The 111,096-nt window shown below is 71.0% G+C and carries 104 protein-coding genes, 5 tRNA genes and 2 pseudogenes (1 of these 111 cut by a window edge); 58 read left to right on the top strand and 53 right to left on the bottom strand.

What is annotated here, in order from left to right; all coding sequences use genetic code 11:
- A protein-coding gene (locus ACZ4UV_RS25765) for an MFS transporter (protein WP_390043872.1) crosses the window boundary here: on the top strand, positions 1-787 show its 3' portion. Its footprint begins 422 nt before the window's first position; only the last 787 of its 1,209 coding nucleotides appear in the window; the start codon falls outside the window, past its left edge; the stop codon is at positions 785-787.
- A gap of 45 nt (positions 788-832) precedes the next feature.
- Positions 833-1,252, top strand: coding sequence for a GlcG/HbpS family heme-binding protein (locus ACZ4UV_RS25760; RefSeq protein WP_451020509.1), 420 nt, complete (start codon positions 833-835; stop codon positions 1,250-1,252).
- A 69-nt stretch (positions 1,253-1,321) separates the two neighbouring features.
- On the opposite strand, the gene ACZ4UV_RS25755 is transcribed toward ACZ4UV_RS25760, so the two are convergent.
- Complete coding sequence (locus tag ACZ4UV_RS25755; protein WP_451020508.1) at positions 1,322-2,188, bottom strand: GNAT family N-acetyltransferase; 867 nt, start codon at positions 2,186-2,188, stop codon at positions 1,322-1,324.
- Between the two features lie 191 nt (positions 2,189-2,379).
- On the opposite strand from ACZ4UV_RS25755, the gene ACZ4UV_RS25750 reads away from it, so the two are divergent.
- Together ACZ4UV_RS25750 and ACZ4UV_RS25745 are read left to right on the top strand one after the other, a co-directional pair.
- Positions 2,380-3,012 carry an HAD family hydrolase gene (locus tag ACZ4UV_RS25750; RefSeq protein ID WP_467840971.1) on the top strand — a complete coding sequence of 211 codons (633 nt, stop codon included), beginning with the start codon at positions 2,380-2,382 and terminating at the stop codon, positions 3,010-3,012.
- Positions 3,013-3,319: 307 nt separating this feature from the next.
- Positions 3,320-4,777, top strand: a complete 1,458-nt coding sequence (locus tag ACZ4UV_RS25745) for a globin domain-containing protein (RefSeq protein WP_467840968.1) — start codon at positions 3,320-3,322, stop codon at positions 4,775-4,777.
- A gap of 4 nt (positions 4,778-4,781) precedes the next feature.
- Here ACZ4UV_RS25745 and ACZ4UV_RS25740 read toward each other — a convergent pair whose 3' ends face one another.
- The 5 genes from ACZ4UV_RS25740 to ACZ4UV_RS25720 form a co-directional block, all read right to left on the bottom strand.
- Positions 4,782-5,264, bottom strand: coding sequence for an NUDIX domain-containing protein (locus ACZ4UV_RS25740; RefSeq protein WP_294011603.1), 483 nt, complete (start codon positions 5,262-5,264; stop codon positions 4,782-4,784).
- An 88-nt stretch (positions 5,265-5,352) separates the two neighbouring features.
- Positions 5,353-6,258, bottom strand: a complete 906-nt coding sequence (locus tag ACZ4UV_RS25735; protein ID WP_451020505.1) for a LysR family transcriptional regulator — start codon at positions 6,256-6,258, stop codon at positions 5,353-5,355.
- Positions 6,259-6,488: 230 nt separating this feature from the next.
- Entirely contained in the window at positions 6,489-7,622 is a 1,134-nt protein-coding gene (locus ACZ4UV_RS25730) for a cystathionine gamma-lyase (protein ID WP_451020504.1), read from the bottom strand.
- The gene (locus ACZ4UV_RS25725) at positions 7,619-8,110 is read right to left on the bottom strand and encodes a low molecular weight protein-tyrosine-phosphatase (RefSeq protein WP_467840963.1); all 492 of its coding nucleotides are present in this window, start codon (positions 8,108-8,110) and stop codon (positions 7,619-7,621) included. Before ACZ4UV_RS25725 ends, ACZ4UV_RS25730 begins: the two co-directional genes overlap by 4 nt.
- A gap of 7 nt (positions 8,111-8,117) precedes the next feature.
- Positions 8,118-8,495 (bottom strand): phage holin family protein, encoded by a 378-nt coding sequence (locus ACZ4UV_RS25720; RefSeq protein WP_451020502.1) that lies wholly within the window; start codon positions 8,493-8,495, stop codon positions 8,118-8,120.
- 59 nt (positions 8,496-8,554) lie between these two features.
- On the opposite strand from ACZ4UV_RS25720, the gene ACZ4UV_RS25715 reads away from it, so the two are divergent.
- The 4 genes from ACZ4UV_RS25715 (at position 8,555) to ACZ4UV_RS25700 (ending at position 10,786) form a co-directional block, all read left to right on the top strand.
- Positions 8,555-8,872 carry a cupin domain-containing protein gene (locus ACZ4UV_RS25715; RefSeq protein ID WP_089100494.1) on the top strand — a complete coding sequence of 106 codons (318 nt, stop codon included), beginning with the start codon at positions 8,555-8,557 and terminating at the stop codon, positions 8,870-8,872.
- A gap of 165 nt (positions 8,873-9,037) precedes the next feature.
- On the top strand, positions 9,038-9,250 hold the full coding sequence (locus tag ACZ4UV_RS25710) for a DUF5326 family protein (RefSeq protein WP_089100495.1): 213 nt from the start codon (positions 9,038-9,040) through the stop codon (positions 9,248-9,250).
- Between the two features lie 211 nt (positions 9,251-9,461).
- Positions 9,462-10,250 (top strand): IclR family transcriptional regulator, encoded by a 789-nt coding sequence (locus ACZ4UV_RS25705; RefSeq protein WP_390043853.1) that lies wholly within the window; start codon positions 9,462-9,464, stop codon positions 10,248-10,250.
- A 98-nt stretch (positions 10,251-10,348) separates the two neighbouring features.
- The gene (locus ACZ4UV_RS25700) at positions 10,349-10,786 is read left to right on the top strand and encodes an SsgA family sporulation/cell division regulator (RefSeq protein ID WP_093500910.1); all 438 of its coding nucleotides are present in this window, start codon (positions 10,349-10,351) and stop codon (positions 10,784-10,786) included.
- A 172-nt stretch (positions 10,787-10,958) separates the two neighbouring features.
- Here ACZ4UV_RS25700 and ACZ4UV_RS25695 read toward each other — a convergent pair whose 3' ends face one another.
- Positions 10,959-12,482 (bottom strand): YibE/F family protein, encoded by a 1,524-nt coding sequence (locus ACZ4UV_RS25695; RefSeq protein ID WP_467840957.1) that lies wholly within the window; start codon positions 12,480-12,482, stop codon positions 10,959-10,961.
- Positions 12,483-12,723: 241 nt separating this feature from the next.
- On the opposite strand from ACZ4UV_RS25695, the gene thiC reads away from it, so the two are divergent.
- The 3 genes and pseudogenes from thiC to ACZ4UV_RS25680 form a co-directional block, all read left to right on the top strand.
- Entirely contained in the window at positions 12,724-14,544 is a 1,821-nt protein-coding gene (gene thiC, locus ACZ4UV_RS25690; protein WP_467840954.1) for a phosphomethylpyrimidine synthase ThiC, read from the top strand.
- A 175-nt stretch (positions 14,545-14,719) separates the two neighbouring features.
- The gene (locus tag ACZ4UV_RS25685) at positions 14,720-15,715 is read left to right on the top strand and encodes a hypothetical protein (protein WP_467840951.1); all 996 of its coding nucleotides are present in this window, start codon (positions 14,720-14,722) and stop codon (positions 15,713-15,715) included.
- 28 nt (positions 15,716-15,743) lie between these two features.
- Positions 15,744-15,875 (top strand): annotated as a pseudogene (locus ACZ4UV_RS25680) (thiamine biosynthesis protein ThiC); the annotation flags it as partial.
- A gap of 46 nt (positions 15,876-15,921) precedes the next feature.
- On the opposite strand, the gene ACZ4UV_RS25675 reads toward ACZ4UV_RS25680, so the two are convergent.
- The 3 genes from ACZ4UV_RS25675 to ACZ4UV_RS25665 all read right to left on the bottom strand — a co-directional run bounded on the left by ACZ4UV_RS25675 (position 15,922) and on the right by ACZ4UV_RS25665 (position 19,429).
- Positions 15,922-16,791 carry a hypothetical protein gene (locus ACZ4UV_RS25675; protein WP_451019441.1) on the bottom strand — a complete coding sequence of 290 codons (870 nt, stop codon included), beginning with the start codon at positions 16,789-16,791 and terminating at the stop codon, positions 15,922-15,924.
- Positions 16,792-16,972: 181 nt separating this feature from the next.
- The gene (locus ACZ4UV_RS25670) at positions 16,973-18,061 is read right to left on the bottom strand and encodes a metallophosphoesterase (protein ID WP_451019440.1); all 1,089 of its coding nucleotides are present in this window, start codon (positions 18,059-18,061) and stop codon (positions 16,973-16,975) included.
- A 255-nt stretch (positions 18,062-18,316) separates the two neighbouring features.
- Positions 18,317-19,429: a LacI family DNA-binding transcriptional regulator gene (locus ACZ4UV_RS25665; protein WP_451019439.1), complete on the bottom strand. Its 1,113-nt coding sequence runs from the start codon at positions 19,427-19,429 to the stop codon at positions 18,317-18,319.
- Positions 19,430-19,900: 471 nt separating this feature from the next.
- Between ACZ4UV_RS25665 and hisC the strand changes: the two genes are divergently transcribed.
- From hisC to cydD, 4 genes are all read left to right on the top strand, one after another.
- Positions 19,901-20,980, top strand: a complete 1,080-nt coding sequence (hisC, locus tag ACZ4UV_RS25660; RefSeq protein ID WP_451019438.1) for a histidinol-phosphate transaminase — start codon at positions 19,901-19,903, stop codon at positions 20,978-20,980.
- 269 nt (positions 20,981-21,249) lie between these two features.
- Entirely contained in the window at positions 21,250-22,758 is a 1,509-nt protein-coding gene (locus ACZ4UV_RS25655; protein ID WP_390043833.1) for a cytochrome ubiquinol oxidase subunit I, read from the top strand.
- 18 nt (positions 22,759-22,776) lie between these two features.
- Positions 22,777-23,784, top strand: coding sequence for a cytochrome d ubiquinol oxidase subunit II (cydB, locus tag ACZ4UV_RS25650; RefSeq protein WP_451019437.1), 1,008 nt, complete (start codon positions 22,777-22,779; stop codon positions 23,782-23,784).
- Between the two features lie 59 nt (positions 23,785-23,843).
- Complete coding sequence (cydD, locus tag ACZ4UV_RS25645; protein WP_467840944.1) at positions 23,844-27,464, top strand: thiol reductant ABC exporter subunit CydD; 3,621 nt, start codon at positions 23,844-23,846, stop codon at positions 27,462-27,464.
- Between the two features lie 19 nt (positions 27,465-27,483).
- Here the strand turns inward: cydD and ACZ4UV_RS25640 are convergent, their stop codons facing one another.
- From ACZ4UV_RS25640 to ACZ4UV_RS25610, 7 genes are all read right to left on the bottom strand, one after another.
- Positions 27,484-28,371: an HAD-IIB family hydrolase gene (locus tag ACZ4UV_RS25640; protein ID WP_451019435.1), complete on the bottom strand. Its 888-nt coding sequence runs from the start codon at positions 28,369-28,371 to the stop codon at positions 27,484-27,486.
- 69 nt (positions 28,372-28,440) lie between these two features.
- Positions 28,441-29,343 carry an LLM class flavin-dependent oxidoreductase gene (locus ACZ4UV_RS25635; RefSeq protein ID WP_451019434.1) on the bottom strand — a complete coding sequence of 301 codons (903 nt, stop codon included), beginning with the start codon at positions 29,341-29,343 and terminating at the stop codon, positions 28,441-28,443.
- 42 nt (positions 29,344-29,385) lie between these two features.
- Positions 29,386-29,859: a hypothetical protein gene (locus ACZ4UV_RS25630; protein WP_467840939.1), complete on the bottom strand. Its 474-nt coding sequence runs from the start codon at positions 29,857-29,859 to the stop codon at positions 29,386-29,388.
- A gap of 19 nt (positions 29,860-29,878) precedes the next feature.
- Positions 29,879-30,454 carry an RNA 2'-phosphotransferase gene (locus tag ACZ4UV_RS25625; RefSeq protein ID WP_451019432.1) on the bottom strand — a complete coding sequence of 192 codons (576 nt, stop codon included), beginning with the start codon at positions 30,452-30,454 and terminating at the stop codon, positions 29,879-29,881.
- A 121-nt stretch (positions 30,455-30,575) separates the two neighbouring features.
- Positions 30,576-31,523: a MerR family transcriptional regulator gene (locus ACZ4UV_RS25620; protein ID WP_467840935.1), complete on the bottom strand. Its 948-nt coding sequence runs from the start codon at positions 31,521-31,523 to the stop codon at positions 30,576-30,578.
- A gap of 231 nt (positions 31,524-31,754) precedes the next feature.
- On the bottom strand, positions 31,755-33,515 hold the full coding sequence (locus tag ACZ4UV_RS25615) for an SDR family oxidoreductase (protein ID WP_451019430.1): 1,761 nt from the start codon (positions 33,513-33,515) through the stop codon (positions 31,755-31,757).
- Complete coding sequence (locus ACZ4UV_RS25610) at positions 33,512-34,360, bottom strand: M24 family metallopeptidase (protein WP_390043816.1); 849 nt, start codon at positions 34,358-34,360, stop codon at positions 33,512-33,514. The genes ACZ4UV_RS25615 and ACZ4UV_RS25610 overlap by 4 nt, the downstream gene beginning before the upstream one ends.
- A gap of 247 nt (positions 34,361-34,607) precedes the next feature.
- Here ACZ4UV_RS25610 and ACZ4UV_RS25605 point away from each other — a divergent pair, with 247 nt between their 5' ends.
- The 6 genes from ACZ4UV_RS25605 (at position 34,608) to ACZ4UV_RS25580 (ending at position 38,787) form a co-directional block, all read left to right on the top strand.
- The gene (locus ACZ4UV_RS25605) at positions 34,608-35,573 is read left to right on the top strand and encodes an ABC transporter ATP-binding protein (RefSeq protein ID WP_351494797.1); all 966 of its coding nucleotides are present in this window, start codon (positions 34,608-34,610) and stop codon (positions 35,571-35,573) included.
- Entirely contained in the window at positions 35,563-36,468 is a 906-nt protein-coding gene (locus tag ACZ4UV_RS25600) for an ABC transporter permease (RefSeq protein ID WP_351494728.1), read from the top strand. Before ACZ4UV_RS25605 ends, ACZ4UV_RS25600 begins: the two co-directional genes overlap by 11 nt.
- Complete coding sequence (locus ACZ4UV_RS25595) at positions 36,465-37,376, top strand: ABC transporter ATP-binding protein (RefSeq protein ID WP_451016960.1); 912 nt, start codon at positions 36,465-36,467, stop codon at positions 37,374-37,376. The genes ACZ4UV_RS25600 and ACZ4UV_RS25595 overlap by 4 nt, the downstream gene beginning before the upstream one ends.
- A 10-nt stretch (positions 37,377-37,386) precedes the next feature.
- Entirely contained in the window at positions 37,387-38,106 is a 720-nt protein-coding gene (locus ACZ4UV_RS25590) for an ABC transporter permease subunit (protein ID WP_467840930.1), read from the top strand.
- Positions 38,107-38,187: 81 nt separating this feature from the next.
- The gene (locus ACZ4UV_RS25585; protein WP_390043813.1) at positions 38,188-38,400 is read left to right on the top strand and encodes an SGM_3592 family protein; all 213 of its coding nucleotides are present in this window, start codon (positions 38,188-38,190) and stop codon (positions 38,398-38,400) included.
- Positions 38,401-38,699: 299 nt separating this feature from the next.
- Positions 38,700-38,787, top strand: a tRNA-Ser gene (locus tag ACZ4UV_RS25580).
- Between the two features lie 172 nt (positions 38,788-38,959).
- Here the strand turns inward: ACZ4UV_RS25580 and ACZ4UV_RS25575 are convergent.
- The 9 genes from ACZ4UV_RS25575 to ACZ4UV_RS25535 all read right to left on the bottom strand — a co-directional run bounded on the left by ACZ4UV_RS25575 (position 38,960) and on the right by ACZ4UV_RS25535 (position 49,134).
- Positions 38,960-39,757 (bottom strand): HAD family hydrolase, encoded by a 798-nt coding sequence (locus ACZ4UV_RS25575; RefSeq protein WP_451016959.1) that lies wholly within the window; start codon positions 39,755-39,757, stop codon positions 38,960-38,962.
- Positions 39,754-41,031, bottom strand: coding sequence for a serine--tRNA ligase (gene serS, locus ACZ4UV_RS25570; RefSeq protein ID WP_351494737.1), 1,278 nt, complete (start codon positions 41,029-41,031; stop codon positions 39,754-39,756). The genes ACZ4UV_RS25575 and serS overlap by 4 nt, the downstream gene beginning before the upstream one ends.
- Before the next feature lie 530 nt (positions 41,032-41,561).
- Positions 41,562-42,497, bottom strand: coding sequence for a prephenate dehydratase (gene pheA / locus ACZ4UV_RS25565; protein ID WP_351494739.1), 936 nt, complete (start codon positions 42,495-42,497; stop codon positions 41,562-41,564).
- 155 nt (positions 42,498-42,652) lie between these two features.
- A complete protein-coding gene (efeB, locus tag ACZ4UV_RS25560; protein WP_390043808.1) occupies positions 42,653-43,933 on the bottom strand; it encodes an iron uptake transporter deferrochelatase/peroxidase subunit in 1,281 nt (426 codons plus the stop codon).
- A gap of 8 nt (positions 43,934-43,941) precedes the next feature.
- On the bottom strand, positions 43,942-46,008 hold the full coding sequence (locus ACZ4UV_RS25555) for a copper resistance CopC/CopD family protein (RefSeq protein ID WP_467840924.1): 2,067 nt from the start codon (positions 46,006-46,008) through the stop codon (positions 43,942-43,944).
- A 13-nt stretch (positions 46,009-46,021) separates the two neighbouring features.
- Entirely contained in the window at positions 46,022-46,519 is a 498-nt protein-coding gene (locus tag ACZ4UV_RS25550; protein ID WP_467841794.1) for a copper chaperone PCu(A)C, read from the bottom strand.
- A 5-nt stretch (positions 46,520-46,524) separates the two neighbouring features.
- On the bottom strand, positions 46,525-47,178 hold the full coding sequence (locus ACZ4UV_RS25545; RefSeq protein WP_294008679.1) for an SCO family protein: 654 nt from the start codon (positions 47,176-47,178) through the stop codon (positions 46,525-46,527).
- Positions 47,179-47,291: 113 nt separating this feature from the next.
- A complete protein-coding gene (locus tag ACZ4UV_RS25540; RefSeq protein WP_451016962.1) occupies positions 47,292-48,041 on the bottom strand; it encodes a YcnI family copper-binding membrane protein in 750 nt (249 codons plus the stop codon).
- A gap of 232 nt (positions 48,042-48,273) precedes the next feature.
- Entirely contained in the window at positions 48,274-49,134 is an 861-nt protein-coding gene (locus ACZ4UV_RS25535; protein WP_451016957.1) for a hypothetical protein, read from the bottom strand.
- A 248-nt stretch (positions 49,135-49,382) separates the two neighbouring features.
- Here ACZ4UV_RS25535 and ACZ4UV_RS25530 point away from each other — a divergent pair, with 248 nt between their 5' ends.
- The 4 genes from ACZ4UV_RS25530 (at position 49,383) to ACZ4UV_RS25515 (ending at position 52,334) form a co-directional block, all read left to right on the top strand.
- Complete coding sequence (locus tag ACZ4UV_RS25530; RefSeq protein ID WP_451016956.1) at positions 49,383-49,832, top strand: ATP-binding protein; 450 nt, start codon at positions 49,383-49,385, stop codon at positions 49,830-49,832.
- Positions 49,833-49,870: 38 nt separating this feature from the next.
- Entirely contained in the window at positions 49,871-50,446 is a 576-nt protein-coding gene (locus ACZ4UV_RS25525) for a GNAT family N-acetyltransferase (RefSeq protein ID WP_351494749.1), read from the top strand.
- Positions 50,447-50,545: 99 nt separating this feature from the next.
- Positions 50,546-51,502, top strand: a complete 957-nt coding sequence (locus tag ACZ4UV_RS25520; protein WP_467840918.1) for an intradiol ring-cleavage dioxygenase — start codon at positions 50,546-50,548, stop codon at positions 51,500-51,502.
- Between the two features lie 10 nt (positions 51,503-51,512).
- Positions 51,513-52,334, top strand: coding sequence for a triphosphoribosyl-dephospho-CoA synthase (locus ACZ4UV_RS25515; RefSeq protein WP_467840916.1), 822 nt, complete (start codon positions 51,513-51,515; stop codon positions 52,332-52,334).
- A gap of 117 nt (positions 52,335-52,451) precedes the next feature.
- On the opposite strand, the gene ACZ4UV_RS25510 is transcribed toward ACZ4UV_RS25515, so the two are convergent.
- Positions 52,452-53,921 carry an aminopeptidase P family protein gene (locus tag ACZ4UV_RS25510; RefSeq protein WP_390043794.1) on the bottom strand — a complete coding sequence of 490 codons (1,470 nt, stop codon included), beginning with the start codon at positions 53,919-53,921 and terminating at the stop codon, positions 52,452-52,454.
- A 134-nt stretch (positions 53,922-54,055) separates the two neighbouring features.
- The gene (locus ACZ4UV_RS25505; protein ID WP_451016953.1) at positions 54,056-55,438 is read right to left on the bottom strand and encodes a PP2C family protein-serine/threonine phosphatase; all 1,383 of its coding nucleotides are present in this window, start codon (positions 55,436-55,438) and stop codon (positions 54,056-54,058) included.
- 687 nt (positions 55,439-56,125) lie between these two features.
- Between ACZ4UV_RS25505 and ACZ4UV_RS25500 the strand changes: the two genes are divergently transcribed.
- Positions 56,126-56,800 carry a bifunctional DNA primase/polymerase gene (locus tag ACZ4UV_RS25500; protein WP_351494759.1) on the top strand — a complete coding sequence of 225 codons (675 nt, stop codon included), beginning with the start codon at positions 56,126-56,128 and terminating at the stop codon, positions 56,798-56,800.
- Between the two features lie 55 nt (positions 56,801-56,855).
- The gene (locus tag ACZ4UV_RS25495; protein WP_451016952.1) at positions 56,856-57,419 is read left to right on the top strand and encodes a hypothetical protein; all 564 of its coding nucleotides are present in this window, start codon (positions 56,856-56,858) and stop codon (positions 57,417-57,419) included.
- A 256-nt stretch (positions 57,420-57,675) separates the two neighbouring features.
- Here the strand turns inward: ACZ4UV_RS25495 and ACZ4UV_RS25490 are convergent, their stop codons facing one another.
- From ACZ4UV_RS25490 to ACZ4UV_RS25480, 3 genes are all read right to left on the bottom strand, one after another.
- Positions 57,676-58,665, bottom strand: a complete 990-nt coding sequence (locus ACZ4UV_RS25490; RefSeq protein ID WP_451016951.1) for a DUF5926 family protein — start codon at positions 58,663-58,665, stop codon at positions 57,676-57,678.
- Between the two features lie 142 nt (positions 58,666-58,807).
- On the bottom strand, positions 58,808-59,446 hold the full coding sequence (locus ACZ4UV_RS25485) for an ATP-binding protein (protein ID WP_451016950.1): 639 nt from the start codon (positions 59,444-59,446) through the stop codon (positions 58,808-58,810).
- Between the two features lie 240 nt (positions 59,447-59,686).
- Complete coding sequence (locus ACZ4UV_RS25480; RefSeq protein ID WP_451016949.1) at positions 59,687-60,514, bottom strand: glycerophosphodiester phosphodiesterase; 828 nt, start codon at positions 60,512-60,514, stop codon at positions 59,687-59,689.
- A 257-nt stretch (positions 60,515-60,771) separates the two neighbouring features.
- Between ACZ4UV_RS25480 and ACZ4UV_RS25475 the strand changes: the two genes are divergently transcribed.
- Positions 60,772-62,247, top strand: a complete 1,476-nt coding sequence (locus ACZ4UV_RS25475; RefSeq protein WP_467840909.1) for a S1C family serine protease — start codon at positions 60,772-60,774, stop codon at positions 62,245-62,247.
- Between the two features lie 60 nt (positions 62,248-62,307).
- Positions 62,308-62,392 (top strand) — tRNA-Ser (locus ACZ4UV_RS25470).
- Positions 62,393-62,479: 87 nt separating this feature from the next.
- Here the strand turns inward: ACZ4UV_RS25470 and ACZ4UV_RS25465 are convergent.
- The gene (locus tag ACZ4UV_RS25465; protein WP_451016947.1) at positions 62,480-63,109 is read right to left on the bottom strand and encodes a TetR/AcrR family transcriptional regulator; all 630 of its coding nucleotides are present in this window, start codon (positions 63,107-63,109) and stop codon (positions 62,480-62,482) included.
- 151 nt (positions 63,110-63,260) lie between these two features.
- On the opposite strand from ACZ4UV_RS25465, the gene ACZ4UV_RS25460 reads away from it, so the two are divergent.
- From ACZ4UV_RS25460 to ACZ4UV_RS25445, 4 genes are all read left to right on the top strand, one after another.
- A complete protein-coding gene (locus ACZ4UV_RS25460) occupies positions 63,261-64,919 on the top strand; it encodes an MFS transporter (protein WP_467840905.1) in 1,659 nt (552 codons plus the stop codon).
- 92 nt (positions 64,920-65,011) lie between these two features.
- Positions 65,012-65,914 (top strand): NmrA family NAD(P)-binding protein, encoded by a 903-nt coding sequence (locus ACZ4UV_RS25455; RefSeq protein WP_451016946.1) that lies wholly within the window; start codon positions 65,012-65,014, stop codon positions 65,912-65,914.
- A gap of 291 nt (positions 65,915-66,205) precedes the next feature.
- Complete coding sequence (locus ACZ4UV_RS25450; protein WP_451016945.1) at positions 66,206-66,508, top strand: hypothetical protein; 303 nt, start codon at positions 66,206-66,208, stop codon at positions 66,506-66,508.
- A 73-nt stretch (positions 66,509-66,581) separates the two neighbouring features.
- The gene (locus ACZ4UV_RS25445) at positions 66,582-67,454 is read left to right on the top strand and encodes a GNAT family N-acetyltransferase (protein WP_451016944.1); all 873 of its coding nucleotides are present in this window, start codon (positions 66,582-66,584) and stop codon (positions 67,452-67,454) included.
- Positions 67,455-67,494: 40 nt separating this feature from the next.
- On the opposite strand, the gene ACZ4UV_RS25440 is transcribed toward ACZ4UV_RS25445, so the two are convergent.
- Complete coding sequence (locus ACZ4UV_RS25440) at positions 67,495-68,370, bottom strand: bifunctional DNA primase/polymerase (protein ID WP_451016943.1); 876 nt, start codon at positions 68,368-68,370, stop codon at positions 67,495-67,497.
- Positions 68,371-68,731: 361 nt separating this feature from the next.
- Here ACZ4UV_RS25440 and ACZ4UV_RS25435 point away from each other — a divergent pair, with 361 nt between their 5' ends.
- The 8 genes from ACZ4UV_RS25435 (at position 68,732) to ACZ4UV_RS25400 (ending at position 76,491) form a co-directional block, all read left to right on the top strand.
- Positions 68,732-69,049, top strand: a complete 318-nt coding sequence (locus ACZ4UV_RS25435; RefSeq protein WP_390043762.1) for a hypothetical protein — start codon at positions 68,732-68,734, stop codon at positions 69,047-69,049.
- A 176-nt stretch (positions 69,050-69,225) separates the two neighbouring features.
- The gene (locus ACZ4UV_RS25430) at positions 69,226-70,395 is read left to right on the top strand and encodes an acyl-CoA dehydrogenase family protein (RefSeq protein WP_451016942.1); all 1,170 of its coding nucleotides are present in this window, start codon (positions 69,226-69,228) and stop codon (positions 70,393-70,395) included.
- A complete protein-coding gene (locus tag ACZ4UV_RS25425; protein WP_451016941.1) occupies positions 70,379-71,296 on the top strand; it encodes a bifunctional MaoC family dehydratase N-terminal/OB-fold nucleic acid binding domain-containing protein in 918 nt (305 codons plus the stop codon). Before ACZ4UV_RS25430 ends, ACZ4UV_RS25425 begins: the two co-directional genes overlap by 17 nt.
- 1 nt (position 71,297) lies before the next feature.
- The gene (locus ACZ4UV_RS25420) at positions 71,298-72,332 is read left to right on the top strand and encodes an acyl-CoA dehydrogenase family protein (protein WP_451016940.1); all 1,035 of its coding nucleotides are present in this window, start codon (positions 71,298-71,300) and stop codon (positions 72,330-72,332) included.
- Positions 72,322-72,771, top strand: coding sequence for a MaoC family dehydratase (locus ACZ4UV_RS25415; protein ID WP_451016939.1), 450 nt, complete (start codon positions 72,322-72,324; stop codon positions 72,769-72,771). Before ACZ4UV_RS25420 ends, ACZ4UV_RS25415 begins: the two co-directional genes overlap by 11 nt.
- Positions 72,768-73,934, top strand: coding sequence for a lipid-transfer protein (locus ACZ4UV_RS25410; protein ID WP_467840898.1), 1,167 nt, complete (start codon positions 72,768-72,770; stop codon positions 73,932-73,934). The genes ACZ4UV_RS25415 and ACZ4UV_RS25410 overlap by 4 nt, the downstream gene beginning before the upstream one ends.
- A 170-nt stretch (positions 73,935-74,104) precedes the next feature.
- Positions 74,105-74,677, top strand: coding sequence for a SigE family RNA polymerase sigma factor (locus ACZ4UV_RS25405; protein ID WP_390043752.1), 573 nt, complete (start codon positions 74,105-74,107; stop codon positions 74,675-74,677).
- A 158-nt stretch (positions 74,678-74,835) separates the two neighbouring features.
- A complete protein-coding gene (locus ACZ4UV_RS25400; RefSeq protein ID WP_467840895.1) occupies positions 74,836-76,491 on the top strand; it encodes a long-chain fatty acid--CoA ligase in 1,656 nt (551 codons plus the stop codon).
- A 111-nt stretch (positions 76,492-76,602) separates the two neighbouring features.
- Here the strand turns inward: ACZ4UV_RS25400 and ACZ4UV_RS25395 are convergent, their stop codons facing one another.
- Positions 76,603-80,742: a hybrid sensor histidine kinase/response regulator gene (locus tag ACZ4UV_RS25395; protein WP_467840894.1), complete on the bottom strand. Its 4,140-nt coding sequence runs from the start codon at positions 80,740-80,742 to the stop codon at positions 76,603-76,605.
- A gap of 258 nt (positions 80,743-81,000) precedes the next feature.
- On the bottom strand, positions 81,001-81,432 hold the full coding sequence (locus tag ACZ4UV_RS25390; protein ID WP_451017332.1) for an SSI family serine proteinase inhibitor: 432 nt from the start codon (positions 81,430-81,432) through the stop codon (positions 81,001-81,003).
- Between the two features lie 169 nt (positions 81,433-81,601).
- On the opposite strand from ACZ4UV_RS25390, the gene ACZ4UV_RS25385 reads away from it, so the two are divergent.
- The 3 genes from ACZ4UV_RS25385 to ACZ4UV_RS25375 all read left to right on the top strand — a co-directional run bounded on the left by ACZ4UV_RS25385 (position 81,602) and on the right by ACZ4UV_RS25375 (position 82,506).
- A tRNA-Ser gene (locus tag ACZ4UV_RS25385) sits at positions 81,602-81,692 on the top strand.
- Between the two features lie 276 nt (positions 81,693-81,968).
- Positions 81,969-82,041, top strand: a tRNA-Arg gene (locus ACZ4UV_RS25380).
- A 144-nt stretch (positions 82,042-82,185) separates the two neighbouring features.
- A complete protein-coding gene (locus ACZ4UV_RS25375; protein WP_451017331.1) occupies positions 82,186-82,506 on the top strand; it encodes a GYD domain-containing protein in 321 nt (106 codons plus the stop codon).
- A 353-nt stretch (positions 82,507-82,859) separates the two neighbouring features.
- Here ACZ4UV_RS25375 and ACZ4UV_RS25370 read toward each other — a convergent pair whose 3' ends face one another.
- Positions 82,860-85,448 (bottom strand): ATP-binding protein, encoded by a 2,589-nt coding sequence (locus tag ACZ4UV_RS25370; RefSeq protein WP_467840890.1) that lies wholly within the window; start codon positions 85,446-85,448, stop codon positions 82,860-82,862.
- A gap of 310 nt (positions 85,449-85,758) precedes the next feature.
- Here ACZ4UV_RS25370 and ACZ4UV_RS25365 point away from each other — a divergent pair, with 310 nt between their 5' ends.
- A complete protein-coding gene (locus ACZ4UV_RS25365; protein WP_467840887.1) occupies positions 85,759-86,226 on the top strand; it encodes a hypothetical protein in 468 nt (155 codons plus the stop codon).
- 64 nt (positions 86,227-86,290) lie between these two features.
- Here the strand turns inward: ACZ4UV_RS25365 and ACZ4UV_RS25360 are convergent, their stop codons facing one another.
- Positions 86,291-86,728, bottom strand: a complete 438-nt coding sequence (locus ACZ4UV_RS25360) for a hypothetical protein (protein ID WP_451017328.1) — start codon at positions 86,726-86,728, stop codon at positions 86,291-86,293.
- A 149-nt stretch (positions 86,729-86,877) separates the two neighbouring features.
- On the bottom strand, positions 86,878-87,369 hold the full coding sequence (locus tag ACZ4UV_RS25355) for a MarR family winged helix-turn-helix transcriptional regulator (protein WP_451017327.1): 492 nt from the start codon (positions 87,367-87,369) through the stop codon (positions 86,878-86,880).
- A gap of 143 nt (positions 87,370-87,512) precedes the next feature.
- Here ACZ4UV_RS25355 and ACZ4UV_RS25350 point away from each other — a divergent pair, with 143 nt between their 5' ends.
- The 8 genes and pseudogenes from ACZ4UV_RS25350 to ACZ4UV_RS25315 all read left to right on the top strand — a co-directional run bounded on the left by ACZ4UV_RS25350 (position 87,513) and on the right by ACZ4UV_RS25315 (position 96,590).
- On the top strand, positions 87,513-87,881 hold the full coding sequence (locus ACZ4UV_RS25350) for an HGxxPAAW family protein (RefSeq protein WP_451017326.1): 369 nt from the start codon (positions 87,513-87,515) through the stop codon (positions 87,879-87,881).
- A gap of 72 nt (positions 87,882-87,953) precedes the next feature.
- Positions 87,954-88,826, top strand: a complete 873-nt coding sequence (locus ACZ4UV_RS25345; RefSeq protein WP_390043714.1) for a DUF2797 domain-containing protein — start codon at positions 87,954-87,956, stop codon at positions 88,824-88,826.
- A 265-nt stretch (positions 88,827-89,091) separates the two neighbouring features.
- The gene (locus ACZ4UV_RS25340) at positions 89,092-89,832 is read left to right on the top strand and encodes a response regulator transcription factor (protein WP_046727718.1); all 741 of its coding nucleotides are present in this window, start codon (positions 89,092-89,094) and stop codon (positions 89,830-89,832) included.
- On the top strand, positions 89,829-91,481 hold the full coding sequence (locus ACZ4UV_RS25335; RefSeq protein ID WP_451017325.1) for a HAMP domain-containing sensor histidine kinase: 1,653 nt from the start codon (positions 89,829-89,831) through the stop codon (positions 91,479-91,481). The genes ACZ4UV_RS25340 and ACZ4UV_RS25335 overlap by 4 nt, the downstream gene beginning before the upstream one ends.
- A gap of 14 nt (positions 91,482-91,495) precedes the next feature.
- Positions 91,496-93,001 (top strand): bifunctional glycosyltransferase family 2/GtrA family protein, encoded by a 1,506-nt coding sequence (locus tag ACZ4UV_RS25330; protein WP_467840881.1) that lies wholly within the window; start codon positions 91,496-91,498, stop codon positions 92,999-93,001.
- Complete coding sequence (locus tag ACZ4UV_RS25325) at positions 92,998-95,277, top strand: glycosyltransferase family 39 protein (RefSeq protein WP_451017323.1); 2,280 nt, start codon at positions 92,998-93,000, stop codon at positions 95,275-95,277. The genes ACZ4UV_RS25330 and ACZ4UV_RS25325 overlap by 4 nt, the downstream gene beginning before the upstream one ends.
- 80 nt (positions 95,278-95,357) lie before the next feature.
- A pseudogene (locus ACZ4UV_RS25320) lies at positions 95,358-95,727 on the top strand (MFS transporter); the annotation flags it as partial.
- A gap of 128 nt (positions 95,728-95,855) precedes the next feature.
- A complete protein-coding gene (locus tag ACZ4UV_RS25315; protein WP_451017322.1) occupies positions 95,856-96,590 on the top strand; it encodes a TetR/AcrR family transcriptional regulator in 735 nt (244 codons plus the stop codon).
- 128 nt (positions 96,591-96,718) lie between these two features.
- Here the strand turns inward: ACZ4UV_RS25315 and ACZ4UV_RS25310 are convergent, their stop codons facing one another.
- Together ACZ4UV_RS25310 and ACZ4UV_RS25305 are read right to left on the bottom strand one after the other, a co-directional pair.
- Entirely contained in the window at positions 96,719-97,093 is a 375-nt protein-coding gene (locus tag ACZ4UV_RS25310; protein WP_451017321.1) for a darcynin family protein, read from the bottom strand.
- Positions 97,093-97,992, bottom strand: a complete 900-nt coding sequence (locus ACZ4UV_RS25305; protein WP_451017320.1) for an NAD(P)H-binding protein — start codon at positions 97,990-97,992, stop codon at positions 97,093-97,095. The genes ACZ4UV_RS25310 and ACZ4UV_RS25305 overlap by 1 nt, the downstream gene beginning before the upstream one ends.
- A 104-nt stretch (positions 97,993-98,096) precedes the next feature.
- On the opposite strand from ACZ4UV_RS25305, the gene ACZ4UV_RS25300 reads away from it, so the two are divergent.
- A complete protein-coding gene (locus ACZ4UV_RS25300; protein WP_467840875.1) occupies positions 98,097-99,143 on the top strand; it encodes a LysR family transcriptional regulator in 1,047 nt (348 codons plus the stop codon).
- Here the strand turns inward: ACZ4UV_RS25300 and ACZ4UV_RS25295 are convergent.
- The 4 genes from ACZ4UV_RS25295 to ACZ4UV_RS25280 all read right to left on the bottom strand — a co-directional run bounded on the left by ACZ4UV_RS25295 (position 99,100) and on the right by ACZ4UV_RS25280 (position 103,737).
- A complete protein-coding gene (locus ACZ4UV_RS25295; RefSeq protein WP_093501042.1) occupies positions 99,100-99,573 on the bottom strand; it encodes a PPOX class F420-dependent oxidoreductase in 474 nt (157 codons plus the stop codon). The two genes, ACZ4UV_RS25300 and ACZ4UV_RS25295, sit on opposite strands and share 44 nt — an antisense overlap.
- Before the next feature lie 54 nt (positions 99,574-99,627).
- A complete protein-coding gene (locus ACZ4UV_RS25290; protein ID WP_352365856.1) occupies positions 99,628-100,449 on the bottom strand; it encodes a YceI family protein in 822 nt (273 codons plus the stop codon).
- 130 nt (positions 100,450-100,579) lie between these two features.
- Positions 100,580-103,063, bottom strand: a complete 2,484-nt coding sequence (locus ACZ4UV_RS25285; protein ID WP_467841791.1) for an MFS transporter — start codon at positions 103,061-103,063, stop codon at positions 100,580-100,582.
- Between the two features lie 95 nt (positions 103,064-103,158).
- Positions 103,159-103,737, bottom strand: a complete 579-nt coding sequence (locus tag ACZ4UV_RS25280; RefSeq protein ID WP_451017317.1) for a MarR family winged helix-turn-helix transcriptional regulator — start codon at positions 103,735-103,737, stop codon at positions 103,159-103,161.
- A gap of 205 nt (positions 103,738-103,942) precedes the next feature.
- On the opposite strand from ACZ4UV_RS25280, the gene ACZ4UV_RS25275 reads away from it, so the two are divergent.
- On the top strand, positions 103,943-104,146 hold the full coding sequence (locus ACZ4UV_RS25275; protein ID WP_294006520.1) for a hypothetical protein: 204 nt from the start codon (positions 103,943-103,945) through the stop codon (positions 104,144-104,146).
- Positions 104,147-104,233: 87 nt separating this feature from the next.
- Here the strand turns inward: ACZ4UV_RS25275 and ACZ4UV_RS25270 are convergent, their stop codons facing one another.
- Positions 104,234-104,476: a hypothetical protein gene (locus ACZ4UV_RS25270; protein ID WP_351485592.1), complete on the bottom strand. Its 243-nt coding sequence runs from the start codon at positions 104,474-104,476 to the stop codon at positions 104,234-104,236.
- On the opposite strand from ACZ4UV_RS25270, the gene ACZ4UV_RS25265 reads away from it, so the two are divergent.
- Complete coding sequence (locus ACZ4UV_RS25265) at positions 104,466-104,831, top strand: hypothetical protein (protein ID WP_451017316.1); 366 nt, start codon at positions 104,466-104,468, stop codon at positions 104,829-104,831. The two genes, ACZ4UV_RS25270 and ACZ4UV_RS25265, sit on opposite strands and share 11 nt — an antisense overlap.
- Before the next feature lie 274 nt (positions 104,832-105,105).
- Here the strand turns inward: ACZ4UV_RS25265 and ACZ4UV_RS25260 are convergent, their stop codons facing one another.
- From ACZ4UV_RS25260 to ACZ4UV_RS25245, 4 genes are all read right to left on the bottom strand, one after another.
- Positions 105,106-106,032 carry an RNA polymerase sigma factor SigF gene (locus ACZ4UV_RS25260; RefSeq protein WP_390043695.1) on the bottom strand — a complete coding sequence of 309 codons (927 nt, stop codon included), beginning with the start codon at positions 106,030-106,032 and terminating at the stop codon, positions 105,106-105,108.
- Between the two features lie 329 nt (positions 106,033-106,361).
- On the bottom strand, positions 106,362-107,282 hold the full coding sequence (locus ACZ4UV_RS25255) for an RNA polymerase sigma factor SigF (RefSeq protein ID WP_467840869.1): 921 nt from the start codon (positions 107,280-107,282) through the stop codon (positions 106,362-106,364).
- Between the two features lie 190 nt (positions 107,283-107,472).
- Complete coding sequence (locus ACZ4UV_RS25250) at positions 107,473-107,766, bottom strand: Dabb family protein (protein ID WP_451017314.1); 294 nt, start codon at positions 107,764-107,766, stop codon at positions 107,473-107,475.
- A 17-nt stretch (positions 107,767-107,783) separates the two neighbouring features.
- Positions 107,784-107,960, bottom strand: a complete 177-nt coding sequence (locus ACZ4UV_RS25245; RefSeq protein ID WP_294006505.1) for a hypothetical protein — start codon at positions 107,958-107,960, stop codon at positions 107,784-107,786.
- 225 nt (positions 107,961-108,185) lie between these two features.
- Between ACZ4UV_RS25245 and ACZ4UV_RS25240 the strand changes: the two genes are divergently transcribed.
- On the top strand, positions 108,186-108,389 hold the full coding sequence (locus tag ACZ4UV_RS25240; protein ID WP_451017313.1) for a PLDc N-terminal domain-containing protein: 204 nt from the start codon (positions 108,186-108,188) through the stop codon (positions 108,387-108,389).
- A 46-nt stretch (positions 108,390-108,435) separates the two neighbouring features.
- On the opposite strand, the gene ACZ4UV_RS25235 is transcribed toward ACZ4UV_RS25240, so the two are convergent.
- The 4 genes from ACZ4UV_RS25235 to ACZ4UV_RS25220 all read right to left on the bottom strand — a co-directional run bounded on the left by ACZ4UV_RS25235 (position 108,436) and on the right by ACZ4UV_RS25220 (position 110,234).
- A tRNA-Ser gene (locus tag ACZ4UV_RS25235) sits at positions 108,436-108,520 on the bottom strand.
- Between the two features lie 88 nt (positions 108,521-108,608).
- Positions 108,609-109,040, bottom strand: coding sequence for a tRNA adenosine(34) deaminase TadA (gene tadA / locus ACZ4UV_RS25230; RefSeq protein WP_451017312.1), 432 nt, complete (start codon positions 109,038-109,040; stop codon positions 108,609-108,611).
- A 56-nt stretch (positions 109,041-109,096) separates the two neighbouring features.
- Complete coding sequence (locus ACZ4UV_RS25225) at positions 109,097-109,624, bottom strand: tRNA adenosine deaminase-associated protein (RefSeq protein ID WP_351485584.1); 528 nt, start codon at positions 109,622-109,624, stop codon at positions 109,097-109,099.
- Between the two features lie 403 nt (positions 109,625-110,027).
- A complete protein-coding gene (locus ACZ4UV_RS25220) occupies positions 110,028-110,234 on the bottom strand; it encodes a hypothetical protein (protein WP_390043661.1) in 207 nt (68 codons plus the stop codon).
- Between the two features lie 116 nt (positions 110,235-110,350).
- Between ACZ4UV_RS25220 and upp the strand changes: the two genes are divergently transcribed.
- Positions 110,351-110,986 (top strand): uracil phosphoribosyltransferase, encoded by a 636-nt coding sequence (gene upp, locus ACZ4UV_RS25215; protein WP_189262743.1) that lies wholly within the window; start codon positions 110,351-110,353, stop codon positions 110,984-110,986.
- Positions 110,987-111,096: the final 110 nt, after the last annotated feature.

Raw genomic sequence — 111,096 nt, 5'->3', positions numbered from 1 at the left:
CATCGGCGTCCCGTTGGGCACCTTCGTGGGACAGCACGCCGGCTGGCGCGTCACCTTCGGCATCATCGCCGCCCTCGGCGTCGTCGGCCTGGTCGGCATCGCCAAGCTGGTCCCCGAGCTGCCCAAGCCGCAGGGCGTGCACCTGCGGCACGAGCTGGCCGCCTTCAAGAACACCCAGGTCCTGCTCGCCATGGCGATGACCGTCCTCGGCTTCGGCGGGGTCTTCGCGGCCATCACCTACATCGCGCCGATGATGACCCATGTCACCGGCTTCGCCGACGGCTCCGTGACCTGGCTGCTGGTCCTCTTCGGCCTCGGCATGGTCGGCGGCAACCTGGTCGGCGGAAAGTTCGCCGACCGCGCCCTGATGCCCATGCTGTACGTGTCCCTGGGCTCCCTGGCCGTCGTTCTCGCCCTCTTCACGCTCACCGCGCACAGCAAGATCGCGGCCGCTGTCACCGTGGCCCTGATCGGTGCCCTGGGTTTCGCCACCGTCCCGCCGCTCCAGAAACGTGTCCTGGACCAGGCGCACGGCGCTCCCACCCTGGCGTCAGCCGTGAACATCGGCGCCTTCAACCTCGGCAACGCCCTGTCCGCCTGGCTCGGCGGCATGGTGATCGCCGCCGGCTTCGGCTACACCTCCCCCAACTGGGTCGGTGCCGCCCTCGCCGCGGCCGCCCTCGTCCTCGCCTTCCTGTCGGCCGCACTGGAGCGCCGCGACAGCGTCCCTAGCGCGGTGGTCGCCGGCGGTACACCCGCAGGACAGCGGGCGTCGGTCCACCACTGACCGCCCGCATCTCTCACCGCACGTCAGCACCATCCAAGGAGAACCATGACCACCACCACCGTCGCCCCGCTCACCACCCAGGACGCCGAGCTCCTCATCGCCGAAGCCGGTCGCGCCGCCGAGGCCGCCGGGGTCACCGTCAGCGTCACCGTCCTGGACGCCGGGGGCCATCTGCTCGCCTTCCGGCGGGACGACCACGCCGTGCTGATCTCCGGCGAGACCAGCACCCGCAAGGCCTATACGGCGCTCCAGCTGAACACCCCCACCGCCGACCTCGTCGACGCGGTCCAGCCCGGCGGCCCCTTCCACACCCTCCCCACCGCGCTCGACAGGCCGCTGCTGTTCATCGCCGGTGGTGTCCCCGTCCGGCGGGACGGCCGGCTCATCGGGGCGATCGGTGTCGGCGGCGGTGCCCCCGACCAGGACCACGGCTTCGCCTCCGCCGCCGTAGCTGCACTCGCCTGACTGCACCTCACTCGACCGGGAACGCCGGGTCCTTCCAGGGAGCCGGCGTTCGCCATGATCGAAGGCTTCTCAGCCCGCCGCGACCGTCAGTGGCGCGAACCGTCGCGTCCAGTCCCCCGGTGACTCCGTGATCCCGTAGGTCATCACCGAGTTCATGGCGACGGAGGCCAGCCCGCGGGCCTTCGCCCAGGCCAGCAGTTCCTCGTGGCGGACGTCGATGTCGGTACGCAGCGGGCGGTCGGTGTGGGCGGCGAGCGAGGCGATCAGGGACTTCGCCGTCTCCGTGTCGCGGGCGATCAGCGGTCCGACGACATGCGTGTCCATGTTGGGCCAGGCGGCCGCGTACCCGACGATCCGCCCGTCGTCCACGGCGACGCGCAGCAGGTCCGAGAACGCGGGCAGCCGGGTGATGAGCAGAGTGCGGTCGACGCCGAACACCTCCTCGTCCAGCCGGAGGATGGAACCGAGGTCCTCGGCGGTGGCTGCGCGGGTCACCATCCGCGGCTCGGGCCCGCCCGGCGTGAAGGAGCCGCGGAGCATCTCCGAACGCCCCGTGACCTTGAATCCCAACTCCTCGTAGAGCGGCCGACCGTTCGGTGTCGCGTACAGGGTCAGCGGAGTCGTTCCCGCTGCCGAGACGATGTGCCGCATCAGCCGACGTCCGATGCCCTGGCGGGCATGTCGTGCGGCGACCAGGACCATGCCGACCGCGCCGAGATGCGGGCGTTCCCTCGGGCCGTACTCCGTGATGACACAGGCGGCGACCAGGCCCCCGCCGGGGTCGTCGATGCCGTATCCCTTCCCGGCCGTGAGGAGCAAGCGCCACTTGTGTTCCTCACGGGGCCACCCCCGATCCTCGGACAAGTCGGCGCAGGCGCTGAGATCGCGTGGCGTCAGTCGGCGAATGGGCAGAGGGGCGTCGGAAGGAGTTGACACGCAGGTCAGGCTTGCCGACCGACACCCCCGGCGTCCACCTGTTTCAGGGGAGACGCACGCGCTTTTGGCCATGTGTAGTCCGCGGCTCAGTCCCTGGACAGACGCAGGACGTTTCACGTGAAACATTGCCGTATGGTCCCCGTCGGGTTGCCGCACCGAGGATCCATACGCTGCCCGTTAGCCTCGGGCCCATGGCGAGACTTCACCTCTTCGATCTTGACGGCACCTTGCTGCGCGGCAGCTCCGCACCCGTCGAGATATCCCGTCAACTCGGCCTGGAAGCGGAGACCATGGAGCTTGATCGGGCGATCTCGGCGGGACGGATAGATCCGCCGGAGTACGCGGCGCGGGTGTACACCCTCTGGGCCGAGCTGACCGAAGCCCACGTGACGGCGGCATTCGACAGCGCGCCGTGGCTCGCCCGTATCCGGGACGTCTGGGCCGAGATCAGGGAGTCGGGGGACTACTGCGCGGTGGTCTCGCTCTCACCCTCGTTTTTCGTGGAGCGTCTGCTGGACTGGGGAGCCCACGCGGCCTTCGGTTCGCGCTTCCCGGCGGTGCCGTTCGTCGAGCCCGTGGACCCGGCGGGGGCCCTCACCGCCGCGGCGAAGGTGACGATCGCGGACCGCCTGTGCGAGCAGTTCGGGGTCGGCCGGGCGGACTGCGTCGCCTACGGCGACTCGATGTCGGACAGGGAGTTGTTCGTCGCGGTTCCGGTGTCCGTGGCGGTCAATGCGGACGGACATCTCGCCGGTCTCGCGACGTACTCCTACACGGGCCGTGATCTATGGGATGCCTATGAATTGGCGCGCGGCGCCCGGTAATTGAAGGAACCGATGGTTCGCCCGTTGCCAGTTTCACGGGGGAGACAGGGGGGACTTGTGTGCACGGCGACGGCCGGTAGGGTCGACTCCGGTTAACGTCCGGGGCGGGACGCTCCCTGCGGGAGTGATTGCGGCCCATGTCACACTCTCGCCTTACTTGTCCGTACACGGGGGAATCGCGGGTTGAATGTGGTCGTGTCGGCCACGGGGCCCGACCGGGGAGAGCTGGCCGTCAACGGGGGAAAGCAAGCACCTTCCGAGTGAAGTGCGCAGACCGACCGCAAGATGTTCGAGGCGAGGGCACACCATGGACGCTCCGACCACCACGTCGGCGGGCAACGACGGGGCCGGCGGGGGCCACTGGTTCACGTCCCACGACAGGCCCGCGGTCGACTCTTCCGCCGGGCCTCCGGGCGTGGCGCCGGGGAGCGGGCAGGAACCGCCCCAGAGCCGCCCTCTCGTGCCCGCGGAGCCCCGGGAGCGAATACGGTCGACAGCGGAGCCGACGCGCCTTCAGGGAGCCCCTCAGGCCCCGCCCGCCGGACAGCACGCGGCACCCGGCTCCTTCGCTCCCGCGACCGGGCACCCCGCACCCGGCTCTTTCGGCCAGCGCGTCCCGCCGCAGCGCAGCGCACAGCAGCCGCAGGACGCCTCCCCGGACGCGATCCGGATCCGCGGCACCATGGCCGAGATCGGTCCGATCGCCGACAAGGTCACCTCGTACTTCTACGCCCTGCTCTTCGTCCGCCACCCCGAACTGCGTTCGCTGTTCCCGGCCGCGATGGACACCCAGCGGGACCGGCTGCTGAAGGCGCTGCTCACCGCGGCCGAACACATCGACAACCCGCCCGTCCTGGTCGAGTACCTCCAGAACCTGGGCCGCGGTCACCGCAAGTACGGCACCCGGCCCGAGCACTACCCGGCCGTCGGCGAGTGCCTCATCGGCGCACTGAGCAAGTACGCCACGGGCATCTGGGACCGCGAGACGGAGGCGGCCTGGGTCCGCGCGTACACGACCATGTCCCAGGTGATGATCGACGCGGCGGCCACGGACGAACTGCGTGCGCCGGCGTGGTGGCACGCGGAGATCGTCGCCCACGAGCTGAGGACCGCCGACGTCGCGGTACTCACGCTCCGTCCGGACCAGCCGTACCCCTTCCTCGCCGGGCAGTACGCGAGTCTGGAGACACCTTGGTGGCCACGGGTGTGGCGGCACTTCTCCTTCGCCTCCGCGCCCCGCTCGGACGGCCTGCTCACGTTCCATGTGAAGGCGGTCCCGGCCGGCTGGGTCTCCAACTCGCTGGTGCATCGCGCCCGCCCCGGTGACGTCGTCCGCCTCGGCCCGGCCGGTGGTTCGATGACCGTCGACCACACGCGGGACGACGGACTGCTCTGCCTGGGCGGCGGCACCGGCATCGCACCCATCAAGGCGATGGTCGAGGACCTCGCCGAACGCGGCTCGCGCCGTCCGGTCGAGGTGTTCTACGGCGCCCGTACCGACCACGACCTGTACGACATCGACACCCTGCTCCGGCTCCAGCAGAGCCATCCCTGGCTCGCGGTCCGTGCGGTCGTCGACCAGCAGGCGCACCTCCAGCTTCCCGACGCCATCCGCGGATACGGGCCGTGGATCGAGTGCGACGCCTATCTCTCCGGGCCGCCCGGCATGATCCGCAACGGGATCGCCGCGCTCCGGGCCGCCGGCATCCCCGCGCACCGCATCCGGCACGACTCGGTCGAGGAACTGGTCGTCGCCGGAGACTGACCCGTCACCCGAGATCGGGAGCGTGCATGGCCCGCACGCCCTCGATGTTGCCGTCCAGGTAGTGCCGCAACGACAGCGGTACGAGATGGACTGAGGCGATCCCGACACGCGTGAAGGGGACCCGCACGATCTCGTACTCGCCGGCGGGCTCGTCGACTTCGGGGCCGTGTCGCAGGGCCGGGTCCATGGACTCCAGCCGGCAGACGAAGAAGTGCTGCACCTTCACGCCGGTCGCGCTGCCGCTGTCACCGATGTGTTCCACGGTGTCCACGAAGCAGGGCACCACGTCGGTGATCTTGGCGCCGAGCTCCTCGTCCACCTCGCGGTGCAGGGCGTCGACGACGGTGGTGTCCTCCGGCTCGACCCCGCCACCGGGTGTAACCCAGTAGGGATCGACACCGGGCTTGGTGCGCTTGATCAGAATCAGGTCGTCGCCGTCCAGGAGAACGGCACGGGCGGTGCGCTTGACCACGGGTCGGACGGTCATGGGAGAAATGTGGCCCAGCTGGTTCCACGTGAAACATCGCGAGGCGCCACCGTACGGCCGCATTGCGTCAACCCTCGCGGAACGGTCCTCAGCCCCAGTCCGCGGACGCGTGCTGGAGCCACTCGTGCGCCCGTGCCACATGGGGCATGGCGAGCGTGCCGGTGCGCACCACAAGGAAGTACGTCCGAAGCGGGGGCACCGCGGGATCGTGCAGTGCCACGACCTCACCACGTTCCAGGGCGGCCGTGCACAGATACCGGGGCAGCACGGCGAGGCCGGCACCTGCGGCCGCACAGGCGAGGACCGCGCGCAGATCCGGCACCACGACCGTGCCCGAGGCGGCCGGACGCATGTCGAAGACGGAGCCCCAGTAGCGCGAGACGAACGGCAGCGACTCGTGGACCTCGACGACCGGGAGGTTCTCCAGGACGCCCGCGCCCTTGCCGCGTACCGCGTCCAGGCCGATCTCCTCGGACCAGCGCGGAGCGGCGACCAGTACGTGCTCCTCGTCGCACAGCGCGGTGGCGGTGAGCAGGGGGCCGCGCGGCCGGACCGTACTGATGGCCAGGTCATGGTGACCGGCGGACAGCCCCTCCAGAGTCTCCTCGGCGTTTCCGAACGAGGCACGCAGCGCGAAGCCCTGACCGTCGTCCCCGGCGAGCTCCGTGAGCGCGGGAAGCGCGCGCTCGGCGGTGAACTCTGGCGGGCCTGCCAGGTGCAGGGTGCGCACCGAGGAGTCGTCGTCGAGGCCGCGTTCCGCTATCTCCACGAGGGCGTCGAGATGCGGTGCGGCCTTGTGTGCGAGTTCGTCGCCGATGGTCGTGGGGGTCACCCCGCGGGCTTGGCGCAAGAAGAGCGGTCGTCCCAGCTGCCGTTCCAGAGTCCGGATCTGGGAGGTCACGGCCGGCTGCGAGAGGCCGAGCAGGGCGGCGGCGCGGGTGAAGGAGCCGGCCCGGTGCACGGTGACGAAGGTGCGCAGCAAGGCCAGATCCATCGCACGCCCTCCCGTTCGGCCTGCCCTTTTCCGGCCCTCGGGCAGGCCCCAACTATAAATAAGTCGATAGGTCTCTGTCGCTACAGTGATTGGACACTGACGCAGAGTCAACTAGCCTTGGTCGCGCGGTTCTTGGCGCGCGAGAACCGGGAGACGGTCCGAGCCACGAGGGGGGAGGCTCGGACCGTCCGTTATGCGTAACCCGGCCCGCGGGGGCGTCCGCAATCCGGTCACCGGTCCGACTCGTCGAGCGCCCGCAGCACATCGGCCACGAGATCTGCGGGATCCTCCGCCCCGACCGAGAGCCGGATGAAGCCCTCCGGTACGTCGTCCCCGCCCCAGCGCCGCCGCCGCTCGGCAGTGGAACGCACCCCGCCGAAACTCGTCGCATCGTCGACCAGCCGCAGGGACTCGAGGAAACGCTCGGCACGCGCACGCGTGGGCAGCGTGAAGGAGATCACCGAGCCGTAGCGGCGCATCTGCTGCGAGGCGATCTTGTGCGCAGGGTCGTCGGACAGCCCCGGGTAGCGCAGGGCCGTCACCTCGGACCGCTCGCGCAGCGCCTCCGCGAGCAGCAGGGCGGTCGCGGTCTGCCGGTCCACCCGCAGCTGGAGGGTGGCGAGGGAGCGATGGGCCAGCCAGGCTTCCATCGGCCCCGAGATCGCCCCGATGATCTTGCGCCAGCGGCGCACGGCGGCCATGGCCTCCGCGTCGCGCCCGGCGACGTACCCCAGCAGGACGTCCCCGTGGCCGGTGAGCTGCTTGGTGCCGCTGGCCACGGAGAAGTCGGCGCCCAGCGCCAGCGGCCGCTGGCCGAGCGGGGTGGCGAGGGTGTTGTCGACCGCGACCAGGGCGCCACGCGCGTGTGCCTCCTCGGCGAGCCGGCGGATGTCGCAGACGTCCAGCCCGGGGTTGCACGGCGACTCGATCAGCAGCAGCTTCGCGCCGTCCAGGACGTCGAGCTGGGCGTCGCCGGCGGTCGGCGCGGTGCGCACCTCGATGCCGTACGCCTCCAGCTGGGCACGGATCAGCGGCAGCACCTGGTAGCCGTCGGAGGGCAGCACGACCGCGTCCCCGGCGCTCAGCTGGGAGAAGAGCACCGCCGCGACGGCCGCCACGCCGGAGGCGAACACCAGCGTCTCGACACCCGCATCACCGGGTGCCTCCAACTCGCCGATCGCCCGCTCCAGATGGGTCCAGGTCGGGTTCTCATCGCGGCCGTAGGCGTACGGCCCGCTCACCTCGCCGGGCAGATGGAAGTGCGCGGCGAAGACCGGCCCGGGCAGGGTCGGCTCGTTCTTGACCGGCTCGGGCAGCCCCGCGCGCACGGCGCGCGTGCCCTCGCCCATGGTCGCCTCGCTCATGCCGCCGTTCCCTCCACCTCGGCCCGCACCGCGGCGAGCAGGCCCACGCTCGCCGCCTCCACCATCTCAAGACACTCCTCGAACCCGTCCAGACCGCCGTAGTACGGATCCGGTACGTCCAGGTCGTCAGCGGCGGCCGGGTCGTACGAGCGCAGCAGCCGCACCTTGCGCGCGTCGTCCTCGGTGGGCGCGAGGCGGCGCAGCGCCTTGAGGTGGCCGGAGTCGAGGGCGATCACGAGGTCGAGGCGGGCGAACCAGGACGCCTGGAACTGGCGGGCGGTGTGCTCGCTGTCGTAGCCGTGCTCCGCGAGGACGCGGACGGCGCGCGGGTCGGCGCCGTCGCCCTCGTGCCAGCCGCCGGTGCCGGCGCTGCCGGTCTCGACGCGGTCGTCCAGCCCGGCCTCGGCTGTGCGGGCACGGAAGACGGATTCGGCCATCGGGGAACGGCAGATGTTGCCGGTGCAGACGAAGCAGACGCGGTAGGTCATCGGGGGCTCAGTCCGCGTCGGGAAGGATCATGTTGAGAGCCCAGGACACGACCGAGATGATCAGACCGCCGAGGACGGCCGTCCAGAAGCCCTCCACGTGGAAGCTCAGGTCGAGCTTGTCGCACACCCACGACGTCAGCAGCAGCATCAGCGCGTTGACCACCAGGGTGATCAGGCCGAGAGTGAGGATGAACAGCGGGAAGGTCAGGACCTTCACGATCGGCTTGACCAGGAAGTTGACCAGGCCGAAGACCAGGGCGACCAGGATCAGCGTCCAGACCTTCTTGGCGGTGCTGTCGCCGGTCAGGGTGATCTTGTCGAGCAGCCATACGGCGACCGCCAGGGCGCCCGCGTTGGCGATCGTCTTGACTAGGAAATTCTTCATGTGTCTGATCGTGGCAGAAGAGATCGGATACGAGCAGTGGGGCGAGGGCGACGAAGGCGATGAAGGCATTCCGGCTGGACGAACTGGAGGCGGAGCGCGCCGCCAACGACGGGGCCTACCTGCAGTTCCTGCGGGAGCGGAACATGTCGGTCGGCCTCTACGCCCTCGACGCCGGCTCGCACGACCCGCAGCAGCCGCACAACCAGGACGAGGTCTACTTCGTCGTCAGCGGCCGTGCCGCGATCACCGTCGGCATGGAGACCACTCAGGTGGCGCGGGGCAGCGTGGTGTACGTCCCGGCCGGGGTGGCCCACAAGTTCCATCACATCAGCGAGGATCTGCGGGTTCTGGTCGTCTTCTCTCCCCCTGAGGCCTGACCTCGGGCCTCGGGGTTCCCTAGGGGACGGGTCAGGGGAGGACAAGGGATCCAGGGCCCCCGTACGACCCCTTCGCGGCTCTAGCATCGGGTGCAGGACATCGCATCGTGCGGGACGCACGAGACCGTACGTGCCGGAGCGCACGAGAAGGCGGAGGACAGGGCAATGCGAGAGATCTTCACAGGTCTGCCGTGGTGGGTGAAGTGGATCGCGGTGCCGGTCATCGCGCTGGTGGTGTTCGGCGGTCTGATCACGGCCGTGATCAGCTGGGTGGTCTTCCTGCTCTTCAAGCTGCTGATCTTCGTGGCCCTGGTCGGCGGACTGATCTACATCGTGCGGAAGTTCATGTCGAACTCCTCGTCGAAGAGCGACTGGTGAGGACCGTGGGAATCGGTGACCGGTAACAGGAATCACCGGTTCCCTCGGGCGAGGGAAGTTTCGCGTACGGGCCGACCGGGAGCGGCGGCGGACGGTTAGAGTCGCTGACCCCCTCGCGCTCCGGGAGTGACTCTTGGCCACGCTTGACGCCACCTCCGCACCCACGGAACATCCCCCGCCCCCGACCCAACGCAGTTCCGGCACACCCCCCGTGCAGAGGCCGGCTTCCCCGGCCGACTCCGCACAGCCGCATTCGGCCACCCTCATCGGCTCCGTACAGCGCGCGATGCGCCTGCTGGAGTGCGTCGCCGGACACGAACACGGCGCACCCGCCAAACAACTCGCCCGCGAAACCGGCCTCGCCCTGCCCACCGCCTACCACCTGCTGCGCACCCTGGTCCACGAGGGCTATCTGCGCCGTGACAGGGGGCTGTTCTTCCTCGGTGACGCGGCGGAGCGGCTGAGTAGCAGCGGAGCGCAGCAGAAACGTCGCAGCGCGGTTGTCGACACCCTCGCTCACTGGCGCGATTCGATCGGTGCCCCGGTGTACTACGCCATGTACCGGGACGGCGAGATCGAGGTCATGAGCATCTCCGACTCCCCGGCCACCCCGGCGGTCGAGGAGTGGGCCGGCTTCCGCGAGACCGGGCACGCGCACGCCGTCGGCCAGTGTCTCCTCTCCCAGCTGGACCAGGACGTCCGGCGCGACCATCTCCACCGCTACCCCGTGCGGCCCCTCACCCCGTACACGGTCCGTGACGAGCAGACGCTGCTGCGACGGCTGGAGCGGACGCGGCGGATGGAGCCGGTGCTGGAGCGCCAGGAGTACGGGCTGGGGACGGTGTGTGCGGCGATCCCCCTCACCGTCGGCACCACGGCCGCCACGATCGCCATCTCCCTCCCTCTCCACCAGGCCGACCGGCTGCTGCCCGCCGTCCGGCAGTTGCAGACCGAAGTGGGTCGGCATCTGGGGTCCCTGGCCATCGCTATCAGTATCTGAAAACTCACTCCTTGTGATCTCCCGTGTACTTTCAGCAAGATTTGACCACCATCAAGGGATAAATCCCGGCCAGTCGGTGTCATATGACGGGGTAGGCAATGCGCGAGTCCGTACAAGCAGAAGTCATGATGAGCTTTCTCGTCTCGGAGGAGCTCTCCTTCCGCATCCCCGTGGAGTTGCGCTACGAGACCTGCGATCCCTATGCCGTCCGGCTCACCTTCCACCTGCCCGGGGACGCGCCGGTGACCTGGGCCTTCGGCCGGGAGCTGCTGATCGACGGGGTGGGGCGGCCGTGCGGCGAGGGCGATGTGCACATCGCGCCCGCCGATTCCGAGGTGCTGGGCGAGGTGCTGATCCGGCTTCAGGTCGGCGGCGACCAGGCGGTGTTCCGGTCCTCGGCGCCCCCGCTGGTGGCCTTCCTCGACCGTACGGACAAGCTGGTGCCGCTCGGGCAGGAGGGCTCGCTCGCCGACTTCGACGCCCACCTCGACGAGGCTCTGGACCGCATCCTGGCCGAGGAGCCAAGCACTGGCTGAAGCGTTACGGCACGGAGTCGCGCGCCGCTCGTCCGAGCCGCGTGAGCGTGAGGACGGGCAGGAACGCTTCTGCGCGTCCGTCTGCGGCCCTTGCCGGAACGCTTCCCCAACCGGCGCACCATCCGCGCCCCCACGTCGTGGACGGCCTCCTCCCGGGCCGTCCACCGCGCCGTCACCGCTTCCGGCGCCGCCCCCGCCCGCCGCGTGCCGTGGGTGGCCCGGTCGGTGCGGCCTCCACGGACGCGGCCGGCCCGGTGCCCGGCCGGTCGGCCGACACCACCAGGGCGGCGAGCAACGTGGTGACCGGCACCGAGGCGACCAGGCCGATCGAGCCGACCAGGGTACGCACGATCTCCTCGGCCACCAGCTCGCTGTTGGCGACCGTGGCCACACTGCTCTGCGCGATCGAGAAGAGCAGCAGCAGGGGCAGCGCGGCGCCCGCGTAGGCCAGCACGAGGGTGTTGACGACGGAGGCGATGTGATCGCGGCCGATGCGGATGCCCGCCCGGTACAGTCCGCGCCAGCCCATCGTCGGATTGGCCTCGTGCAGCTCCCAGACGGCCGAGGTCTGGGTCACCGTCACGTCGTCCAGGACGCCCAGCGAACCGATGATGACACCGGCCAGCAGCAGGCCGCTCATGTCGATCGACGGGTACAGGCCGTGGATCAGGCCGGTGTTGTCGTCGGTGTTGCCGGTGAGCGCGGCCCAGTCGATGAACTCCGAGCCGAGCAGGCCGATCAGGCACAGGGAGACCAGCGTGCCGAGCACCGCCACCGAGGTACGGGCCGACAGCCCGTGGCAGATGTACAGGGCGATCAGCATGATGGCGCTCGACCCGACCACCGCCATCAGCAGCGGATTCGAGCCCTGCAGGATCCCCGGCAGGATGAACAGCGTCAGCACCAGAAAGCTGACGGCCAGCGCGACCAGGGCCATCACACCGCGCAGCCGGCCCACCACCACGACGGCGAGCGCGAAGATCCCGGCGAGCAGCGCCATCGGGAACTTCCGGTTCACGTCGGTGACCGAGTACTGCAGGTCCCTGGGCGCGGAGGGCTCGTACGCGGCCACGACCTGCTCGCCCTCGTGCAACTGCCGCGACTGGTCGGGCTGCACGATCTCGTTGAAGGTACGGCCCTTGTCCTTGCCGGTGTCGACCCGGACGGTGGCCTTCTTGCAGGTGCCGTCCCCCTCCTTCGAGGAAGTGCCGTCGGCGGTGGCGGTGTCGGCGGTCGAGCCGCCTCCGGAGGCGTTGACCGACTTGCAGCTGACCGAGACGACCTTGGTGACCGTCGCCGCCTGCGTCTGGCGGTCGAAGCCTACGCCGGTGCGCTCGTGCGGCGGGGCACCGCCGGGCCACAGCACCACCAGACCGACCACGACCGCGGCGGTGAAGGGGATGAGGATCGCCGCGATGACCTTGCGCAGATGCTTGGAGACGGGCGCGGCGGGACCGTGGCTGTGGCTGTGCCCGTGCGAATGGCCGTGACCCCCGCCGGGTCCGGATCCGTCCTGGGCCTCGCGGTGGCCGTGGGCATGGCCGTTGTCGTGATGGTGGGCATGGCTGAGGGCCTGCCCATGGATGTGTCCGTCACCGGCACCACGGCCCCCGTGGCCGGGTCCGCCGCCCTGCGGGGCGCCGTTGCCGCGCCGCGGGTCCGGGGGCGGATAGGGGTGCTGCTGTGTCGAGGTCACCGCCCGATCATCGCAAGAACGGTAGGGGCCCTCTGTTCACCGCGCCCGAATTGACGCTAGCGTGGAGGCACCTTTGCACACGCGGGAGCTCGGAGCACCGGGCTGAGAGGGCGCTGACCTCCGTATTCGCGATGTTTCACGTGGAACGTGTGATGTTTCACAGGAAACGCCGCCCGACGGAAGCCGCTGCGTCGACCGCCGAACCTGTTACCGGGTAATGCCGGCGTAGGGAGTAGGTCTCATGACCAACAAGGACGCACGCAGGCCTGCCTTCAGCCAGGACGAACAGTCCATTACGGGCGAACCGTCCCCGGAGGCCGGGAGGTCCATCGGCTGGCACAAGGGGTATGTCGAGGGCTCCCGCCCCGACCTGCGGGTGCCGGTCCGTCAGGTGCATCTCACCAACGGGCAGTCGGTCACGCTCTACGACACCTCAGGCCCGTACACCGATCCGCTCGTCGAGACCGACGTCCGCAGGGGCCTGCCGCCGCTGCGGGAGAACTGGATCGTCGCCCGCGGCGACACCGAGGAGTACGCGGGCCGGCCCGTCCGTCCTGAGGACGACGGAATCAAGCACACCTCGCCGCGCGGTGGCCTGCGCAACCTGGATGCGGTCTTCCCGGGCCGTCCGCGCCAGCCGCGTCGCAGCCGGGAAGGCGAGGCGGTGACCCAGCTCGCGTACGCCCGCCGGGGCGAGATCACCCCGGAGATGGAGTACGTGGCCATCCGCGAGAACGTTTCTCCTGCGGTGGTCCGTGAGGAGATCGCGGCGGGCAGGGCCGTACTGCCCGCCAACGTCAACCACCCGGAGATCGAGCCGATGATCATCGGCAAGCGGTTCCTGGTGAAGGTCAACGCCAACATCGGCAACTCCGCGGTCACCTCCTCCATCGAGGAGGAGGTCGAGAAGATGACCTGGGCGACCCGCTGGGGCGCCGACACGGTCATGGACCTCTCCACCGGCCGCAACATCCACACCACCCGTGAATGGGTGCTGCGCAACTCCCCCGTCCCCATCGGCACGGTGCCGCTCTACCAGGCCCTGGAGAAGGTCGACGGCAGGGCCGAGGAACTGACCTGGGAGATCTACAAGGACACGGTCGTCGAACAGGCCGAGCAGGGCGTGGACTACATGACCGTCCACGCAGGCGTGCGCCTGCCGTACGTGCCGCTCACCGCCAACCGCAAGACCGGCATCGTCTCGCGCGGTGGCTCGATCATGGCGGCCTGGTGCCTCGCGCACCACAAGGAGTCGTTCCTGTACGAGAACTTCGAGGAACTCTGCGAGATCCTCGCCGCCTACGACGTCACGTACTCGCTCGGCGACGGGCTGCGCCCCGGCTCCATCGCGGACGCCAACGACGAGGCCCAGTTCGCGGAACTCCGCACGCTCGGGGAACTCAACCGGATCGCCAGGCGTTTCGATGTACAGACCATGATCGAGGGCCCGGGCCACGTCCCGATGCACAAGATCAAGGAGAACATCGACCTTCAGCAGGAGATCTGCGATGAAGCTCCGTTCTATACGCTCGGCCCGCTGACCACGGACGTCGCGCCGGCGTACGACCACATCACCTCCGGCATCGGTGCCGCGATGATCGCCTGGTGGGGCACGGCGATGCTCTGCTACGTCACGCCCAAGGAACACCTTGGCCTGCCCAACCGGGACGACGTCAAGACCGGCGTCATCACCTACAAGATCGCAGCCCACGCGGCCGACCTCGCCAAGGGCCACCTAGGCGCGCAGGAGTGGGACGACGCACTGTCCGACGCTCGCTTCGAGTTCCGGTGGGAGGACCAGTTCAACCTCGCCCTGGACCCGGACACCGCCCGCGAATTCCACGACGAGACGCTCCCGGCGGAGCCGGCGAAGACGGCTCACTTCTGCTCGATGTGCGGGCCGAAGTTCTGCTCGATGAAGATTAGCCAAAGCATCACAGAGCGGTTCGGCGGTGCGGCGGCCGAGGGGGCGTCACCGGAGGAGGTCGCGGAGGGGATGCTCCAGAAGTCGAAGGAGTTCGCGGCCTCGGGCAACCGGGTCTACCTCCCGCTGGCGGACTGAAGCGCGTCTGCTCACGGTGCTGCTCTGGGGAGCCGCAGACGGATTCCCCAGAGCAGCGTCTCGGCACATTGGTTTTCCGCATCCCGCGGACCCGGCACGCTCTCATGTACCGAGGCGGACCGCCATGCTTTGGTGGCATGGCAGGAGGACAAGGACATGGGTGAGGGGAGCAAACGTGCCTGTGGAGTTCTTCCCGGTCAGAGGAACGGTGCGCTCACTGGGCTGGGATGGCGAAATGCTGTTGGACCTCGCCGGAGGTGGCAGGCGCTGGAGCCTTGATGGTACTGAGCATCCGACCTCTGTGAGCTTCGGCCAGCCATTCGATCAAGCGGTGAGCTCTCCCTCCGGGCGGTACGCGGTCGTTTACGGAGAACGAGACACCAAGGCGCTCGTCCTGGCTGGCGCCCGCGCGCTACGCGAGATCAATCGGAGCCCTTATCACGCCGCTGATTTTGACTACCCGGTGGCGCTTGGAAGGCTCCCGGACGGTCGGGAGATCCTGGTTCACTGCCCGGATCACTACAACGTGCTGCAGATCGACGACCTCGCATCGGGGGCGCGGCTCACCAACGGCGACCGCACGCCGACGGACGTCTTCCATTCGCGCCTGTCGATAAGTCCGGATGGCCGGCACCTTCTGATGGCAGGCTGGTTCTGGAGCCCGTTCGGCATCGCCCGTGTCTACGATCTCGCGGAGGCGCTCGCCGACTCGGCGACGCTCGATGGCGACGGAGTCCTGCCGATGTCCCCCGGGGTCGATGCCGAAGTCGCGTCTGCCTGCTGGCTGGACAGCGATCGCCTCGTCGTTGCGACGACTGACGAGGTCTTCGACGACGAAGAGGCGCCCAACCTGGGGCCGAGACAGCTCGGCGTGTGGTCGATCTCCGAACAGCAATGGCTGTCTCGAAGTTCTGTCAACTACCCCGTCGGCACAGTTCTCCCTCGCAATGCTCAGGTCATCTCGTTCTACGACCATCCCCGGTTGATAGACACCGAGAACGGAGCCACTGTCGCGGAGTGGCCCGAAGTGAAGGTCGCGCCGAAGGACGGAAGCTTCGGCGTCACCCATATCCCCACACCATTGGCAGCGGTCAATGCGACTGGCACCCGCCTGGCTGTTGCACAGGATGCCGGTATTGCCTTGATCGAGCTGCCGCCGCCAAGATCTTGAATGTGGTGCTTCCGGCCTCTAGCTGTCCTCGATGAAGATCTCCCAGGACATCCGCCGTGAACACGGCGGCAGTCAGGCCGAGGTCGAGGCGCGTATGGCGCAGAAGTCCAAGGAGTTCGCGGCCGCGGGCAATCGGGTGTATCTGCCGATCACGGAGTGACGGGGGGTGTCCGGCCTGCGCCCCCTGGCCGGGGGCGCAAGCCGGGCTATTCCGGCTGGTGTTCCGGGCCTCCGAAGTCCGGGCTGGTGTAGTCCGGGCTGGTGAAGCTCGGGCGGGGTGCGGGTGCGGCGCCGTCGTCGGTGCTGAAGCCGGGACGGTCGTAACCGAGACGCGGCATCCGGCCCGCCGGGCCCGACGGGGCGGTACGGCGCAGTCCGGCCGTGCCGGAGTCGGCGGCCAGTGCTTCCCGCAGGAAGGGCACGATGCCGCGCTCCAGCAGGGCGTCCCGCCAGGCCTCCCGGGCCTTGGCCACCTCCCCGCCGGGTTCGCCGTAGGCTCCGGCCTCCAGCGAGGGGCTGTTGCGCAGTGCGGTGAGCAGCAGTCCCGCGCCGGCCATGACGATGGCGGCCGCGGCCACGACGCCGAACACCCAGCCCGCGGTGAGCATGGTCTGGGCGAACGCCGGGGCCGGGTCCAGCATCTTCAGGACGTAGCCGACGAGCAGGAAGATCGCGGCGGCAGTGCCGGCGAGCACCGGTGCCAGGACCAGCGCGAGGGCGAAGCCCCCGGCGCCGGTGGTCTCGGCGGCCTCGCCGAGGGTGGTGGCGAGCCCCATCGCGCCGCCCGGGCCCGGCTCTGCGGAGCCGGACTCCTGGACGGTGGCCGGGGTGGACCGCGCCGGATTGCGCAGTTCCTCGCGGACCTTCACATAGTGCTGGTACTCGGTCGCCGCGGCCGCCGTGATCAGTGCGGTGGCGTTGAGCGCCATGGTGCGCAGCTGTTCGGTATTCAAGTGCTGGCCTATACCGGCCAGTTCGGGACGGTACGGGGCGGAGCGCAGCGCCTCGTCGAGGATCCGCTCGTACTCCTGGCGGTCCTCGCTGTGCAGGTGCTGCGGAACGCTGTTCATGTGCATCCCCCGATGCTCCGTAGGGCTGGTGGCTCGCACGCCGGCGAGCCGTCGGGCAGAAACGGAGGGGAGCCTGCTACGGATAAACCGATGGTAGAGCCGTTACGGCACGCGGTGACAGGGGGTTGCCGGAAATTGGGGGTCGCCCGTGTGTGACGTCGAGGGGATGAAACCGCCCGGTTAACGCTCAGGTATTGAGCGGGAGTTGCCTCACCAGCAGCTTTCCGGCCATGGTCACGCCGCCGTCCATGGCGATGGCGAGCCCGTCGGCGTAGACGTGCGGCCCCTCCACAACGGGACCGGTGCCCTCTTCGCCCTCCTCGGAGCCGACTTCGCCCAGCAGATAGGGAATCGGGCTGTGTCCGTGAACGATGCGGGTACCGCCGTACGTATCGAGAAGGGAACGGACGGCGTCTGCACCCCCCTCGTCGCGGAAGGAGAAGCGCTTGGTGAACTTGCGGAAGAGATCCCACACCTCGTCCGCGTCATTACGCGTGATGGTCTCGCGGACGGTGTCGTTGACCGCCTCGATCGAGTCGCCGTAGTCGAGGTAGGCGGTGGTGTCGGAGTGGACCAGCAGGTAGCCGTCGACCTCCTCGACGGCGTCCAGGCGGGCCATCCACTGCAGGTGGTGGTCCTGGAGCCGGTCCATGTCGGTCTTCTGGCCGCCGTTGAGCAGCCAGGCCGCCTGGAAGGTGGCGGTGCCCGCGCCGGAGTTGACGGGGGTGTCGCCGAACCGCTTGGCGCCGAGCAGCAGCAGCTCGTGGTTGCCCATGAGGGCCTTGCAGTAGCCGCCGGCCGCGGCCGCCTCGGCGGACAGCCGCATCACCAGGTCGATGACGCCGATACCGTCCGGACCCCGGTCGGTGAAGTCGCCGAGGAACCAGAGCCGGGCGACGCCCGCGCACCAGTGCCCGTCCGCGTCGATCAGGCCCTGCTCGCGCAGCGCGGCCATCAGCTCGTCGAAATAGCCGTGTACGTCACCGACGACGTACAGCGGGCCGGGGCCGTCCGCGGGCTGCGCGGCCGGGGCGCCGGCCGGTTCGACGGGCACCTGGAGCGTGTCGCCGCGGTTGATGACCGGCAGGTCCCGCTGGGTGGGCGTGTACCCGTCCGGATGCCCCTCGGGGTACGCGTCGTCGAAGGGCGGGACGACGTCGCCGGGGTGGCTGCTGGGGGCGTACGGACCGGTCTCGTTGACGTACCCGGGCACCCGGAAGTCGCGCAACGTCGCCGTCCGCTCCGTCTCGGGTCCCTGACCGGCCCCCTGAGTCATCAGACCCCTCCACCATCGCGCCGCATCTGCACCGCTTCGGACTGCCTGGTCGCAGCGGCCCGCGGTGTCGTGGGCCCATCATAGGAACGCCCGTCGCGCCGTGTGATGACCCAGGGGTGGTGAATCCGGGCAGGACTCCGGTTCAGCGTGGCTTTCGCCCCGGTTGGGCAGGGGTTCGACCACCCGGCGTTCGGCTGCCGGCCGCCGTCCGACGACGTCCGGCAGCCGTGCCGCCCCGTTCTCCGCGCGTCCGTGCTACTCCTCCTCCGGTGCCCGCGGCGGGCTGACCGTGGTGCGCTGCGCGCGTCGCTGGGAGGAGGTACGCACGATCAGTTCGGTCGGTATCACCTGCTCGACCGGATGGTCCGACTCGACCCCCTCGATCGCGTCGATGAGCAGCTGCACCACCGCCGTGCCGATGCGGCGCGGCTTCAGGGAGAGCGTGGTGATGGGCGGCTCGGTGTTGGCGTACACGGTCGACTCGCTGCAGCACACCAGCAGCAGGTCGTCGGGGACGCGCAGCCCGTAGCGGCGGGCGGCGGCGAGCAGGTCGGTGCCGTTGGGGTCGAACAGTCCGTAGACGGCGTCGGGGCGGTCCGGGCGGGCCAGCAGCCGGTCGGCGGCGACGGCGCCCGCACACGGGTCGTGCGCCGGGTAGGCCTCGTAGACCGGGTCCTGGCCGACGCGGTCGCACCAGCGCAGGTAGGCGGTGGTCGACAGGTGGGTGTACGTGTCGGTCGAGGTGCCCGTGAGCAGGCCGATCCGGCGGGCGCCCGCGTCGGCGAGATGGTCGAGGATGCCGAGTACGGCGGCCTCGTGGTCGTTGTCCACCCAGGCGGTGACCGGGAGCGAGCCGGCCGGGCGGCCGTCGGAGACCACCGGCAGGCCCTGCCGGACCAGTTCGCTGACCACGGGGTCCTGGTCGGAGGGGTCGATGACGACCGTGCCGTCCAGGGCGACGTTCGACCACACGTCGTGCCGTGAGGTGGCGGGCAGGATGACGAGAGCGTAGCCACGGGCGAGCGCGGCCGAGGTGGCGGCCCGCGCCATCTCGGCGAAGTACGCGAACTCGGTGAAGGTGAAAGGTTCATCCCCGTACGTCGTCACGGTCAGGCCGATGAGCCCCGACTTGCCGGTACGGAGGGTGCGCGCGGCGGCCGAGGGGCGGTACCCCAGCCGGTCGGCGACCTCTCTGACATGGCGGCGGGTGGCGTCCGGGAGCCGCCCCTTGCCGTTCAGGGCGTCGGAGACGGTCGTGATGGAGACTCCGGCGGCGGCGGCCACGTCTCTGATGCCTGCCCGGCCCGGCCGGCTGCCTCGCCGAGAGGTTTCCGCGCGGCTCACCTGGTGCTTCCCTGCTGCTGTCATGGCGAGCCGATAGTAGGGCTCATGCGGTGGGGTAGTGCGGACGCATATGCACGCGTTGACAGGCACGTTTCTGCAAGGTCAATTTGGGTCAACTGCCTTAGAAAGAAAGTCAGTTGAACGATCCAATGGTAAGACGTGACTTGTCGGCACGGATGGGCCTGCCAAGTGCCCGATGTTTCGAAGAGGTCTCAACTCACCTGCACGGGTGATGCGCGCTACGGCGTGAGCCACCGGCGCGTAGATATATGTAGGGCGCGCCCCCGATAAATGCGCCTTCGTGCGGTGATGCCCGTGATGCCGGTGGTACGGATGAGGTTCGCCGTTCCGGCTCCTCGTCCCCCCGGCCGCTCTGCCGGCCCGGCTCTTCGCGCCCTCTTCCGCTGTACGCAGCGGCGGCGAATCCTCATAAGGTGAGCAGTATTGGATGCCGGCGGCGCGGACGGTCCGCCGGTGGTCGCGAGGAGGACTGCGGTGAGCGAGACGAGCCCCAAGCTGCGCGCCGAGCTGGAGGGGATCCCGACCTACAAGCCGGGCAAGCCGGCGGCGGCCGGCGGCCCGGTCGCGTACAAGCTCTCCTCCAACGAGAACCCGTATCCCCCGCTGCCCGGCGTGATGGAGTCCGTCACCGCGGCCGCCTCCTCCTTCAACCGCTACCCGGACATGGCGTGCACCGGTCTGATGAACGAGCTCTCGGACCGCTTCGGCGTTCCGCTCGGTCACCTGGCCACCGGCACCGGGTCGGTCGGTGTCGCCCAGCAGCTGATCCAGGCCACCAGCGGGCCCGGCGACGAGGTGATCTACGCGTGGCGGTCTTTCGAGGCTTACCCGATCATCACGCAGATCAGCGGCGCCCGGTCCGTTCAGGTGCCGCTCACGCCCGGTGATGTGCACGACCTGGACGCGATGGCGGACGCCATCACCGACCGCACCCGCCTGATCTTCGTCTGCAATCCCAACAACCCGACCGGTACGGTCGTGAAGCGGGCCGAGCTGGAGCGGTTCCTGGACCGGGTGCCGAGCGACGTGCTGGTGGTCCTCGACGAGGCCTACCGGGAGTTCATCCGCGATCCCGAGGTGCCCGACGGCGTCGAGATCTACCGGCAGCGGCCGAACGTCTGCGTGCTGCGGACCTTCTCCAAGGCGTACGGACTGGCCGGGCTGCGCGTCGGCTTCGCGATCGCGCACGAGCCGGTGGCGGCGGCGCTGCGCAAGACGGCGGTCCCCTTCGGTGTGAGCCAGCTCGCCCAGGAGGCGGCGATCGCCTCGCTGCGGGCCGAGGACGAGCTGCTGGGCCGGGTCGGCTCACTGGTGTGCGAGCGGCAGCGCGTGGTCGAAGCGCTGCGCGGGCAGGGCTGGACGGTGCCCGAGTCCCAGGCCAACTTCGTGTGGCTGCGGTTGGGGGAGCGTACGACCGCCTTCGCACAGCTCAGCGAGGAGCACGGGGTGGTCGTCCGGCCGTTCCCGGGCGAGGGTGTGCGGGTGACGGTCGGCGAGACCGAGGCGAACGACATCTTCCTGAAGGTGGCGGAGGCGTTCCGCAAGGATCTGTAGCGTCCGCGAGGCCTTGGGGAGGCCCCGCGGTCAACGGGTGTCAGGTGTGCGGGGTCGTACGGCCGGGATGAGGGCCGAGCGGCCCCGTTCGCATGTTCCGGAGGGGCCGGACGGCTCAAGCGCGACCCCCCTTCGATGTTCGAGAGTGAGTGCGCCATAATGGCTTGTGAATGTGAATGCATTCACAAGCGCGTCCCGTTTGCTCCGTGATGTACGTGACAAAGGGGGCACATGCCGCTGTACCACGGCGACGTAAGGAGACTGACGACGTGGACCTGGCTCTGGCGCCGGAGACACTGGCGCGCTGGCAGTTCGGCATCACCACCGTCTACCACTTCCTGTTCGTCCCGCTGACGATCTCGCTGGCCGCCCTCACGGCCGGCCTGGAGACCGCCTGGGTGCGCACGGAGAAGGAGAAGTACCTCAGGGCGACCAAGTTCTGGGGCAAGCTCTTCCTGATCAACATCGCGATGGGCGTGGTCACCGGCATCGTGCAGGAGTTCCAGTTCGGCATGAACTGGTCCGACTACTCGCGGTTCGTCGGCGACATCTTCGGTGCCCCGCTCGCCTTCGAGGCACTGATCGCCTTCTTCTTCGAGTCCACCTTCATCGGGCTGTGGATCTTCGGCTGGGACAAGCTGCCCAAGAAGATCCACCTGGCCTGCATATGGATGGTCTCCATCGGCACGGTCCTGTCCGCGTACTTCATCCTCGCGGCCAACTCGTGGATGCAGCACCCCGTCGGCTACAAGATCGACAAGGCGAAGGGGCGGGCCGAACTCACCGACTTCTGGGCCGTCCTCACCCAGAACACCGCGCTGGCCCAGGCCTTCCACACGCTGAGCGCCTGTTTCCTCACCGGCGGCGCGTTCATGGTCGGCATCGCCGCCTTCCACCTGTTCCGCAAGAAGCACATCAGCGTGATGAAGACCTCGCTGCGGCTCGGCCTGATCACCGTGGTCATCGGCGGTCTGCTCACCGCGGTCAGCGGCGACACCCTCGGCAAGGTCATGTTCAAGCAACAGCCCATGAAGATGGCCGCGGCCGAGGCCCTGTGGGACGGCCAGAACTCGGCCCCGTTCTCGATCTTCGCCTACGGCGACGTGAGCAAGGGCCACAACACCGTCGAACTCTCCGTGCCGGGCGTGCTGTCGTTCCTCGCCGACGACGACTTCAACTCGTACGTGCCCGGCATCAACGACACCAACAAGGCCGAGCAGCAGAAGTACGGCGCCGGCGACTACCGGCCCATCATCCCGGTCACCTTCTGGGCGTTCCGCTGGATGATCGGCTTCGGTATGGCGTCCTTCGCCATCGGCCTCGCCGGACTCTGGCTGACCCGCAAGAAGTTCATGCTGCCGCAGCACCTGCGGGTGGGTGAGGACGAGGTGCCGAACCTGGTCCTCTTCAGGAACAAGGCGCTCAGCCCCCAGCTCGGCAGGCTGTACTGGCTGGTGGCGATATGGACGCTGGGCTTCCCGCTGATAGCCAACTCCTGGGGCTGGATCTTCACCGAGATGGGCCGCCAGCCCTGGGTCGTCTACGGCGTCCTGCAGACCCGCGACGCGGTCTCCCCCGGCGTCTCCCAGACCGAGATCCTCATCTCGATGATCACCTTCACCGCGCTCTACGCCGTTCTCGCCGTCGTCGAGGTCAAGCTGCTCGTGAAGTACGTGAAGGCGGGCCCGCCCGAGCTCACCGAGGACGATCTCAACCCGCCCACGAAGATCGGCGGCCAGACCCGTGACGCCGACAAGCCGATGGCCTTCTCGTACTAGGCCGAGGGAGACGCAGTCATGGAACTTCACGACGTCTGGTTCGTCCTGATCGCCGTCCTGTGGACCGGCTACTTCTTCCTGGAGGGATTCGACTTCGGGGTCGGCATCCTCACCAAGCTGCTCGCCCGGGACCGCCTGGAGAAGCGGGTGCTGATCAACACGATCGGCCCGGTCTGGGACGGCAACGAGGTGTGGCTGCTCACCGCGGGCGGCGCAACCTTCGCCGCCTTCCCCGAGTGGTACGCCACGCTCTTCTCCGGCTTCTACCTGCCCCTGCTGGTCATCCTGGTCTGCCTGATCGTCCGGGGCGTCGCCTTCGAGTACCGGGCCAAGCGGCCCGAGGAGAACTGGCAGCGCAACTGGGAGACCGCGATCTTCTGGACCTCGCTGATCCCGGCGTTCCTGTGGGGCGTGGCCTTCGGGAACATCGTGCATGGCGTGAAGATCGACCGGAACTTCGAGTACGTCGGCACCGTCTGGGACCTGCTCAACCCGTACGCCCTGCTCGGCGGACTCGTCACGCTGACCCTGTTCACCTTCCACGGCTCGGTGTTCACCGCGCTCAAGACGGTCGGCGACATCCGGGTGCGGGCGCGGAAGCTGGCGACCAAGGTCGGTGTCCTCACCGCCGCACTGGCACTGGTCTTCCTGGTGTGGACCCAGGTCGACAGCGGTGACGGCAAGAGCCTGGTGGCACTGGTCGTGGCGGTCGCCGCGCTGGTGGCCGCTCTCGGGGCGAATCTCCGGGGCCGCGAGGGATGGGCGTTCGCCCTGTCCGGCGTGACCATCGTGGCCGCCGTGGCGATGCTCTTCCTGTCGCTCTTCCCGAACGTCATGCCGTCGTCGCTCAACGGGGACTGGAGCCTCACGGTCACCAACGCCTCGTCGAGCCCGTACACCCTGAAGATCATGACGTGGCTCGCGGCGATCGCGACGCCGCTCGTCATGCTCTACCAGGGGTGGACCTACTGGGTGTTCCGCAAGCGGATCGGTACGCAGCACATCGCGACCGAAGCCGCGCACTGAGTCCGAGGATGGGGTGTTTCACGTGAAACACCCTCTCCGGCCCGAAGGGCATGTTTCACGTGAAACCAATCGATCCTCGTCTGCTGCGTTACGCCGGTGCCACCCGCGTCTTCCTGGTGGCCGTCGTCGGCCTCGGTGCCGTCGGTGCCGGGCTGGTCATCGCCCAGGCCATGCTCATCGCCGACGTCGTGGTCGGCGCCTTCCAGCATGGTCACTCGGTCTCCGAACTCCGCACCCCCCTCCTGCTGTTGGCGGCCGTGGCCGTCGGCCGGGCGCTGGTCTCCTGGCTCACCGAGCTTGCCGCGCACCGGGCGAGCGCTGCGGTCAAGTCCGAGCTGCGCGGCCGTCTCCTCGACCGGGCGGTGGCACTGGGTCCCGGCTGGTTGAGTGACCAGCGGACCGGTTCGCTGGTCAACCTCGCCACGCGCGGTGTCGACGCCCTCGACGACTACTTCTCCCGCTACCTGCCGCAGTTGGGGCTGGCGGTGGTCGTGCCGGTCGCGGTGCTGGCGCGGATCGTCACCGAGGACTGGGTGTCCGCGGCGATCATCGTCGGCACCCTGCCGCTGATCCCGCTCTTCATGGTCCTGATCGGCTGGGCCACCCAGTCCCGGACGGAGCGTCAGTGGCGGCTGCTGTCCCGGCTCTCCGGGCATTTCCTGGACGTGGTCGCCGGGCTGCCCACGCTGAAGGTGTTCGGCCGGGCCAAGGCGCAGGCCGAGTCCATCCGCCGGATCACCGGCGAGTACCGGCAGGCGACCATGCGGACGCTGCGGATCGCCTTCCTCTCCTCGTTCGCGCTGGAGCTGCTCGCCACGCTGTCGGTGGCGCTGGTCGCCGTGACCATCGGCATGCGGCTCGTCCACGGCGACATGGACCTGTACATCGGGCTGGTCATCCTGGTGCTGGCGCCCGAGGCGTATCTGCCGTTGCGGCAGGTGGGAGCGCAGTTCCACGCGGCGGCGGAGGGGCTGGCCGCGGCGGAGGAGATCTTCGCGGTGCTGGAGACGCCGGTACCGGTGTCCGGGGCCGGTACGGTGCCCAGCGGCGCTGCCCTCGCCTTCGAGGGGGTGACGGTCCGCTATCCGGGGCGCTCTGCGGACGCGGTGACCGATGTGTCGTTCACGGTCGAACCCGGGGAGACCGTCGCGCTGGTCGGCCCGAGCGGTGTGGGCAAGTCGACGCTGCTCAACGTCCTGTTGGGGTTCGTGCGGCCGACGCGGGGGCGGGTGCGGATCGGGGACGCCGATCTCGCCGACGTCGACCTGGCGGAGTGGCGGTCACGGATCGCGTGGGTGCCGCAGCGGCCGCATCTGTACGCCGGGACGATCGCCGAGAACGTACGGCTCGCGCGTCCGGACGCGGACGACGACGCCGTCCGGGGGGCGTTGCGGGACGCCGGGGCGCTGGAGTTCGTGGATGCGCTGCCGGAGGGAGCGGAGACGGTCCTCGGCGAGGACGGGGCGGGTCTGTCCGCGGGGCAGCGGCAGCGGCTGGCGCTGGCGCGGGCGTTTCTGGCCGACCGGCCCGTGCTGTTGCTGGATGAGCCGACGGCTGCGCTGGACGGGGTGACCGAGGGGGAGGTCGTGGCGGCGGTACGGCGGCTCTCCGAGGGGCGCACCGTGGTGCTGGTGGTGCACCGGCCGGCGTTGCTGTCGGCGGCGGACCGGGTGGTGCGGCTTTCCGGCGGCGAGGCCCCCAGGGGGCTCCGCCCCCTGGAACCCCAGAGCCTTTGCGGACCCACCACCCGACTCGGTCAATGGGAAGGCGAGATCGCGGAGGGGCTCGGTGGGCTGGAAGGTGAGGGTGTGGGGTCGCTCGGTGGGGTGGGGAGTGGGCGCGCCGAGCGGAGTGGTGAGTTGGACGGTGCTCAGGGGGACGTGCTTGGGCAGTCCGCAGGGCGTGCTGTGGAGCCGGTGGCCGGGCGTCAGCAGGGTGTTCTCGCCCGCGTGCGCGCCGCCTCCCGGGCCCGGCGGGGGCGGTTGCTGCTTGCGCTTCTGCTGGGGGCTCTTGCGCTCGGCAGCGCCGTCGGGCTGATGGCGACGTCCGGGTGGCTGATCTCGCGGGCCTCACAGCAGCCGCCGGTGCTGTATCTGATGGTTGCCGTGACGGCCACACGGGCCTTCGGGATCGGGCGGGCCGTGTTCCGGTACGGCGAGCGGCTGGTGTCGCACGACGCGGTGCTGCGGATGCTGGCCGACACGCGGGTCGCGGTGTACCGGCGGCTGGAGCGGCTCGCGCCCGCCGGGCTGCGGGCGACCAGGCGGGGCGACCTGCTCAGCCGGCTGGTCGCCGATGTGGACACCCTGCAGGACTACTGGCTGCGGTGGCTGCTTCCCGCCGGGGTGGCGGTGGCGGTGTCCGCCGGGGCCGTGGGTTTCACGGCCTGGCTCCTGCCCGAGGCCGGGGCCGCGCTCGCGCTGGGGCTGCTGGCGGCCGGTGTCGGCGTTCCGCTGGTGACCTCGGCCGTGGCCCGGCGCGCCGAGCACCGGCTGGCACCGGCCCGCGGGCTGCTCGCCACCCGGGTGACCGACCTGCTCACCGGCACCGCCGAACTGACCGTCGCCGGCGCCCTGCCCGCCCGCACCGACGCGGCACGGCGAGCCGACGGCACGCTCACCCGGATCGCCTCGCGAGGGGCCACGGCCACCGCACTCGGTGACGGGCTGACCGCGCTGCTGACCGGCCTGACCGTCGTGGCCGCCGCGCTGCTGGGCGCCCAGGGGGTCACCGACGGCCGGCTGAGCGGCGTGGCGATGGCGGTCGTCGTGCTCACTCCGCTGGCCGCCTTCGAGGCCGTACTCGGACTGCCGCTGGCCGTGCGGCACCGGCAGCGGGTGCGCAGGAGCGCCGAGCGCATCTACGAGGTGCTGGACGCGCCCGAACCCGTGCGGGAGCCGGAGCGGCCGCGTCAGGCACCCGCCGCGCCCTTCCCCGTCGTCCTGAAGGGCCTGACGGCCCGGTACCCGGGGCAGGCGCGGGACGCGCTCGGCGGGCTGGACCTCACCCTGCACGAGGGGCACAGGGTCGCCGTCGTCGGTGCCTCCGGCGCCGGCAAGTCGACCCTCGCCCAGGTCCTGCTGCGGTTCCTCGACCCGGACGCGGGCTCCTACACGGTCGCCGGCGTGGACGCGTACGGCATGGACAGCGACGACGTGCGGCGGCTCGTCGGGCTGTGCGCCCAGGACGCGCACCTCTTCGACAGCTCCGTGCGCGAGAACCTGCTGCTCGCCCGGAAGGACGCCACCGAGGAGGACCTGCGGGACGCGCTGGGCCGGGCCCGGCTGCTCGACTGGGCGGACGGGCTGCCCGACGGACTCGACACCCTGGTCGGTGAGCACGGGGCACGGCTGTCCGGCGGGCAACGGCAGCGGCTGGCCCTCGCCCGGGCGCTGCTCGCGGACTTCCCGGTGCTCGTGCTGGACGAGCCGGCCGAGCATCTCGACCTGCCGACGGCGGACGCGCTCACGGCGGATCTGCTGGCGGCCACCGAGGGCCGTACGACGCTGCTCATCACGCACCGGCTCGCGGGCCTGGAGGCCGTGGACGAGGTGATCGTCCTCGACGCGGGCCGGGTGGTGCAGCGCGGGAACTACGCGGAGCTCGCCGCCGTGGCCGGACCGCTGCGCGACATGGCGGAGCGGGAGGCGGCGGCGGAGTCGCTGGCGGGAGTGCGGTAGCCCGGTGCCGCGGGCGGACTCAGGAGCGCGCGGTCAGGAGCTGCTCGATCACGACGGCGACCCCGTCCTCGTTGTTGGCGACCGTCCGGCCGGAGGCGGCGGCGACGGCGGCGGGGTGGGCGTTGCCCATGGCGTACGACTGGCCGGCCCAGGTCAGCATCTCGACGTCGTTGGGCATGTCCCCGAAGGCGACGACCTCCTCGTGCGAGATGCCACGTTCGGCACACTCCAGGGCGAGTGTGCTGGCCTTGGAGACGCCCGGGCCGCTGATCTCCAGCAGGGCGCTGGGGCTGGACCGGGTGACGGTGGCGTGGTCGCCGACGGCGAGGCGGGCGAGGGTGAGGAAGGCGTCGGGGTCGAGGCCGGGGTGGTAGGCGAGGATCTTGAGCACGGGCTCGCCGGCGCTCGGACCGTCGGCCGCCAGGATCTCCTCGGCGGCCAGCAGATGGTCCGGTATCTCCAGGTGCAGCTTGGGATAGGCCGGCTCCTGGTGGAAGCCGTAGGTCTGCTCGATCGCGTACACGGTGCCGGGCGCGGCCTCGCGCAGCAGCCGTACGGCGTCCAGCGCGTTCTCCCGGGCCAGGTCGCGCACCTTCACGAAGCGGTGGGCGCCGGGGCCGCCGTGCAGGTCGACCACGGCCGCGCCGTTGCCGCAGATCGCCAGGCCGTGGCCGTGGACGTGGTCGCTGACGACGTCCATCCAGCGGGCCGGGCGGCCCGTGACGAAGAAGACCTCGATACCCGCCTCCTCGGCGGCGGCCAGCGCGGCGACCGTCCTCGGGGAGACCGACTTGTCGTCGCGCAGCAGGGTGCCGTCGAGATCGGTGGCGATCAGCCGGGGCGGGGTCGCGAAGGCAGGGGTCTCGGGCTGTCGGGTCGCTGAGGTCACCGCGCCATTCTCGCGCATATGCCCGCACGGCCGTGCGGGCGGGCGCACAGACGAGACACAGACGACTCCGCAGCGTCCTCTGCCGCCTCAGCCGAGCTGGGCCGGGGCCTCCATGGCGATCTGCTCGAAGACCTTCTGCTCGGCCGCGAAGTCCGAGTCGGGGATGGGCCAGTGGATCACCAGCTCGGTGAAGCCCAGCTCCTGGTGGCGGCCGGCGAAGTCCACGAAGGCGTCCAGGGACTCCAGGGGGCGGCCACGGTCCGGGGTGAACCCGGTGAGGAGGACCTTGTCCAGTTCCGCCACGTCCCGGCCGATCTCCGCGCAGGTCTCGGTGAGCTTCCCCACCTGGCCGCGCAGCGCTTCGACCGACTGCTCGGGCGTGCCGTTCTCGTACAGCTTCGGGTCGCCGGTGGTCACCCACGCCTGGCCGTACCGCGCGGCCAGCTTCAGCCCGCGCGGGCCGGTGGCCGCGACCGCGAAGGGCAGCCGGGGCCGCTGCACACAGCCCGGGATGTTGCGCGCCTCGTGGGCCGAGTAGAACCCGCCCTCGTACGTCACCGAGTCCTCGGTGAGCAGCCGGTCGAGGAGCGGGACGAACTCGGCGAACCGGTCGGCGCGCTCGCGCGGGGTCCACGGCTCCTGGCCCAGCGCGGTGGCGTCGAAGCCGTTGCCGCCGGCGCCGATGCCGAGGGTGACGCGGCCGCCGGAGATGTCGTCGAGGGAGATCAGCTCCTTGGCGAGGGGCACCGGATGCCGGAAGTTCGGCGAGGTGACGAGTGTGCCGAGGCGCAGTCGGTCGGTGATGGCCGCGGCGGCGGTCAGCGTCGGGATCGCCCCGAACCACGGGCCGTCCCGGAAGCTGCGCCAGGACAGGTGGTCGTAGGTGTACGCGGTGTGGAAGCCCAGTTCCTCGGCCCGCGTCCAGGCGGTGCCGCCGCCCTCGCTCCAGCGGCGGTACGGGAGGATCACGGTGCTCAGACGCAGACTCATGCGTCCGAGACTAAAGGGGTCCGCCGGCAACGGCCGAAACGGTCACCGTATGCGGCTGCTCAGCCACGGCGTGAGCAGGTACGCGGCCAGGTGCTCCCGGTAGGTGCGGTCCCCGGGCAGCGGTACGACCAGCGAGCTCGTGGGCGGGAAGCGGCGGGCCCGCACGTGGGCCAGGCCGCCGAAGACGGAGTGCAGGAAGGCGGGCACGTCGTCGCGCGGGACGTCGTGGAACTCGACGCCCTCGACCGTGATGAGCGCGTCGTCGTCCGGGTAGAGCCGCACGCTCACCCTCGGCACCCCGCCGAACTCGGCGTACGCCTCGTGCGGCAGCGAACCGTCCGGGTCCGTGGTGACACCGAAGCCCGCCGCGCTGCGCCGCGAGGTCAGGTCGGCGCCGATGTCGTGCGTGACCTCGATCTCGCGTCCGTGCTCGGCCGCGACCGTGTGGAGTGTGGTGACGGCAGCCTCGGTGGTCGGAAGGTGCCTCTGGTGTTCCTGGCGATCGGAATGGTCCATACCATTCATCATGCCGGGGTCAGTGCGGATCGGGGAAGCGCAGGTAGCGCGGAGGTACCGCCCGCGTCAGCCACACCCCGTTCGCGCTGATGTGGAAGACGTGCCCGTCCCGGTGCATCGCCGCCGCGTCCACCGACAGCACGACCGGGCGCCCGCGCCGGGCACCGACCCGGGTCGCGGTCTCCCGGTCCGCCGACAGATGCACGTCGTGCCTGTTCATCGGCCTGAGGCCCTCGTCCCGGATCGCCTCCAGGTTCCGTGCGACGGTGCCGTGGTAGAGGTACGGCGGAGGGGGCGCCGGGGGCAGTCCGAGGTCGACGTCGATGCTGTGGCCCTGGCTGGCGCGGATCCGGGTGCCCTCGATCGCGAACCGCTGCTTGTCGTTGGCGGCGACGACGTGGTCCAGTTCCTCGCGGCTGACCGGGAAACCGTGCGCCGCTGCCGCCGCGAGCAGCGTGTCGATCTCCACCCAGCCCGCCTCGTCCAGGCTGAGCCCGATGCGTTCGGGCTGGTGGCGCAGGTGCTTCGAGAGGTACTTCGACACCTTCACGGTGCGCCGCTCGTCCTGTGTTCCTTCGTTGTGTCTCGCGTTCATGCCATCAGCGTGCCGGGCGAGACGCGGATCACGCAGATATTTTTCGTCGCAGGTTTGATCCACAACCAAGTGCCGTTATCCACAAGGAAATTGGCCGAGTTGTGGACAAGTGCTGGGCATTTCAGGGTGTTTCGTCAAGATCGTTAACAGGGACGTGATCTGTGGCGAGGGCGTCCAACCGCCGTGCCCGGAGCTCGCGTTCGGCGGCGAGCGCGATGAACTCCGCGATGCGGTCCGGGCCAACGAGGCGTCGTACGGCCCCGATCGTCTCGGTGGGCAGCGACACGGGACGTGTCCCGTCCGGGGTTTTCTGCCGTTCCCCTGAGCCGAGCTGCCGGCGCACTTCGCGGGTCGCGAACAGACGCATGGCGCGGGCCAGTTCGGCGTCGACCGTCTGCCGGGCCAGGGGGCGCAGGCGCCGTACGAGCGAGGCCGCTTCGGCCGCGCCGGCGTCGGTGCGGTGGCCGGGGTCGTCGAGGTAGCGCGCGAAGACGTGCTCGGTGGTGAACTCCAGGAAACGGGCGGCGATGTGCTCGACCTGGAGTCTCAACTCCCGCAGATGCTCGGAGATCGCCATGAGGGGCACTCCGGCCGCGTGCAACTCGGCTGCCACGGCCAGCTCTTGGGGGCTCGGGACGAGGAAGGAGCCGGGGTCGCCGGCCACCGGTTCCAGTACGCCGAGTGCCACGGCCTCGGCCACGGCCGCGTCGTCGGGGGTGCCGCCGAAGCGGGCATCCAGTTCGGCGCGGGTCAGGCGCACCGGCTCCTCGTCGGTCCAGGGGCCCTCGGCCTCGGTGACCAGCCCGAGGACGCCGGCCAGGCCGCGGCCGGTGTCCCAGGCGTCGAGCAACTCCTTGATGGAGGCGAGGGTGTAGCCGCGGGAGAGGAGGTCGGCGATCTGGTGGAGGCGGGTGAGGTGGACGTCGGAGTAGAGGTTGGCGCGGCCCTGGCGTTCGGGGCGGGGGAGGAGGCCCTTGTCCTGGTAGGCGCGGATGGTTCGGACGGTGGTGCGGGAGAGGCGGGCGAGGTCCTCGATGCGGTGGGTGGGGGTGGCCGGGGGGTCGGTCATGTGGGGTTCCTCGAGTGGTGACCGGGGTGGGGGCGGGGGTGGGGACGCTTACCGGCGCCGGCCGGGTGCCTCCCCCAGCCTTCGGCCGGGGGGACCCCAGCGCCCACCCGTGCCGCCCTGGGGGCACCTCCCAGGCCTTGAGGCCCTGGGGGAGGCACGACTGTCCGCAACTATGCAGCCCCGTAAGGGGCGCGGGGAGCCCCTACCGGCCCGCGGTTGGACGACGACCCTCTACAACTTCGGCTCCACCCTTGCGAGCCTCCTCAGCACCCCCGGCGCCACCCGGGAAAGCAACCGCATCCCCCGTGCCTCCGGCGTCACCGGTACCACCGCGCGGTTGTGCTCCACCGCCTCCAGGATTGCCGAAGCCACCTTCTCCGGCGGGTAGTTGCGCATGCCGTACAGCCGGGCCGAGCGCTTCTGCCGGCGGCGCTGCTCCTCCTCGTCGACACCCGTGAAGCGCGCCGTCGAGGTGATGTTGGTGTTGATGAAGCCGGGGCAGATCGCCGTCACCCCGATGCACCGGCCGGCCAGTTCGGCGCGCAGGCACTCGGACAGCATCAGGACCGCCGCCTTGGAGGTGCTGTAGGCCGGCAGGGCGCGGGAGGGCTGGTAGGCCGCTGCCGATGCGACGTTCACGATATGGCCGCCCTGGGCGCGGTCCGCCATCCGGGCCCCGAAGAGGCGGCAACCGTGGATCACGCCCCAGAGGTTGACGTCCAGGACCCGCCGCCAGTCCTCCGTCGTCGTCGTGAAGAAGGAGCCCGACAGCCCGATGCCCGCGTTGTTGACCAGCACGTCCAGGACGCCGTAATCGCGGTGGACCTTCTCCGCGAGCTTCTCCATGGCCTGCTCGTCGGAGACGTCGGCCGTCTCCGCCCACGCGTCCGCCGCGCCGACCAGTCGGGAGAGCTCGGCGGTGCGGGCCGCCGCCTCCGCGTCCCGGTCCACCGCCACCACCCGCGCGCCCGCCTCCGCGAACGCGAACGCCGTCGCCCGTCCGATGCCGCTGCCCGCCCCGGTGATCAGCACCAACTGGCCTCCGAACCGCTGGGCATGGCGGTCGGCGGGCTTCTGCTCCGCCCCCCGGCCGTCCTCCACCGACCTCACGAACTCCTCGATCCAGGCCGCCACCTGGTCCGGCCGGGTGCGCGGGATCCAGTGCTTGTCAGGCAGGGTGCGGCGGGTGAGCCGGGGCGCCCAGCGCTCCAGGTCGTCGTAGAGCCGCTCGGAGAGGAACGCGTCGCCGAGCGGCGTGATGAGCTGCACGGGCGCGTGCGCGTATGCGTCCTCGCGCGGGCGGCGCAGCCGGGCCCGTACGTTGTCGCGGTACAGCCAGGCGCCGTGTGCCGCGTCGGAGGGCAGGGAGGACGTGGGGTAGTCCCCCGCGGGGAGCCTCTCCGCCCGTTGCAGGATTCTCGGCCAGGCCTTGCCGAGGGGGCCCCGCCAGGCCAGTTCGGGCAGGGCGGGGGTGTGCAGCAGGTACACGTACCAGGACTTGGCGCCCTGACCGAGGAGCTGGCCCACCCGGCGGGGGGTCGGGCGCTGCACGCGCGCGTTGATCCAGTGACCGAAGTGGTCCAGGGACGGCCCGGACATCGACGTGAAGGAGGCGATGCGGCCCTCCGTGCGCCCCACCGTGGCGAACTCCCAGGACTGCACCGAGCCCCAGTCGTGGCCGACGAGGTGCACCGGGCGGTCCGGGCTGACCGCGTCGATCACGGCCAGGAAGTCGTCCGTGAGCTTGGCGAGGGTGAAGCCGCCGCGCAGGGGTTTCGGGGCGGTGGAGCGGCCGTGGCCGCGGACGTCGTACAGGACGACGTGGAAGCGGCCGGCGAGACGGGTCGCGACCTCGGACCAGACCTCCTTGCTGTCCGGGTAGCCGTGGACGAGGACGACCGTCGGGTCCGCCGGGTCGCCCAGTTCCGCCACGCACAGGTCGACGCCGCCGGTACGCACCCGGCGCTCGCGCGCGCCTTCGATCTCGGTCACTTGTCCTCCGCCCAGCGCCGCACGTGCGGCAGATCGTCGTCCAGCCAGTAGGCGCTCTGCTCGGGGTCCCGGGAGTCGGTGACCACGAGGATCTCCTCGAACTTGGCGCCCGTGCCCCGGAAACCGAGGTGCGGTTCGACCGCCCACAGGCCCGGCGTGGGCGGGTGGTCGGAGAAGCGGTACGGCGACCACAGGGGCGACCAGCCCTCGCGGTGGCCGTGCAGCGCGTCGGCCGCGAGGCCCTTCAGGGACTGGGCGCCGAACCCGAAGAGGTGCGGTGACCAGCGGCGCTGCTTCACCCGGTCCACCTTGTGGGCGATCACCCCGAAGGGGTACGCGCGGTGCCGGTTGGCGTAGCCCTGGCGGACCATGAGGCGGTCCACGTCCTCGTAGATCTCGCGCAGCGGGCGGCGCTCGCGCACCTCGCGCAGGATCAGCTCGCGGTGCGCCTCCAGGTCGTCCATCAGCCGGTCCTGCACGGGGTTGGGCCCGAGGGAGCCCGAGTAGCCGATGTCGGCCGTGCAGCCCTCGTACACGGGAGCCAGGTCCAGGATGAACGGCATGCCGGGCGCCAGTCGGCGGTCGGTCGGGAAGAACTGCAGCGGTATGCGGAAGTCCGTGAACGCCGTGCGGTCGCCGAACCAGGCGAAGGGGAGGTGGAACCAGTCCCGCACGCCCCGCGCGCGCAGCCACTCGCGCTGCATCCGGGCCGCCTCGCGCTCGGTGATCCCCGGCTCCAGCCTGGCCGCGACCGCCTCCGCGCACTCGTACGCGAGCCGCTGCACCCGCCGGAAACCCTGGAGCTCCGTGGTGCGTTCTTCCTTCGATGCCACTGCCGTCGTCATCCGCCCCGCCCCGCCCCGTCCCCGCCCGCGTCTCCGTCGACTGCGGTACGTGCCCGTAACTTGACACTGGTGAATGTGACAGTTGTTAGAGGCGACGTCAATAGGAGGGCCGAGGCCTGTGGATAACTCTGCGTAGCTCTCAAGCAGGGGATCCCCTAGGGCCCCGTAATACTCCAGAGTGATGTGAAGACGGCTCCGAGGTCTGACGACCGCAGTGGCGCGGGTCACTACCTTCTATGGCGTGACTGTGATCGCGACCGAAAGCCTGAGCAAGCGGTTCCCCCGGGTGACCGCGCTCGACCGGCTGTCCGTGGACATCGGACCCGGTGTGACCGGACTCGTCGGAGCCAACGGCGCCGGCAAGTCCACCCTGATCAAGATCCTGCTGGGTCTGTCCCCCGCGACCGAGGGCCGCGCCGAAGTGCTCGGCCTCGACGTCGCGACCAAGGGCGCCGCCATCCGCGAGCGCGTGGGCTACATGCCGGAGCACGACTGCCTGCCGCCCGACGTCTCGGCCACCGAGTTCGTCGTGCACATGGCCCGCATGTCAGGCCTGCCGCCCGCCGCCGCCCGCGAGCGCACCGCCGACACCCTGCGTCACGTCGGGCTCTACGAGGAGCGGTACCGCCCCATCGGCGGCTACTCGACGGGCATGAAGCAGCGCGTGAAGCTCGCCCAGGCCCTGGTGCACGACCCGCAGCTGGTCTTCCTCGACGAGCCGACCAACGGCCTCGACCCGGTCGGCCGTGACGAGATGCTCGGCCTGATCCGCCGCATCCACACCGACTTCGGCATCTCGGTCCTGGTCACCTCGCACCTGCTCGGCGAACTGGAACGCACCTGCGACCACGTGGTCGTGGTCGACGGCGGCAAACTGCTGCGGTCCAGCTCCACCACCGACTTCACGCAGTCCACGACCACCCTCGCCATCGAGGTCACCGACAGCGACGAGCACCCGGACGGCACCCGTGCGGTGCGCGACGCGCTCCACGCGCGCGGGGTGGAGACGGACAACGAGGGCGGCGGCCTCCCCGGCGCCGGCCACATCCTGCTGCTCACCGCCCAGGGCGAGGAGACGTACGACCTCGTCCGCGACGTCGTCGCCGACCTCGGCCTCGGCCTGGTGCGCATGGAACAGCGCAGGCACCACATCTCCGAGGTCTTCACCAGCGACGACGAGCAGCGGAAGGAGGCGACCGTCCATGGCGGTTGACCAGCCCATCGCGGGACCGGGCGACCAGTCCCGCATCCACGACATCGGCTACCGCGGCTACGACGGCCCCCGCCTCGGCCGCGCGTACGCCCGCCTGTCCCTCTACTCGCAGACCCTGCGCGGCTCCTACGGCCTCGGCCGCTCGGTGAAGTCCAAGGTGCTGCCGATGCTGCTGTTCGCGGTGATGTGCGTGCCGGCGGCCATCATGGTCGCCGTGGCCGTCGCCACCAAGGCGCACGACCTGCCGGTGACCTACACGCGGTACGCGATCATCATGCAGGCCGTCATCAGCCTGTACGTCGCCTCGCAGGCGCCCCAGGCCGTCTCCCGCGACCTGCGCTTCAAGACCATCCCGCTGTACTTCTCGCGGCCCATCGAGACCGCCGACTACGTCCAGGCCAAGTTCGCTGCCCTGGCCTCCGCGATGTTCATCCTGACCGGCGCCCCGCTGCTCGTGCTGTACGTGGGCGCCCTGCTCGCCAAGATGGACTTCGCCCACCAGAGCAAGGGGTTCGGCCAGGGACTGGTCTCGGTCGCCCTGCTCTCCCTCCTCTTCGCCGGCATCGGCCTGGTCATCGCGTCGGTCACCCCGCGCCGCGGCTTCGGCATCGCCGCCGTGATCGCCGTGCTGACCATCTCCTACGGCGCGGTCTCCACCCTCCAGGCCATCGCCGACGCCCAGGGCAGCGCCGGTGCCATCGCGTGGATCGGCCTGTTCTCGCCGGTCACCCTGATCGGCGGCCTGAGCACCGCCCTCCTCGGCGGCACCAACACCTTCCCGGGCGGCGACGGCCCCTCCCACGCCCAGGGGGCGGTGTACCTGCTCGTCGTCCTCGGGCTCATCGCCGCGAGCTACGGCCTTCTGCTGCGCCGCTACAAGAAGGTGGGACTGTGACCACGCTCTCCATCGACCATGTCTCCCGCTGGTTCGGCAACGTGGTCGCCGTCAACGACATCACCATGACCATCGGGCCCGGCGTCACCGGCCTCCTCGGCCCCAACGGCGCCGGCAAGTCCACCCTCATCAACATGATGGGCGGCTTCCTCGCCCCCTCCACCGGCACGGTCACCCTCGACGGGCAGCCGACCTGGCGCAACGAGGCGATCTACAAGCACATCGGCATCGTCCCCGAGCGCGAGGCGATGTACGACTTCCTCACCGGCCGCGAATTCGTCGTCGCCAACGCCGAGTTGCACGGCCTCGGTGCCAAGGCCGCCCAGAAGGCCCTCGCCACGGTCGAGATGGAGTACGCGCAGGACCGCAAGATCTCGACGTACTCCAAGGGCATGCGCCAGCGCGTGAAGATGGCGTCCGCCCTGGTCCACGACCCGTCGCTGCTCCTCCTCGACGAACCCTTCAACGGCATGGACCCGCGCCAGCGCATGCAGCTCATGGAACTGCTGCGCCGTATGGGCGACGAAGGCCGCACCGTCCTCTTCTCCTCCCACATCCTCGAAGAGGTCGAGCAACTCGCCTGGCACATCGAGGTCGTGGTCGCCGGACGGCACGCGGCCAGCGGCGACTTCCGCAAGATCCGCCGCCTGATGACCGACCGCCCGCACCGCTACCTGGTCCGCTCCAGCGACGATCGCGCCCTCGCGGCCGCCCTTATCGCCGACCCCTCCACCTCGGGCATCGAAGTCGACCTCGCCGAGGGCGCGTTGCGCATCCAGGCCGTCGACTTCGGCCGATTCACCGCACTGCTGCCCAAGGTCGCCCGCGACCACGGCATCCGGCTGCTCACGGTCTCGCCGTCCGACGAGTCCCTCGAATCCGTGTTCTCGTATCTGGTCGCGGCGTAGGAGGCCGAAGATGTACGACCCCACAGTCGCCAGGCTCACCTACCGGGCCCTGCTCGGCCGCCGTCGGGCCCTCATCCTGGGCGCCCTGCCGCTGCTGCTGATCGCGATCTCCGTCGTCGTCCGCGGCCTCGCGGGCGCCGACGACCAGACGGCCGCCGACCTGCTCGGCGGCCTCGGGCTCGCCACCATGGTGCCGATCATCGGCGTCATCGCCGGCACGGGCGCGATCGGCCCGGAGATCGACGACGGCTCGGTGGTGTACCTGCTGTCCAAGCCGATCAAACGGCCGACGATCATCTTCACCAAGCTGATCGTGGCGATCGCCGTGAACATGGTCTTCTCCGCCCTGCCGACCCTGATCGCGGGCTTCATCCTCAACGGCAACGGGCAGCAGGTCGCCGTCGCCTACACGGTCGCCGCGCTGGTCGCCTCCATCGCCTACGCCGCGCTCTTCCTGCTTCTCGGCACGGTGTCGCGGCATGCGGTGGTCTTCGGGCTCGTCTACGCCCTGGTCTGGGAGGCCCTGTTCGGCTCCCTGGTCCCCGGAGCGCGGACGCTGAGCGTCCAGCAGTGGTCCCTGGCGGTCGCCCACAAGGTGACCGGCGGCGACCTGATCACGTCCGACGTGTCCCTGACGACGGGCACGGTGCTGCTGGTCGCGGTGACCGTCCTGGCCACCTGGTACGCGGGCCAGAAGCTGCGTTCGCTGACGCTGGCGGGCGAGGAGTAGACGCCCGCTTTACTGACGGGGAGTTCACCTGGGTCCGGGCAGACTGGGCCAAAGGGGATGCATTGTGCAGGAGGCGCGGGGATGGCTGAGCTTGTCGGAGACGGCGACTGGGACGGGGTCGTCCTGGACGAGGACTTCATACGGTCCGCGGGGACTTCGGAGCCTTCCGCGCGAGCGCGGATGCTGGCCGCGAAGTGGCGGGCGGAGGCGCCGGAACCTCAGCCGTGGCGGTCGGACGAGCCGCCGGCGGGGTGGTTCTTCAGCAAGGGCCGGCGGCGTTGGTGGCGCCGGTAGGTGCTTCTTCGGCTGCGGGCCGGTGGGGGCCGGTCGCGCAGTTCCTCCCCCAGCCTTCCGCTGGGGGTACCCCCAGCGGCCCCTAGCGGGGCGCCCACCTCGCGCTAATTGAGTGGCACCCAACTCGGCTTACAGGCACAGTTGTTGTGTAGCCCACGAGCCGGGAGAGGAGCCGGACGATGTCCATGCACGACAGTACGTCCCGCTCCCGTCAGGGCAGCCGTCGGCGGATCGCCGTGTAGCTGCCCGGGGCGGCCGCTTCGAGCACGCGATGTCGCTCTCGCGTGGGCCGCCCACCCGGAGGATTGGCCGAGTGGTAAGGCACCGGTTTGCTAAGCCGTGGTCGGGCCTGGAAAGCCCGCGCACGTTCGATCCGTGCATCCTCCGCAAGACGTTGTCAATGTGACTGAGCTGAACTTGCAGGCGCCGGCGAGTGGTCCCACTTAAGGGGCGCTGGCGAGTGGTCCCACTTAAGGGGCGCTGGGGATTACCCCCGGCCGAAGGCTGGGGGAGGAACTGCGCGCTCAGCCCCCACCGGGCCCGCAGCAAACCGACAGGCTCAGCCGAGCAGACGCTCCACGACCACCGCGATCCCGTCCTCCTCGTTGGAGGACGTCACCTCGTCGGCCACCGCGCGAAGCTCTTCATGCGCGTTGGCCATGGCCACTCCCCGAGCCGCCCAGGCGAACATCGGGATGTCGTTCGGCATGTCGCCGAAGGCGATCGTGTCGGCGGACTTGAGGCCCAGCCGGCGCGCGGCCAGCGAGAGACCGGTCGCCTTCGAGAGACCGAGGGGCAGCAGCTCCACGATGCCCTCGCCCGCCATGGCGACCGTGACGAAGCCCCCGGCCGCCTGCCGGGCCGCTTCCGCGAGCTCGTCGTCGGACAGCTCCGGGTGCTGTATGTAGATCTTGTTCAGCGGCGCCGACCAGAGATCGGCCGCGTCCGTGAAGGGGGTCGACGGCAGGTGCCCCTTCACCGCGTACCCCGGCCCCACCAGGACGTCGCCGTCGAGGCCGTCACGGCTCGCCGCCAGGTACAGCGGGCCGACCTCCGCCTCGATCTTCGCGAGGGCGACCCCGGCCAGCTGCCGGTCCAGCGTCACGGAGGTGAGAAGGCGGTGCGCGCCGGCGTCGTACACCTGCGCCCCCTGGCCGCACACGGCGAGGCCGTCGTACCCGAGGTCGTCGAGGATGTGCCGGGTCCAGGGGACCCCCCGGCCGGTCACGACGATGTGTGCGGCGCCCGCCGCGGTGGCCGCGGCGAGCGCTTCACGTGTGCGCGGGGAGACGGACTCGTCGGAGCGCAGCAGCGTCCCGTCGAGGTCGGTGGCGATGAGCCCGTAGGGGAAGCTCACCGGGACACCGGCTCCAGGACCTCCCGGCCGCCCAGGTACGGGCGCAGCACCTCGGGCACGTACACCGAGCCGTCGGCCTGCTGGTGGTTCTCCAGGATCGCCACGATGGTGCGCGGTACGGCACACAGCGTGCCGTTGAGCGTGGCCAGCGGCTTGACCTGCTTGCCGTCGCGGACCCGGATGGACAGCCGGCGGGACTGGAACTCGGTGCAGTCCGACGTCGAGGTCAGCTCGCGGTACTTGCCCTGGGTCGGGATCCACGCCTCGCAGTCGAACTTGCGGGCGGCCGAGGCGCCGAGGTCACCGGTGGCGACGTCGATCACCCGGAACGGCAGCTCCAGCGAGGTCAGCCACTGCTTCTCCCAGGCCAGCAGACGCTGGTGCTCCGCCTCCGAGTCCTCGGGGGCGACGTAGGAGAACATCTCCACCTTGTCGAACTGGTGGACGCGGAAGATGCCCTTGGTGTCCTTGCCGTGCGAACCGGCCTCGCGGCGGAAGCAGGGCGAGAAACCGGCGTAGCGGAGGGGCAGGCGCTCCGCTTCGATGATCTCGTCCATGTGGTACGCGGCGAGCGGCACCTCGGACGTGCCGACCAGGTAGAGGTCGTCCTTGTCGAGGTGGTAGACGTCCTGGGCCGCCTGGCCGAGGAAGCCGGTGCCCGCCATGGACTGGGGGCGGACCAGCGCCGGGGTCAGCATCGGCGTGAAGCCGGCCTCGGTGGCCTGGGCGATCGCCGCGTTGACGAGCGCGAGCTCCAGGAGCGCGCCGACACCGGTCAGGAAGTAGAAGCGGGAGCCGGAGACCTTGGCGCCGCGCTCGACGTCGATCGCGCCGAGGAGCTGGCCCAGCTCCAGGTGGTCCTTGGGCTCGAAGCCCTCGGCACCGAAGTCGCGGATCGTGCCGTGCGTCTCCAGGGTGACGAAGTCCTCTTCGCCCCCGACGGGCACGTCGGGGTGGACGAGGTTGCCGAGCCGGAGCAGCAGCTCATGGGCCTCGGCGTCGGCCGCGTCGCGCTCGGCGTCGGCGGTCTTGACGTCGGCTTTCAGCTGCTCGGCCTTCTTCAGCAGCTCGGCCTTCTCGTCGGCGGAGGCCTTGGGGATGAGCTTGCCGAGCTGCTTCTGTTCGTTGCGCAGCTCGTCGAAGCGGACGCCGGAGGACCTGCGCCGCTCGTCGGCAGAGAGGAGGGCGTCGACGAGCGCGACGTCCTCTCCACGGGCGCGCTGGGACGCGCGCACACGGTCGGGGTCCTCACGGAGCAGGCGAAGGTCAATCACGAAGCCAAGGCTACCGGTGCGGGGTTGCCCCCCACGAATCACTATTGACACGTGTTCCGAATCGCGGCTTACGTTCCGTTATGGGGGAATTGCCGAGCGTGTCAATAAAAAGTGTCTCACCCCCCGAGACGGGGCACGCCTGCGGCCTGCGGTTGACTGGAATCCCTTGTGGAGAGCGGGACTTGGGGGTGCGGTTGTCCACAGGAATCCACCCCCTCCCGAGAGTTATCCACAGGGTGTGTGGAAGAGGTGTGGACTCCGGAATCGATCACTCCGCGAGTGACGTGTGAAGAGAGGAATTCCCACGCCAAACCAGGACAACACCCTCTTTCGAGTGGAAAGGCGTCGCCCCAAAAGATGAACCATGGGAAACGGGTGGACGAAGGGTGATGTGGGCGGGCGGGGCCGCACCGAAGGCCCGTAGGGCGATTTGTCGACAGACTCATGCGTGGCTGTCGACTTATCCCCAGGTCGAGATGGGCACCTGTGGATAACTCCTGTGGATAACGAAGATATGAGAGTACGACCGGCTAGAAGCGGCCGTCCTGGCAGCGCGCCACCCAGTCCGAGGCCGCCACGAACTCCTCGTCCGACGTCCCCGGCAGCGTGGGCCTCACGGTCTCGCCCGGCCTGACGTCCGCCCGCGGGTAGGAGCCCAGGAACCGCACCTGGCGGCAGATCCGCTTCAGCCCCATCAGGGCCTCCGCCACCCGCCGGTCGGAGATGTGGCCCTCGGCGTCGATGCAGAAGCAGTAGTTGCCGATGCCGGCGCCGGTTGGCCGGGACTGCAGCAGCATGAGGTTGATGCCCCGGGTGGCGAACTCGCCGAGCAGGTCGCGCAGCCCGCCGGGGTGGTCGTCGTTCTGCCAGAGCACGACCGAGGTCTTGTCCGCACCGGTCGGGGCCGCGGGCCGGGCCGGGCGGCCGACCAGGACGAACCGGGTCTGCGCGTTCTCCGCGTCGTGGATCCCGGTCTCCAGGGCCTCCAGACCGTACCGCTCGGCCGCGAACTCGCCCGCGAAGGCGGCGTCGTAACGGCCCTCCTGGACCAGGCGGGCGCCGTCCGCGTTCGAGGCGGCGGACTCCCAGACGGCCTCCGGGAGGTGGGCCCGCAGCCAGTTGCGGACCTGCGGCTGGGCGACCGGATGGGCGGTCACCGTCTTGATCTCGGAGAGTTTGGTGCCGGGGCGGACCAGTAGCGCGAAGGTGATCGACAGCAGCACCTCGCGGTAGATCATCAGCGGCTTGCCGGCGACCAGCTCGTCGAGGGTCGTGGTGACCCCGCCCTCGACGGAGTTCTCGATCGGCACGAACGCGGCCTCGGCCTCGCCGTTGCGCACGGCGTCCAGCGCGGACTGCACGGAGACGTATGGGATGAGCTCCCGGGTGGCGGCCTCCGGAAGCGTGCGCAGGGCGACTTCGGTGAAGGTGCCTTCGGGACCGAGATACGCATAGCTCGCTGGCATGTCCCTCACCCTAATGGGCGCAGAGAGGCGCGGCTCACTCGTCTCATCGGATCCACTCGACCGGGTGGTTTGAAGCGCGGAAACGCACCAATAGTGATCAGAAACCACTGTGGTAACCGGAATGACTTGGAGGGCGCATGGATATCACCCGGTTATCAGCCCTCCAGCAGCCGCTGCCCCACATACTCCCCGGCGGCCGCACCGCCCGGCACCGCGAACAGGCCGCTCGCCTCGTGCCGGATGTACTGCGACAGCGCGTCCCCGCGGTCCAGCTTCCGCTGAAGCGGCACGAACCCACGCAGCGGATCCGCCTGCCAGCAGACGAAGAGCAGTCCCGCGTCCGGTGTCCCGTCCGCTTCGATGCCGTCGTGGTACGAGAACGGGCGCCGCAGGATGGCCGCGCCCCCGTTCTGGTCGGGCCGGGTGATTCGGGCATGGGCGTTGATCGGAACGACGTACTCCCCGTCCGCCTTGGCCTTCTCCAGGTCCATCGCCGTCGTCTCGGTGCCCCCGGTCAGCGGCGCCCCGTTCGACTTCTTCCGCCCGATCACGTTCTCCTGGGCCGTGAGCGACAGCTTCTCCCAGTCGTCGAGGAGCATGCGGATCCGGCGTACGACGGCGTAGGAGCCGTTCGCCATCCACGCGGGGTCGCTCGAACCGCTCGCCGGTACGAAGATCCGCTGGTCGAAGTCCGAGTCCGTCGGCTTCGGGTTGCGCGTGCCGTCCAGCTGGCCCATCAGGTTGCGGGCCGTCATGGGGTGCGCGGTGGCGCCCGGGGTGCGGTTGAAGCCGTTCATCTGCCAGCGGACCTTCGCCGCGCTGCCCGCGTCCTTCTGGATCGCCCGCAGGGCGTGGAAGGCGACCAGGGCGTCGTCGGCGCCGATCTGTACCCAGAGGTCGCCGTTGCTGCGCGACCTGTCGAGGTGGTCGGAGGAGAAGTCGGGCAGCGGGTCCAGCGCGGAGGGGCGCTGCTTCTCCAGGCCGGTACGGGCGAAGAAGCTGTTGCCGAAGCCGAAGGTGACCGTCAGCGCCGAGGGACCCGCGTCCCGGGCCACGTCCGTGTCGTCCTGCGTCATCGGCTCGCCCGCCATCAGCCGCTGGGCCGTCGTCGACCAGCGGCGCAGCAGCGCGGCGGCCTCGCTGCGGCCCGCGCCCGCCGCCAGGTCGAAGGCGACGAGATGGCCGCGCGCCTGGAGGCCCTCGGTGATGCCCGGCTGATGTTTCCCGTGAAACATCGCCCGGTCGGAGCCCACCGAGCTGAGCGGGGTGGCCTGGGCGGGGGCGGCCGCGTAGCCGACGCCCGCGCCCGCCGCGCCGAGTACGAGCCCGGTGGCCCCGGCGGTGCTGAGCAGCGCGCGCCGGCTGACGCCCCCGGCCGGGGGAGCCTCGGCGGCTGCGGTACGGGCCTCGGTGACGGACTGGGACTGTTCGGGCATGGTGCGGTTCAGCCGATCTGCGCGTTCTTGGAGACGGTCACCTGGTCGATGTCGGAGGTCCGCACGGTCACGGAGACCTTCCAGTCGCCGGCGATGGGGATCTGCACGCCGTTGGCCGCCCAGTGCCCGGTGGTGACGTGGTCGGGGTTCACGGGAATCGGCCCGAGTTTCTTGGCGTCGAGGGTGAAGGCGACCTTCACCTCGGGGATGTCGAAGGCCCGGCCGTTGGGCCGCTGGACGTAGACGTGCATCTCGTTGCTGCCCACCGCCGCGGGGTCCAGGTCGACGCGGACGACGCCCTTGCCGTCCTTGCCGCCGGTGTCGAAGGACATGTCGAGGGTCAGCGCGCCCGAGGACGAGTTCGACGTGGAGGAGGACGAGGCGGCCGCGGTGGCGGCCTTGGCGTCCTGCTCGGTACGGCCGGGCTCGGTCTGCGTCAGCACGGTCGTGACCGCGAGCAGGGCGACGGCGACCCCGGCCTCGGCCAGCACCGAGCGTCGCAGACCGAAGCGGTGCGGGTCGGCGTCCCGGAGACGCTTCTGCCGGGCGGTGTCCATGGCGGACTGCTGCCGGGCGAGCTGGGCGGCGCGCTCGGAGCCGTCTCCGGCGGCCCCGGCCTTGTCGGAGCCGCCGGAGACAGCAGAGACACCGGAGACAGCAGAGACACCGGAGACAGCAGAGACACCGGAGACACCGGAGACAGCAGAGACACCGGTGCCGGACTTGGCCGCCTTGACGGAGGCCTCCTTCGTGGCGGCGGACGCCTTGACCGTCTCCTTCTCCTGCGCCGCTTCCTGCGCCGCTTCCTCCTGCGCCTCTTCGGCCGTCTCCGTCCCCGTCACCGCCGCATCCGCGAGCCGTCCCGTCCACCGTCGCGAGATGGCCGCGATGCCGACGAGCAGCGCCACGAGCCCGATCTTGACCAGCAGCAGCTCGCCGTACGCCGTGTCGGTGAACGCCGACCAGGAGCCGAGCTGCCGCCAGGACTGGTAGATGCCGGTGGCGACCAGCGCGAGCACCGACCCGAAGGCGACGCGGGAGAAACGCTGTACGGCGGTGGACTCGACCGGGGTGTCGGCGGGCGCCCGGTAGAGGGCGACCAGCAGGGCGGTGAGGCCGCCCAGCCAGGCGGCGACGGCGAGCAGGTGGATGACGTCGACCGGCATCGCGATGCCCGGCTGGAGTCCGGTGGAGGCGTGCTCGGCCATGGCCCAGCTCGCCGCGAGCCCGGCGGCCACGACGGTCCCGCCGATGGCGAGCCCGAAGGTCAGGTCGCGCTTCTCCTCGTCCTCCCGCTTGTCGTAGGCGCCGAAGAGGACGGCAATGAACAGTGCGGCCGCCGCGAGCAGCAGCAACCGGGAGACCAGCGCCGCGCCGGTCTTGGTCTGCAGCACCTGGCCGAGGAGGTTCAGGTCGAAGATGTCGCCGACGCTGCCGGAGGTCGTGTAGGAGCCGCGCAGGAGCAGCAGCCACAACGTGGCGGCGGTGAGCGTCAGCCAGCCGCCGACGACCAGGCGCTGCATGGCCCGCACCCCGGAGCCGCGCTGCCAGCAGGCGAGGACGAAGGCGGCGCCGCCGACGAGCACGATGTACCCGGCGTACGACATGTACCGCCCGAAGCCGTAGAACCAGCCGACGACACCGCCGCCCGCCTCCTGGTCCCCGACCGAGGCGACGGTCCTGGAGGGCGCGCCGACGGAGAAGGTGAAGGCGCCGGCGACGGGGTGGCTGTCCGCCGAGACGACCTGCCAGGCGACGGTGTACGTGCCCTTGCCCAGTCCGTTCTTGAGCTGCACGCCGTAGGTCGTGCCGCTCAGGTTGTCCGGCTTGGCCAGGTCGACCCGCTTGCCCTTGGGGTCGAGGACCCGGATCGAGTTGTCGTTCAGCGACACGTTCTCGGAGAACGTGAGCGAGACCTGGTCGGGTGCCTTGGTGACCACCACCCCCTGGGAGGGGTCGCTGCCGGTCAGCGCGGCGTGCGCCGAGGCCGGCCCGGCACCGGCCAGCAGCGCGCCGGTGACGGCGAGGAACAGCAGCACCAGGGTGCGCAGGCGGGGGGTGATGGTCCGCGTCAAGGTCGGTCCTCCCTCAGTGTCCGGTCGACGGGTTGTACGTGGCGGACTTCACCGGCATCTCGACGGTGAGCGGACCGGATTCGGCGAACTTGAGTTTCAACGTGATCGTGTCGCCCTGTTCCGGGCGGCGCTTCAGCTTCTCGAACATCAGATGGTTGCCACCACTTTTGAACACGAGTTGACCGTGTGCGGGCACCTCGAAGGAGGTGACCTCCTCCATCGCCCCGCCGTTGGTCTCGTGCATGGTGATCTCACCGGCGGAGTCGCTGGTGACGGAGGTCAGCTCGTCCTTCGTGCCGCCCTTGTTGGTGATCGTCAGGAACCCGGCGGCCATGTCGGCGGAGACCGGCTGCGGCATGTAGGAGGCGCCGACGGACAGCTCGGCCCCCGAGGCTCCTGAGGCTCCCGAGGAGCCCGAGCTGCCGCAGCCCGCGAGGGCAAGAGCCCCCGCGACCGCTATCCCGGTCAGGGCGAGGGGCCTTCCGGGCTTTATGAAGTTCACGGGCTTCATGGGCTTCACGGGTTCTCCCCCTTGATCAGCTTGGGGAGGTCCTTGGTGTAGTCGTCGACGGTGGCGTCCTCGCCGTAGAGGACGTATCCGCCGTCGGTCTTCGGCGAGAACGCGATGACCTGGGTGCCGTGCACCGAGACGACCTTGCCGGTCTTCTTGTCCTTGTGGGTCGGCTCGATGGAGATGCCGAGGGTGCGGGCGCCGGCCTGGATGGTGGCGAAGTCACCGGTCAGCCCGACGAAGCTCGGGTCGATGCCCTTGAGCCACTTGCCGAGCTCGGACGGGGTGTCACGGGCCGGGTCGGTGGTGACGAACACGACCCGCAGCTTCGCCTGGTCGGCCTTGGACAGTGCCTTCTTGGCGACCGCGAGGTTGTTCATGGTCAGCGGGCAGACGTCGGGGCAGTGCGTGTAGCCGAAGTAGATCAGCGTCGGCCTGCCCTTGGTCTCCGCGCGCAGGTCGTACTTCTTGCCCTGGGTGTCGGTGAGTACCAGGTCCGGCTTTTCGAACGGCGTGTCCAGGATGGTCGCGGCCTTGTTCGAGGTGTCTCCGGCGACCACGGTGACGGGTGACTTCGCGTCGTCGCCGCTGCCGCAGGCGGAGAGGGTCAGGGTGGCGGCGGCGAGCAGCGCGGCCGCGGCGAACGTCTTCTTGCGCATACGAAAATGTCCCAGATGTGAGAGATCCGGCGCGCACCGGGGGGCCGTACGACAGCCGTACGACAGCCGTGACAGCGTCGCACGGCCCCCTGTGCGCGTTACGGACGCGGAACTCAGGCCTCGGTGCCGGTGGTGGACCGGCGGCGGCCGGCGAGGACGCCGTAGGCGACCCCGGCCGCGCCGACGACGATGCCGACGACGCCGAGGACGCGGGCGGTGGTGTCGGTGCCGCCGGCGGAGCCGGATTCGTCGGAGGCGGTGGTCTCGGTCTTGGCCGAGGTCTCCTCGGCCGTGTCCTCGGCCGTGGCGGACCCGTGGTGGTCGTCCGTGGCGGCGGACAGCGCGAGGACCGGGGCCGGGTTCTCCGGCTCGTCCTGGCCCTCCTGCTGGACCTCGATCCAGCGGACGACCTCCTTGTTGGAGTACGTCTGGACCGCCTTGAAGACCAGTTCGTCGGTGTTCTCGGGCAGGGCGCCCACGGAGAGCGGGAACTTCTGGAAGTAGCCCGGCTCGATGCCCTTGTCCTCGGCGGTCCAGGTGACCTTGGTGACCGCCTGGTCGATCTTCTCGCCGTGCATCTCCAGCGGCTTGGCCAGCTTGGACTTGGTGACGTCGATCTTCCAGCCGGCCATCGGCTGCGGCATCACGGACGCGATCGGGTGGTCGGCGGGGAAGTTGACCTCGACCTTGGTGGTCGAGGCGTCGTCGCGCTCGTTGGGGACCTTGAAGTCGATGACCGCGTAACCGCCCTTGGCGGCGGTTCCCTCGGGCTGCACGCTGACGTGCGCGAACGCGGGCGAGGAGATGGCCAGTACGGCCGTACCCGCGACGGCGGCGACGGCGGCGACCCGAGAGGCCTTCATGGCGGACACGGCGGACACGGCGGACATGGCGGAAGCCTTCATGGCAGGGAGCACTCCACTCCGAGTGAGTTCTGTCGTTGAGGGGCGCGTGGAAAGCCGGAAACCCGAAGCCGAAAGCCGAAAGGGGCCATCGGGAAAGGGTCCGTCGGAAAGCGCACGCGCGCGTGCCGCACGACGGCGGCAGGCCCCTCCGATCCGGGCAGACCCCGGGGAGTGCTCTGGTCGCGTCGTGTCAGGCGGCGAGAACGAGTACGGCGGCGGCCGCGGGCGGCCCGCGCCGGATCACGGAGTGCTGGAGTGCGACGGTGCGCGGGGCCGGCGGTATGTCCCAGGCGCTACGACGGCCACGCGCGGGTGCCTCGGGCACGGCAACGAGCCCGGCGCACAGGGCGCGCGCCAGCGCGAGCGCCCCGCGCAGGGAACGGATCAGCGCCCCCTCGGCGACCCCGTGCGCCGACTCGGCCGACAACTGGATCAGTCGCAGCAGCGCCAGATCGCCCCGGCGCAGCAGCCACCCGGCCACGACGGCCGCGAGAACGTGCCCGAGCAGCATGGGTACGGAGGGCAGCAGCGAGCCGGAGGCCCCGGTGGCGTCCGCGGCACGGGCCGCCCCGCTCGCGCCGGTGGCCGCCCCGGAGGTGCTGAGATGCGCGTCCGTGAGGATCTTGTACGCGTGGGCGGGACTGATCTGCGCCGCCCCGGCCCCGCACACCAGCCGTGCGGCCCGCTCCACCAGCGAGGCGTCGCTCATGGACATCGACGACATGGATGCCATGGACGACGCGGACATCGAGCCGCCGGACATCGCGGAGCCACCGTGCTGGCCGAGCCCGAACAGCGTGTGAAGGACGGTCTGCACCACCGCGAGCAGGGCCACGATCCCCGGCAGCGAGCGGGCCCGGCCGGACAGCGGGGCGGCGAGCGCCAGGGTGCCCAGGAAGCCCGCGCCGAGCGTCCACAGCGGAACGGCCGCGCAGGAGGCCAGGGTGTGGCCCGCCGCCGCCAGCACGACGCAGAGCGCGGCGAACACCGCGGCCCGCAGGAGCCGCAGTCCGCTTCCGGTGCGCGCCGCGCGCGGGTGGGGGGCAGTCATGGCGCGCTCATCATCGCACTGGGCCCGGGCCCCTTTGACGTCAGGTCCAGAAGATTCCGTTACGCCCGAGGATGGTGATCGAGAGAAAGAACCGAAAGATCATTCTTGTGCCGAACCACCCGCTCATACACCGAAACCTCCACCCGCGCATCCCCCGGATGGGCGTTCTCACATGAACGGAGTGCTTACACCCGCGCACGGGTGGCAATAGGTATCGGTATGTCGAGCCGCGGCCGGGAGGCTGGAGCATGAGCATCTGGTGGTCACTCCATCTGCGGCGTGAGGCCGCGAGCGTGCCGCTCGCCCGCCGACTGCTGATCGGCACGATGGAGACGGCGGGCGTCGACCCCGACATCTCCTACGACCTCTCCGTCGCCCTCAGCGAGGCCTGTGCGAACGCCGTCGAGCACGGCGGGGCCGGACGTACCTCGGAGGCGTACCGGGTCACCGCCTACCTGGACGGCGAGAAGTGCCGTATCGAAGTGGCCGATTCGGGCCCGGGGCTCGCTCCGGGATTCGCCCGTACCCAGGACATCAGGCCGGCCCGTCCCGACGCCGAGCACGGGAGAGGCCTCTGTCTCATCAGAGAACTCGCGGACCACGTCCACATCGGCAACAAGCCGGGCCGCGGCGGCACCGTGGTCAGCTTCGACAAGATCCTCAAGTGGAAGAAAGATCCTTCCCTGCTTTCGGCATGACACTCGCACCCGCATAACACCCGCGCTAGGGTGCGCGCATGATTCTCAGGAAGATTAAAGAATGCCTGCTCATCCCAGGCGTGATATTGCGTCCCATAGCCGTCGGCGATGCCAGAGCGCTGTGCGCCGCATACGTCGGCAACCGAAGCCATCTCGAACCCTGGGAACCGGTCAGACCCGATTCCTTCTTCACCGTCGAGGGCCAGACCGAGCGCATCGAAGGCCTGCTGGGACAGGCTGCCGACGGTCTCGTGGCCCCCTGGCTCATGGAGTCGGCCGAGGACGGCCGTATCGTCGGGGCGATCACCCTTTCCGGAATTTCCCTGGGCCCTTTCTGCAGTTCCTACGTCGGCTATTGGGTGGCCGGTGATCAGCAGGGCCGCGGTCTGGCCACCGCCGCCCTGGAGCGGGTCTGCGAGATCGCCCGGGAGGTGGTGGGACTTCACCGGATCGAGGCGTCCACTCTGATCGAGAACACGACGTCCCAACGGGTGCTGAAGAAATGCGGGTTCGAGACGATCGGCGATGCTCCGCAGTATCTGCACATCAATGGAGAATGGCGGGACAGCCGGCTGTTCCAGCGGATCCTGCACGACCGCGCCCCGGCTCTGTGACCAGCGGCTTCGCGACGGGTTCAGTTTCCTGGGCGTTCACAGGTCGTTGCCAGCTCTCGCCCATGCCCCTGACAAACGGCGTTCCTAGCTTCGTCGGCCATGACGGGAAACCACAAAAACACGTCGATCACCCGCCGCCGTGCCCTCGCGGTCTCCGGCGGCACGGTGGCGGCCGCCGGCCTCGCGGTCGCCGGCTTCCAGTCGGCCTTCGCCGACACGACCGACACCAGCGCCGACGCGGACGCCACCGCCTCCGCGAGTTCGACCAGCAGTGAGTGCATGACGCTGATGAGCAGCGTCACGGAAGGGCCGTACTACCTCGATGGTGCCTTGGTGCGCAAGGACATCACCGAGGGCAAGGCCGGCGTTCCGCTGACCCTGCGCCTGACCGTCGTGGACGCCACCGACGGCTGCACCCCGGTCAAGGGCGCGGCGGTCGAGATCTGGCACTGCGACGCCTGGGGTTACTACTCCGGCTACACCACCGCCAACCCCGGCGGCTCCGCCCCCGCGGAGAGCGAGGAGGGCGACTCCGCCAACGACAACACCTACCTGCGCGGCTACCAGATCGCCAACGGCAACGGGGTCGTCAAGTTCGAGACGATCTTCCCGGGCTGGTACACCCCGCGCACCTGCCACATCCACGTGAAGGTGCACACGGGCGGCGAGAAGGAGGACGGCACCTACGAGGGCGGCAAGGTCAACTACACCGGCCAGCTGTTCTTCGCCGACGACGTCGCCGAGGAGATCTTCACGCTGGAGCCCTACTCGAAGCACACCGGCGACTACACCGTCCTCGCCGACGACATGGTGTACGACGGCGGTGGCGCCGCCAGCGGCCTGCTGACCCTGAAGGCCGTGCACAAGAAGGATCCCTCGAAGGGCTACAAGGGCTTCCTGACGCTGGGCATCGACCCGGACGCGGAGAACACGGGCGCCGGCAGCGGTGGCGGCGGTACCCCGCCGAGCGGTGCCCCGAGCGACGCGCCGACGGGCACCCCGCCGAGCGGTGCCCCGAGCGAGAGCGCCTCCCCTTCGGCCTCCGCCTCCTCATAAGGTAAGGGACATGACAAGTCGCGAGGACGACGCGCTGGCGCAGGCCGCCGTGACCGCGCTCACCGGTCAGCTGGCACTGGCCCCCAAGCCGGGCCTGCCCGACCCGCGTGACCTGGACGCCCGCAGTACGCGCCGGGAGCACGACAGTCTGCGCTGGTCGGCCAGGGCGCTGGCGCCCGGCCTCGCGGCCATGGCCGCCTCCGCCCGCCGTACCGGCGAAGCCACGCCGGTGCTGCGGGCGGAACTCGGCGCGATCGGCCGGTGCACCGAGCACTCGGTCGGCCTGGCCGGCGGCGGCCACAAGGGCGCCCTGTGGGCCCTCGGCTTCCTGGTCGCCGCGGTCGCCCTGGACCCCCGGGCCAAGGCCCGCGAGACCGCCGCGAACGCGCGGAAGATCGCCGCGTTCACCGACAAGGGCGCCCCCAAGCGCCCCTCCCGGGGCTCGACGATCTCCGCCAAGTACGGCGCGGCCGGCGCCCGGGGCGAGGCAAGGGCCGGATTTCCGCACGTACGCAGGGCGCTGGACGCGCTGGCCACGGCCCGCAAGGCGGGCGCCACCGAGAACCAGGCCCGCCTGGACGCCTTACTGACCGTGATGTCCACCCTCCAGGACACCGAACTCCTCTACACCGCGGGCCCGTTCGGCCTGCGCCAGGTCCAGGAAGGGGCGCGGAAGGTACTGGAGGCGGGCGGTACGGCGACGGAGGCGGGCGCGGAGGCCTTGGCGGCCATGGACGCCGACTTGCACGAACGCGGTTGGAGTCCAAGGGGGAGTGCAGGACTGATGGCCGGTGCACTGTTCCTGGATGGGCTCTCTGGAGCGCCCCTTTAGGGGCGAGGGGCTGTATCCGATGCGCGGCTGCCGCCGCGTGGGCGCGAGCAACCACCCACAACCCGCAGACCGACGAATGGCCGGGCACCCACTCGGTACCCGGCCATTTCACATCCGTCAGCCCTTCAGAGAACCCATCCACGCCTCGACCTCGTCAGACCGCCTAGGCAGCCCCGCGCTGAGGTTCCGGTTCCCGTCGGCCGTCACCAGGATGTCGTCCTCGATCCGGACCCCGATCCCCCGGTACTCCTCAGGCACGGTGAGGTCGTCGGCCTGGAAGTACAGCCCCGGCTCGACGGTCAGCACCATCCCCGCCTCCAGGACGCCCTCCACATACGTCTCGGTCCGCGCGGCAGCACAGTCGTGGACGTCGAGCCCGAGCATGTGCCCCGTCCCGTGCAGCGTCCACCGGCGCTGCAGGCCGAGCTCCAGCACCCGCTCCACCGGCCCCTCCACGAGCCCCCACTCGACGAGCCGCTCGGCCAGCACCCGCTGCGCGGCATCGTGGAAGTCGCGGTACTTGGCACCCGGCTGCACCGCCGCGATGCCGGCCTCCTGGGCGTCGTACACGGCGTCGTAGATCTTCTTCTGGATCTCGCTGTACGTGCCGTTGACGGGCAGCGTCCGCGTGACGTCGGCGGTGTAGAGGCTGTGCGTCTCGACGCCGGCGTCCAGGAGGAGCAGGTCGCCCGAGCGCACCGGGCCGTCGTTGCGGACCCAGTGCAGCGTGCAGGCGTGCGGGCCGGCCGCGCAGATGGAGCCGTAGCCGATGTCGTTGCCCTCCACGCGCGCGCGGAGGAAGAACGTGCCCTCGATGTAGCGCTCGCTCGTGGCCTCGGCCTTGTCGAGTACCTTCACGACGTCCTCGAAGCCGCGGACCGTGGAGTCGACGGCCTTCTGCAGCTCGCCGACCTCCCACTCGTCCTTGACCAGCCGCGCCTCGGAGAGGAAGACCCGCAGCTCCTCGTCCCGCTCGGCGGTGACCTTGTCGGTCAGCGCGGCCTGGATGCCGGCGTCGTACCCGCGGACGACCCGCACCGGGCCGGTGGCCTCGCGCAGCTTGTCGGCCAGCTCGCGCACGTCGGCGGCGGGGATGCCGTAGAGCGCCTCGGACTCGGTCAGCGAGTGGCGGCGGCCGACCCACAGCTCGCCCTGTCCGGAGAGCCAGAACTCGCCGTTCTCGCGGTCGGAGCGGGGCAGCAGGTAGACGGTGGCCACGTGGCCGTCGTCCTTCGGCTCCAGGACGAGTACGCCGTCCTCGGTCTGGTTGCCGGTGAGGTAGACGTACTCGACGGACGCCCGGAAGGGGTAGTCCGTGTCGTTGGAGCGGGTCTTCAGGTTGCCGGCCGGGATCACCAGGCGCTCGCCAGGGAAGCGGGCGGACAGCTCGGCGCGGCGGCGGGCGGTGTGCCCGGCCTGCTCGATGGGCTTGAGATCGCGCAGCTCCGTGTCGGCCCAGCCGGACTTCATGCTCTCGGCGAGCTCGTCGGACACGCCCGGGTACAGGCCGTTCTTGCGCTGCTTGATCGGCTCTTCCGACTCGGTCTCCGGGGTCTCCGGATTTTCCGGGGTGAGCTCGTCGGACACGGTTATCCTCCTCGACACAGCAGTGGATCCCGTCCATCGTACGGTCGTACCGAACGGCGTCCCAGGGACTCGGGGCCCGCAGCCGTGTGAGGTGTCTCCGCCTCCGTCCTCCTGCGCTCCTCCTGACTGACCGATCAGTCGAAGCGGGCCGCCAGCAGGACCACGTCCTCCTCGCTGTCGGCCTCGTCCAGGCCGCCCGGCAGCACCGTGCGCAGGACGTGGTCGGCGATCGCCCCGGGGTCGTGGCGCAGCGCGCGCGGGATGCTCGCGGCGGCCGTGTGCAGCCGCGCGAAGGCGCGGTCCATGGGGTCGCCGGTGCGGTGCAGCAGTCCGTCGGTGTAGAGGAGCACGGTCTCGCCGGCCTCCGCCTCGATCTCCACGCTGGGCGCCTCCCAGCAGGCGAGCATGCCCAGCGGCGCGGACACCGAGGTCTCCGCGAACTGCGTGCGGTGCTCCCCGATCAGCAGCGGCGGGCTGTGGCCGGCCCCGGCGAGGGTGACCTTGCGCAGCGCGGGCTCGCAGTAGGCGAACAGGGCGGTGGCGGAGCGGGCCGGCTCGGTCAGCCGCAGCAGCAGTTCCAGGTCGGAGAGGACCGCCACCGGGTCCTCGCCCTCCATCACGGCGTACGCCCGCAGCGAGGCGCGCAGCCGGCCCATCGCGGCGACCGCGCTCGGCCCGGAGCCGGTGACCGAGCCGACGGCCAGGCCCAGGGCGGCGTCGGGGAGCGGCAGCGCGTCGTACCAGTCGCCGCCGCCGCGCGGGCCGGTGCGGTGCCGGGCGGCGAGCTGGACGCCGGCCACCCGGGGCAGCCGGGAGGGGAGCAGTTCCTCGGCGATGGTCGCCATGCACGCGCGCGTGCGCTCGACCTCCAGCAGCCGGGCCAGGTGCTCGGCCGCGTGCCTGACGTACAGGCCGGCGAGGTGGCGCCGGCGCTCGTCGGGCTGGGCCGGCTCGTCGTACAGCCAGGCGACCGCGCCGAGGCGGTCGGCGCTGTCGGTGACGAGGGGGAGCGCGTAGCTGGCGGCGTACCCGAGGCGGGCGGCGACCTCGCGGTGGCGCGGGTCGAGGCCGTCCTCCGCGAACAGGTCGGCGTGCACGGTCTCGGCCGTACCGCTGTCGTACGGCAGCGCGCCGTGCGGGACGGTCTCCAGGTGGCCCAGGTCCGCGCGGCCGAGGCCGAGGCCGAGCGTGGTGTGCGGGCCCAGTCCGTCGGCGGGCTCCAGCGAGACCAGACCGCGCCGGGCGCCCACCAGGGCGGCACCGGCGCGCAGCAGTTCCTGGAGGGCCGGCTCCAGCGCGCTGGTCCGGGCGAGCCGTTCGGTCAGTTCGTGGAGGGTGGTGAGGTCGGAGACCCAGCCGGCCAGCCGGTCCTGGAGGACGGTGCCGGGCGCCGGGGCGGCGGGGGCCTTCGGGACGGGCGGTGCGGCCGGGGCGGGGGGAACCGGCGCGACAGTGTGTGCGGGAGCGGGGACCGTTGAATCGATTCCAGCCACTTTCGGAGGGTGCGGGGCGTTCATCGCGTCCGGCTTTCAGACCTGTGCGTATTGCTCAAAAGCATCGCAAACCCCCATGTCCTTCTGCACCGCTGGCAGTGTCTCCACATGTACACGCACTCGTGAGGGGATGTCCAGCATTGTCCTGCCGGGATTCCTGGTGTCCGTGGGCCTCTTGAGGCGTTCTCGACGGGTTCTCCCGGACCGCTTGCACAAAAGCAAAGTTGGCTTAAAACTGACTCGGGCAACGGCTCACTGCGGTCGACTGGCCTTGCTCCACGGAGCGTCACAGCGGTCGTGATGGGTACGTACTCGGAGAAGGCCAGGGGCGGTTGGGGACCACCCGGAACCTGGCGACGGACCCGGGCGTCTTAACCACCGACGACCGTGCCCCATCCTCCCGTGGCGGAGGCGGAGAGAAACACTCGGAACGGCAAAACGCCAGACTTCGCCACCCCCACGCCGTGGCCGTGCTTTTGATAGACGCAGTACGAGACGCAGTACGAGACGCAGTACGAGCAGTACGCGGTACGAGCAGTACGACGCAGTTCTTGTGAACGCGGGCGCGGCCCCCGCTCGACCCCGATGGGGTTCCCCTTGCCCAGCGCAGGGGTGTGATGCGCCAACAGGTACGCACAGTGAAGTGATCGACACATGGTGTGATGTGGTCCACGGTGTTGCCAGCGGTGCAACGGAAAGGAACGAGCGCTCATGCGCGAGATCCTCGGAAGGCGACGCAGGCTCCTGTCCAGGCGGAACGACAAGGGACCTGAGCTTCTCGGCGCGGCCCTGACCTTCGCGACGGAATGGCAGTGGCCCGTACTCCCGGGCGTGGCTCCCGACCCTCAGGGACGGGCCCGGTGCGCGTGTCCCGACCCCGAGTGCACGGTGCCCGGTGCACACCCCTTCGACCCCGGCCTGCTCGCCGCCACCACCGACGAGCGCATGGTGCGCTGGTGGTGGGGGAACCGGCCGACGGCCCCGATCGTCCTCGCCACCGGAGCCGCCGGCGGCAAGGCACCCTGCGCGGTCAGCCTGCCGGCCCTCGCCGCCTCCCGCGCCCTCGCCCTCCTCGACCGCCGCGGCATGCGCCTCGGTCCGGTGGTCGCCGCGCCCACCCGCTGGGCGCTGCTCGTCAAGCCGTACTCCATGGAGCAGCTGGGCGAGCTGCTCTACGCCAAGGACTTCGTCCCCGGCTCGCTCCGCTTCCACGGCGAGGGCGGCTATCTCGCCCTGCCGCCCTCCGAGACCGGCCAGGGCGCCATCCGCTGGGAGCGGGCCCCGCTGCCCGGTTCGGCCAAGCCCTGGGTGCCCGATGTGGAGGCCGTGGTGGACGCCGTGGTCGACGCCCTCACCCGTACGGGTGTGAGCGCACCCGAGTTGTAGGGGGTGTCGGGCGCGCGAACCCGGCTTGCCGCGTCCGCCTGGTTACCCTCCGCACATGAACGTGCGTCTCCTCGCCCTCGCGGGCGTCATGGTGTGCGCGGTAGCGCTGCCGCTGGCCGTGGCGTCCGCAGGACAGGTGGGCGACTCCGCCGCACACCCCGCCCGGCACGACGACGAGAAGCTGCCGTTGCCCGTCCGGTCCCCGCTGGTGCTCGGCCTGGGCCTGGCCACGGCCGCCCGCTGCGGTCCCGAACTCACCTCGCCGGACGGCGTCGAGGCGCAGACCTGTGTGATGGCCCAGGGCGCGGACACCTGGGCGCGGACCTACTACCGCAACGCCACCGGAGCGGCCCTGGAGGGCGTGCTGAGCCTCCTGGGCCCGCACGGCCGCACCGTGCAGACGCACTGCGCCGCCGACGCCGCGGCCGACGACGAGCCCGCCACCTGTGAGACGCCCCGGGAGCACACCCGCGGCGCGCTGGACGCCTACACGGCCGTCACGGAGTTCGCGGCACGCGGCGGCGACGGCCCGCTGCTGCTGCGCTCCGCGAGCAACTCGGGGGACGCCGGTCCCGGGGACCCCTCCGCGGACAACTCCCTGCGTTCGAACGGGAGTTGACGAACCGCTGCGGTCCGTACACCGGACGCGGGCATGAAAAGGCCCGATTGCTGGCGACGGGGGATGCACCAGCAACCGGGCTACTGAGACGGTAACAAGAGATCGGCGGTTCGCAAATTCGATCTCGGCTATTCGGACACGTATTTGCTTGCCGTGTAGGGATGTTGTGACAGGAGTCACCCGAGTCGACGGGCCTGGTGCGGCTGACCGACCGGTCAGCCGCAACCCTGTGCCCGTGCTGCTCGCCGACTGATCGTCAGCTGAGCGTGACCTGTCGGTTGGTGAGTCCGCCGCGGGCCCGCCGCTCGTCCGCGGTGAGCGGTGCCTCCGAGGCCAGGGCGGCCGCGAGCCGCTCGGCGAACTCGGCGGCAGGCTTCTCCACGTCCTCCGCGCCGACCCCGCTCGGCAGGTCCCAGACCGGCACGGTGAGGCCGTGGGCGCGGAAGGAACCGACCAGCCGGGTCCCCTCGCCGAGGCTGGACCGGCCCGCCGCGTGCAGCCGCGCGAGAGCGTCCAGAAGCTGCTCCTCGGGGTACGGCATGACCCACCGCAGATGGTTCTTCTCGGGCGTCTCGCACCAGTAGGCGGAGTCCACGCCGGTCAGCTTCACCGTCGGGATGGCCGCCGCGTTGGCCCGCTCCAGGGAGGCGGTGACGTCCGGGGTGGCGTTCTCCGCGTCCTGCACCCAGAACTCGAAGCCGTCGTGCACAACTGGCTCGAACGGGCCCTTCGGGTCGAGCAGGTCCTGCAGCCGGGGGCTGTCGGCGGGGGCGCGGCGGCCCTGAACCGGGGTGCCCGGCTCGGCGACGAGGGCGCGCTGGAGGGTGTCGGCGAGGTCGCGGCTGATGTCGCCGGAGGCCGTGTCGTTCTGCAGGCCGAGCAGCACCGTGCCGTCGTCGCGGCGCAGCGCCGGCCAGGCCATCGGCAGCACCGTGGCGAGCGTGACCGAGGGGACGCCCTCGGGCAGACCGTCCTTCAGGGCCAGCTCGACGGTGGCGGCGGGGACCAGTTCGCGCAGCGCCACCCAGTCGCCCTCGCCGGCCAGTCCCTCGAACGGGCGGTGCACCAGCTCGGTCGCCGCGTGCGCCGCCGCCCGGCCGTGGCAGGCCTTGTAGCGGCGGCCGCTGCCGCAGGGGCAGGGCTCACGGGCACCGACGACCGGAATGTCTCCATCAGCGCCTCCGGCGCGGGCGGCATCGCTGAGCTGCGGCCGCGTGGCCGTCGTCTGGGGTCGCTTCTTGGCCATCTGGGTGTCTCCCGGTTACGGCTCGTCTCGTACGGGCGGGAGCCTAGCCGTTCATGCCCTGGACCACGGGAACCTGTGGACAACGGCGCCGACACGGCCCGTACGGCCCATGGGTCCTGCGGGCGGAGGCGCCGCCGAGGACTCAGTCCAGGTCGTCGAACGCGTCCGCGAAGTCCAGGTCACCCATCTCCGCGACCGGCGGCGCCATGACGCGCGTAGCGAAGGCGTCGCGGCGGTCCCGGGGGCCCGGACCGAGCACGTCCTTGTGGACCACGACCCAGACGGTCACCTCGCCCCGGGCATCGTCCCTCACGCCCCAGTCGTCGGCCAGGGCCGTGATGATGTTCAGCCCGCGGCCGCCGTGCGCCGTGACCGACGGGGTCATCGGGGCCGGGCGGGTCGGGCCGCCGCCGTCCGTCACCTCGACGATCAGCCGGCCGCGCGTGTCCACCTGCCAGGCGGCCCGGACGTCGCCGTCCCCGGCCAGTGCGTCCCCGAGGGGGCGCCCGTGTTTGCAGGCATTGCTCAAAAGTTCGGAAAGGATCAGTACGGCATCGTCGATGACCGCTTCTGACAGGCCGCCCGAGCGCAACTGATCGCGCATGCGGTGCCTCGCCTTCCCCACGCCCGCAGGGCCATGGGGTACGGCCATGCTCGACGACGTGGGCACCTCCTGTGCCACCACCAACGCCACCCCCGAGACCTCCTTTGCCCCACGCCACGGTGTGGATGCCCCATTGGCCTGAACCGGAAACCGGCCAATGAATGCCCGGTGACGCATTCGCAACGAACGAATACGCGCCGAACGCGCCGGAGCACTCCCTGTGACGGGTCGTCGCCATATCCCCCGGATATGGCCACGTGTGGCTGAATTTCGATGGTGTGGCCGAGAAGTGAGGATGCTGTGAGCGGGCTTTCGGGTCAAGAGGTACGAGGTGTCCTTACGTGACTCTTTATCTGAGCCCTGGTCAGGAGGGGTCCCCGTGCACCGTCCCCCGGGCTGCACCATCGACCGGCGCGCTCAGCGCCCCAGCCGGCCCAGCACGGCCGCCGGCCGGTTGGTGATGATCGCGTCGATGCCGAGCTCCACGCACAGGTCCACGTCCTCCGGCTCGTTCACCGTCCAGACGTGCACCCGGTGGCCGTTGCGCTGCAACCGTTCGACGTAGGCCGGGTGATTGCGCACGATCCGGATCGAGGGACCCGCGATCCCCACCCCGGCCGGCAGCCGCCCGTCGCGCAGCCGGGGCGAGAGGAACTGCAGCAGATAGACCGTCGGCAGCGTCGGCGAGGCCGCCCGCACCCGGGCCAGCGACCGCGCGGAGAAGCTCATGACCCGCACCGGCGACTCGGCGGGGGCGGCCGGAGCGTCCAGCCCGAACCGCTTGAGCAGGACCAGCAGCCGCTCCTCGACCTGCCCCGCCCACCGCGTGGGGTGCTTGGTCTCGATCGCCAGCTCCACCCGCCGCCCGGCGTCCGCGACCAGCTCGAGCAGCCGCTCCAGCGTCAGTACGGAGGTGTCCGCGCGGTCCTCGGGCCGGAACTCCCAGTCGGGCTCCTCGTCCCGCCCGCGCCACGCCGGCCCCTTCCGCCACGAGCCGAAGTCCAGAGCGGTCAGGTCCGCGAGCTCCAGCGCCGAGACCGCCCCCCGCCCGTTGGACGTACGGTTGACCCGGCGGTCGTGGACGCACACCAGGTGGCCGTCGGCGGTCAGGCGTACGTCGCACTCCAGGGCGTCGGCGCCGTCCTCGATGGCCTTCCGGTACGCGGCCAGCGTGTGCTCGGGGGCGTACTCGGAGGCCCCGCGGTGCGCGACGACCTGGATGCGATGCTGTGGTGCGTGGGTCACCGCGACATGGTGCCACCGAGCGGGGGTACCTGGGGGCATCACGGATGCCGGTAAAGAGAACTTTTGTCGGACAAGCACTATATAAAGGTTGTCCGTGTACCCACAGCCACCGCTTATGGTGCTCTGACGGCCTGTGGGAAAAGCTGACGGCATACAAAAGCACGTGCACAGCTGAATCGCGCCGGACCGACAGCAAGCGTGAAAGAGCGTGACCGAGTGCGACCGAGAAGAAAAGCCGTGGACCGAGGAGAGAAGCTGTGAGCACCGAGAACGAGGGCAACCCGGTACCCCCGGCCCCGTCCGCACCTCCCGTGCCGCCGTCGTCTCCCGCTGCCTCGCCGCAGGCAGCCGCGTCCGACGGCGGGGAAGCGCCGACCACCCCGATCCCGCCGACGCCCCAGAGCGCGCCCGGCGCGCCCGCGGGCGACCCTTACGCGACCGCACCGCAGGCCCCGGACGCCTCCTGGCCGCCCCCGCCCCCCGCGACCCCCTCCTACGCGGACCCGGGCGCGGGCGCCGGTGCCGGCTGGGGCTCGTCGTACGACCAGCAGCACCAGCAGTACCAGCAGCAGCCGTTCCAGCAGCCGCAGCACGCGCCGAAGAAGGGCAGCGGGCGCGGCGGTCTGATCGCCGCCGTCCTGGTGGCCGCACTGGTCGCGGGCGGCCTCGGCGGAGGCATCGGCTACACGCTGGCCAAGAACAACGACGACGGCGGCTCCACGACCATCTCCTCGACCTCCAGCGGCGGCGCCACCCAGGTCAAGCGCGCCGCCGGCACCGTCGCGGCGGTCGCCCAGAACGCGCTGCCCAGCACGGTCACCATCGAGTCCGAGGGCACCAACGGAGAGGGCGGCACCGGCACCGGCTTCGTCTTCGACAAGCAGGGCCACATCATCACCAACAACCACGTGGTCGCGGACTCCCTCGACGGCGGCAAGCTGACCGCGACGTTCCCGGACGGCAAGAAGTACGACGCCGAGGTCGTCGGCCACGCACAGGGCTACGACGTCGCGGTGATCAAGCTCAAGAACCCGCCGTCGGACCTGAAGCCGCTCGCCCTGGGCGACTCCGACAAGGTGGCCGTCGGCGACGAGACGATCGCGATCGGCGCCCCCTTCGGCCTGTCCAACACGGTCACCACGGGCATCATCAGCGCCAAGAACCGCCCGGTCGCCTCCAGCGACGGCAGCTCCACCAGCAAGGCGTCGTACATGAGCGCCCTGCAGACCGACGCCTCCATCAACCCGGGCAACTCCGGCGGCCCGCTGCTCGACGCCTCCGGCGCGGTGATCGGCATCAACTCCGCGATCCAGTCCGCGTCCAGCGGCGGCCTGGGCAGCACCGGGCAGTCGGGCTCGATCGGCCTCGGCTTCGCCATCCCGATCAACCAGGCCAAGTACGTGGCCCAGCAGCTGATCAAGACCGGCAAGCCGGTCTACGCGAAGATCGGCGCATCGGTGTCGCTGGAGGACGGCACCTCCGGCGCGCAGATCACCGACTCCGGCTCGGGCGGCTCCGCCGCGGTGGAGTCGGGCGGCCCCGCGGACAAGGCCGGCCTCAAGCCCGGCGACGTCATCACCAAGCTGGACGACAGGGTGATCGACAGCGGCCCGACCCTGATCGGGGAGATCTGGACCCACAAGCCCGGCGACAAGGTCCAGATCACCTACAAGCGGGACGGCAGCGAACACACGGTCACCCTCACCCTCGGCTCCCGCGTCGGCGACAACTGACCCCCACCCGCCCGCGGGAACCGGTTACCCTGTTCTCCGCGCCGATCTCCGTCGGCGCGGGGTGGGTTGCCCGAGCGGCCTAAGGGAACGGTCTTGAAAACCGTCGTGGCGCGAGTCACCGTGGGTTCAAATCCCACACCCACCGCATGTGATTGACGGCCCCTGACCAGGCAAGACGGTCAGGGGCCTTCGCTGTGCGCAGGACACCGCCGTTCCCCCCTGGTCTCGTGCTCTATCGGGCATGGCCGGGGCCCGGTTCGGGCACGGCATGAGGGGTCTGCGGTTCGTGCGGGGTGTTCTCGGTGAGCGCTGTGCGCGCGGCCTGCAGCAGTTCTTCGGAGATCGGGTTGCCGCGGGTGGCGCGGGCGAGGACGAGGGCGCCGACCATGGTGCAGAGCTGGGCCATGCCGTCGTCGTCGCCGGTGGCCAGCCGAGCGGCACGGTTGCGCACTCCGCCGATGTAGACCTGCTGGGCGCGGGCGGCCTGTTCGGGTTCGCGACCCAGGTCGGCGGCGAATCCGGAGACGGGGCAGCCCTCCGCGGGGTGATCGCGGTGCCAGACCGAGAGGTAGTCCTCGATCAGCGTCCGGCGGGCGGCCTCGTGCTCTCCGGTGTCTTCTGTGTCTTCCTCGAACGCCATGGCCGAGTGTGCCGCCTGCTCGGCGAAGGCGTGGGCGATCGCCTCGTCGACCAGGTCCTCCTTGGAGGCGAACTGCTTGTAGAACCCCCCGTGGGTGAGCCCGGCGGCCTTCATCAGATCGGCGACGCTGACCGAGGTGCCCTTCTCGCGGAACATCCGCGAGGCGGTCGCCACGACGCGCTGCCGGTTCTCCTGTGCCTGCGCCTGGGACACGCGGCCCATGCGATCACGCTCCTCAGATAGATGTCACTTGCCATCTATTCTATCCGCTGTTTAGATTATAAATGACATCTATTTAGGGTGGGGGTCGTCGTCCGAGGGAGACGGCCTGCTCCCGGCAATCGCAGAACCACCGACTCCTCTGGAGACCCACGTGGCATCACCGCCCACCCCCACCGGCTCCCCGACGCCTGCCCAGTCCACGCCATCCGTACCGCCTGCCCCCCGACGAAGGGTTTCCGAGGCGGTCCACCGTCGGCGCTGGGCCATCCTGACCGTGCTCTCGTCCAGCCTCCTGGTGGTGATGCTGGACAACTCGGTCCTCAACGTGGCGATGAAGACCATCGCCCAGCCCGCCCCCGTCGGACTCGGCGCCACCCAGAGCCAACTGGAGTGGGCGGTCAACTCCTACACGCTGGTCTTCGCCGGACTGCTCTTCACCGCGGGCCTGCTCGGCGACCGGCTCGGTCGCAGGAAAGTGCTGCTCTTCGGCATGCTGGTGTTCGGCGCAGGATCCGCGCTGTCCGCGCTGTCGGACTCCTCCGGGCAGCTCATCGCCTTCCGCGCCGTGATGGGCTTCGGCGGCGCCTTCATCCTGCCCGCCACCCTCGCGATCATCATGAATGTCTTCGAGCGTGACGAGCAGCCCAAGGCCATCGGCATCTGGACGGGCGTGGTCGGTTTCGCCATCGCCGCCGGCCCCATAGCCGGCGGCGTCCTGCTGGAGCACTTCTGGTGGGGCTCGGTCTTCCTGGTCAACGTGCCGATCGTGGTCGCCGCGATGGTGGCGATGGTGGCGATCGTCCCCGACTCCAGGGACCCCAGGCCCGGCCGCCTCGACCCGTTCGGGGTGCTGCTGTCGATCGTCGGACTGGCGCTGCTGGTCTACGGCATCATCAAGGGCGGCCAGCTGGGCGACTTCACCCGGCCCGAGTCCTGGGTGTCGATCCTCGCCGGCCTGGCGGTCCTCGCCGGCTTCGTGGTGTACGAGGCCCGCAGCGACCATCCTGCCCTCGACGTCACCTACTTCCGCAACCGGCGGTTCTCCGCGTCCGTCGCCGCCATCGGCCTGGTCTTCTTCGCCCTCATGGGCGTCACGTTCTTCAGCGTCTTCTACAACCAGAGCGTTCGGGGCTACAGCGTCCTGCAGTCCGGTCTGCTCGTGCTGCCGCTGGCCGCCTCCCAGATGTTCTTCGCCCCGCGGGCCCGGCTGGTCGTGGGCCGTTTCGGCGCCCGGGCCGTGTGCGCCACCGGGCTCGTCGTGACCGCGGTGGCCTTCGCGGGCTTCCTGCTGCTCGGCCAGGACACCCCCGTCTGGGTGCTGGAAGTGCTGTTCTTCCTGATGGGCACGGGAATGGCCCATGTGATGCCGCCCGCCACCGTCATGATCATGTCGTCGCTGCCGCCGGAGAAGGCCGGCTCCGGATCCGCTGTCAACAACACGTTCCGGCAGGTCGGCGGAGCCATGGGGGTTGCCGTGCTGGGGTCGCTGCTGTCCACCGCGTACCGCAACGGCATCGACAGCCACCTGGGCGCACTGCCCGCCTCCGACCGGCACGCCGCAGGTGAATCCGTGCAGGCGACCCTGGCTGTCGCCGAGAAGCTGGGACCGGCCGGCAGGGCGCTGGTGCGGCCCGCGAACGACGCTTTCATCCATGCCATGCACATCACCGCCATGGGGTCGGCGGCCGTCGCCCTGGTCGGCGCGGTCGTCGTGCTGGTCTTCCTGCCGGGCAAGGCCCCGGCTGTGGCCGTCGACGGTGACGAGTCCCGGAGCGAGACCGGTCGAAACCGCCATCCCGATCAGCTGTGACGTCGCCCCGGCCGACGCCCTGCCGGCAGCACCGCCGGCGCTCTGCTCACACCTCAACTCACCTATTCCGTTGCTCTGAAGGAGATCGACCCATGAATGCCGACAACCTTGTTCTCATCCCCGGCGCCGGCGGTGTAGGCCGCACGGTCTTCGAGCACCTGCGTGCCCACGACGTGCCGGTGCGGTTCATGGTCCGCCGCGAGGACGAGCGGGCGGCTGAGCTGCGGGCGGTCGGCGCGGAGGTCGTCATCGGCGACCTGACCCGGCCCGAGACGGTGGCGGCCGCGCTGCACGGGGTGACGCGGATGTACTTCGCCATGCGCGTGTCACCGGACCACCTGCTCGCGGCGACCGTGGTGGCCTCCGTCGCGAAGGAGTGCGGGACTCTGGAGGCCCTGGTCGACCTGTCGCAGATGACGGTGTCGCAGATGACCGCCACCAGCACCGAGGAGTCGCACCAGCAGCGGCTCCATTGGCTGGCGGAGCAGGTCTTCGACTGGTCCGGCCTGCCCGTGGTGCACATCCGGCCGACGGTGTTCCTGGACTCCCCCCTGTTCACGACGATGGCGGCCCGATCGATCCGGGAGAACGGCACGATCGCGCTGCCGTTCGGCACCGGACACACCTCACCCGTCGCCGTCGACGACGTCGCCCGGGTCATCGCCACCGTGCTCCGCGACCCGGCCCCGCACATCGGACAGGTCTACGAGCTCACCGGGCCGCGCTCGATCGAGATGACGGAACTGGCCGCGGAATTCTCCCGCGCGCTGGGCCGGCCGGTGTCCTACGTGGACGTGCCTCCGCAGCGCTGGGACGCACAGCTCCCGAAGCTGGGGATGCCGCCGCACCTCGTACAGCACATCGCCACCATGGCGAAGCTGCACCGGGACAACCGCTACGACCGCACGGCCGACGGCGTCGAGCGCGTGACGGGTACCCCCGCCCGGTCGATCGAGGCGTTCGTGGCCGCCCGCAGAGACTTCTACCTGGGCTGAGCCGCGTTCGGCAGCCGGGGAAAGCGCACCGTCCGCAGCGCTCACCGCCTCGCCTCGAGACGGGAGGGGGTCCGGGGCACGGCGGTCGGACGCGGCCATTCCCGCACTGTCCCGGCAGGCCTGCACGACACCGACCGGCTGCGCGCATCTCAGCCGGCGATCAGCGGCCTCACCTGTGCCTATACGATCACCGGCCACGAAGCGTTCGGTGATCGCGCTGGTCAGCGGGGGGCAATCACGCTCGCCATGGGCGGGTACGCCGTCGGGGCGACGCGTGACGACGGTGCATCCGTGCGGTCCGTCGCCTGCGAGCAGGCGAAGAAGGAGTACACCGGGCGGGCCGGTCGGCTCCGGAAGCAGAAGCAGCGGGAAGCCCGTGGCGAGGCCTGCCTCAGCTCCGTCCATCCGGACATGGAATCGGCGCAGGTGAAGATCCGCGGTCCGATCGTGGACCAGAATCCGACATGTTCCGGCGCCGGGACGCGCGCGACGGCGGCGTATCTGCGGCAGCACCGAACCCAGGGCGAGGAGGCCGCCGCCGCGTGTGAACTCGCCGGCGTCCCCGCCGAGGAGCGCACCATCTCGGTTGGCTGAAACGGGCGTTCGCGTGTCACTCCGCTCGGCGGCCTCCGGTTGCCCGCACGACCGGAGTGGTAAAGCAGCGGGCATGCGTTCATCCGACTGGTACCTGACCCACGACGTCGACGAATTCCTCGCCCGCGCCGGGGAGTTCCTGCGTTCGCGTCCCGGCCCGCACGTCATGCAGTCGACGTGGGCCGAGCGAGTGCGGGCGCGGGGGGCCGCGGCGTTCGGCGCCGACGTTCCCGTCTTCGGGATGCTGGAGCGGGGTGGCGACGTCCAGGCCACCTGCTACCGCCTCCCGCCTCGCGGGTTCGGCCTCTCCCCGCTCACGCCCGAGCAGGCCGACTCCCTCGCCGCTCACCTGGCCGACCTCGGGGACGCCCTGCCCTCCGTCAGCGCGGACCACGCCACGGCCACCGCTTTCGCCGAGGCCTGGCAGCGGCGCACCGGCGCGACGCCGAGGCTCCGTGACACGCGGCTGTCCCTGTACCGCCTCGGCACGCTCACCCCGCCGGACCCGCTGCCGGCAGGCCGGGGCCGCGTCCTGGGCGAGCAGGACCTGGAGCAGACCATGTTCTGGTGCGCCGAGTTCGCCAAGGCCGTCGGGGAGGACGTCGTCATCGACGCCGGCACCTGGTCCGGCACGCGCTTCGCCGACAAGACCTACACGCTCTGGGAGACACCGGACGGCGCTCCCGTCTCCGTCGCGGGCATGAACCCGCTGATCGGCGGCCAGATCCAGGTGGACGTCGTCTACACCCCCTCCCACCTGCGCGGACGCGGCTACGCGGCAGCCGTGACGGCGGAGGTGAGCCGGGCCGCGCTGGCCGCGGGCGCGCAGGACGTCGTCCTGTTCGCGGACCTGTCCAACCCCAGCAGCAACGCCCTCTACCAGCGCCTCGGATATGTCCGGCTCAGCGAATGGGTCGGGTACGACTTCTCGGCAGCCGTGCGGTGAGGAGGCCGCGCAGGTAACGGCGTTCGGTTTTCGGGGCCTCTCAAGGCCGGTGGCCGGTCATGCGGGCCGCTGATGCGATGGTCGCGCGGGCCTCCTGTTCCGTCAGGCCCGTGTGGACCGCCGCGTCGATCAGCGGAGCCCGCAGGGCCCGGCCGATGCCGTTCTCGTAGGCGCGGCAGGCCGCCCAGAAGAGGCGGGTGTTGCGCTGGCCCTCGTGGGCGGAGAGCACGAACTGGACCAGGCCCTGGCCACGGTTGCCGACCGAGGGGTGGGTCGCGGGGTGGGGTGCGCGCGGGGGCGGGAGCAGGAGGCGGAGGAGGGACGGGGGGCAGGGCGCGGGGACCAGGTGTTCGGTGCCGGGGGCGGTGGCGTAGACGCCGTGGTCGGTGCGGGAGCCCGGGCCGACCAGGTAGCCGCCTGCACCGCGGATGTCGATGCCGGGGGCCAGCCGGCCGGCCGAGTTGGGGATCACGGCGTCCGGCGGTCCGGTCAGCCAGAGGTGGCGGCCGCCGCTCGGGGTGAGGACGACGACCGTCGGCGGGATGGTGAACAGGTGCCGCAGGGCCAGCTCGCGCAGGGCGGCCGTGGAGTCCGTACCGCCCTTCACGTCGAGGTCGACGCCGATGAGGCGGTGCGGGGGCAGGCCGCAGGCGATGCCGTAGCCGGTCGCCCAGGGCGCCGCGGCGAACAGTTCGCGGATGCGGGACGGGTCGGTGGTGGCGTCGTACACCCCGTGGCCGGGGTGGCCGCACTCGCCGTGGCAGGGCGGCAGCGCGGGTTCGGGGTCGTGGCGGTGCGGGGAGCGCAGGGCCGGGAGTTTCGTGCGGGACAGGGGGATGACGGCCAGGCCGCGCTCGGCGGCTGACAGGGCGTGTGCGAGGGCCAGCGTCGTGGCCTGCCGGTCGGTGGTGGCCATGCCTCCATGTTCGTACGTACGTTCGAAAAAGGGAAGGGGGTGCCGGTGTGACACGCCGAGGGCGGGGGCCTGGGCGCGGATCGGGGCCGGAACGGTTTTTCCCTTGAGGGGGCTGATGGATGCAGATGTCCTGACTGGTCACGACTGATGCGGAAGTCGACCAAAGATGGTGAAAGGGGTTTATCGACTTGTCATCACGCTTGAGGGCGAATAACGGCTTCCGGGATGGTTCGCCGGGGATTCGGTGGGCAACTCTGGTCTCGCGACGTCGATGACACCCACCGAGGCGGTCGGCCAACTGCCCCGGAAAAAGCCTTACTTGACGTACTTCCGGCACAGCCGGGCTCTGAGAGGAAACAACATGGCAAGCATCCGTACCGCCCGCGTTCTCGCCGCCGTCTCCGCCCTCCCGCTCGCCGCCGCCCTCTTCGCCGGTGTCGCGGCCGCGGACAACGGTGCGTTCGCGGACAACGGATCGAGCGCCAACGCCGGCTCGGCGGGCATCATCGGCAGCGGGGTCGGTCACAACAACAACGGCAACTCCTCCACCACCCAGCAGAACGCGGTGGGCAACCACGCTTCGAACCAGAGCAACACCGCTCAGGTCAAGGGCTCCGCGTGGACCGCGATCCAGCAGGGCAACGACAACGTCGCCGTCCACTTCACCCAGCTGTGGTAAGCCACGCCTGAGCCCTGGTGGGGTGTGGTCTGTGGGGATGGGCAGTGCGTCCGCGCGGCGGTGCTTCGGCACCGCCGCGCAGGCGTTTCCGGCTCCTCCTGCCACCCCCTCTCCGCCCCTCCGACGCCCCCTCTCGACCTTGACAGTGAGCCATATCTGACGGACAGTCAGAAACCATGCATCTGGCCCCCACCGAACGCCAGCAGCGGCTCCGTGCCGAACTCCGTGCCTACTTCCGGTCCTTGATCCCGTCCCCGGCCCCCGAGGACCCCGCCGAACGCCGTGCCCTGCTGCGCCGCATCGGTGCGGACGGCCTGCTCGGCCTCGGCTGGCCCGTCGAGTACGGCGGTCAAGGACGGGGCGCCGACGAGCAGTTCGTGTTCTTCGACGAGGCGTACCGGGCCGGCGCCCCCGTCTCGATGGTCACCCTGAACACGGTCGGGCCGACGCTGATGAAGTACGGCAGCGCGGAGCAGAAGGCCCGCTTCCTGCCCGGCATCCTCCGCGGCGAACTCGTCTTCGCCATCGGCTACAGCGAACCCTCCGCCGGCACCGACCTGGCCGCGCTGAGCACCCGGGCGGTACGGGACAGCGACGGCTGGCGGATCGACGGGCAGAAGATCTTCACCTCGGGCGCCCAGCACGCCGACTGGATCTGGCTGGCGTGCCGCACCGACCCCGAGGCGCCCAGACACCGCGGCATCTCGATCCTCCTGGTCCCCACGGACGTGCCCGGGTTCTCCTGGACGCCGATCGAGACGGTGGGCGGCCAGATCACGACGGCGACCTACTACGACGGTGTCCGCGTCCCCGCGGGCAACCTGGTCGGCGCCGAGCACGACGGCTGGTCGCTGATCACCAACCAGCTCAACCACGAGCGGGTCGCCCTCGCCGCGACCGGTATGCAGGCCGAGGACTTCTACGAGGCCGCGCTCACCGCCGCCCGCACCCCCGATCCGGTGACCGGGCGGCGCCGCGTTGACGAGCCCTGGGTGCGTTTCCGGCTGGCCGAGGCGCATGCCCGGCTGGCGGCGAACCGCCTGCTCAGCTGGCGTCTGGTGGGGGACGCGGGGGCGGGCCGGGTGGCCCCCGCGGAGGCCAGCGGGGTGAAGTTCACGGGAACGGAATCGGCAGTCGCGACGTATCGCATGTGTCAGGAGATCGTCGGCGAGGCGGCATTGGTCCGGTCCGGCTCGCCGGGGGTGTTCGGGGACGGCGGGCTGGAGCGGCTCAACAGGGCGGCGCAGATCAACACGTTCGGGGGCGGGGTGAGCGAGGTGCAGCGGGAGATCGTCGCGACGATGCGGCTCGGGATGCGGAGGGGTGGCCGTGGCCGGGGGGACTGACGAGCTGGGGGCGCGGCTCAAGGCGTACGAGGGGCAGCCGGCGTCCCGGGAGGGCACCGGCAAGGACCCGGTCAACCTGCCCATGATCCGGCACTGGTGCGAGGCGATGGGCGACGCGAACCCGGCGTACCGGGGGGCCGATGCGGTCGCCCCGCCCACCATGCTCCAGGCCTGGACGATGGGCGGCCTCTCCGGGAACACGGCACGCACCGGTGCCTACGACGAGATGTCCGCCCTGCTCGACGCGGCGGGCTGCGTCTCGATCGTCGCCACCGACTGCGAGCAGGAGTACCTGCGCCCGCTGCGGCCGGGCGACGAGCTGGTCTTCGACACGGTGATCGAGTCGGTGTCCGGGCGGAAGACGACGAAGCTGGGCACGGGCTACTTCGTCACCACGCGCACGGACATCCGGGTCGGCGAGGAGCTGGTGGGCGTCCACCGCCTCCGCGTCCTCAAGTACGCGCCCGCGGGGAAGCCGGCCAAGGCTCCGCCGCGCCCCCGCCCGGTGGTCAACCGGGACAACGCCGGCTTCTGGGAGGGCGTGGCCGAGGAGCGTCTCCTCGTCCAGCGGTGCGCGGACTGCGGCACCCTGCGCCATCCCTGGCTGCCGGGCTGCAACGCCTGCGGCTCCCTCGACTGGGACACGGTCGAGCCGTCCGGCGAGGGCACGGTCTTCTCGTACGTCGTGATGCACCACCCGCCCTTCCCGGCCTTCGACCCTCCCTACGCGGTCGGCCTGATCGAACTCGCCGAGGGCGTGCGGATGGTGGGCAACGTGGTGGGGGTGCCGTACGACAAGGTGCGGATCGGGCTGCCGGTGCGGGTGGAGTTCCGCCGGTACGACGATGAGGGCGGGGCACTGACCCTGCCCGTCTTCCGGGTCCTCGGCGGGGAGGCCTGACATGGACTTCACGCCCACCGAGGCACAGGCCGAGGCCCGTGGCCTGGCCGCCAGGATCTTCGCCGACCTCGCCACCCACGAGCGGCTGCGGTCGGCCGGCACCGGCAGCGACCCGGAGCTGTGGAAGGCCCTGTGCGCGGCCGGACTGGTGGCCGCGACCGAGGAGCTGGGCCTGCTGGGACTGGTGCTCCTGCTGGAGGAACAGGGGCGTACCACGGCCCAGGTGCCGTACGCGGCGACCTGTGTGTACGGGCAGCTGGCGATCGCCGCGCACGGCACGGACGAACAGCGGGCGCGGCTGCTGCCCGGGATCGGGGACGGGTCGGTGGTGGTGGCCGGGGCGTTCCCCGCCCAGCAGGGGGTACGGCCCTCCGCGCGGGGCGGGCTGAGCGGCACCGTCCCCGTCGTCCCGTGGCTGCGGGACGCCACGCATGTCCTGGTCGCGGACGCCGGCCGGCGGCTGTGGCTGGCGCCGCTCGGCGAGGGCACCGGCACCGAGGAGGTCGAGCTGACGGCGCCCTGGTCGGCGGGGCGGCTCACGCTCGACGAGGCCCCCGCCGAGCCCCTCGGGCCCGGTCCCGGCACCGACGCCTACACCGACGTCCTGGCCACCGCCCGTACCGCCTTCGCCGGTCTCCAGGCGGGCGTCTGCGCGGGCTCCCTCGCCCGGGCCGTGGCCCACACCAACACCCGCGAGCAGTTCGGGCGCCCGCTCGCCACCCGGCAGGGCGTCCAGCTCCGTGCCGCCGACGCCCACATGGACACCGAGGCGATACGGGTGACGGCGTACGAGGCGGCCTGGCGGCGGGACGCCGGACTGCCGTACGCCACGCACGCGCTGACCGCGGCCTGGTGGGCGTCCGAGGCCGGGCAGCGGGTCGTGCACACGGGCCAGCACCTGCACGGCGGTGCGGGCGCCGACGTCGGCCATCCCGTGCACCGGCACTTCCTGTGGGGCCGGCAACTGGACGTGTATCTGGGCAGCGGGAGCGAAGTGCTTCAGGAACTGGGGGAGTTGATCGCGCATGGGAGTTGAGACGACCCGTCCGGGGGTGGGCACCGAGCTGCCGCCGCTGGAGATCCCGATCACGCGGACGCTGATCGTGGCGGGGGCGATCGCGTCCCGGGACTACCAGGACGTGCACCACGACGCCGAACTGGCCCGGCAGAAGGGCTCCCCGGACATCTTCATGAACATCCTGACGACGAACGGCCTGGTCGGCCGGTACATCACCGACTACTTCGGCCCGACGGCGGAGCTCCGCAAGGTCGCCATCCGGCTCGGCGCGCCCAACTACCCGGGGGACACGATGGTGCTGACCGGCAGGATCGAGGAGCTGGACGGCGAGCGGGGGACGGCGACGGTCCGGGTGGTCGGCGCCAACGGCCTCGGCAACCACGTGACCGGCACGGTGACCCTGACCTTCGCCGAAGCCATGGTGACCGTCACCGTCACCGACGAGGCGGACTCGTGAGCGTGCGGGGCCGGGACTCGCTCGGCGGGCGGGCGGCGGTCGTCGGCATCGGGGCCACCGAGTTCTCCAAGGACTCGGGGCGCAGCGAGCTGCGGCTGGCGGCGGAGGCGGTGCGGGCCGCGCTGGACGACGCGGGGCTGGCCCCGGCGGACGTGGACGGCATGGTGACGTTCACGATGGACACCAGCCCGGAGATCACCGTGGCGCAGGCCTGCGGGATCGGCGAGCTGTCCTTCTTCTCCCGCGTCCACTACGGGGGCGGCGCGGCCTGCGCGACCGTCCAGCAGGCGGCGCTGGCCGTCGCGGCCGGGGTCGCCGAGGTGGTGGTCTGCTACCGGGCCTTCAACGAGCGGTCGGGCCGCCGCTTCGGCTCGGGCGTGCAGCACCGGGAGCCGTCGGCGGAGGGGGCGGCGCTCGGCTGGGTGCTGCCGTTCGGGCTGCTCACCCCGGCGTCCTGGGTGGCGATGGCGGCGCAGCGCTACCTGCACACGTACGGGCTGACCCCGGGCGCGTTCGGGCACGTGGCGGTGACCGACCGCAGGTACGCGGCGACCAACCCGGCCGCCTACTTCCACGGCCGCCCCATCACCCTCGCTGACCACGCGGCCTCCCGCTGGATCGTCGAGCCGCTCCGCCTGCTGGACTGCTGCCAGGAGACGGACGGCGGCCAGGCCCTCGTCGTCACGTCGGTGGAGCGGGCGCGCGACCTGGCGCATCCGCCGGCGGTGATCGCGGCGGCCGCGCAGGGTGCCGGCCGGGCCCAGGAGCAGATGACCAGCTTCTACCGGGACGACCTGACCGGGCTGCCGGAGATGGGCGTGGTGGCCCGCCAGCTCTGGCGCACCAGCGGACTCGCCCCGGCCGACATCGACGTGGGGATCCTGTACGACCACTTCACCCCGTTCGTGCTGATGCAGCTGGAGGAGTTCGGGTTCTGCGGGCGGGGAGAGGCGGCGGACTTCGTGGCCGAGGCGCGGCTGCCGCTGAACACCCACGGGGGACAGCTCGGGGAGGCGTACCTGCACGGGATGAACGGGGTGGCGGAGGGCGTGCGCCAGCTGCGCGGCACCGCCGTGAACCAGATACCGGGGGCGGGCCGGGTCCTGGTGACGGCCGGCACAGGCGTACCGACGTCCGGGCTGGTCCTGACCTCGGACGGGTGAGGCCACTGCCCTCGCCGTACTCCTCCCTCAGGAGTAAACCCGCAGGAGTTCCGCGCCCGTACTCCACCTTCAGGAGGTGTAGGCAGCCCCACCCCTACAACCTGAGGGGGATTCGGCTTCGGGACCTGCGGCCGATCCGCCGTGACACCGCTCGCTCATAGCGTGGAGCCATGACCACACCCGTCTGCACCAGCGCTTCGGACGCCGCTGTCTCGGCGAGGCAGACCCGCGCACACACCCGCCCCTCTTATCCCTCGTTCGCGTCGTACGTGAGGGCCCGCCAGCCCGTCCTGCTGCGCACCGCCCGGTCGCTGACCGCGAACCCGAGCGATGCCGAGGACCTTCTCCAGACCGCGCTCGCCAAGACCTACGTGGCCTGGGAGCGGATCGAGGACCACCGGGCCCTCGACGGCTATGTGCGCCGGGCGCTGCTCAACACCCGGACCTCGCAGTGGCGCAAGCGCCGGGTCGACGAGTTCGTGTGCGACGAGATGCCCGAGCCCGAGCCGGTGCCCGGCGAGGACGACCCGGCCGAACGGCAGGCGCTGCACGACGCGATGTGGCGGGCGATCATGAAACTCCCCGCGCGGCAGCGGGCGATGGTGGTGTTGCGCTACTACGAGGACCTGAGCGAGGTGCAGACGGCCGAGGTGCTCGGGGTGTCGGTGGGCACGGTGAAGTCGGCCGTGTCGCGTGCGCTGGGGAAGCTGCGTGAGGACCCCGAACTGGACCTCGCCCGGTAGCGGCCGGGGCAGCCACGGGGTCCGCAGCGTCGGTTGTGTCCGGGGCGTCCGGACGGGCTTTGTTGGCTTCCCCCTAGTGACATACCGCCCGGTATGTGAGCAGAATCAGCGCAGCCCCCTTACCACCGAGTAGGCAATGTTGCCCCCGGGAGGACGCCGTGCTGAGCACCATGCAGGACGTACCGCTGCTGATCTCGAGGATCCTGACCCACGGGTCGAGGGTTCACGGCGCGTCACAGGTGAGCACCTGGACCGGCGAGGGCGAGCCGAACCGCCGCAGCTTCGCCGAGACCGGCGGCCGCGCCGCCCAGTTGGCGCACGCCCTGCGGGACGACCTCGGGGTCCGGGGCGACGACCGGGTGGCCACCCTCATGTGGAACAACGCGGAGCACACCGAGGCGTACTTCGCGATTCCCTCCATGGGCGCGGTCCTGCACACCCTCAACCTCCGCCTGCCCGCCGAGCAGCTGGTCTGGATCGTCAACCACGCGGCGGACAAGGTCGTCCTCGTCAACGGCTCGCTGATCCCGATGATCGCGCCCCTGCTGTCCAGGCTGCCGACCGTCGAGCACGTCGTGGTCTCCGGCCCGGGCGACCGTTCCCTCCTCGACGGCGCGACCGCGGCCGTGCACGAGTACGAGGAGCTCATCGCGGGCAAGCCGACCGGCTACGACTGGCCGGAGCTCGACGAACGCCAGGCCGCCGCCATGTGCTACACCTCCGGCACCACCGGCGACCCCAAGGGCGTGGTGTACAGCCACCGTTCGATCTACCTGCACTCCATGCAGGTCAACATGGCCCAGTCGATGAGCCTGACCGACCAGGACACCGCCCTGATCGTCGTCCCGCAGTTCCACGTCAACGCCTGGGGCGTGCCGCACGCCTCCTTCATGACCGGCGTCAACCTGCTGATGCCGGACCGTTTCCTGCAGCCCGGCCCGCTCGCCGAGATGATCGAGCGCGAGCGCCCGACGTACGCGGCCGCGGTCCCCACCATCTGGCAGGGCCTGCTCGGCGAGCTCACCGCCCGCCCCCGGGACGTCTCCTCCCTCACCCAGGTCACCATCGGCGGCGCCGCCTGCCCGCCCTCCCTCATGAAGGCCTTCGACGAGCTGGGCATGCGGGTCTGCCACGGCTGGGGCATGACCGAGACCTCCCCGGTCGGCACGCTCGCCCGCCCGCCGGCCCACGCGGTGGGCACAGATGAGGAGTTCGCGTACCGCATCACCCAGGGCCGGTTCCCGTCGAGTGTCGAGGCCCGGCTCAGCGGCCCCGGCGGCGAACGCCTCCCCTGGGACGGCCGGTCGGCGGGCGAGCTGGAGGTGCGCGGCCCGTGGATCGCGGGCGCCTACTACAACGGCCCCGACGCCGAACCCCTGCGTCCCGAGGACAAGTTCAGCGAGGACGGCTGGCTGAAGACCGGCGACGTCGGCACCATCTCCCCCGACGGCTTCCTCACCCTCACCGACCGGGCGAAGGACGTCATCAAGTCCGGCGGCGAGTGGATCTCCTCGGTGCAGCTGGAGAACGCGCTGATGTCCCACCCGGACGTCGCCGAGGCCGCGGTGGTGGCCGTACCGGACGAGAAGTGGGGCGAGCGCCCGCTGGCCACGGTCGTCCTGCGGGAAGGCTCCACGGCCACCTTCGAGACCCTGCGCGTCTTCCTCGCCGAGGAGGGCAAGATCGCCAGGTGGCAGCTCCCCGAGCGCTGGACGGTGATCGAGGCGGTGCCGAAGACGAGCGTCGGCAAGTTCGACAAGAAGGTGCTGCGGAGGCAGTACGCCGACGGTCAGCTGGACGTCACCAGCCTGTGAGCGCCCCGTAAGGGGCGCGGGGCGGCAGTCGATCTGCGGCTGCCGCCGCGTGGGCGCGACCAGCCACGGACAACCCGCGGCCGAAGGTCGGCAGTTCCCCGAACGGCGCTCTCAGTTCGTACCGATCCGCGCCAGCAGATCCACGATCCGGCTCTGCACCTCGTTGCTCGTCGACCGCTCTGCCAGGAACAGCACCGTCTCCCCGGACGCCAGCCTCGGCAGGTCCGCCTGGTCGACGGCCGCCGTGTAGACGACCAGCGGCGTCCGGTTCAGCTGCCCGTTCGCCCGCAGCCAGTCGATGATCCCGGCCTGCCGGCGGTGCACCTGCATCAGGTCCATCACCACCAGGTTCGGCCGCAGCTGCCCGGCCAGCGTCACCGCGTCCGCGTCGCTCGCCGCCCGCGCCACCTGCATCCCGCGCCGCTCCAGCGTCGAGGTCAGGGCGAGCGCGATCTCCGCGTGCTCCTCGATCAACAGCACCCGCGGCGGATGCTGCTCGCTGTCCCGGGGCGCGAGCGCCTTGAGCAGTACGGCGGGATCGGCGCCGTACGCCGCCTCCCGCGTCGCCTGTCCCAGCCCGGCCGTGACCATCACCGGCACCTCGGCCGCCACCGCCGCCTGCCGCAGCGACTGCAGCGCGGTCCGGGTGATCGGCCCGGTCAGCGGGTCCACGAACAGCGCCGCCGGGAACGCGGCGATCTGCGCGTCGACCTCGTCCCGGGAGTTCACGATCACCGGCCGGTAGCCGCGGTCGCTCAGCGCCTGCTGGGTGGTCACGTCCGGCGCGGGCCACACCAGCAGCCGGCGCGGGTTGTCCAGCGGCTCCGGGGGCAGCTCGTCGTCCATCGGCTGCGGGCGCGGCGGGTCCGCGACCTCGACCGCCCCGCCCGGACCGTCCAGCGGCTCCGGACCCTCGGCGGCGTTCACGTCCGGTGCGCCTATCGCGTACGACCGTCCACCGCCCTCGGTGGCCCCCACCAGCCGGGACTGCCCGGCCAGCGACGGCTGCGGCAACGGCTGGGCGGCGACCGGCTGCTCGGCCGGCGGATGCGGGCGGGCGGACTGCGCGGGCTGTTCGGCCCCCGGCTGCTCGGCAGCGGCACCCGGATCGGGGCGCGTGCCCAGCTTGCGGCGCCGCCCGTTGCCACCCGCCTGGTGCGGGGGCGGGGTCGGCGTCGGCTGCTGCACCTGCGCGGCCTGCCGTGAGAACGGCACCCCCTGCCCCAGCGTCCGCACACTGAACGCCCGGCCCTGCGTGGAGTCCGGGTCGACCGGTGCCGGAGTCGCCGCGGCCGCCTCGGCGGGCAACGGCTGGGCGGCACGCGCCGGTTGGGCGGCGGGGGGAGCGTCGTCGGCGCCCGGCCACTGCTGCGGTACGGGTGCCACCGGCGCGGCCTCCGCCGGAAGCGGCAGCGGCTGGGCGGGAACCGGCGCGGCGTCGGCGGCCGGGACGGGCTGCCCCGGGGCCACCGGAGCCGCACTCTGCGGCTGCGGCTGGTTCTGCGCCGGTACGGCCGCGCCCGGCAGCGCCTGCGGGACCGGAAGACCGGGCTGGCCCTGGCCCGCCGGCACGGGCTGCTGCCCGCCTGCCGCCGGGGCGACGGGGATACCGGCCGGCGCGGCGAACGGGGCCGCCGTCGGCCCGGCCTGCGCCGGGATGCCCTGAGGCTGCCCGGCCTGGACGGTCTGCCCGGCCTGGACGGTCTGCCCGGCCTGGACGGGGACGCCCTGAGGCTGCACCGGCTGTCCGGGAGCGGCCGCCTGCGCGGGCACCGTCGGGACGGCCGCGGCGGCCGGGGTGTTCTCGGCCGGCGGCTGGCTCACCGCCCGCCGCCGACGGCCGGTCGGCGCGCTGGTGGGGTGCGGTTGCGGCGGGGTGTGGTCCTCGGCCTGGTCGTGCGCCACGGCGTCGTGCCGGCCCTCGTCGGCCGCCGCCTCCGTCGCCTGGACCGGTTCGGGGGCGCGGTCGGCCTCGGCGGGCGGCAGCGCGAAGACCGGGCGGGGCCCCGCCTGCTGCTGCTCCGCCCGCTCGGCCGCGGCGGCCAGCGCACGCCGCCGCCGACCGCCGGGCTGGCTCTCGTCGAACGCCGGCTCGGCTGCCGGCTCGGACGGCGCCGAGGGCAGCGCGGGCGGCAGCGCCTGCCGCTCGTCGGGCTCGCGCCGGGCACGCCGTCCCGGCGCCGGCACGGGCACGCCCTGCGGCGGAACGGTGCCGCCCAGTCCCGTACCCGAGGCGGCCGCCCCGGCACCCTGTTCGGCCGCCGTCATCACGGCGCCCTCGGCGACCCCCGCGCCCGCGCCACCGTCGGCCGGGCGCCCGCGCCGCCGTCCGGTACCGCCGGACGCCGACTCCGCGCTCTCGATCGCCGCGGGCCCGCTCTCCGGGTCCGCCGCCTCGGCGGCGCGCCGGCGCCGCCGTCCGGTCGGCGCGGCCGGGGCTTCACCCTCGCCGCCCGCCTCGCCGGGAACGTCGCTCTCCAGGAAGGCGTCCACGGAGGACCGCCGGGCCCGCCGCCGCCCACCGGCACCGGTCTCGTCGGCGGCCGTGACGAGGGCCACCTCCGTACCGGGCGGCGCGGGCACCGCACCGGCGCCGCCCCCGATCGGCACCTCCAGCACGAACGCGCTGCCGCTCATGCCCGGCACCTCGTGGGTCTGCAGCACCCCGCCGTGGGCCCGGACGATCCCGCGCACGATCGGCTCGTGCACCGGGTCTCCCCCGGCGTAGGGCCCGCGCACCTCGATACGGACGACCTCGCCACGCTGCGCCGCCGCGACCACGACCGTGTTGTCCATGTAGCCGCCCGCGGAGACGGGCGCGTTGCCGGTCGCGTCGACCCCCGCGACATCCGCGATGAGATGCGCGAGCGCGACGGCGAGCCGCTGCGGATCGACCTCGGCCTCGATGGGCGGCGCGTGCACGGCGAACTGCACCCGCCCGGGCCCGATCAGCTCCACCGCCCCTTCCACGCCGGCGGCGACGACGGCGTCGAGCATGACCTTCGTGCGGTTGATGTCCTCCGCCCCCGCGTCCAGCCGCTGGTAGCCGAGCACGTTGTCGATGAGCTGGGTGATCCGCGAGTAACCGGCCGAGAGATGGTGGAGCACCTGGTTGGCCTCGGGCCACAGCTGCCCGGCGTCGTCGGCGGCGAGCGCGGCCAGCTCCCGGCGCAGCTCGTCGAGGGGGCCGCGGAGCGACTGCGCGAGCAGCGTCAGCAGCTGCTCGTGGCGCCCGGAGAGGGCCTCGTACCGGTCCTTCTCGCGCTCGCCGAGGGCCGCGTACCGGTCCTCGCCGGCCGCCAGTTCCTCGGCGTGCCGTTCGAGCAGCTCCTCGACCTCGGTGACGTGCTTCTGGCGCAGCGCGGTCAGGTCGGAGGCGTGCTCCTCGGAGAGCCGCTCCAGCTCGTCGGCGTGCGCCTTCTCCTGGGCCGTCTTCTCGTCGACGACGGAGTCGTACGGCCGCCGGTCGGTGAACGTCATCACGGCGCCGACCAGCTGGTCGCCGTCGCGCACCGGTGCGGTCGTCAGGTCGACCGGCACCTTCTTGTCGCCCTTGGCCCACAGCACCTGCCCGCGCACCCGGTGCTTGCGCCCGGAGCGCAGGGTGTCGGCGAGCGGCGACTCGGCGTACGGGAAGGGGGAGCCGTCGGCGCGCGAGTGCAGCACCAGGTCGTGCAGCTCCTTGCCGCCGAGCTCACCGGCCCGGTACCCCAGTATCTGGGCGGCGGCCGGGTTCACGAGGACGATCCGTCCGTCGGTGTCCGTCCCTACGACGCCCTCGCTCGCCGCCCGCAGGATCATCTCGGTCTGCCGCTGCGAGCGGGCCAGCTCGGCCTCGGTGTCCACGGTGCCGGTCAGGTCGCGGACGACGAGCATCAGCAGCTCGTCGCCGCTGTAGCCGTAACCGTCGTAGGCCTGCTGCCCGTTCTCCAGGTTGGCGCTGGTGACCTCGACCGGGAACTCGGTCCCGTCGGTGCGCCGCGCGATCATCCGCGTCGGCTTCGTCCGGCCGCGGGGATCCATGTGGTCGGGCCGCCGCATCGAGCCCGGGATCAGCCGGGAGTCGAACTGCGGGAGCAGGTCGAGCAGCCCGCGCCCCACCAGCGCGGTGCCCGGGGCCTCGAAGGCCTCCAGGGCGATGGTGTTCGCGTTGACGACGGTGCCGTTGGCGTTGACCAGCACCAACGCATCCGGCAGCGCGTCCAGTATGGCTGCGAGGCGAGCAGCGCCTCGGGATGGCCTGCTGCTCACGAGACGCTTCCTCCCTGTTACCGCACCTTGCCGACCGCTCGGGCCATCTTGCCAACCGGCCCGCGGCGTGTCACGCGAGGGAGTCTAAAGGCACCGATTGCGCTCGCGACGCCGGATGAGAGGGAGGTCGCACGACGAAGTGACGGCGAACATGTGACCGACACGCCTCACCTCCGCCATACCTTCGCGGGGCTTTTACGGAAGCGGGGCCGTGCCCCTGAGGCGCCTGTGCATGCCCTTTGGGCCGAGGTCCGTCCGTCAGCCGAGATCACTTGGCGCGCCGACACCGGGCAGCAGGGGCACCATCCGGTCCCAGCGCCCGATCTCGCAGCCGTTGCTGCGGTCGTACGTCGCGTCGACGGGGCGGCCGGCCCAGGTCCCGGTGACATGGGCCGTGGCCGGGCCGCCGTAGAGCATGGTGCAGGCGGTGCCCGGGGCGACCGGCGCGAAGGTGTCCCGGCCCCAGCGGGTGTTCCGGTCCAGCACCTGGCAGGCCCCCGCCACGTCCGGGTGACTGCCGGCGCCGGGGTGACAGGACAGCTCGTACGTGCCGTCCCGCCCGCCCCCGGCGTGGAGCACGGTGACGGTGAGGTGGTCGGCCGCGACGGCGGCGGAGGCGGGCAGGGCGGGCACGGACCCGAGGACGGCGGCGACGGCCCCGAGGGCGCCCCGCACGGCGAAGTGCGACATACCCTGCCCAACGCGCGCCCCGCCCGGACGTTGCGCGGCGCCCCCGCCGGAGGGAGGGGCTTTGCCCTGCGGCCCGGCTGCCTAGTACCGTGGGAACCGATTGGTGACAGCACGCTCGACTGTGTCATCATCTGCACGCACCACTCGCGCTCACGCGAGCGGCTGTGCTGGAGGCGTCGCCTAGTCCGGTCTATGGCGCCGCACTGCTAATGCGGTTTGGGCCTTAAAGCCCATCGAGGGTTCAAATCCCTCCGCCTCCGCACCTGACTCAGGGAGTCCAACCGTTTCGGTCTGGGCTCCCTGATTCGCGTTTACGGCCCCGCCACCACGAACCCACCCACCGGCCGGACGGCACACGCCCCCCGCGCCCCCCACCCCGCCGATGCCCCCGGAACCCGCCCGATACGGCGTTTCCGCAGCTCACAAGGGGTGCGCCTAACGGATTTCACATGGCGGCGGCAGTCATGTAATGTTCTTCCTGTCGCCGCGAGCGGGCCGGAAGGGCCGGGAGCGGGGGCAGGAAAACAAAACAACAAGCACTCGTAGCTTAACGGATAGAGCATCTGACTACGGATCAGAAGGTTGCAGGTTCGAATCCTGCCGAGTGCACACAGACGAAAGGCCCCGGAGAGATCCGGGGCCTTTTGCGTTGTGTGCCTTACGGGTGAATCCAGCCGCTCGCTGATCGGCCTGTGCCGTGGTGGCGGGAAGGCCATGGTGCGTACCGGACCCCGCACGGGCAGGGAGCGCCCCATGCCGAAGTTCCTCATCCAGGCCACCTACACGCCCGAGGGGACGAAGGGCTTGCTCAAGGAAGGCGCGAGTGGCCGCCGCGCAGCCGTCGAGCAGGTCGTCGCGGGCCTCGGCGGGACTGTCGAGGCCATGTATTTCGCCTTCGGAGAGGACGATTTCGTGTGCATCCTCGACTTCCCCGACGCGGTCTCCATGGCCGCCGTCAGCCTGAGCGTCAAGGCCAGCGGCGCGCTCCGCACCCGGGCCACTCCCCTCCTCACCCTCGACGAGATCGACGAGGCCGCCCGCCGGCAGGTCGGCTTCCGCCCTCCCGGCGAGTAGGCCGACCCGGCCCCGGGGCGCCGTCGGCCGGGCCGGTTCCCGGCGTCCGGGGTCAGGTTGCCGACGGGTGGACGTCGTCCAGGCTGTCGACGATCGTCACGGAGGACGGATGTGCGGGCGTGGGCACCTGGACGAGTATGGGCACATAGACCACGTCGCCGTGTCTGTACTCGGCCTTCCACGAATTGCGGTAACACACGACCACGTCCGGACTGCGGTGTGCCGCATAACACCGTTCGGCCCGCGATTCCGGTGCCGGGAGAAGCGCGGTACAGCAGCAGACCGCGACCACGAGGCAGACGTTCGGAAGAGTTGCTCTCCGCATTCTCGGCCGCACCTTTCGAGGAGGTTTGTCAGCGTTTCGAGTCGTGGAGTTTACGGGCGGCCTCCTGACGGGAGTGGACGCCGAGCTTGGCCAGTACCGCACCCACGTGGTGACCGGCGGTCTTGGGCGTGATGTAGAGGCGGGCGGCGATCTCCGCATCCGACAGGCCCTCGTTCAGCAGCTTGAGGACGTCCATCTCCCGGATGGTCAGCCCGTACGGATTGGCCCGGGTGGCCGCCCGCGGGCCGCGCCGGACCGGGCGGACACCGCGGGCCCGCATCACGGCGCGGGTACGTGCCACGACCGGCCGGGCGTCGAGGGCCTCGAAGGCGGCCAGAGCCTGGCGCAGCGCCGGGGCGTCGCCGGACATGCGGGCCAGCGCGGCCTGGTACGGGCAGCCGAGTCTGTCCCACTGGGCCGCGGCACCGGCCCAGTCGCCGGCCAGTTCCAGCGCGTAGGGTCCGGCCCCGGGCACCTGCGGGGGTGTTCCTCCGACGCGGCCGATCCAGCAGGCCAGGGGTCCGGACAGCCAGGGATGGCTGCGCTCCGCCAGGGCGTCCAGGCCGCGTTGCGCCTCCGTCCGCACCAACTCGTGGTCGCCGGCCAGCCAGGCCGCCTCGACCCGGGCCTCCCACCCCAGTCCCGTGTCCAGCAGGCAGTCCGGGTCGACCAGACCCGCCGCCCGCTCCAGCAGCGGCCACACCCGGGCCTTGCCCTGGCGAGCCCGCACCAGGCCCAGGACGGTCAGGGCCAGGGCCTCGACGACCGGTGGCGAGCTGGGATGGGAAAGGACCTCCTGCGCGGCCTCGGCGGCCTGGGCCCACGAGCCCCGGCTCAGCAGCCCCCAACTGCCCCAGGCCCTCGTGCACAGCAGGTAGGACAGCAGATCGTGGTCGAGGCAATAGGCCTCCGACCGGTTCACGGCCTCGGCTGTCCGGGCGGCATCGCGTTGCAGCGCGGCGAACCAGCACATGATGAGCGCCAGGAAGCCCGCGTCCTCCGGCAGATCCTGCGCCATCGCGCTGGACACCGCCTGTTCGCAGTCCTCCCAACCGGACCCGTCGCTCAGCATGCCTGCCGCCGCGGCATGGAAACGGGCCTGGACGACCACCCCCGCGTCGCCGAAGCGCTCGCCGAGAGCGATCGCCTTCTCGGCGTAGGCGGCGGTCACCCGCACCTCCTCGTGCTCGTAGCAGGCCAGCTGGCAGAGGTTCAGGTACGCCCGGGCCAACTCCCGGCTCGGCCCCAGCCCTTCGAGCACCCGCACCGCGTCCAGGCCGGTCCGTCCGGCCTCGACGGTCCGCCCGAACGGCCACAGCCAGCACGACAGCCAGCGCAGGTCCTCGCCCTCGCGCCGCCGGTCGCCCAGGGCGCGGCGCAGCTTCACCGCCTTACGGCGGGAGGCGATCCCCTCGTCCAGCCAGCTGGACAGCAGACAGGCCTGCGAGTGGCCCTCCAGCAGGGAGGTCCTCCGGTCGAGCGGCAGGAGGTCGGCATACCGCAGGGCGCGGGCGTACTGGGCGGCCGCCTCCCGGTGCGCGCCCAGCGCGGCGGCATGGGCGGCCGCGGCGGGCGCGTACTCCAGCACGGCGATCGGATCCCCGGCACCCTCGGCATGATCGGCCAGCAGCGACAGATCGTCGGCGACGACCGGGCGGGACCGCATCGCCGCCAGCACCTGCTGGTGCGTCCGCAGCCGGTGGGCGGCCGGGACGGACTCCAGCACCGCCAGCCGGGTCAGCTCGTGGCGGAACTCGGCCACCTGCCCGTCGGTCCGCACGATTCCACCGGCCACGGCCTCGTCGAGCGCCTCCTCCGGGGCCGGCACCATGCCGGCCAGCAGCGGAAGCGGGACCCGGCGCCCCAGGACCGCCAGCACGTCGACGACCCTGCGGGCCGCGGCCGACAGGCCGGCCAGGCGGCCGGCGGCGGCCTCGCGCACCGTGGCGGGGATGGACTCCCCGGGGGCGGCCAGGATCTCGGTGACGATGAACGGGTTGCCGGCGGAGACGTGGTAGAGCTCTTCGGCGTCGACGGTGTGTCCGCCGGCCAGCCGGGCCACGGCCCGGCGGCTCAACGGGGCCAGGTCGTGGCGGTGCACCCACGGATAGCCGGCCAGGGTGCCCAGGAGCGCGGTCACGTTGTGGGTACGGCCGATCTCGTCGTCGCGGTAGGTGGCCACCACCAGCGCGGGAACGCTCGGCAGGCGCCGGGCCAGGTAACGCAGCAGGTCCGTCGTGGCCTCGTCGGCCCAGTGGACGTCCTCCACGACCAGCAGGCTGGGGTAGGAGCTCAGATCGGCGAGCAGACAGTCGAAGACCTCGTCGGACCGGCAGGTGCCGGCCAGCGCCCCGCTCAGGGCGGTGCGCACCGCCTGGCCCAGGCGCGGGGCCAGGTCCGTCAGCGGACCCAGGGGGCGGGGTGTGGCCAGCGGGTCACAGGCGCCGACCATGATCCGGATCCGGGGATCGGCCAGTTGGGCCAGGCGGTTGACGACGCTGGTCTTGCCGATGCCGGCCTCACCGCGCACAAGGGCCAGTCGTCCAGGGCCGGTCACCGCTTCCTGCAGGTGACCGGTGAGGTCCTGGAGTACGGCCTCTCGCTCTAGCAGGTCCATCACCAGCCATTTTCCCTCCGTGGCCGGAGCCGCGCAAAAGATCCAACCGATCAGGACGGGTCGGCAGGTGGGGTGATGTGGGGAATTCCGGACTGGGATGTGGGGTGTGCCTGCTGGAACTTGGGGCGTCCACCCGATGTGCCCCGAGTACGGCAGGGGCATGCTGACGAAAGAGTCCCGCTACCGGATTTCCCGGTTTACGCGGCTCAAACCGGCGTCTTCGAGGCCGAATTGACGCGGCTCAATCGAGTCCTCAGGTCGAACCGACTGGAAAACCGGCCCGATCCGTACTCATCGAAAAGGGATCACCATGCTCAAGAAGATCGCAAAGCGTACAGCGGTGCTGACGGCATCGGCCGCACTGGCCGCAGGAGGCGCTCTGGCCCCCACCGCCGCCTTCGCGGCCCCGACGCCGACAGTCGCGCACGTGGTGGCGCCGGATGACACCGGAGGCGGGAACAACAACAACAATAACAACAACAACGGCGGAGGTGGAAACAACAACAATAACAACAACAATAACAACAGCGGTCACCACAAGGGTGGGCGCCACAACAACAACAATAACAACAATAATAACGGCGGGGGTGCGAACAACAACAATAACAACAACAACGGCGGCGGGGGTGCGAACAACAACAATAACAACAACAACAACGGCGGCGGAGGCGCGAACAACAACAATAACAACAACAACGGCGGCGGGGGTGCGAACAACAACAACAATAACAACAACGGCGGCGGAGGCGCGAACAACAACAATAACAACAACGGCTGAACTTCGCAGCTCGGCGGCCGGTGAATGGTCACTCGGTCGCCGGGCTGTTGTGTGGGGTGGCGCCTCAGTTCTGGTGGCAGTTGATGTTCTGGTTTCCCGTCAGGGTGTTGCTCGACCCGACCTGCCCCTTCGGCAAGCAGATCTGGAAGTTGATGAGTGACTTGCCCAGAAGCGGGAGGACGCCTGCCCCGCCGGTCTGGGTCTGGCTGTCGCCGTTGTTGTTGTTATTGTTGTTGTTCGTGCCACCCCCGTTGTTGTTATTATTATTGTTCGGACCGCCCCCGTTGTTGTTGTTATTGTTGTTGTTATTGGTGGTCTGGGCTCCGGTCGAGGTACCGCCCTCTCCGGCCAGTCCCAGCGGGTAGGACGTCCCCAGGAGCGGAATGTCGCTCAGGAGTGAGAGGAGGCCCCCGCCGCTCTGGGCCTGGGCGCCGCCGGCGCTGAAGAGAATCGCCGCCGTCACGGCGGCGCTGATCGTGGCAAAACGCTTGGCGAGCTTCAATCGACCGACCTTTCGTCGTCCCTGGTGCCGAATCTCGGGCTTTAACGGACAGGATGACGAACGGCCGGTGTCGGACGAATACTAGGCGCGCTGCAGCGCCCACCTTTTCCCCCGTACAGCCCCAGAATTCCTGCCGGAGCCCGGCTGAATCAGCAGGGCTCCGCCGAGTCGTTCCCGTTGAGCTTCTCCAGGTATTCGTGGGCGAGGGTGGTCGCGCGGGTGAACCAGTCGGTGAGGATGGCGAGTTCGTCGGGGGTGTAGTCGGCGAACAGCTCGGTGAGGCGGGCGTAGTGGCCGGCGTAGACCGCCTCGACGCGGCTGACGGCTTCCGGTACCGCGGCGACGCGGACCCGGCGGCGGTCGTCGGGGTCGGGGCGGCGGGTGACGTAGCCCGCGCGTTCCAGGCGGTTGAGGATGCCCGTCACCGCGCCGGTCGTCACGTGGGCGCGAGCGGCCAGGTCGCCCGCGGTCAGCAGGTCGTCGCCCGCCTCCAGGACGAAGGCGAAGCAGGTGAGGTCCGTGACGTTCACCCCGAGCCGCCGGGCCAGCTCCTGCTGGCCGATCACATGGGCCGCGATGAGGTGGTCCATGGCGGCCAGCGCCAGGGCCGGGTCCGCGGGCGGTCGCGGCTTGCCGTGCATGGTCGTTCCCGTTTCCTTGGAGATCCGAAGATTCCCTTAGCGTGTGAGAGGTATGGGGGGTAAATTTCTCACTCGGTGAGGGATTCTAGTCGCCCTCGCGTCGGACTGGGTGTTTCCGCTGCCTATGAAGGGGAGACGGGTACGTGAGTCAGCACGACGAAGGCCACACGGTGGCAGGGTGGACCGGTACCGCGATCGCGACCGTCGGAAGCGGTCTGCTGGGGCTGGGGGTGTGTACGGTCTCGGCCGCCGCCCTGGTCGCGGGGCTCGCGGTGTGTGCCGTGAGCGTCCTGGTCACCTGGTATCTGCATCTCGCGGGGTGGGGCAAGCCGCCGGGTCCGCGGCCCCGGGCGCAGTGGCCCCTCCGGGTGCGGGACACCGGCGCCCGCGACGGCCACCCCGGATGCGTCTCGTGCCGGCTGGCGGGCCGCGGACGGCGTACCGCGTCGGAGCTCCGGCCGGTGTCCGCCGTCGGTGAGGCGGAGCCGGCGACCGCGGAGGCCGGCGGCTGACCCGGAGGGACCGAGGACCACAACTCGGCCGCCCCGGGCCGTTGTCAGTGCCGCCCTCTACCCTCGCGGGTGATGGCACAGGTGTGGAAATGCTCGGGGCTGCGGTGGTCGGACGACGGACCCGTGCTGAGGTGGAGCGGCGGGCGGCGCAGTCCGCTCACCCGGGGGAAGCGGGTGGCCTTCGGGGTGGCCGAAGGGGGTGTGCGGGAGTGCGTGGGAGCGCGCGGGCACGCCTGTCCGACCCGGGCACCCGTGTCCGGCAGGAGTACCGGTGCCCGGTGCGAGGAGTGTGCGCGGCTGGACCGGGCGCACTCCGTGGCCGCCGACACCGTCGCCGACGATCCCCGGCCGTACCACGTGTATCTGGCGTGGTTCGGGCCCGGCATGGTCAAGGTGGGGATCACGGCGGTCGAGAGGGGGCCGGCCCGGCTGCTGGAGCAGGGGGCCGTGTGCTTCAGCTGGCTGGGCGCCGGGCCCCTGATGGCCGCCCGGCGGGCCGAGGAGCTGTTGCGGGCCGCGCTCCGGGTGCCGGACCGGATCCCGTACGGCGACAAGCGCGTCGTACGCGCCCTGCTGCCGACCGCCCCGGCCGAGCGGGCGGCCGAGGTCGAGGGACTGCACGCGCTTGCTGTCGCGCTCGGCGGCTGGCCCGAGTCGCTCGTCCCCGAGCCGTGCCAAGTCGTCGATCACATGGGGGTGTTCGGACTGGACGGGGTGGCCGCCGCCGTCGGTGAGGTGGCCGAGCTGGTGCCGGGCGGCGTGGTGAGCGGTGAGCTGGTCGCGGCGGCCGGGCCGGATCTGCACCTCGCCACCCGGCGCGGTGTCGTCGTCCTGGACACGCGCTTGCTGCCCGGGTGGGAACTGACTGCCGCCCGGGTCGGAGAGGAAGGCCAACTGCAGGTGCCGGTCCGGGAGTTCGAGGTCCCCCAGGACGGGCTCTTCTGAGCGTCGGCAGTGCCTTGGAAGCCTCGCCGCGCGGAACCCGCCCCGGCTCGGTACGCTCTCATCAACGGCTCATCGGCACCTCATCAACGGTCCGGGACGTGGCCCGGACGTACATGATCCGCACAGCCCGGCACGAGCGCGGTCACGAGTTCATGCACACCTGATGGGATTCCCAGGCGTTCCCTGAGAGGCACCTGTGTGTTTCTTAGGGAAATCACAGATTAGTGAAAGCGTGTTCTCAGAGGACACCGACAAGGTGTCCACCATGACCACGACCTCGCCCCAGGGGCGCACCGAACTGCTGAGGCCGGACGGGAGCCCCGTCCGAGTGCTTGTGGTGGACGACGAGCTGTCGATCACCGAACTCCTTTCCATGGCCCTCCGCTACGAGGGCTGGCAGATCAGGAGTGCGGGCGACGGCCAGGGCGCCATACAGACCGCCCGGGAGTTCCGCCCCGACGCCGTCGTCCTCGACATGATGCTGCCCGACATGGACGGCCTCACCGTGCTGGGGCGCCTGCGGCGCGAACTGCCGGACGTGCCGGTGCTGTTCCTGACCGCGAAGGACGCGGTCGAGGACCGGATCGCGGGTCTCACGGCCGGCGGTGACGACTACGTCACCAAGCCCTTCAGCCTCGAAGAGGTCGTGGCCCGGCTGCGCGGGCTCATCCGCCGCTCCGGTGCGGCCGACCGGCGGTCCGACTCCGTGCTCGTCGTCGGTGACCTCACCCTGGACGAGGACAGCCACGAGGTCTCGCGGGCCGGGGAGGGCATTCACCTCACCGCAACCGAGTTCGAGCTGCTGCGCTTCCTGATGCGCAACCCGCGGCGGGTGCTGAGCAAGGCCCAGATCCTGGACCGCGTGTGGTCGTACGACTTCGGCGGCCAGGCCAACGTGGTCGAGCTCTACATCTCCTACCTGCGACGGAAGATCGACGCCGGCCGGGAGCCGATGATCCACACCCGGCGTGGCGCCGGGTACCTCATCAAGCCCGCCGCCTCATGAGCGGGCGACGACGGCCGCGTACGCAGAAGCGACTAGCGGGAAAACCGCGCACCCTGCGGACCCGGCTCGTCGTCGTGTCCGTGACCCTGATCGCCGTGGTCTGCGCGGTGATCGGGACGGTCACCACCCTCGTTCTGCGGGACCACCTGTACGGGCAGCTGGAAGGCAAGCTGGGCGAGGTCGCGGCGCGTGTGGCGCCTCGTGACTTCGGCGGCCCGCTCGGCAACCGGCTCAAGACCAACGGCACCGGGACCGGATCCGCCACCGGCAGCGCCGGGCCCAATCAGGATCGGAACGCCGACGGCACGACCGACCTCTCCAAGTTCGTGACGGGCCCGCAGCCGGACGGCACCATCGCGGCCACGGTCCAGAACGGCAGCATCACCGACTCCAAGCGGGGCGTGAAGTCCAGCGACGACTTCTCGATGAGTGCCAAGGCGCTCACGGACGCCCAGCTCAAGGTGCTCAACTCCGTCTCCCAGGACCAGAGGATCCACAGCGTGGAGATGCCGGGCCTCGGCACGTACCTCGTCAAGTACGCGACCGACGGCACCACCGGCTACTACGTCGGTATCCCGACCGCCGACGTCGACGGCACCATCAACACCCTGATCATCGTCGAGATCAGCCTCACCGCCTCCGGTCTCATCGCCGCCACCCTGGCCGGCACCGTGATGGTCAACGTCGCCACCCGCCCCCTGCGCCGGGTCGCCGCCACCGCCACCCGGGTCTCCGAGCTTCCGCTGCACACCGGCGAGGTGAACCTGAGCGAGCGGGTGCCGGAGTCCGAGTGCGACCCGCACACCGAGGTCGGTCAGGTCGGCTCCGCGCTGAACCGGATGCTCAACCACGTGCACGGCGCCCTGCACGCCCGCCAGCAGAGCGAGATGCGGGTACGGCAGTTCGTCGCCGACGCCAGTCACGAGCTCAGGACCCCGCTCGCCTCCATCCGCGGCTACGCGGAGCTGACCCGGCGGGGCAGGGAGCAGGTCGGGCCCGACACCCGGCACGCCCTCGGCCGTATCGAGTCCGAGGCCGGGCGGATGACCCTCCTCGTGGAGGACCTGCTGCTGCTCGCCCGGCTGGACGCGGGGCGCCCGCTGCAGTTCGAGCACACCGACCTCATCCCGCTCGTCGTCGACACGATCAGCGACACGCGTGCCGCCGGCATGGACCACAACTGGCGCCTCGACCTGCCCGACGAGCCGGCGCTGGTGGCCGCCGACGCGGCCCGTATCCAGCAGGTGCTGATCAACCTGCTCGGCAACGCGCGCAAGCACACCCCGGCCGGGACCACCGTCACCGCTCGCATCCAGCGCCGCGGTCCGTGGATGTGCGTCGACGTGGAGGACAACGGGCAGGGCATTCCGCCGGATCTGCTGCCGCACGTCTTCGAGCGGTTCGCGCGCGGCGACTCGGCGCGGTCGCGGTCCACGGGATCCACGGGTCTGGGGCTCGCCATCGTGCAGGCGGTGGCGTCCGCGCACGGCGGTGCCGTCACCGTGGACAGTGTTCCCGGCCGCACGGTGTTCACCCTGTATCTGCCCGCGCTGGCCCCGGCGGCTCCCCAGCCGGACCCCGAAACCAACTGGCAATCGCACTCACAGGCACAGCACAGTGCCACCACATGGGTGCAACAGGGCGCTTGACGAGAGTCGATGCCATGCGAACCGACTCTTCTCCCGGCACCCTGCCGGCGCGGGAGCACCTCCCGGCCGGTAACGCCGGTACGCCTGTCCTGGACGTAGTGATCCCCGTCTACAACGAGGAGAAGGACCTCGGCCCATGCGTCCTCAGACTGCATGACCACCTCAAGCGCACGTTCCCGTACGCGTACCGCATCACCATCGCGGACAACGCGTCCACGGACACCACGCCCCAGGTGGCCAAGCAGCTGGAGGCGGAGATCGCCGAGGTCAAGTCGTTCCGGCTGGAGCAGAAGGGCCGCGGCCGTGCGCTGCGGACCGTCTGGTCGGCCTCGGACGCGCCGATCCTCGCGTACATGGACGTGGACCTGTCGACCGACCTGAACGCGCTGCTGCCGCTGGTGGCGCCGCTCATCTCCGGCCACTCCGACCTGGCGATCGGTTCCCGGCTGGCCCGCTCGTCGCGCGTGGTGCGCGGCGCCAAGCGGGAGTTCATCAGCCGCTCCTACAACCTGATCCTGCGCGGCTCGCTGCAGGCCCGCTTCTCGGACGCGCAGTGCGGCTTCAAGGCGATCCGGCGCGATGTCGCGCAGGTGCTGCTGCCGATGGTCGAGGACACCGGCTGGTTCTTCGACACCGAGATGCTGGTGATCGCCGAGCGCGCGGGGCTGCGCATCCACGAGGTGCCCGTCGACTGGGTCGACGACCCGGACTCGACCGTGCACATCGTGAAGACGGCCACCGAGGACCTCAAGGGCGTGTGGCGGGTCGGCAAGGCGCTGGCCACCGGTTCGCTGCCGCTGGACCGCATCACCCGCCCGTTCGGTGACGACCCGCGTGACCGCGACATCCAGGACGTGCCGAAGGGCCTGGCCCAGCAGCTCGTCGGGTTCTGCGTGGTCGGCGGCCTGTCGACCCTCTTCTACCTGGTCCTCTACAGCCTCTTCCGGGAGTTCTCCGGCTCGCAGATCGCCAACGCGCTCGCGCTGCTGGTGTCGGCGGTGGCGAACACGGCCGCCAACCGGCGTCTCACCTTCGGGGTGCGCGGCCGGGGCGGGGCGGTCCGGCACCAGGCGCAGGGCCTGGTCGTCTTCGGTATCGGCCTCGCACTCACCAGTGGCTCCCTCGCCGCCCTGAACGCGGCGAGCAGCGACCCCTCGCACTCCACCGAGCTGGCGGTGCTGATCGCCGCCAACCTCGCGGCGACCGTGCTGCGCTTCCTGCTCTTCCGCGCCTGGGTCTTCCCGGACCGCGACGGCACCGACCGGCAGGAGTCGACGGTGGTGGCTCAGCACAACCCGTCGTCCCCGGCCTACCCGACCGGCGGACACCAGCCGTACCAGCAGCCGTACCGGCCGCAGGGCCCGCTCCCGCAGCGCCCGGCGCACCCGCCGTACGCCCAGAACGGCGCCACGACCACTCAGTTCCGCGCCGGTGAAGCCGCGGACGGCACCTGGAGGGACGCCACCATGCAGTTGCAGCCGGTGCGCCCCCACGACACCGAGCCGGGGGAACCCCGATGAGCACCGACACCGAGCATCCGGCCCAGTGGGGCCCGCCCCCGACCGCGCCCCCCACGGCTCCCCCGCAGCCGCAGCAGGCCCCCGACGTCCCGGTGGCGCCCGCCCCCGGCTCCGGTGAACCGAAGCAGCCCTTCGTACGGAGACTGTGGCGCGGCCGCTCCGAGGACCCCCGCTGGGTGCGCCCGGCCTTCCTCGGCCTGCTGGTCGCCACCGCGGTGCTGTACTTCTACAACCTGAGCGTCAACGGCTACTCCAACTCCTTCTACTCGGCCGCCGTCCAGGCCGGCACCAAGAGCTGGAAGGCGATGTTCTTCGGCTCGCTGGACGCGGGCAACGCGATCACCGTCGACAAGCCCTCGGCGTTCATGTGGCCGATGGAGATCGCGGCCCGGATCTTCGGCCTGAACTCCTGGACGATCCTCGGCCCCGAGGTCCTCATGGGCGTCGGCACGGTCGCGGTCGTCTACGCCTCCGTGCGCCGCCGGTTCAGCCCCGCGGCCGGCCTGATCGCGGGCGCCGTGCTCGCGCTCACCCCCGTCGCGGCGCTGATGTTCCGGTTCAACAACCCGGACGCGATGCTGGCCCTGCTGATGTCCCTGGCCTGCTACTTCGTGGTCCGCGCCGTCGAGGACGGGCGTACCAGGTGGCTGGTGTGGGCGGGCGTGGCGATCGGCTTCGCCTTCCTCGCCAAGACGCTCCAGGCCTTCCTGATCCTGCCGGCGCTGGCGTTCGTGTACGCGGCCGTCGGCCCGCACACGTGGAAGAAGCGGATCGGTCAGCTGGCCCTCGCGACCGGCGCGCTGGTCGTCTCCGGCGGCTGGTGGGTGGCGATCGTCGAGCTGTGGCCGGCCTCCTCCCGCCCCTACATCGGCGGCTCCCAGGACAACAGCTTCCTGTCGCTGACCTTCGGCTACAACGGCCTCGGCCGCATCAGCGGCGACGAGACCGGCAGCGTCGGCGGCGGTGGCGGCGGCACCGGCTCGGGCCGCTGGGGCGCGACCGGCTGGAACCGGATGTTCAACGACGAGATCGGCAGCCAGATCTCCTGGCTGATCCCGGCCGCGCTGATCCTCCTGGTCGCCGGTCTGGTGGCGACCCGCAGGCTGAAGCGGACCTCGGTGACCCGGGCCTCGTTCCTGGTCTGGGGCGGCTCGCTGCTGATGACCATGATCGTGTTCAGCTACATGGCGGGCATCTTCCACCAGTACTACACGGTCGCCCTCGCCCCCTACATCGCCGCCGTGGTCGGCATGGGTGCGGGGCTGCTGTGGGAGAAGCGCGCCGAACTGTGGGCGTCGATCACCCTCGCCGCCGCCGTGGTCTCGGCCGCGGTCTGGGGTTACGTCCTTCTCAACCGCACCGCCACCTACCTGCCCTGGCTGAAGTACCTGGTCCTGATCGGCGGTCTGGCCGCCGCGCTCGGCCTGGTCTTCGCGGGCCGGATCTCGCGGCAGCTCGCCCTCGGCGCGGCCGCGGTGGGCCTGCTGGCGGCGCTCGCGGGTCCGACGGCGTACACCCTGAGCACGGTGAACTCCGCGCACACCGGCTCCATCCCGACGGCCGGTCCCGCCGGTGCCAGCATGATGGGCTTCGGCGGCGGTCCCGGTGGTGGCCGGGGCGGCTTCGGCGGTGGCACGGGCGGTGGCGGCTTCGGCCAGAACCAGCAGGGCGGCAACGGCACCACCCAGGGCCAGGGCCAGAACGGCACCGGCGGCTTCCCGGGCGGCACCGGCACCGGCGGCTTCGGCGGCGGTATGGGCGGTGGCGGCTTCGGCCAGAACCAGCAGGGCGGCAACGGCACCACCCAGGGCCAGGGCCAGAACGGCACCGGCGGCTTCCCGGGCGGCGCCCGGACGGGCGAGGGCGGCACGGGCGGCGGTATGGCCGGTGGCGCAGGTGGCCTGCTGAACGGCGCGACCGTCTCCTCCGAGGCCAAGGCGCTGCTGCAGAAGAACTCCTCCCAGTACACCTGGGTCGCGGCGGCCATCGGCGCCCAGAACGCGGCGAGCTACCAGCTCTCCACCGGCGACGCGGTGATGGCGATCGGCGGCTTCAACGGCACCGACCCGTCCCCGACGCTCGCCCAGTTCAAGAAGTACGTGGCCGAAGGCAAGATCCACTACTTCGTCTCCTCCGGCACCGGCGGCGGCATGATGGGCGGCAGCAGCAGCGGCACGTCCTCGCAGATCTCCTCCTGGGTCGAGCAGAACTTCAAGAAGGTGACGGTGGGTTCGTCCACCTTCTACGACCTCACACAGAAGGCGAGCACCAGCTGACGGACTCCTGAACAGCGGCGCAAGGGCGGTGACCTCCGTGGTCACCGCCCTTTGCCGTGCCCTCGGTGTCATCTGTCTCGCAACTCGTCCTCGGCTCCGGCCCGTTGGAGGCCGGCCTGCGCACGGCACCGCTCGCGCTGACGGTCGTCGCGCTCAACTTCACCGGGCTGTCGGCCAGGTGGGCGACGCGGCTGGAGACGCCGGTGGCGATCGCCCTGGGGCTGCTGCTGATCGGTGCGGGGTGCGCGCTCGCCAACCCGGCGATGGCGCACGCCGTCATGAGCGCGATTCCTCCGGAGAAGGCCGGCGTGGGGGCCGGGATCAACGGCACGCCGGCGGAGTTCGGGAACGGGTTGGGGGCGGGGCAGTTGGTGGGGGGCGGCCGCGGTGGTCGCCGGGGGGTTCGTGGCTGCGGGGCTTCTCAGGAGGGCCGAGAAGAATGTCGCCTGAGGGGGAGGGGGTACATGTCCATCGGCGAGTGCGGGCTCGTCGTGGCTGGTCGCGCAGTTCCCCGCGCCCCTTTCAGGGGCGCCGGAGTTCTAGCATCTTGAGAAGGAACGTGGAGGAGGGTGTCGCTTATGGCGCGGGCCAGTGTGTGGCTGGAGGAGAAGGCCGGCAAGGGCGGGCGCAGTGGGCAGCCGTCCGGGCTCGACCGGGCCAGGATCACCTCCGTCACCGTCCGGCTCCTCGATGCCGACGGGCTCGACAAGTTCTCCATGCGGCGGCTGGCGGCCGAGCTCAACGTGACCGCGATGTCCGTGTACTGGTACGTCGACACCAAGGACGACCTGCTCGAACTCGCCCTGGACGCGGCCTTCGGCGAGCTGAACCTGCCCGATGCGGCCGCCGGCGACTGGCGGGAGCAACTGCGGGCCCTGGCCACGGGGTACCGCGCCCTGCTGGTCCGCCACCCCTGGCTCTCCCCGCTGGCCGGCCGCTACCTCAACATCGGCCCGCACTCGCTCGCCTTCTCCCGGGTGGTCCAGGAGGTGGTCCGCCGCGCCGGCCTGCCCGCCCACGGCGTGACCGGCGCGATCTCGGCCGTCTTCCAGTTCGTCTACGGCTACGGCACGATCGAGGGCCACTTCGCCGAGCGCGTGGCAGCGGCCGGCATGACCCAGGACGAGTACTTCCACACCGCGATGCACGCGGTCACCGAGGCCCCGGCGACAGCGGGGATCATCGAGGAGTCCAGGGACCTCATGGCGGCGAGGGGCGGCGACACCGTCGCCGAGATGCTGGACCGGGACTTCACGTTCGCGCTGGATCTGCTGATCGCCGGCATCGAGGCGATGGTGGCGAAGGGCGCCTGAGCGGTTCCAGCGACCCGTCAGGGGCGCGCGGCCGTATCCGATGTGCGGCTACCGCCGCGCGGGCGCGACCAGCCACGACGGCGCCGCAGCCGGACCCACGGCGTACCGAGGCACTTCCGGCGGAGCGCTCAGGCGGACGTCGGCCGGATGGTGGCGACGGCGTCGAGCCCGTAGGTGCGCGCGTAGCCGTTCTCGGTGCCGACGAGAAGGTCGACGACCTCGAAGTAGCGGTCCCAGAACGGGGTCTCGCGCAGGGCGTCGACGAGGCGCTGGTAGGCGCGGTGGTCCTCGGCTTCCCACACCCAGACGTCGGTGACGCGCGCGGAGTAGAACTCCGTGTCGTAGAAGCGGGACCGGACTCCGGCGGTCCTGGCCTCGATGGCCGGCAGCACCCGGGTGGTGAAGGCGTCCACGCGCTCCTGGACGGTCAGGGCGAGCCATTCGGGTGTGGTCTTGACCAGCATGAACGCCGTGACCGGCGGTTCGGTCGGGTCGGCGGGCATCAGGATGCCTCCAGGACGGCGGGCTTGAGGGTCTGGGCGCACCACTGCTCGAAGCCGGTGGGCGAGGCGGTGTCCGCGGTGCGGGCGACGCCGGCGTCGAGGCCCGCGTCCTTGGCCCGCTTCATGTCGACGATGCCCTGGACGAACGCCTCGTCGAGGCCGAGACCGACGAGGGTGGTGAACAGCTCGTCGAGCGGCCGGCGTTCGTAGCGGACGGGGCGGCCGAGCTGTTCGGTCATGATGCGGGCCAGGTCGTCGGGGGACAGGTCCTGCGGGCCGAGCACCGGGACGCTGCCGGTGCCGGTCCACGAGCGGTTCAGCAGCAGGCCGGCAGCGGTGGCCGCGATGTCGGCGACAGCGACCATGGGGGCCTTGCGGCCGGCGTCGACCGAGTCGGTGAAGACGCCCTGCTCGCGGATCGAGTCGGCTTCCTCCAGGAGGTTCTCGAAGAAGGACGGGCAGGCCAGTGCACGGTAGGCGACGCCGGTGCCGGCGATGAGGTCGTCCATGGCCAGGGAGGCGGTGACGAGGCCGGCCCGGTCGGCGAGCGGGGTGCCGCGGCCGAGCGCGGAGACGCCGACGACGTGGCCGACGCCGTGGGCGGTGAGCGCCTTGACGGCGGGGAGGGTGAAAGCGCTGTACGCGTCGTACGGGGTCAGGGAGGCGTCCGGGGGGACGAGCCAGAAGACGGCGTCCGCACCCTCGAAGGCCCGGTCGAGGACCCCGGCTTCCCCGTGCGATCCGGTGACCACCTCGACGCGGCCGCGCGCCGCGTCCGGAAGCCGGGCGGGATCGCGCACGATCACGCGCAGTTCCCCGCCCGCGGCGGGAGCGGACTCCAGGAGCCGGGAGAGCAGGTGACGGCCGATGTTCCCGGTGGGAGCAGTGATGACGATCATCAGAACCTCTCAGGTCGTACTGGTCCGGTACGCCCCTCATCCTGCGGAGGACCTCCGTGCTGCCACAATGGGAACTTCGGTACGGAATCATTGCTCGGAATGGAATGATGCTGGTGAACAGCCCGGATCCGGTCATCGACGCCAATCTCGCCGTCGCGCTGGACGCTTTGCTGGCCGAGCAGAGCGTGACCCGTGCCGCCGCACGGCTGCACACCTCGCCCGCCGCCATGAGCCGCACCCTCGCCCGGCTGCGCCGCGTCCTCCAGGACCCCCTCCTGGTCCGGGCCGGGCAGGCCATGGTTCCCACGCCACGCGCCCAGGCCCTGCGCGAGGAGGCGGCCACGGTGGTCCGCAGCCTCGGCGTGCTGCTCAGCCCCGGCGCGAGCGTCGACCCCGCCGGCCTGCGCAGCACCTTCACCCTCCAGGCCGCGGACCTGGTCGGCGCGGCGCTGGCCCCCGGGCTGCTGGAACTGGCCGGGCGGGAGGCGCCGGGGGTCTCGTTCCGGATCCGGGCCGAAGAACTGGAGGCCGGACCCGCGCTGCGCGACGGCCGGATCGACCTGGAGATCGGATCCATCGACCATGTGGACCCCGAGACCCGGGTCGAAGAACTGGTCAACCTCCGCATGGTCGCGGCCGTCCGGTCCGGCCATCCCCTCACCGAAGGTCCGCTGACCCCGGCCCGGCTCGCCGCCGCCGACCACGTCGCGGTCAGCCGCCGCGGCCGGTTCACCGGCCCCCTCGACACCGCCCTCGCCGAGCTGGACCTCCACCGCCGGGTCAGCGTCGTCCTCCCCGGCCACCTGGCCGCGATGACCCTCGCCGCCCGCAGCGACCTCGTCTGCCTCGTACCCGCCGCACCCCCCGGCGCGGCCCCCTCACCCCTCACCCGCGACGCGGGCGCCCTCGGACTGCGCCTCCTCGACATCCCGCTGCCGCTGCCACCCCTGACCATCGGGATGGCCTGGCACCCCCGGCACACGGTCGACGGCGCCCACCGCTGGCTCCGCGACGCCGTCCGCCGGACGCTCTGCGCGCCGACAGCAGCTGCCGGGAACACCGCGGCGGACGCCGTCGACCCCGAAGGCCGGCGCCCGGCCGACCCCGCTACGCGTCCGGCGAAGCCAACCGCGCCGGGAAGCCACCGGTAGCCACCGGTCCCCACTTCTCCGGGGTCACCCGGATGATCGACTTCCCCTGCTTCACCATCGCCGCCCGGTACTCGTCCCAGTCCGGGTGCTCCCCGGCGATGTTCCGGTAGTACTCCACCAGCGGCTCCACCGACTCGGGGGAGTCGATCACCTCGGCCCGTCCGTCCACCTGCACCCACGGCCCGTTCCAGTCGTCGCTCAGGACGAGCAGGCTCACCCGCTCGTCCCGCTTCGCGTTCCGTGTCTTGGCCCGCTCGGGGTACGTGGAGACGACGATGCGCCCGGAGTCGTCGACCCCGCAGGTCAGCGGCGACCCCTGCGGGCTGCCGTCGGCGCGCCGGGTGAGCAGGATCGCGCGGTGGCGGGGCCGTACGAAGTCCAGCAGTTCGTCGAGGGAGACGGTGGTGTTCGTCGCGATGTTCGGTGCCATGGCGCCAGCCTAGGGGCGTGGGGCGCGCTCAGCCTGTCCCTGCCGAGGGCATGTTCACGCCTGCGGCAGCGACTCGCCCTGGACCGCCTGGATCTCCAGCTCGATCTTGAGGGTCGTGCCGATGGCGGCGATGCCCGCCTGGACGACCTGGTTGTAGTTCATGGCGAAGTCCTCGCGGTGCAGCTCGGTCGTCGCGCGGAAGGCGGCGCGGGTGCCGCCCCACGGGTCGGCGCCGGTGCCGAGGTAGGCGAGGGCGAGGTCGACCGGTCGTACGACACCGTGCAGGGAGAGCTCGCCGTGTACCGTCCAGCGGTCGGAACCGGCCGCCGTCAGGCCCGTCGAGGTGTAGGTGATCTCGGGGTGGCGTTCGACGTCGAGGAAGTCGGCGGAGCGCAGGTGGGTGTCGCGCATGCCGTTGCCGGTGTCGATGGAGGCGGCGCGGATGACCGCCTGGACACGGGACTTGGTGACGTCGTCGGGGGCGATCTCGATCCCCGCGCTGAAGTCCGTGAAGCGGCCCCGGACGCTGGAGATGCCCAGGTGCTGGGCGACCGCGCCCACGGTGGAGTGCGCCGGGTCCACCGTCCACGGGCCCGGCGGGGGCAGCTCGGTGCCGCCCTGCCGCGCCAGCGTCACCGTACCGATCTCGGCGCGGCCGCTCGCGGTGACGATGGCGCTGGAGGCGGCCGGGGCGTAGCCCAGCGCCGTGACGATGACGGTGTACGCCCCCGGCGCGAGCGGGTTCGGGTCGCGCACCGTGCCCTCGTCGTCGGCCTCGGCGCGCAGCACCTGGCTGCCGGTCATGTCGGTCACCGTGACGACCGCGTGCGACACGGCCCATCCGTCCCGGGTACGGATCCTCGCGGTCAGTCCCATCCCGTTTCTCCCTGCGAACACTCGAACAGTCATCTGGTCAGACAGTCAAACGATTACAAATTGGCCTTATGGGACCGGCCCGCGGCGGGCGCCTCCTTGTGGGCGCGCCCGCCACGGGCCGGAGTGCGAACTACTCGCCCGGGTGGGAGAGTTCGATGTCGTGGCCGTCGACACCGGCACCGGTGACGTTCAGCGCGGTGGCGACCGGCGGGTAGCCCGTCGCGATCACGGTGTAGTCACCGCCGTCCAGGTCGGCGAAGGCGTACGCGCCGTCCAGGCCGGTGGTGGACGTGCCGACCACGTTGCCCGCCGCGTCCACGAGGGTCACGCGGGCGTCGGCCAGCGGACCGTGCGGGGCCCGTACGACACCCTGGAGCTGGGCGCCGGCGTCCAGGTCGACCTCGATCCGGGTGACCCCGGTGCCGCCGATCTCGACCGGCACGGCGCGGGGCCGGTACCCGGCCGCGTTCACCGCGACCGTGACGACACCCGGCACCAGCTCGCCGAAGCGGAAGTCGCCCTGCTCACCGGTGGCCGCGGTGGCCAGCAGGTCGCCGCGCACGTCGGTCACGATGACCATCGCGTCCTTGACCGGGAGCGCGCTCCCGGCGCCGCGGACGACGCCGCTCAGGCCGCTGGTACCGCTCAGCAGGAGGTCGTAGGGCAGCGGCTCCTCGCCCACCACGACCGTGGCGGCCTGCGGCTGGTAGCCGTCGGCGGAGGCGATCAGCACGTACGAGCCCGCACCGGGCGCGTCCAGCCGGTAGGAACCGTCGAGGCCCGCGACCGAGCGGCCCAGCTGGCGGCCGGACAGCGAGATCAGGGTGACCGCTGCCTGCGCGACCGGCGCGCTCTCGGCACCGCGCACGAAGCCGTGCACCGGGGTACCGCCGAAGCCCGCCGACTGCTCGGGACCGGCGATGGTGGCCACGGCGGCGAACTGCCGGGTGGCCTCCGGCGCGGCCGCGGCCTCCGGGGTGCTGCTCACGACCGGGGCGGCCCAGCTGGGGACCTGCTGCTCCTCGACCGGAGCGGCGACGGCAGCCGCGACGGCGGCCGGCACGGTCTCCGGGCTGCCCGCGTTCTCCGCCTCGGCGGCCTGGGCGAGCCCGCCCTTGGTCTTCAGCGGGACCTCCTTGATGAACAGGCTGATCAGGAACGCGAGGGCCGCGAGGCAGGCGGCGATCAGGAAGACGTCGGCGATGGCGTGACCGTACGCGCTCTCCATGAGGGTACGCAGCGGGGCGGGCAGCTTGCCGAGGTCCGGGAGGCTGTCGTCGGACGAGCTGGAACCGGCCAGGGCGACCTGGTACTTGTGCGGGAGGGCGGCGGCGCCCTCGGTCACGTAGTGCGTGATCCGGCGGGCCATCACCGCGCCGAGGGCGGAGACGCCCACAGCACCGCCCAGCGAGCGGAAGAAGGTGACCGTGGAGCTGGCCGAGCCGAGGTCGCTCGGGGCGACCTGGTTCTGGGTGCAGAGCACCAGGTTCTGCATCATCATGCCGATGCCGAGACCCAGCAGCGCCATGAAGATCGACATCTTCCAGTACGCCGTGTCGTAGCGGATGGTGCCGAGCAGGCCGAGGCCGGCCGTCACGAGGACGCCACCGCTGACCAGCCAGGCCTTCCAGCGGCCGGTACGGGTGATGAACTGGCCGGAGACGGTCGAGGAGACGAACAGACCACCGATCATCGGGATCGTCATCACACCGGACATCGTCGGGGACTTGTCGCGGGCCAGCTGGAAGTACTGGCTGAAGAACACCGTGCCGGTGAACATCGCGACACCGACGAACAGGGAGGCCAGCGAGGCCAGGGTGATGGTGCGGTTCTTGAACAGCCGCAGCGGGATGATCGGCTCCTTGGCCTTCGACTCGACGAGCACGAAGATCAGACCGAGGACGATCGAGCCGCCGATCATCGTGTACGTCTGCCACGAGATCCAGTCGTACTTGTCACCGGCGAAGGTGACCCAGACCAGCAGCAGCGAGACGGCGGCGGCGACGAAGAACGCGCCGGCCCAGTCGACCTTGACGTCCCGCTTCACGACGGGCAGGTGCAGGGTCTTCTGCAGCACGATCAGCGCGAGGACGGCGAAGGGGACGCCGACGTAGAAGCACCAGCGCCAGCCCAGCCACGAGGTGTCGGTGATGACACCGCCGAGCAGCGGGCCGCCGACGGTGGCGACGGCGAAGGTCGCACCGAGGTAGCCGGAGTAACGGCCGCGCTCGCGCGGCGAGATCATCGCGGCCATGACGATCTGGGCGAGGGCGGACAGACCGCCGACGCCGACGCCCTGGACGACACGGCAGGCGATCAGCATGCCGGCGTTCTGCGACAGACCGGCCGCCGCGGAGCCCAGTACGTAGATGACCAGGGCTATCTGGACGAGCGCCTTCTTGCTGTACAGGTCGGCGAGCTTGCCCCACAGCGGGGTGGTCGCGGTCATGGCCAGCAGCGAGGCGGTGACGACCCAGGTGTAGGCGGACTGGCCGCCGCCGAGGTCGGTGATGATGTGCGGCAGGGCGTTGGTGACGATCGTGGACGACAGGATCGCCACGAACATGCCGAGCAGCAGACCGGAGATGGCCTCCATGATCTGCCGGTGCGTCATCGGGGTCTGCTCGACGGAGCCTCCCCCGTGCGGCTTGGCGTGAGCCCGCACACCGGCTGGTGTGGTCGTTGCCATGGGCTTCCTTCTCTTACGTCTTATGCGGGTGTACGGGTGGTCGTCGGTTCGAGTACGGGCGTGGGGGCGCGGGCGGCGGATGCGACCGTGACCTTGGCCTCGGCCGGGGGCTTCGCGGCGCCCGGGGCCGGTGCGGTGACGGCGGGCGGCCGCGGGTGCGGGGCCGCGGCCCGGCAGTCGCCGAAGCTGTCCCGGAGCCGGGTCATCAGCCGGATCAGCTGGTCGACCTCCTCGTCGCTCCAGTCGCCCAGCCGTTCGGCGAGCAGCTCGGTGCTGCGCCGGGACAGCTCCACGAGGGTCGCCTCGCCCGCGGGGGTGAGGTGCAGGATGCGGGAGCGCTTGTCCGCCGGGTCGGGGGAGCGCTCGATCCAGCCGCGCTCGGCGACGTGCGCCACGTGCCGGCTGGTCACGGACATGTCCACGGCGAGCAGCTCGGCGAGCTTGCTCATGCGCATGGAGCCGTGGCGGCCGAGCAGCGTCAGTACCGCCGCCGAGCCGGTCGGGCACTCGGGCGGCAGGATGCGGCCCAGGTCCCGCTTCACGGCTCCGACCGCGCTGAGCTGACGCGCCAGCTCCTCGAACTGCGCCTGCTCCGCCATCCCGCACACCTCCTCACGACCGTATTCGTTGCTTGGGGCAACCATAGAACTGCTTGGTTGCCACAGGCAAATAAATCGGCGAGGGCGTGCATAAAAACTTGGCAAAGACAAGTATTGCGAACGTAAACACGCAGGTGGGGCGAGTCGGATGCACGGGAGGCCCCCCACTTGGGCCGGGCACCCGGATTCGCTAGTGTCTCGGGCCATGGCTAACACCCAGGGCCCCCAGGGCAACTACGACCCCGCCGGCAGCACCCAGATGTTCCGCGCGTTCGTCGACGAGGCCCCGCAGACTCCTCAGCAGACGGCGACCACCTACTCCTCCTCCGGCCCCCGCCTCGGCCTGATCCTCGGCGTCGTCGCCGCGGTGGTCGTGGTGGCGGCGGTGGCCTGGCTCGCGTTCATGTAGGACGGCTGCCGCGGCAGCCGGTACGGCGGTCACGCCGGCGTACGACGAAGAGAACCCGGGGTCGCGTGCCCCGGGCTTTCGTCGTGCTCAGCGCCAGTCGACGGTCACGACCCGGGTCTCGACGTGCATGCCGAGCGGCACCCGCCAGTCGTCCACGCAGACCGTCCAGGTCCCGGCCTTGCGGGAGCCGGGCGCGACCGGGGCCGGCACGGGCTCCGTCGACGTGACCGTCGACCAGTCGATGCCCAGCAGGTCGATGATGTGCGTGCCGAGGGTGACCGTGCCGGAACGGACCGCCGTGCCACCGGAGTTGGCGAAGGTGACCGTCACCTTCTCGCACCACCGCTTGTCCGTGGCCGCGCGGGTGGGGGCGCTCCAGGTGAGGGCGGCGGGCGAGGGCGCAGGGGTGGCCGAAGAGGTGCCGGGCCGCGGTGAGTTGGGCGCCGTCGGACCGCTTCGTGGTGGCTGGGCGCCGGTGCGGTGGGAAGAGGAGCCGGGGGAACTCGTCGTGAGGGACGGCGAGATGGGCGTCGTGGTCGTGGGCGGCGTGGGCGGCGCCGGCTCGCTCACCGGAGCCGTCGGTCCGTCCGCTCCCTTCGCCCCGTCCAGCGGGACCAGCGTCACCGACCCCGTCGGCCGTGCCGACGCGCTCGGTGCGCCGCCTGCCGCACCCACCGCCGTATAGCCGCCGTTGCCGCCGCCTCCGCACGCTGTGAGTGCCGAGACCAGGCAGGCGACGGCCGCCGAGGCCGCCGTGACGGCGCCCCACCGGCTGCCGAGTGCCCCGCGTGGACACGTCGGACCGGCCACCGGCGCCGCGGGAGCATCGGCCCCACGGCCACTCGGCGTCCTGCTGCTCGACGTCCTGCGGATCTGCTTCCTACGGATCTGTGTCCTGCGGAGAGGCATCGCGCCAGTGTGGCTGACACTCCGTCAGTAAGGAAGCCGTAGGTGCGACCTCAGTCCGAGATCAGGCCCTCGCGGAGCTGGGCCAGGGTGCGGGTCAGCAGGCGGGAGACGTGCATCTGGGAGATGCCGACCTCCTCGCCGATCTGGGACTGGGTCATGTTCGCGAAGAAGCGGAGCATGATGATCCGGCGCTCGCGCGGCGGGAGCTTGGCGAGGAGCGGCTTGAGCGACTCGCGGTACTCCACGCCCTCAAGGGCCGTGTCCTCGTAGCCGAGGCGGTCGGCCAGGGAGCCCTCGCCGCCGTCGTCCTCGGGGGCCGGGGAGTCCAGGGAGGAGGCGGTGTACGCGTTGCCGACGGCGAGGCCGTCGACCACGTCCTCCTCGGAGACGCCCAGGACGGCCGCCAGCTCCGTCACCGTCGGCGAGCGGTCCAGCTTCTGGGAGAGCTCGTCGCTGGCCTTGGTGAGGGCCAGGCGCAACTCCTGGAGGCGGCGCGGGACGCGGACCGACCAGGAGGTGTCGCGGAAGAACCGCTTGATCTCGCCGACGACGGTCGGCATCGCGAACGTGGGGAACTCCACGCCCCGTTCGCAGTCGAAGCGGTCGATCGCCTTGATCAGGCCGATGGTGCCGACCTGGACGATGTCCTCCATCGGCTCGTTGCGGCTGCGGAAGCGGGCCGCCGCGTAGCGCACGAGGGGGAGGTTGAGTTCGATCAGGGTGTCCCGGACGTAGGCACGCTCGGGGCTGTCCTCTTCGAGTGCGGCAAGGCGCAGGAACAGGGAGCGGGACAGGGTGCGGGTGTCGAGGCTCTCGGAGACGGCCGGAAGCTCCTGGGCCGGCGGAGCCTCCAGCGCCGGGGCGCCGTCGATGGCGCCATCGATGCTGTCGAGCACGTCGATGGCGTCGAGCTCCTTGGGCGCTGCCTCGCTGTTCGTGGGCGTGAGCACCTTCGAGCTGCCCTGGTCTGCGGACATGCCACCCCCTTTGGGTCGCGGGACGGTCGCGGCGGCGTTCCCTGCTAGGAACGATGCCTTCACCTGAATACCGGAGCCGGGGCCCCGGCAAACGCGCTTCCCGCAGAATGTCACATGTCGGCAACACGCTGTAGTGACATGTCGACATGCGAGATGTGAATCCGCCCTGGAAGAAGGGGGTCTGACGCTTTTTCGACCCTCAACTGTCGGGAAGTGCGCTGGTGGGCGATTCGCTCTCGGCGGTGATGGCTCGATCCTGTTTGCGGTTACGGTCTCACCAAGTCGCCCGGAGCGGGTCTCGGACCGGTAACGGGCCCGTGGGGTGGCCCCTAGGCCTCGATGCGGTTGGCCGAGCGCAGGCGCTGGAAGCTGCGGGCCAGGAGGCGGGAGACGTGCATCTGGGAGACGCCGAGCTCCGCGCTGATCTGGGACTGGGTGAGGTTGCTGTAGTAGCGCAGCAGGAGGATCCGCTGTTCCCGCTCGGGGAGTTGGACGAGCAGGTGGCGGACCAGGTCGCGGTGTTCCACGCCGTCCAGGGCCGGGTCCTCGTAACCGATGCGGTCGAGGAGGCCCGGCAGTCCGTCGCCCTCCTGCGCGGCCTCCAGGGAGGTGGCGTGGTACGACCGGCCGGCCTCGATGCAGGAGAGCACCTCCTCCTCGCTGATCCGCAGCCGTTCGGCGATCTCGGCGGTGGAGGGGGAGCGGCCGAAGGCGGTGGTCAGGTCCTCGGTGGCGCTGTTGACCTGGACCCACAGCTCGTGCAGCCGGCGCGGTACGTGCACGGTGCGGACGTTGTCCCGGAAGTAGCGCTTGATCTCGCCCACGACGGTCGGCATCGCGAAGGTCGGGAACTGCACGCCCCGGTCCGGGTCGAAGCGGTCGATGGCGTTGATGAGCCCGATGGTGCCGACCTGGACGACGTCCTCCATCGGCTCGTTGCGGGAGCGGAAGCGGGCGGCCGCGTAGCGCACGAGCGGGAGGTTCGCCTCGATGAGCGCTGCGCGCACGCGGTTGTGCTCCGGCGTGCCCGGCTTGAGCTCCTTGAGCTGACCGAAGAGCACCTGGGTCAGCGCCCGGGTGTCGGCGCCCCGCCGCTTCTCCGGGGCGGGGGCGGCGGCTTGGGCTGGGGCGGCGGGGGTCTGGGGGAGGGCCTGGGCTGGGGTCTGGGCGGGGGTCTGGGCTGGGGTCTGAGCGGGGGTCTGGGCTGGGGCGGGCGCCTCTTCCTGGGGCGGCGCAGAACTGGCCGACACGGTCAACGCCACCTCTTCATCGGTCAATCATCCGTCAAAAGCGGTCATAGCATCACAAGACATGTGCACTGTGTGCAAGCACCTGGTAACGTCGTGTTGGGTATTAATACGGGCAAGTTGAGGCGTAAGGCGCAGTAAAGCCCCCCGCCGTCGCGGCGAGGGGCTCGGGATCCGGAAGCCGCCGTACGGCTCAGAACTCGTAGTCGGCGATCACCCAGGTGCCGAACTCCCGCCACTGCGCCGCGGCCGCCTGGTGGGCCGGGTGCTCCAGGTACCGCTTCAGCGCGTCCCCGTCCTCGACGGCGGAGTTGATCGCGAAGTCGTACGCGACCGGGCGGTCGGTGATGTTCCAGCCGCACTCCCAGAAGTGCAGCCCGTCGATCTGGTCGCCGAGGGCGGAGAAGGCCCGGGCGCCCGCGACGACGCGCGGATCGTCGCGCCCGACGCCCTCGTTGAGCTTGAAGAGGACCAGGTGGCGGATCATGGGTACTCCAGGTGCGTCTACTTCGCCCCGTTGGCCAGCCAGGTGAAGAAGTCACCGACGGCCTTCGCGGCGTCCGATATGCCCTGAAAGACTATCTGGACCCAGTCTGCCGCCCTGGGCGGGTCGGTGATGATCACGTAGAGCGCGAAGATCACGAGTACGTAGACGGCGATCTTCTTGGCGTTCACCGCCACCTGGCCTCTCCCCTGTCACGTCCCCCGGGTACCCCCGGTTGCCGGGCGCGAGTGTAACCCTCCGATCGTTTTGTATGACCAACGGCGCGATGGGTGCCGGATTTTTTTCTCCGAATCTCCGAACCGTGGACCGATCGCGTGAACCGATCGCGGGGGTCGCTCCGATGAAGGGCCGAGGCAACGGAAGCGAACCCGGGCCAACCGGAGTCGAGAGGGAGAGCGCAGATGCTGACCACCGCGATGGCCTTCGGGCTCGTCACCCTGCTGATCGTGCTCGTCGTGGCGGCGCTGCTGGACTGCGTCCGCACGCCGCGGGAGCGGGTCAGGTTCGTCCCGAAGTGGCTCTGGCTGCTGTTCCTGCTCCACGCCCCGGTCTTCGGGGCCCTCGTGTGGAACTACGCGGGCAAGCGCCCCGAGCCCCTGGCATAACCGAAGGAAGGGCGGCTCCGATACGGAGCCGCCCTTCCTTCGACAGCGGTAGCGGAGGGATTTGAACCCTCGGTGACTTGCGCCACACTCGCTTTCGAGGCGAGCTCCTTCGGCCGCTCGGACACGCTACCGAGGGAGACCCTACAGCACGGGGGGCCGTGCTCTGAAATCGGTATTCGGCGGCCGGGGAAGGCGTCGGCGGGCGCGTCGGCTCGTGTGTCAGCGGGTGCGGAAGAAGTCCGTGAGGAGGCGGGCGGATTCGTCCGCCAGGACGCCCTCGACGACCTCGGGGCGGTGGTTCAGCCGCCGGTCGCGGACGACGTCCCAGAGGGACCCCGCGGCGCCGGCCTTCTCGTCGCGGGCGCCGTAGACGACCCGGTCCACCCGGGACTGGACCAGGGCGCCGGCGCACATCGTGCAGGGCTCCAGCGTGACGACCAGGGTGCAGCCGGTGAGGCGCCACTCCCCGAGCGACGCGGCGGCCCGGCGCAGGGCGAGGACCTCGGCGTGCGCGGTGGGGTCGCCGGTGGCCTCGCGTTCGTTGTGCCCGGCCGCGAGGACCGTCGTACCGTCCGGTGACAGCACGACGGCGCCGACGGGGACGTCCCCGCCCCGGACGGCCCGGCCGGCCTCGTCCAGGGCGAGCCGCATCGCGGCCCGCCAGCGGTCGCGTACCGGGTCGGGGGACCCGGGTGCCTCGTGGAAGGTCAGCGGACGGTCTCCAGGACGTCGGAGGCGCCCAGGGCCTCGGCGATCTCGCCGAGCGCGTCCTCGTCCAGGGACAGCAGTTCCTTCGCGCTCACGCCCAGGTCGTCCAGGATCGCGGCGTCGCCGACCGGGCCGGCCGGCACGGCGGAACCGTCCGCGTCGTCGTCCTCCTCGGCGTCCGGCTCACCGTCCTCGGTGCCGTCGAGGTCGAGGGCGTCCAGGTCGTCGGCGTCGTCCTTGGGCTCCCTTCCGAGCAGTTCGTCGGTGAGCAGGAGCTCGCCGTACGAGCTGCGGGCGGCGGCGGCTGCGTTGGAGACGAAGACCCGGGGGTCCTCCTCGCCGTCCACGCGCACGACGCCGAACCAAGCGTCTTCCTGCTCGATGAAGACGAGCACCGTGTCGTCGGCGTCCGGCGCCGATTCCCGGGCCAGGTCGGCCAGGTCCGACAGGGTCTCCACATCGTCGAGCTCTGTGTCGCTCGCTTCCCACCCGTCTTCGGTGCGCGCGAGCAGTGCGGCGAAGTACACCGTGACTCTCCCACTGGTCTTAGGCGTGCCGGTTGGGGGTCCCCCCGGCGGAGGTTCTGGACGGGGAGAGCTGTGCTCCGAGCCCCGCCCACTCGGAATCGTGGCAGAAACAAGGCGTTCAGGGGACGTCTTCGGCTCCCTGTGTCTGGCAGTTTTGATCGCACGTATGCAAAGAGCCATCCATGCGTCCGTGAACGCAGTCACCAGCGCACTCGTTGCCGCCACCTGCGGATCGTACGCGGGTTTTCCCGCGCCCCACGCACGGCCTTCCCCATGACGGACCGCAACGCGCCACAAGGAGTGGATCTTTGCCGAAGGATCGGCTTTACGACTCTTGCCGAGTCCTGCCGACTCCTGGCGAGTCCTGCGGACTCCTGCCGATCTCGTGGACTCCTGGCGATTCCTACCAGCGGAACGTCCGCATGCGCATCGCGTGCCGCAGCCGGGCCGCCTTGGCGCGGCGGGGCTGGACGCGGTCGCGCAGCGCCCGCGCCTCGGCGAGCTCGCGCAGGAACCGGGCCCGGCGGCGCCGCCGCTCGGCCTCCGTCTCGCCCTCGGGCGCGCCGTACGCGCGGTCCGGCCGCTCGGGCGGCTCAGGAAGCTCGGGCACGGTCGCATCACCCCCAGTCCGACACCTCCACTTTCCCCCGGATGGGGGGTTTGATGCCCACGTGGGGCTGCGCGGGCCTGCGCGAGGTGTGCGGGGGCGCGGTTACTGTTGTGGACATGCGTCTCCACGTCGTCGACCACCCCCTGGTCGCCCACAAGCTCACCACGCTGCGCGACCAGCGCACCGACTCCGCGACGTTCCGGCGGCTCGCCGACGAACTGGTCACCCTGCTCGCCTACGAGGCGACGCGGGACGTGCGGACCGAGGCCGTCGACATCCAGACCCCGGTGGCCGCCACGACCGGCGTCAAGCTCGCCCGGCCGCGCCCGCTGGTGGTGCCGATCCTGCGGGCCGGGCTCGGCATGCTGGACGGCATGGTCCGGCTGCTGCCGACCGCCGAGGTGGGCTTCCTGGGCATGATCCGCAACGAGGAGACGCTGCAGGCGTCCACGTACGCCTCGCGGATGCCGGAGGACCTCTCCGGGCGCCAGGTGTACGTCCTGGACCCGATGCTGGCGACGGGCGGCACGCTGGTCGCGGCGATCCGCGAGCTCATTCGGCGTGGCGCGGACGACGTGACGGCGGTCGTGCTGCTCGCTGCGCCCGAGGGCGTCGAGCTCATGGAGCGGGAGCTGGCGGGCACGCCGGTCACGGTCGTGACGGCGGCGGTGGACGACCACCTCAACGAGCACGGGTACATCGTGCCGGGGCTGGGGGACGCCGGGGACCGGCTGTACGGGGCGGCCGAGTAGCGGGCGGTTCGCCCTGGCGGGCGTAGCTTCGGCGCTGCAGGGGTGCGCGGGTGCGTCGGCGGCTGCGGGTTCGTCGTGGCTGGTCGCGCAGTTCCCCGCGCCCCTTCGGG

The organism is Streptomyces sp. NPDC028289 (assembly GCF_055565975.1).
Note: the sequence above shows the minus strand (reverse complement) of the source record. Positions and strands in the feature narration are given on the sequence as shown.

What these genes read in the sequence shown, in the direction of transcription:
- ACZ4UV_RS25675 (WP_451019441.1), bottom strand. Translation starts at nt 16,791, where the DNA reads ATGCACATGAACAGCGTTCCGCAGCACCTGCACAGCGAGGACCGCCAG.
- ACZ4UV_RS25355 (WP_451017327.1), bottom strand. Translation starts at nt 87,369, where the DNA reads ATGCACGGCAAGCCGCGACCGCCCGCGGACCCGGCCCTGGCGCTGGCC.
- efeB (WP_390043808.1), bottom strand. Translation starts at nt 43,933, where the DNA reads ATGCCCGAACAGTCCCAGTCCGTCACCGAGGCCCGTACCGCAGCCGCC.
- ACZ4UV_RS25750 (WP_467840971.1), top strand. Translation starts at nt 2,380, where the DNA reads ATGGCGAGACTTCACCTCTTCGATCTTGACGGCACCTTGCTGCGCGGC.
- ACZ4UV_RS25445 (WP_451016944.1), top strand. Translation starts at nt 66,582, where the DNA reads ATGCGTTCATCCGACTGGTACCTGACCCACGACGTCGACGAATTCCTC.
- ACZ4UV_RS25365 (WP_467840887.1), top strand. Translation starts at nt 85,759, where the DNA reads ATGCTCAAGAAGATCGCAAAGCGTACAGCGGTGCTGACGGCATCGGCC.
- ACZ4UV_RS25600 (WP_351494728.1), top strand. Translation starts at nt 35,563, where the DNA reads ATGGCGGTTGACCAGCCCATCGCGGGACCGGGCGACCAGTCCCGCATC.
- ACZ4UV_RS25485 (WP_451016950.1), bottom strand. Translation starts at nt 59,446, where the DNA reads ATGCGTCACCGGGCATTCATTGGCCGGTTTCCGGTTCAGGCCAATGGG.
- ACZ4UV_RS25370 (WP_467840890.1), bottom strand. Translation starts at nt 85,448, where the DNA reads ATGGACCTGCTAGAGCGAGAGGCCGTACTCCAGGACCTCACCGGTCAC.
- ACZ4UV_RS25625 (WP_451019432.1), bottom strand. Translation starts at nt 30,454, where the DNA reads ATGAACGCGAGACACAACGAAGGAACACAGGACGAGCGGCGCACCGTG.
- ACZ4UV_RS25635 (WP_451019434.1), bottom strand. Translation starts at nt 29,343, where the DNA reads ATGAGTCTGCGTCTGAGCACCGTGATCCTCCCGTACCGCCGCTGGAGC.
- ACZ4UV_RS25550 (WP_467841794.1), bottom strand. Translation starts at nt 46,519, where the DNA reads ATGAAGCCCGTGAACTTCATAAAGCCCGGAAGGCCCCTCGCCCTGACC.
- ACZ4UV_RS25260 (WP_390043695.1), bottom strand. Translation starts at nt 106,032, where the DNA reads ATGTCCGCAGACCAGGGCAGCTCGAAGGTGCTCACGCCCACGAACAGC.
- ACZ4UV_RS25710 (WP_089100495.1), top strand. Translation starts at nt 9,038, where the DNA reads ATGCGAGAGATCTTCACAGGTCTGCCGTGGTGGGTGAAGTGGATCGCG.
- pheA (WP_351494739.1), bottom strand. Translation starts at nt 42,497, where the DNA reads ATGCCAGCGAGCTATGCGTATCTCGGTCCCGAAGGCACCTTCACCGAA.
- ACZ4UV_RS25305 (WP_451017320.1), bottom strand. Translation starts at nt 97,992, where the DNA reads ATGATCGTCATCACTGCTCCCACCGGGAACATCGGCCGTCACCTGCTC.
- tadA (WP_451017312.1), bottom strand. Translation starts at nt 109,040, where the DNA reads ATGCGGCTCGCCCTGGACGAGGCCGGCCGGGCCGTCCGGGGCGGGGAC.
- ACZ4UV_RS25545 (WP_294008679.1), bottom strand. Translation starts at nt 47,178, where the DNA reads ATGCGCAAGAAGACGTTCGCCGCGGCCGCGCTGCTCGCCGCCGCCACC.
- ACZ4UV_RS25730 (WP_451020504.1), bottom strand. Translation starts at nt 7,622, where the DNA reads ATGAGCGAGGCGACCATGGGCGAGGGCACGCGCGCCGTGCGCGCGGGG.
- ACZ4UV_RS25340 (WP_046727718.1), top strand. Translation starts at nt 89,092, where the DNA reads ATGACCACGACCTCGCCCCAGGGGCGCACCGAACTGCTGAGGCCGGAC.
- ACZ4UV_RS25490 (WP_451016951.1), bottom strand. Translation starts at nt 58,665, where the DNA reads ATGGCCAAGAAGCGACCCCAGACGACGGCCACGCGGCCGCAGCTCAGC.
- ACZ4UV_RS25310 (WP_451017321.1), bottom strand. Translation starts at nt 97,093, where the DNA reads ATGCCCGCCGACCCGACCGAACCGCCGGTCACGGCGTTCATGCTGGTC.
- ACZ4UV_RS25700 (WP_093500910.1), top strand. Translation starts at nt 10,349, where the DNA reads ATGCGCGAGTCCGTACAAGCAGAAGTCATGATGAGCTTTCTCGTCTCG.
- ACZ4UV_RS25465 (WP_451016947.1), bottom strand. Translation starts at nt 63,109, where the DNA reads ATGGGCCGCGTGTCCCAGGCGCAGGCACAGGAGAACCGGCAGCGCGTC.
- ACZ4UV_RS25325 (WP_451017323.1), top strand. Translation starts at nt 92,998, where the DNA reads ATGAGCACCGACACCGAGCATCCGGCCCAGTGGGGCCCGCCCCCGACC.
- ACZ4UV_RS25280 (WP_451017317.1), bottom strand. Translation starts at nt 103,737, where the DNA reads ATGGCGGAGCAGGCGCAGTTCGAGGAGCTGGCGCGTCAGCTCAGCGCG.
- ACZ4UV_RS25300 (WP_467840875.1), top strand. Translation starts at nt 98,097, where the DNA reads ATGATGCTGGTGAACAGCCCGGATCCGGTCATCGACGCCAATCTCGCC.
- ACZ4UV_RS25760 (WP_451020509.1), top strand. Translation starts at nt 833, where the DNA reads ATGACCACCACCACCGTCGCCCCGCTCACCACCCAGGACGCCGAGCTC.
- ACZ4UV_RS25620 (WP_467840935.1), bottom strand. Translation starts at nt 31,523, where the DNA reads ATGACCGACCCCCCGGCCACCCCCACCCACCGCATCGAGGACCTCGCC.
- ACZ4UV_RS25735 (WP_451020505.1), bottom strand. Translation starts at nt 6,258, where the DNA reads ATGGATCTGGCCTTGCTGCGCACCTTCGTCACCGTGCACCGGGCCGGC.
- ACZ4UV_RS25390 (WP_451017332.1), bottom strand. Translation starts at nt 81,432, where the DNA reads ATGTCGCACTTCGCCGTGCGGGGCGCCCTCGGGGCCGTCGCCGCCGTC.
- ACZ4UV_RS25440 (WP_451016943.1), bottom strand. Translation starts at nt 68,370, where the DNA reads ATGGCCACCACCGACCGGCAGGCCACGACGCTGGCCCTCGCACACGCC.
- ACZ4UV_RS25585 (WP_390043813.1), top strand. Translation starts at nt 38,188, where the DNA reads ATGGCTGAGCTTGTCGGAGACGGCGACTGGGACGGGGTCGTCCTGGAC.
- ACZ4UV_RS25540 (WP_451016962.1), bottom strand. Translation starts at nt 48,041, where the DNA reads ATGAAGGCCTCTCGGGTCGCCGCCGTCGCCGCCGTCGCGGGTACGGCC.
- ACZ4UV_RS25420 (WP_451016940.1), top strand. Translation starts at nt 71,298, where the DNA reads ATGGACTTCACGCCCACCGAGGCACAGGCCGAGGCCCGTGGCCTGGCC.
- ACZ4UV_RS25240 (WP_451017313.1), top strand. Translation starts at nt 108,186, where the DNA reads ATGCTGACCACCGCGATGGCCTTCGGGCTCGTCACCCTGCTGATCGTG.
- ACZ4UV_RS25335 (WP_451017325.1), top strand. Translation starts at nt 89,829, where the DNA reads ATGAGCGGGCGACGACGGCCGCGTACGCAGAAGCGACTAGCGGGAAAA.
- ACZ4UV_RS25630 (WP_467840939.1), bottom strand. Translation starts at nt 29,859, where the DNA reads ATGGACCATTCCGATCGCCAGGAACACCAGAGGCACCTTCCGACCACC.
- ACZ4UV_RS25745 (WP_467840968.1), top strand. Translation starts at nt 3,320, where the DNA reads ATGGACGCTCCGACCACCACGTCGGCGGGCAACGACGGGGCCGGCGGG.
- ACZ4UV_RS25725 (WP_467840963.1), bottom strand. Translation starts at nt 8,110, where the DNA reads ATGACCTACCGCGTCTGCTTCGTCTGCACCGGCAACATCTGCCGTTCC.
- ACZ4UV_RS25500 (WP_351494759.1), top strand. Translation starts at nt 56,126, where the DNA reads ATGCGCGAGATCCTCGGAAGGCGACGCAGGCTCCTGTCCAGGCGGAAC.
- ACZ4UV_RS25515 (WP_467840916.1), top strand. Translation starts at nt 51,513, where the DNA reads ATGACAAGTCGCGAGGACGACGCGCTGGCGCAGGCCGCCGTGACCGCG.
- ACZ4UV_RS25290 (WP_352365856.1), bottom strand. Translation starts at nt 100,449, where the DNA reads ATGGGACTGACCGCGAGGATCCGTACCCGGGACGGATGGGCCGTGTCG.
- ACZ4UV_RS25525 (WP_351494749.1), top strand. Translation starts at nt 49,871, where the DNA reads ATGATTCTCAGGAAGATTAAAGAATGCCTGCTCATCCCAGGCGTGATA.
- upp (WP_189262743.1), top strand. Translation starts at nt 110,351, where the DNA reads ATGCGTCTCCACGTCGTCGACCACCCCCTGGTCGCCCACAAGCTCACC.
- ACZ4UV_RS25435 (WP_390043762.1), top strand. Translation starts at nt 68,732, where the DNA reads ATGGCAAGCATCCGTACCGCCCGCGTTCTCGCCGCCGTCTCCGCCCTC.
- ACZ4UV_RS25640 (WP_451019435.1), bottom strand. Translation starts at nt 28,371, where the DNA reads ATGCGCGAGAATGGCGCGGTGACCTCAGCGACCCGACAGCCCGAGACC.
- ACZ4UV_RS25345 (WP_390043714.1), top strand. Translation starts at nt 87,954, where the DNA reads ATGGCACAGGTGTGGAAATGCTCGGGGCTGCGGTGGTCGGACGACGGA.
- ACZ4UV_RS25315 (WP_451017322.1), top strand. Translation starts at nt 95,856, where the DNA reads ATGGCGCGGGCCAGTGTGTGGCTGGAGGAGAAGGCCGGCAAGGGCGGG.
- ACZ4UV_RS25285 (WP_467841791.1), bottom strand. Translation starts at nt 103,063, where the DNA reads ATGACGCACCGGCAGATCATGGAGGCCATCTCCGGTCTGCTGCTCGGC.
- ACZ4UV_RS25610 (WP_390043816.1), bottom strand. Translation starts at nt 34,360, where the DNA reads ATGACGACGGCAGTGGCATCGAAGGAAGAACGCACCACGGAGCTCCAG.
- ACZ4UV_RS25590 (WP_467840930.1), top strand. Translation starts at nt 37,387, where the DNA reads ATGTACGACCCCACAGTCGCCAGGCTCACCTACCGGGCCCTGCTCGGC.
- ACZ4UV_RS25670 (WP_451019440.1), bottom strand. Translation starts at nt 18,061, where the DNA reads ATGACTCAGGGGGCCGGTCAGGGACCCGAGACGGAGCGGACGGCGACG.
- ACZ4UV_RS25530 (WP_451016956.1), top strand. Translation starts at nt 49,383, where the DNA reads ATGAGCATCTGGTGGTCACTCCATCTGCGGCGTGAGGCCGCGAGCGTG.
- ACZ4UV_RS25295 (WP_093501042.1), bottom strand. Translation starts at nt 99,573, where the DNA reads ATGGCACCGAACATCGCGACGAACACCACCGTCTCCCTCGACGAACTG.
- ACZ4UV_RS25535 (WP_451016957.1), bottom strand. Translation starts at nt 49,134, where the DNA reads ATGACTGCCCCCCACCCGCGCGCGGCGCGCACCGGAAGCGGACTGCGG.
- ACZ4UV_RS25275 (WP_294006520.1), top strand. Translation starts at nt 103,943, where the DNA reads ATGGCTAACACCCAGGGCCCCCAGGGCAACTACGACCCCGCCGGCAGC.
- ACZ4UV_RS25665 (WP_451019439.1), bottom strand. Translation starts at nt 19,429, where the DNA reads ATGACAGCAGCAGGGAAGCACCAGGTGAGCCGCGCGGAAACCTCTCGG.
- ACZ4UV_RS25330 (WP_467840881.1), top strand. Translation starts at nt 91,496, where the DNA reads ATGCGAACCGACTCTTCTCCCGGCACCCTGCCGGCGCGGGAGCACCTC.
- ACZ4UV_RS25720 (WP_451020502.1), bottom strand. Translation starts at nt 8,495, where the DNA reads ATGAAGAATTTCCTAGTCAAGACGATCGCCAACGCGGGCGCCCTGGCG.
- ACZ4UV_RS25740 (WP_294011603.1), bottom strand. Translation starts at nt 5,264, where the DNA reads ATGACCGTCCGACCCGTGGTCAAGCGCACCGCCCGTGCCGTTCTCCTG.
- cydB (WP_451019437.1), top strand. Translation starts at nt 22,777, where the DNA reads ATGGAACTTCACGACGTCTGGTTCGTCCTGATCGCCGTCCTGTGGACC.
- ACZ4UV_RS25405 (WP_390043752.1), top strand. Translation starts at nt 74,105, where the DNA reads ATGACCACACCCGTCTGCACCAGCGCTTCGGACGCCGCTGTCTCGGCG.
- ACZ4UV_RS25455 (WP_451016946.1), top strand. Translation starts at nt 65,012, where the DNA reads ATGAATGCCGACAACCTTGTTCTCATCCCCGGCGCCGGCGGTGTAGGC.
- ACZ4UV_RS25250 (WP_451017314.1), bottom strand. Translation starts at nt 107,766, where the DNA reads ATGATCCGCCACCTGGTCCTCTTCAAGCTCAACGAGGGCGTCGGGCGC.
- ACZ4UV_RS25415 (WP_451016939.1), top strand. Translation starts at nt 72,322, where the DNA reads ATGGGAGTTGAGACGACCCGTCCGGGGGTGGGCACCGAGCTGCCGCCG.
- ACZ4UV_RS25505 (WP_451016953.1), bottom strand. Translation starts at nt 55,438, where the DNA reads ATGAACGCCCCGCACCCTCCGAAAGTGGCTGGAATCGATTCAACGGTC.
- ACZ4UV_RS25430 (WP_451016942.1), top strand. Translation starts at nt 69,226, where the DNA reads ATGCATCTGGCCCCCACCGAACGCCAGCAGCGGCTCCGTGCCGAACTC.
- ACZ4UV_RS25715 (WP_089100494.1), top strand. Translation starts at nt 8,555, where the DNA reads ATGAAGGCATTCCGGCTGGACGAACTGGAGGCGGAGCGCGCCGCCAAC.
- ACZ4UV_RS25495 (WP_451016952.1), top strand. Translation starts at nt 56,856, where the DNA reads ATGAACGTGCGTCTCCTCGCCCTCGCGGGCGTCATGGTGTGCGCGGTA.
- ACZ4UV_RS25375 (WP_451017331.1), top strand. Translation starts at nt 82,186, where the DNA reads ATGCCGAAGTTCCTCATCCAGGCCACCTACACGCCCGAGGGGACGAAG.
- thiC (WP_467840954.1), top strand. Translation starts at nt 12,724, where the DNA reads ATGACCAACAAGGACGCACGCAGGCCTGCCTTCAGCCAGGACGAACAG.
- ACZ4UV_RS25520 (WP_467840918.1), top strand. Translation starts at nt 50,546, where the DNA reads ATGACGGGAAACCACAAAAACACGTCGATCACCCGCCGCCGTGCCCTC.